Origin of the sequence: Cryobacterium sp. Hz9, from assembly GCF_004402825.1 — a bacterium.
Classification (GTDB): Bacteria; Actinomycetota; Actinomycetes; order Actinomycetales; family Microbacteriaceae; genus Cryobacterium; species Cryobacterium gelidum.
Genome location: NZ_SOFC01000022.1, coordinates 1 through 115,343, shown reverse-complemented (window position 1 = coordinate 115,343; position 115,343 = coordinate 1). Strand labels below are relative to the sequence as shown.

General features: G+C 64.2%; 102 protein-coding genes and 2 pseudogenes (1 of these 104 running past the window's edge). 42 read left to right on the top strand and 62 right to left on the bottom strand.

Going from position 1 to position 115,343, the window contains the following annotated elements:
- On the bottom strand, window positions 1–1,275 hold the 5' portion of the coding sequence (locus tag E3N85_RS11550; RefSeq protein WP_241978463.1) for a sugar transferase. The gene continues 192 nt to the left of window position 1, outside the view; the window shows 1,275 of its 1,467 coding nt (coding positions 1–1,275); it begins with the start codon at window positions 1,273–1,275; the stop codon falls past the left edge of the window.
- Between the two features lie 195 nt (window positions 1,276–1,470).
- Between E3N85_RS11550 and E3N85_RS11545 the strand changes: the two genes are divergently transcribed.
- The 3 genes from E3N85_RS11545 to E3N85_RS11540 all read left to right on the top strand — a co-directional run bounded on the left by E3N85_RS11545 (window position 1,471) and on the right by E3N85_RS11540 (window position 4,479).
- Entirely contained in the window at window positions 1,471–3,312 is a 1,842-nt protein-coding gene (locus E3N85_RS11545; protein ID WP_134463349.1) for a DUF4012 domain-containing protein, read from the top strand.
- A gap of 90 nt (window positions 3,313–3,402) precedes the next feature.
- Window positions 3,403–3,543 (top strand): hypothetical protein, encoded by a 141-nt coding sequence (locus E3N85_RS16360; protein WP_166783939.1) that lies wholly within the window; start codon window positions 3,403–3,405, stop codon window positions 3,541–3,543.
- Between the two features lie 591 nt (window positions 3,544–4,134).
- Entirely contained in the window at window positions 4,135–4,479 is a 345-nt protein-coding gene (locus E3N85_RS11540) for a DDE-type integrase/transposase/recombinase (protein WP_134463348.1), read from the top strand.
- 207 nt (window positions 4,480–4,686) lie between these two features.
- Here E3N85_RS11540 and E3N85_RS11535 read toward each other — a convergent pair whose 3' ends face one another.
- Both E3N85_RS11535 and E3N85_RS11530 read right to left on the bottom strand, forming a co-directional pair.
- Complete coding sequence (locus tag E3N85_RS11535) at window positions 4,687–5,184, bottom strand: VanZ family protein (RefSeq protein ID WP_134463346.1); 498 nt, start codon at window positions 5,182–5,184, stop codon at window positions 4,687–4,689.
- Window positions 5,185–5,250: 66 nt separating this feature from the next.
- Window positions 5,251–6,366: an NAD(P)-dependent oxidoreductase gene (locus E3N85_RS11530; RefSeq protein WP_134463344.1), complete on the bottom strand. Its 1,116-nt coding sequence runs from the start codon at window positions 6,364–6,366 to the stop codon at window positions 5,251–5,253.
- Between the two features lie 248 nt (window positions 6,367–6,614).
- On the opposite strand from E3N85_RS11530, the gene E3N85_RS11525 reads away from it, so the two are divergent.
- The 4 genes from E3N85_RS11525 to E3N85_RS11510 all read left to right on the top strand — a co-directional run bounded on the left by E3N85_RS11525 (window position 6,615) and on the right by E3N85_RS11510 (window position 11,156).
- A complete protein-coding gene (locus E3N85_RS11525) occupies window positions 6,615–7,616 on the top strand; it encodes a glycosyltransferase (RefSeq protein WP_134463342.1) in 1,002 nt (333 codons plus the stop codon).
- Between the two features lie 92 nt (window positions 7,617–7,708).
- Entirely contained in the window at window positions 7,709–8,389 is a 681-nt protein-coding gene (locus tag E3N85_RS11520; protein WP_134463340.1) for a hypothetical protein, read from the top strand.
- A 12-nt stretch (window positions 8,390–8,401) separates the two neighbouring features.
- Complete coding sequence (locus E3N85_RS11515; protein WP_134463338.1) at window positions 8,402–9,940, top strand: hypothetical protein; 1,539 nt, start codon at window positions 8,402–8,404, stop codon at window positions 9,938–9,940.
- Window positions 9,941–9,986: 46 nt separating this feature from the next.
- Window positions 9,987–11,156 carry a lipopolysaccharide biosynthesis protein gene (locus E3N85_RS11510; RefSeq protein WP_206751244.1) on the top strand — a complete coding sequence of 390 codons (1,170 nt, stop codon included), beginning with the start codon at window positions 9,987–9,989 and terminating at the stop codon, window positions 11,154–11,156.
- Here the strand turns inward: E3N85_RS11510 and E3N85_RS11505 are convergent.
- The 4 genes from E3N85_RS11505 to E3N85_RS11490 form a co-directional block, all read right to left on the bottom strand.
- Window positions 11,125–12,198, bottom strand: a complete 1,074-nt coding sequence (locus E3N85_RS11505) for a glycosyltransferase (RefSeq protein ID WP_134463334.1) — start codon at window positions 12,196–12,198, stop codon at window positions 11,125–11,127. The genes E3N85_RS11510 and E3N85_RS11505 overlap by 32 nt on opposite strands.
- Before the next feature lie 482 nt (window positions 12,199–12,680).
- A complete protein-coding gene (locus E3N85_RS11500) occupies window positions 12,681–13,391 on the bottom strand; it encodes an ATP-binding protein (RefSeq protein ID WP_241978461.1) in 711 nt (236 codons plus the stop codon).
- A 639-nt stretch (window positions 13,392–14,030) separates the two neighbouring features.
- Entirely contained in the window at window positions 14,031–15,203 is a 1,173-nt protein-coding gene (locus E3N85_RS11495; protein ID WP_166783937.1) for an acyltransferase, read from the bottom strand.
- Window positions 15,204–15,359: 156 nt separating this feature from the next.
- A complete protein-coding gene (locus E3N85_RS11490) occupies window positions 15,360–17,510 on the bottom strand; it encodes a cellulase family glycosylhydrolase (RefSeq protein WP_134463330.1) in 2,151 nt (716 codons plus the stop codon).
- Between the two features lie 747 nt (window positions 17,511–18,257).
- On the opposite strand from E3N85_RS11490, the gene E3N85_RS16995 reads away from it, so the two are divergent.
- Window positions 18,258–18,710, top strand: a complete 453-nt coding sequence (locus E3N85_RS16995; protein WP_134463328.1) for an OsmC family protein — start codon at window positions 18,258–18,260, stop codon at window positions 18,708–18,710.
- Here the strand turns inward: E3N85_RS16995 and E3N85_RS16850 are convergent.
- From E3N85_RS16850 to E3N85_RS11440, 9 genes and pseudogenes are all read right to left on the bottom strand, one after another.
- A pseudogene (locus E3N85_RS16850) lies at window positions 18,650–18,916 on the bottom strand (elongation factor Tu); the annotation flags it as partial. The gene E3N85_RS16995 and the pseudogene E3N85_RS16850 overlap by 61 nt on opposite strands.
- Before the next feature lie 193 nt (window positions 18,917–19,109).
- Complete coding sequence (locus E3N85_RS11475; protein WP_134463326.1) at window positions 19,110–19,565, bottom strand: hypothetical protein; 456 nt, start codon at window positions 19,563–19,565, stop codon at window positions 19,110–19,112.
- Window positions 19,566–19,721: 156 nt separating this feature from the next.
- The gene (gene tuf / locus E3N85_RS11470; protein ID WP_104127849.1) at window positions 19,722–20,915 is read right to left on the bottom strand and encodes an elongation factor Tu; all 1,194 of its coding nucleotides are present in this window, start codon (window positions 20,913–20,915) and stop codon (window positions 19,722–19,724) included.
- Window positions 20,916–21,049: 134 nt separating this feature from the next.
- A complete protein-coding gene (gene fusA, locus E3N85_RS11465; protein ID WP_134463324.1) occupies window positions 21,050–23,164 on the bottom strand; it encodes an elongation factor G in 2,115 nt (704 codons plus the stop codon).
- Between the two features lie 133 nt (window positions 23,165–23,297).
- Window positions 23,298–23,768 carry a 30S ribosomal protein S7 gene (rpsG, locus tag E3N85_RS11460; RefSeq protein ID WP_092107221.1) on the bottom strand — a complete coding sequence of 157 codons (471 nt, stop codon included), beginning with the start codon at window positions 23,766–23,768 and terminating at the stop codon, window positions 23,298–23,300.
- On the bottom strand, window positions 23,768–24,142 hold the full coding sequence (gene rpsL / locus E3N85_RS11455) for a 30S ribosomal protein S12 (protein WP_035834602.1): 375 nt from the start codon (window positions 24,140–24,142) through the stop codon (window positions 23,768–23,770). The genes rpsG and rpsL overlap by 1 nt, the downstream gene beginning before the upstream one ends.
- A gap of 355 nt (window positions 24,143–24,497) precedes the next feature.
- Complete coding sequence (locus tag E3N85_RS11450; protein WP_134463322.1) at window positions 24,498–25,202, bottom strand: spermidine/putrescine ABC transporter substrate-binding protein; 705 nt, start codon at window positions 25,200–25,202, stop codon at window positions 24,498–24,500.
- A 62-nt stretch (window positions 25,203–25,264) separates the two neighbouring features.
- Window positions 25,265–25,756 carry a DUF6121 family protein gene (locus E3N85_RS11445; protein ID WP_134463320.1) on the bottom strand — a complete coding sequence of 164 codons (492 nt, stop codon included), beginning with the start codon at window positions 25,754–25,756 and terminating at the stop codon, window positions 25,265–25,267.
- Between the two features lie 84 nt (window positions 25,757–25,840).
- Entirely contained in the window at window positions 25,841–26,923 is a 1,083-nt protein-coding gene (locus E3N85_RS11440) for a hypothetical protein (protein WP_134463318.1), read from the bottom strand.
- A gap of 325 nt (window positions 26,924–27,248) precedes the next feature.
- Here E3N85_RS11440 and E3N85_RS11435 point away from each other — a divergent pair, with 325 nt between their 5' ends.
- From E3N85_RS11435 to E3N85_RS11400, 8 genes are all read left to right on the top strand, one after another.
- Window positions 27,249–27,440 (top strand): Flp family type IVb pilin, encoded by a 192-nt coding sequence (locus E3N85_RS11435; RefSeq protein WP_241978460.1) that lies wholly within the window; start codon window positions 27,249–27,251, stop codon window positions 27,438–27,440.
- Between the two features lie 116 nt (window positions 27,441–27,556).
- The gene (locus tag E3N85_RS11430) at window positions 27,557–27,946 is read left to right on the top strand and encodes a TadE/TadG family type IV pilus assembly protein (protein ID WP_134463316.1); all 390 of its coding nucleotides are present in this window, start codon (window positions 27,557–27,559) and stop codon (window positions 27,944–27,946) included.
- Window positions 27,934–28,908, top strand: coding sequence for a Tad domain-containing protein (locus tag E3N85_RS11425; protein WP_166783936.1), 975 nt, complete (start codon window positions 27,934–27,936; stop codon window positions 28,906–28,908). The genes E3N85_RS11430 and E3N85_RS11425 overlap by 13 nt, the downstream gene beginning before the upstream one ends.
- Before the next feature lie 8 nt (window positions 28,909–28,916).
- Window positions 28,917–29,663 carry a Flp pilus assembly protein CpaB gene (cpaB, locus tag E3N85_RS11420; RefSeq protein WP_134463314.1) on the top strand — a complete coding sequence of 249 codons (747 nt, stop codon included), beginning with the start codon at window positions 28,917–28,919 and terminating at the stop codon, window positions 29,661–29,663.
- Window positions 29,660–30,973, top strand: a complete 1,314-nt coding sequence (locus tag E3N85_RS11415) for an AAA family ATPase (protein ID WP_134463312.1) — start codon at window positions 29,660–29,662, stop codon at window positions 30,971–30,973. The genes cpaB and E3N85_RS11415 overlap by 4 nt, the downstream gene beginning before the upstream one ends.
- Window positions 30,970–32,475 (top strand): CpaF family protein, encoded by a 1,506-nt coding sequence (locus E3N85_RS11410; RefSeq protein ID WP_134463310.1) that lies wholly within the window; start codon window positions 30,970–30,972, stop codon window positions 32,473–32,475. The genes E3N85_RS11415 and E3N85_RS11410 overlap by 4 nt, the downstream gene beginning before the upstream one ends.
- Window positions 32,472–33,428, top strand: coding sequence for a type II secretion system F family protein (locus E3N85_RS11405; protein ID WP_134463308.1), 957 nt, complete (start codon window positions 32,472–32,474; stop codon window positions 33,426–33,428). The genes E3N85_RS11410 and E3N85_RS11405 overlap by 4 nt, the downstream gene beginning before the upstream one ends.
- Window positions 33,429–33,437: 9 nt before the next feature.
- Window positions 33,438–34,298: a type II secretion system F family protein gene (locus E3N85_RS11400; protein ID WP_134463306.1), complete on the top strand. Its 861-nt coding sequence runs from the start codon at window positions 33,438–33,440 to the stop codon at window positions 34,296–34,298.
- Between the two features lie 52 nt (window positions 34,299–34,350).
- Here the strand turns inward: E3N85_RS11400 and pilO are convergent, their stop codons facing one another.
- The 23 genes and pseudogenes from pilO to rpoB form a co-directional block, all read right to left on the bottom strand.
- Window positions 34,351–35,043, bottom strand: coding sequence for a type 4a pilus biogenesis protein PilO (gene pilO, locus E3N85_RS11395; RefSeq protein WP_134463304.1), 693 nt, complete (start codon window positions 35,041–35,043; stop codon window positions 34,351–34,353).
- A 2-nt stretch (window positions 35,044–35,045) separates the two neighbouring features.
- Window positions 35,046–35,714 carry a hypothetical protein gene (locus tag E3N85_RS11390; RefSeq protein ID WP_134463302.1) on the bottom strand — a complete coding sequence of 223 codons (669 nt, stop codon included), beginning with the start codon at window positions 35,712–35,714 and terminating at the stop codon, window positions 35,046–35,048.
- Window positions 35,711–36,760 (bottom strand): type IV pilus assembly protein PilM, encoded by a 1,050-nt coding sequence (pilM, locus tag E3N85_RS11385; protein ID WP_134463300.1) that lies wholly within the window; start codon window positions 36,758–36,760, stop codon window positions 35,711–35,713. The genes E3N85_RS11390 and pilM overlap by 4 nt, the downstream gene beginning before the upstream one ends.
- A gap of 25 nt (window positions 36,761–36,785) precedes the next feature.
- A complete protein-coding gene (locus tag E3N85_RS11380; protein ID WP_241978459.1) occupies window positions 36,786–37,643 on the bottom strand; it encodes an A24 family peptidase in 858 nt (285 codons plus the stop codon).
- Between the two features lie 5 nt (window positions 37,644–37,648).
- On the bottom strand, window positions 37,649–39,073 hold the full coding sequence (locus E3N85_RS16845; RefSeq protein WP_241978458.1) for a hypothetical protein: 1,425 nt from the start codon (window positions 39,071–39,073) through the stop codon (window positions 37,649–37,651).
- Window positions 39,064–39,633, bottom strand: a complete 570-nt coding sequence (locus tag E3N85_RS11375; RefSeq protein ID WP_134463296.1) for a PilW family protein — start codon at window positions 39,631–39,633, stop codon at window positions 39,064–39,066. The genes E3N85_RS16845 and E3N85_RS11375 overlap by 10 nt, the downstream gene beginning before the upstream one ends.
- Before the next feature lies 1 nt (window position 39,634).
- Window positions 39,635–40,051 carry a type II secretion system protein gene (locus tag E3N85_RS11370; protein ID WP_134463294.1) on the bottom strand — a complete coding sequence of 139 codons (417 nt, stop codon included), beginning with the start codon at window positions 40,049–40,051 and terminating at the stop codon, window positions 39,635–39,637.
- 115 nt (window positions 40,052–40,166) lie between these two features.
- Complete coding sequence (locus E3N85_RS16570; RefSeq protein ID WP_198412103.1) at window positions 40,167–40,607, bottom strand: type IV pilin protein; 441 nt, start codon at window positions 40,605–40,607, stop codon at window positions 40,167–40,169.
- A 137-nt stretch (window positions 40,608–40,744) separates the two neighbouring features.
- Window positions 40,745–41,974: a type II secretion system F family protein gene (locus E3N85_RS11360; protein WP_134463292.1), complete on the bottom strand. Its 1,230-nt coding sequence runs from the start codon at window positions 41,972–41,974 to the stop codon at window positions 40,745–40,747.
- Window positions 41,971–43,308: a type IV pilus twitching motility protein PilT gene (locus tag E3N85_RS11355; RefSeq protein WP_304991153.1), complete on the bottom strand. Its 1,338-nt coding sequence runs from the start codon at window positions 43,306–43,308 to the stop codon at window positions 41,971–41,973. The genes E3N85_RS11360 and E3N85_RS11355 overlap by 4 nt, the downstream gene beginning before the upstream one ends.
- A 19-nt stretch (window positions 43,309–43,327) precedes the next feature.
- The gene (locus E3N85_RS11350) at window positions 43,328–44,995 is read right to left on the bottom strand and encodes a GspE/PulE family protein (protein ID WP_134463611.1); all 1,668 of its coding nucleotides are present in this window, start codon (window positions 44,993–44,995) and stop codon (window positions 43,328–43,330) included.
- 192 nt (window positions 44,996–45,187) lie between these two features.
- Window positions 45,188–45,895, bottom strand: coding sequence for a hypothetical protein (locus tag E3N85_RS16355; RefSeq protein WP_166783935.1), 708 nt, complete (start codon window positions 45,893–45,895; stop codon window positions 45,188–45,190).
- A complete protein-coding gene (locus E3N85_RS11340; protein ID WP_134463288.1) occupies window positions 45,882–46,748 on the bottom strand; it encodes a PP2C family serine/threonine-protein phosphatase in 867 nt (288 codons plus the stop codon). Before E3N85_RS11340 ends, E3N85_RS16355 begins: the two co-directional genes overlap by 14 nt.
- Window positions 46,749–46,751: 3 nt before the next feature.
- Window positions 46,752–47,972, bottom strand: coding sequence for a DUF5684 domain-containing protein (locus E3N85_RS11335; RefSeq protein ID WP_134463286.1), 1,221 nt, complete (start codon window positions 47,970–47,972; stop codon window positions 46,752–46,754).
- Window positions 47,973–50,603, bottom strand: a complete 2,631-nt coding sequence (locus E3N85_RS11330) for a transglutaminase-like domain-containing protein (RefSeq protein WP_134463284.1) — start codon at window positions 50,601–50,603, stop codon at window positions 47,973–47,975.
- Complete coding sequence (locus E3N85_RS11325) at window positions 50,600–52,006, bottom strand: DUF58 domain-containing protein (protein ID WP_134463282.1); 1,407 nt, start codon at window positions 52,004–52,006, stop codon at window positions 50,600–50,602. The genes E3N85_RS11330 and E3N85_RS11325 overlap by 4 nt, the downstream gene beginning before the upstream one ends.
- Window positions 52,003–52,968: a MoxR family ATPase gene (locus E3N85_RS11320; protein WP_134463280.1), complete on the bottom strand. Its 966-nt coding sequence runs from the start codon at window positions 52,966–52,968 to the stop codon at window positions 52,003–52,005. The genes E3N85_RS11325 and E3N85_RS11320 overlap by 4 nt, the downstream gene beginning before the upstream one ends.
- A 19-nt stretch (window positions 52,969–52,987) precedes the next feature.
- Window positions 52,988–59,071, bottom strand: coding sequence for an Ig-like domain-containing protein (locus E3N85_RS11315; protein WP_134463278.1), 6,084 nt, complete (start codon window positions 59,069–59,071; stop codon window positions 52,988–52,990).
- Window positions 59,071–60,213 carry a serine/threonine-protein kinase gene (locus E3N85_RS11310; protein ID WP_134463276.1) on the bottom strand — a complete coding sequence of 381 codons (1,143 nt, stop codon included), beginning with the start codon at window positions 60,211–60,213 and terminating at the stop codon, window positions 59,071–59,073. Before E3N85_RS11310 ends, E3N85_RS11315 begins: the two co-directional genes overlap by 1 nt.
- A 153-nt stretch (window positions 60,214–60,366) precedes the next feature.
- Window positions 60,367–60,663 (bottom strand): WXG100 family type VII secretion target, encoded by a 297-nt coding sequence (locus E3N85_RS11305; RefSeq protein ID WP_134463274.1) that lies wholly within the window; start codon window positions 60,661–60,663, stop codon window positions 60,367–60,369.
- Window positions 60,664–60,760: 97 nt separating this feature from the next.
- On the bottom strand, window positions 60,761–65,257 hold the full coding sequence (locus tag E3N85_RS11300) for an FtsK/SpoIIIE domain-containing protein (RefSeq protein WP_134463610.1): 4,497 nt from the start codon (window positions 65,255–65,257) through the stop codon (window positions 60,761–60,763).
- A gap of 170 nt (window positions 65,258–65,427) precedes the next feature.
- On the bottom strand, window positions 65,428–69,351 hold the full coding sequence (locus E3N85_RS11295) for a DNA-directed RNA polymerase subunit beta' (RefSeq protein ID WP_134463272.1): 3,924 nt from the start codon (window positions 69,349–69,351) through the stop codon (window positions 65,428–65,430).
- A gap of 42 nt (window positions 69,352–69,393) precedes the next feature.
- Window positions 69,394–72,895: pseudogene (rpoB, locus tag E3N85_RS11290) on the bottom strand (DNA-directed RNA polymerase subunit beta).
- Window positions 72,896–73,234: 339 nt separating this feature from the next.
- Here rpoB and E3N85_RS11285 point away from each other — a divergent pair.
- From E3N85_RS11285 to E3N85_RS11270, 4 genes are all read left to right on the top strand, one after another.
- Window positions 73,235–74,131: a spermidine synthase gene (locus E3N85_RS11285; RefSeq protein WP_134463270.1), complete on the top strand. Its 897-nt coding sequence runs from the start codon at window positions 73,235–73,237 to the stop codon at window positions 74,129–74,131.
- Window positions 74,132–74,239: 108 nt separating this feature from the next.
- Window positions 74,240–74,848, top strand: coding sequence for a hypothetical protein (locus tag E3N85_RS11280; RefSeq protein ID WP_241978457.1), 609 nt, complete (start codon window positions 74,240–74,242; stop codon window positions 74,846–74,848).
- A gap of 140 nt (window positions 74,849–74,988) precedes the next feature.
- On the top strand, window positions 74,989–76,116 hold the full coding sequence (locus tag E3N85_RS11275; RefSeq protein WP_134463268.1) for a sorbosone dehydrogenase family protein: 1,128 nt from the start codon (window positions 74,989–74,991) through the stop codon (window positions 76,114–76,116).
- A gap of 61 nt (window positions 76,117–76,177) precedes the next feature.
- Window positions 76,178–76,672, top strand: a complete 495-nt coding sequence (locus tag E3N85_RS11270) for a SprT-like domain-containing protein (protein ID WP_134463266.1) — start codon at window positions 76,178–76,180, stop codon at window positions 76,670–76,672.
- Between the two features lie 201 nt (window positions 76,673–76,873).
- Here the strand turns inward: E3N85_RS11270 and E3N85_RS11265 are convergent, their stop codons facing one another.
- Complete coding sequence (locus E3N85_RS11265) at window positions 76,874–78,139, bottom strand: hypothetical protein (protein ID WP_134463264.1); 1,266 nt, start codon at window positions 78,137–78,139, stop codon at window positions 76,874–76,876.
- A gap of 31 nt (window positions 78,140–78,170) precedes the next feature.
- Window positions 78,171–78,611 (bottom strand): EVE domain-containing protein, encoded by a 441-nt coding sequence (locus E3N85_RS11260; RefSeq protein ID WP_241978456.1) that lies wholly within the window; start codon window positions 78,609–78,611, stop codon window positions 78,171–78,173.
- Between the two features lie 43 nt (window positions 78,612–78,654).
- On the opposite strand from E3N85_RS11260, the gene E3N85_RS11255 reads away from it, so the two are divergent.
- The 5 genes from E3N85_RS11255 (at window position 78,655) to E3N85_RS11235 (ending at window position 83,495) form a co-directional block, all read left to right on the top strand.
- Complete coding sequence (locus E3N85_RS11255) at window positions 78,655–79,206, top strand: hypothetical protein (RefSeq protein ID WP_174722482.1); 552 nt, start codon at window positions 78,655–78,657, stop codon at window positions 79,204–79,206.
- A gap of 89 nt (window positions 79,207–79,295) precedes the next feature.
- Window positions 79,296–79,934, top strand: coding sequence for a DUF1684 domain-containing protein (locus tag E3N85_RS11250; protein WP_134463260.1), 639 nt, complete (start codon window positions 79,296–79,298; stop codon window positions 79,932–79,934).
- A 250-nt stretch (window positions 79,935–80,184) separates the two neighbouring features.
- Window positions 80,185–81,798, top strand: a complete 1,614-nt coding sequence (locus E3N85_RS11245; RefSeq protein WP_134463258.1) for a DEAD/DEAH box helicase — start codon at window positions 80,185–80,187, stop codon at window positions 81,796–81,798.
- A gap of 108 nt (window positions 81,799–81,906) precedes the next feature.
- Complete coding sequence (locus E3N85_RS11240) at window positions 81,907–82,398, top strand: GNAT family N-acetyltransferase (protein ID WP_134463256.1); 492 nt, start codon at window positions 81,907–81,909, stop codon at window positions 82,396–82,398.
- Window positions 82,399–82,502: 104 nt separating this feature from the next.
- A complete protein-coding gene (locus tag E3N85_RS11235) occupies window positions 82,503–83,495 on the top strand; it encodes a nucleoside hydrolase (protein ID WP_134463254.1) in 993 nt (330 codons plus the stop codon).
- 94 nt (window positions 83,496–83,589) lie between these two features.
- On the opposite strand, the gene E3N85_RS11230 is transcribed toward E3N85_RS11235, so the two are convergent.
- Entirely contained in the window at window positions 83,590–84,174 is a 585-nt protein-coding gene (locus tag E3N85_RS11230) for an NUDIX hydrolase family protein (protein WP_105035269.1), read from the bottom strand.
- 126 nt (window positions 84,175–84,300) lie between these two features.
- Here E3N85_RS11230 and E3N85_RS11225 point away from each other — a divergent pair, with 126 nt between their 5' ends.
- Entirely contained in the window at window positions 84,301–84,963 is a 663-nt protein-coding gene (locus tag E3N85_RS11225; protein WP_134463252.1) for an alpha/beta hydrolase, read from the top strand.
- Between the two features lie 51 nt (window positions 84,964–85,014).
- Here the strand turns inward: E3N85_RS11225 and E3N85_RS11220 are convergent, their stop codons facing one another.
- Entirely contained in the window at window positions 85,015–85,452 is a 438-nt protein-coding gene (locus E3N85_RS11220) for a DUF5997 family protein (RefSeq protein WP_134463250.1), read from the bottom strand.
- A 96-nt stretch (window positions 85,453–85,548) separates the two neighbouring features.
- Between E3N85_RS11220 and E3N85_RS11215 the strand changes: the two genes are divergently transcribed.
- Window positions 85,549–86,397 (top strand): LysR family substrate-binding domain-containing protein, encoded by an 849-nt coding sequence (locus E3N85_RS11215; RefSeq protein WP_198412102.1) that lies wholly within the window; start codon window positions 85,549–85,551, stop codon window positions 86,395–86,397.
- A 9-nt stretch (window positions 86,398–86,406) separates the two neighbouring features.
- On the opposite strand, the gene E3N85_RS11210 is transcribed toward E3N85_RS11215, so the two are convergent.
- The 3 genes from E3N85_RS11210 to E3N85_RS11200 form a co-directional block, all read right to left on the bottom strand.
- On the bottom strand, window positions 86,407–86,811 hold the full coding sequence (locus tag E3N85_RS11210; RefSeq protein ID WP_134463248.1) for a VOC family protein: 405 nt from the start codon (window positions 86,809–86,811) through the stop codon (window positions 86,407–86,409).
- A gap of 34 nt (window positions 86,812–86,845) precedes the next feature.
- Entirely contained in the window at window positions 86,846–87,673 is an 828-nt protein-coding gene (locus E3N85_RS11205; RefSeq protein ID WP_370289244.1) for an ABC transporter permease, read from the bottom strand.
- Window positions 87,674–87,756: 83 nt separating this feature from the next.
- A complete protein-coding gene (locus E3N85_RS11200; RefSeq protein WP_198412101.1) occupies window positions 87,757–88,824 on the bottom strand; it encodes an ATP-binding cassette domain-containing protein in 1,068 nt (355 codons plus the stop codon).
- 263 nt (window positions 88,825–89,087) lie between these two features.
- Between E3N85_RS11200 and E3N85_RS11195 the strand changes: the two genes are divergently transcribed.
- Entirely contained in the window at window positions 89,088–89,552 is a 465-nt protein-coding gene (locus E3N85_RS11195) for a hypothetical protein (protein ID WP_134463244.1), read from the top strand.
- 157 nt (window positions 89,553–89,709) lie between these two features.
- On the opposite strand, the gene E3N85_RS11190 is transcribed toward E3N85_RS11195, so the two are convergent.
- The 3 genes from E3N85_RS11190 to E3N85_RS11180 all read right to left on the bottom strand — a co-directional run bounded on the left by E3N85_RS11190 (window position 89,710) and on the right by E3N85_RS11180 (window position 93,116).
- On the bottom strand, window positions 89,710–90,996 hold the full coding sequence (locus tag E3N85_RS11190) for an ATP-binding protein (protein WP_134463242.1): 1,287 nt from the start codon (window positions 90,994–90,996) through the stop codon (window positions 89,710–89,712).
- Window positions 90,997–91,042: 46 nt separating this feature from the next.
- On the bottom strand, window positions 91,043–92,788 hold the full coding sequence (locus E3N85_RS11185) for an aldehyde dehydrogenase family protein (RefSeq protein ID WP_134463240.1): 1,746 nt from the start codon (window positions 92,786–92,788) through the stop codon (window positions 91,043–91,045).
- Between the two features lie 85 nt (window positions 92,789–92,873).
- Complete coding sequence (locus E3N85_RS11180; RefSeq protein WP_134463238.1) at window positions 92,874–93,116, bottom strand: hypothetical protein; 243 nt, start codon at window positions 93,114–93,116, stop codon at window positions 92,874–92,876.
- A gap of 58 nt (window positions 93,117–93,174) precedes the next feature.
- On the opposite strand from E3N85_RS11180, the gene E3N85_RS11175 reads away from it, so the two are divergent.
- Window positions 93,175–93,615 (top strand): MarR family winged helix-turn-helix transcriptional regulator, encoded by a 441-nt coding sequence (locus tag E3N85_RS11175; protein ID WP_134463236.1) that lies wholly within the window; start codon window positions 93,175–93,177, stop codon window positions 93,613–93,615.
- Window positions 93,616–93,665: 50 nt separating this feature from the next.
- On the opposite strand, the gene ald is transcribed toward E3N85_RS11175, so the two are convergent.
- Window positions 93,666–94,781, bottom strand: coding sequence for an alanine dehydrogenase (gene ald, locus E3N85_RS11170; RefSeq protein WP_134463234.1), 1,116 nt, complete (start codon window positions 94,779–94,781; stop codon window positions 93,666–93,668).
- 171 nt (window positions 94,782–94,952) lie between these two features.
- On the opposite strand from ald, the gene E3N85_RS11165 reads away from it, so the two are divergent.
- Window positions 94,953–95,414, top strand: coding sequence for an Lrp/AsnC family transcriptional regulator (locus E3N85_RS11165; RefSeq protein ID WP_338145370.1), 462 nt, complete (start codon window positions 94,953–94,955; stop codon window positions 95,412–95,414).
- 35 nt (window positions 95,415–95,449) lie between these two features.
- Here the strand turns inward: E3N85_RS11165 and E3N85_RS11160 are convergent, their stop codons facing one another.
- The 4 genes from E3N85_RS11160 to E3N85_RS11145 are packed head-to-tail and all read right to left on the bottom strand — an operon-like array spanning window position 95,450 to window position 97,635.
- Entirely contained in the window at window positions 95,450–96,040 is a 591-nt protein-coding gene (locus E3N85_RS11160; protein ID WP_134463230.1) for a hypothetical protein, read from the bottom strand.
- A gap of 40 nt (window positions 96,041–96,080) precedes the next feature.
- Window positions 96,081–96,410 carry a hypothetical protein gene (locus E3N85_RS11155; protein ID WP_134463228.1) on the bottom strand — a complete coding sequence of 110 codons (330 nt, stop codon included), beginning with the start codon at window positions 96,408–96,410 and terminating at the stop codon, window positions 96,081–96,083.
- Window positions 96,410–97,063: a hypothetical protein gene (locus tag E3N85_RS11150; RefSeq protein ID WP_241978455.1), complete on the bottom strand. Its 654-nt coding sequence runs from the start codon at window positions 97,061–97,063 to the stop codon at window positions 96,410–96,412. The genes E3N85_RS11155 and E3N85_RS11150 overlap by 1 nt, the downstream gene beginning before the upstream one ends.
- Entirely contained in the window at window positions 97,060–97,635 is a 576-nt protein-coding gene (locus tag E3N85_RS11145) for an RNA polymerase sigma factor (RefSeq protein ID WP_241978454.1), read from the bottom strand. Before E3N85_RS11145 ends, E3N85_RS11150 begins: the two co-directional genes overlap by 4 nt.
- Window positions 97,636–97,845: 210 nt before the next feature.
- On the opposite strand from E3N85_RS11145, the gene E3N85_RS11140 reads away from it, so the two are divergent.
- The 7 genes from E3N85_RS11140 (at window position 97,846) to E3N85_RS11110 (ending at window position 101,817) form a co-directional block, all read left to right on the top strand.
- A complete protein-coding gene (locus tag E3N85_RS11140; protein ID WP_241978485.1) occupies window positions 97,846–98,259 on the top strand; it encodes an Asp23/Gls24 family envelope stress response protein in 414 nt (137 codons plus the stop codon).
- Complete coding sequence (locus E3N85_RS11135; RefSeq protein WP_241978453.1) at window positions 98,256–98,450, top strand: DUF2273 domain-containing protein; 195 nt, start codon at window positions 98,256–98,258, stop codon at window positions 98,448–98,450. The genes E3N85_RS11140 and E3N85_RS11135 overlap by 4 nt, the downstream gene beginning before the upstream one ends.
- Window positions 98,447–98,899, top strand: coding sequence for a hypothetical protein (locus E3N85_RS11130; RefSeq protein WP_134463224.1), 453 nt, complete (start codon window positions 98,447–98,449; stop codon window positions 98,897–98,899). Before E3N85_RS11135 ends, E3N85_RS11130 begins: the two co-directional genes overlap by 4 nt.
- Window positions 98,896–99,492, top strand: coding sequence for a DUF6286 domain-containing protein (locus E3N85_RS11125; RefSeq protein WP_134463222.1), 597 nt, complete (start codon window positions 98,896–98,898; stop codon window positions 99,490–99,492). The genes E3N85_RS11130 and E3N85_RS11125 overlap by 4 nt, the downstream gene beginning before the upstream one ends.
- On the top strand, window positions 99,489–100,094 hold the full coding sequence (locus tag E3N85_RS11120; protein ID WP_134463220.1) for a hypothetical protein: 606 nt from the start codon (window positions 99,489–99,491) through the stop codon (window positions 100,092–100,094). Before E3N85_RS11125 ends, E3N85_RS11120 begins: the two co-directional genes overlap by 4 nt.
- 88 nt (window positions 100,095–100,182) lie before the next feature.
- On the top strand, window positions 100,183–100,356 hold the full coding sequence (locus E3N85_RS11115; protein ID WP_134463218.1) for a CsbD family protein: 174 nt from the start codon (window positions 100,183–100,185) through the stop codon (window positions 100,354–100,356).
- 393 nt (window positions 100,357–100,749) lie between these two features.
- On the top strand, window positions 100,750–101,817 hold the full coding sequence (locus E3N85_RS11110; protein WP_134463216.1) for a YihY/virulence factor BrkB family protein: 1,068 nt from the start codon (window positions 100,750–100,752) through the stop codon (window positions 101,815–101,817).
- 126 nt (window positions 101,818–101,943) lie between these two features.
- Here the strand turns inward: E3N85_RS11110 and E3N85_RS11105 are convergent, their stop codons facing one another.
- Genes E3N85_RS11105 through E3N85_RS11095 form a run of 3 tightly spaced genes read right to left on the bottom strand, consistent with a single transcriptional unit; the run spans window position 101,944 to window position 105,571 of the window.
- Window positions 101,944–102,462 carry a CarD family transcriptional regulator gene (locus E3N85_RS11105; protein WP_134463214.1) on the bottom strand — a complete coding sequence of 173 codons (519 nt, stop codon included), beginning with the start codon at window positions 102,460–102,462 and terminating at the stop codon, window positions 101,944–101,946.
- A 12-nt stretch (window positions 102,463–102,474) separates the two neighbouring features.
- Window positions 102,475–103,143, bottom strand: coding sequence for a TetR/AcrR family transcriptional regulator (locus tag E3N85_RS11100; protein ID WP_134463212.1), 669 nt, complete (start codon window positions 103,141–103,143; stop codon window positions 102,475–102,477).
- 4 nt (window positions 103,144–103,147) lie between these two features.
- On the bottom strand, window positions 103,148–105,571 hold the full coding sequence (locus E3N85_RS11095; RefSeq protein ID WP_134463210.1) for a trehalase-like domain-containing protein: 2,424 nt from the start codon (window positions 105,569–105,571) through the stop codon (window positions 103,148–103,150).
- A 288-nt stretch (window positions 105,572–105,859) separates the two neighbouring features.
- Here E3N85_RS11095 and E3N85_RS11090 point away from each other — a divergent pair, with 288 nt between their 5' ends.
- Complete coding sequence (locus E3N85_RS11090) at window positions 105,860–106,888, top strand: heparan-alpha-glucosaminide N-acetyltransferase domain-containing protein (protein WP_134463208.1); 1,029 nt, start codon at window positions 105,860–105,862, stop codon at window positions 106,886–106,888.
- Here the strand turns inward: E3N85_RS11090 and E3N85_RS11085 are convergent.
- Window positions 106,881–107,651, bottom strand: a complete 771-nt coding sequence (locus tag E3N85_RS11085; RefSeq protein WP_134463206.1) for a hypothetical protein — start codon at window positions 107,649–107,651, stop codon at window positions 106,881–106,883. The genes E3N85_RS11090 and E3N85_RS11085 overlap by 8 nt on opposite strands.
- 177 nt (window positions 107,652–107,828) lie before the next feature.
- On the opposite strand from E3N85_RS11085, the gene E3N85_RS11080 reads away from it, so the two are divergent.
- Together E3N85_RS11080 and E3N85_RS11075 are read left to right on the top strand one after the other, a co-directional pair.
- Entirely contained in the window at window positions 107,829–108,047 is a 219-nt protein-coding gene (locus E3N85_RS11080) for a hypothetical protein (protein ID WP_134463204.1), read from the top strand.
- Between the two features lie 58 nt (window positions 108,048–108,105).
- Window positions 108,106–108,846 (top strand): DUF429 domain-containing protein, encoded by a 741-nt coding sequence (locus E3N85_RS11075; protein WP_134463202.1) that lies wholly within the window; start codon window positions 108,106–108,108, stop codon window positions 108,844–108,846.
- A 37-nt stretch (window positions 108,847–108,883) separates the two neighbouring features.
- Here E3N85_RS11075 and E3N85_RS11070 read toward each other — a convergent pair whose 3' ends face one another.
- Window positions 108,884–109,543 carry a cob(I)yrinic acid a,c-diamide adenosyltransferase gene (locus tag E3N85_RS11070; protein ID WP_134463200.1) on the bottom strand — a complete coding sequence of 220 codons (660 nt, stop codon included), beginning with the start codon at window positions 109,541–109,543 and terminating at the stop codon, window positions 108,884–108,886.
- A 150-nt stretch (window positions 109,544–109,693) separates the two neighbouring features.
- On the opposite strand from E3N85_RS11070, the gene E3N85_RS11065 reads away from it, so the two are divergent.
- The gene (locus E3N85_RS11065) at window positions 109,694–111,376 is read left to right on the top strand and encodes a BCCT family transporter (protein ID WP_134463198.1); all 1,683 of its coding nucleotides are present in this window, start codon (window positions 109,694–109,696) and stop codon (window positions 111,374–111,376) included.
- 236 nt (window positions 111,377–111,612) lie between these two features.
- Window positions 111,613–111,729, top strand: a complete 117-nt coding sequence (locus E3N85_RS16840; protein WP_241978452.1) for a DUF1232 domain-containing protein — start codon at window positions 111,613–111,615, stop codon at window positions 111,727–111,729.
- Window positions 111,730–111,829: 100 nt separating this feature from the next.
- Here the strand turns inward: E3N85_RS16840 and E3N85_RS11055 are convergent, their stop codons facing one another.
- The 3 genes from E3N85_RS11055 to E3N85_RS11045 form a co-directional block, all read right to left on the bottom strand.
- Window positions 111,830–112,714, bottom strand: coding sequence for an SDR family oxidoreductase (locus E3N85_RS11055; RefSeq protein ID WP_134463194.1), 885 nt, complete (start codon window positions 112,712–112,714; stop codon window positions 111,830–111,832).
- Window positions 112,715–113,388: 674 nt separating this feature from the next.
- Window positions 113,389–114,012 carry a Pr6Pr family membrane protein gene (locus E3N85_RS11050; RefSeq protein WP_206751243.1) on the bottom strand — a complete coding sequence of 208 codons (624 nt, stop codon included), beginning with the start codon at window positions 114,010–114,012 and terminating at the stop codon, window positions 113,389–113,391.
- Window positions 114,013–114,248: 236 nt separating this feature from the next.
- Entirely contained in the window at window positions 114,249–115,208 is a 960-nt protein-coding gene (locus E3N85_RS11045) for an alpha/beta hydrolase (protein WP_134463192.1), read from the bottom strand.
- Between the last annotated feature and the right edge of the window lie 135 nt (window positions 115,209–115,343).

Here is a 115,343-nt window from a genome sequence, read left to right as displayed (position 1 = left end):
GTCGTCGTACAACGCCACCTCGGCGGCGCGCTGCGGGCGGGGCCCGACGAGGCTCATCTCGCCGCGAAGCACGTTGAACAACTGCGGAAGCTCGTCCAGCGAGAACTTACGAATGAACAGACCCACCGGCGTGATGCGGGGATCGTTCGTGACCTTGAACAAAGGCGTGTCAGACGTGCCCTGTGCATCGAGCAAACTCTCCAGCTGGTCGTCGGCGTCTTGCACCATCGACCGAAACTTCAACATGCCGAACACTTCGCCCGTTCGGCCGACCCGCACCTGGCGGTAGATGATGTCGCCCGGGCTTGATCGCTTCACCGCGATGGCGACGCCGATGAGCACCGGAGCGCTCAGCAGAATCAGCAAAGACGACGTGACAACGTCGAAGCTTCGCTTGGTCCAACGTCTGGCGCCTTCAAACGCCGGGTAGCTCACGTGAATAAGGGGCAATCCGGCGACTGGACGTGCGTGGATTCTCGGTCCGGCAATGTCGGTCAGTGCCGGTGCCACGATGAGTTCGATATCGTGCGCGTCAAGTTGCCAGCCAATTCGACGCATCACTGCCGGGTTGATCTTGTCGGCTCCAGTGAGAATCACGGTGTCAGCCTGCGCTTCGTCGACCGCCCGCAGCAAGTCGTCGTAGCCGCCGAGAATGGGAACACCATGGATGGGCCCATTGTGAACGGTCTCGAGCTGGGTGAGAGCACCAACAAGGAGCAGACCCGATCCAGGGGTGCGCATGATCGTCTGTGCGACGTGGGTGGACTTCTGACGCTCCCCCAACAGCAGCGCCCGCGACAGGTAGCCACCCGCGGCCTGGTTTTTGCGCAGCCACTGGCGCCAACTCCACCGAGAAAGAGCGAGCACCACCAGCCCGACCGGAAGCGCGGTCAGAAAGTATCCGCGAGCGACTTCGAGCTTGAACAGATAGGCGAAGATGGCGAACAATCCGAAAAGCAGAAAAGTCGCATCGGCGACTCTCTTATATTCCAGGGTGCCGCTGCCGATGACCTTATGATCTCGCGTTGCAAAAACGTCGAGTATCAGCATCCACGCGACAACGAGAACTACCGAAAGAGTGAAGTAGCTCGTGCGAAGGTCAAGCCCCCCCTCGGCAACCAGCTTGACCGGGGCGAAGCCGAACCACAGCAGCTGCGACCCGAACACTGCGCAGATCACGACGATAATATCCGTCGCGAAAAGTCGCATCGCAAAAGCGCGTTGCCACGACTTGCGTCTGGTTACGCCTACCGTGCGCCGATCGGTCACTGCCACGCGTTGTTCCCCCTGGAGTTTCAGCCCGTCGGCTCTGTAGAAATTCGAAGCCGAGCTTGATTACTTTATCTTTTCACATACAACGGGCAGGTTCGTGGTCGCCCCGCCCGTAAAGTGCCCCCCGTTCATGGGCCGTCGACGCCGCCTCGGTCGGCATCCGCCGACTTCACCGAAACGCTCGTCTAGTGTTGAGCTGTGATTTCCAGAGACTCCGGGCGCGCTTCTGCGCGCACTATGCGTGCCCACGCGCACCGACAGGCCAAGCGTTCAACGACAAAGCGTCGGGTGTGGATCGGAGCCGGAGTTGCCGTGGTTCTTATTTTGGGTGCCGGCACCTGGGTTGCAACGCGTGCGCTCGTGGTGAAAAACGAGCTCGAGAGCGCACAGGGTTTGGTCGGACAAATGCAGACTGAGGCTTCGGATTTCAATCTCGAGGCCCTGGCGAAGTCAAGCGATGAGTTGCTAGTGCACTCTGCCAGCGCCGTTACCCACGCTCAAGACCCCATTTGGCGAGCCGCCGAGGTCATCCCCTATCTTGGTGACAACCTTGCGGCAGTGCGAGTTGTTGCTGAGAGCATTGACGCCATCGCGCAAGATGTCGCTGCGCCCGCAGTGGATGTCGTGACAGGCTTCGATCTCGCTAAACGCGACCCAGAGACCGGGGGGTTTGACCTGAGCCCACTTACTAAAGCCGAGAAAGTCGTTGCTGCGGCCAAACCCATAATCACAACTTCCCGCGCGAAACTCGACGGAGTCAACCAAGCAAAGACATTCGGCCCAGTGACGGCAGCCGTAGTCCAGCTACAAGGCATGCTCTCCAAGGCGAGCGGTCCATTAGATTCCGCTGGTGAAGTACTGAAAGTTGCAAGTGCTGCACTCGGCAGGGACTCGCCACGCAATTACCTCCTCGCCTTTCAGAACAACGCTGAGAGCACTGCTCTGGGAGGAAGTGCTGCCTCTTACACCATGCTCTCGGTAGACAATGGTGCAGTTGCGATCGCGGCCCAGGCTGGCGGCAGTAACGACCTCCAGGACGGGGTTGCGGTTGACGTCACAGTTGATCAGAGCGCTCTCGACCTCTATAGCGACTTTCTTATCAGCTACCCGAACTCGTCCACAAGCCGCCCGGATTTTCCGACCGCAGCGCAGATCATGAGCGCCTTTTGGCTGCGAGACAAGGGCAAAGCCCCGGATGGGGTTATCTCCGTTGACCCCTTGGCACTGGCCGAAATCCTGAAAGCTACCGGACCAGTAACCCTTTCGTCGGGCGACGTCCTCACCAGCGACAATGCCGTCAGCCTGCTGGTCAACGAGATCTACTTTCGATATGGGGACTACGACCAGTACCCCATTGTCGACGCCTTCTTTCAAAATGCAGCCGCATCCATTCTGGCAAAGGTCACCGCTGGCGACTTTGACATCAAAGCCATGGTTAGCGCCATTACCGCCGGCGTAGATCAGGGCAGCATCCTGATGTGGAGCGCGGATGCCGACGAGCAGTCGCTTCTTGACGGTGCCCGAGTGCAGGGGGTGCTTCCTAAAACCAACGCCACCGAGACGGTAATTGGCACCTACTATCGCGACACGTCAGCATCGAAGATCGATTATTACCTTGAAACCTCAAATCGGACGACTACGGACGTCTGCACTTCCCCAGAGAACCCGACATTCACAACGTCGGTGACTCTGCACTCCAACCTCACCGTGGATCAGGCCAGGGCGCTGCCGGATTACATCAAGAGCCAACAATTCGGCTCCGACTTTTTTAGCACCCAAGTGTTCGTATACGGCCCCGTCGACGCCACTCTAAAGGAAGCCCGAGTCGACAGCGCTGGTGAAGCCACCGTCGTGAATGCGAGCGCGGTCGACCTAGGACGGCCGGTGGCGTCATTCACTGCTTACCTGGCACCCGGCGAAACAACCGTAGTCACCGCCACCTTCACAGGCGCCCCCGGAACCTACGGACCGGTTGAACTTCGGGGTACACCCATGATCAACGCAACGGCTCAAACACTCGAGCCGGCCGATTGCGGTTAGTCTCGATACGGGTCCTACCCTACGTGTCACGGTTGGGTAAGGCCAGTACCCTAGAGGGCGAGCATCAGCGCAGCGCGCGACGATAGTCATATGAGTAGTCCCGTTCCCCGAGCTGGTGGTCCGACCTCGAGAAGGTCGTTCACGCCAGCGCAGACGCTTGCCTACCTGGCCGCGTATGACTTGGCCATCAAGTACAACGAGGCCGGCGTATATCTGAGCACGCAGGGGTAGTGCTCCTCGCAGATCACGGAGGGACGAAAACTTCGTGACGCGGGTGTTCTCGCCAAAACGAAATCCGGCGAGAAGATCGGCCGACTAACGCCGGTGGCTGAAATCGCCCGGCTGCGCCGCCAGTTGAGTAGGACCGAGGCGCTTGGAGACGACGGGGTGCTGTTGGAGATCGTGTCAAAAATGCACGACCTACTCGAAAATCTTTTGAAGAGCTCGCGGGACGAAACACCGTGCGCGTTGCCGTAATGAGCGCCTACCGCGAACGGGCCGGCCAAGGGGTCTCGACTCGCGTCGCGGCCGCCTGGTCGGGGTCCCTCAGGCGACAGCCACCCGCAAACGCCGCGTTCCCATGCCTGGGCCGGGTCCGACTCCGGCGAACAAGATCTAAGACAGCGATCGCCGGCAGATTCTCAAGGTCGTCAATTCTACGTCGTTCGTGGACCTGCCGCCGATTTAGATCTACGCGCAGCTGCTCGACGTCGGGACGTACTCGTGCACTAATTTAACGATGTATGGGGTGTTGAACGAGAAGAAGTAGGTCAAGGATCGGCACCATCCGGCGCGCCACCCGGCGCGGGTGATCCGCCCAAATTGATCGCAGCGGAGCCGAGCCAGGTCTTCAGCTGGGACATCACAAAATTGACGGGTCCGGTCAAGGGCAAATGCTTCGATGCTTACGTGATGATCGATACTTACTCCCGTTACATCATCGGCGCGTATGTTCACGCGGAATCGCGCGAGTTGGCGGTGAAGATAATAAAGGAGATCTTCGGCATTCACGGCGTCACGCAGGTCTTTCACGCCGACCGCGGCACGCCCATGACGCCCAAGACCGTCGCGGGATTGTTGTCTGATCTGGAGATCACCAAATCAAACTCGCGGCCGCGGGTGCGCAGCAATAGTCCCCCACATCGAGGCGTGGTTCGAGACCCTTAAATTCGCGCCGACGTTCCCCCGAACGTTTTGGTTGCCTCGCCCATGCGAAGACTTTCATGGCCTCGTTTGACGCGGCTACAGCCACCGTTACTTCGGGATCGGACTCAACACGCCAGCCGACAAACGCATCGAACCTGAACGGCTTGAACTAGCCGCCTAAACTCCCACAGGCCCTACCACCCTGACAAATTCCGCCAGTGCGTCTGATTAGCACGAGTCGGGAATCCCGCGCTGGTAGAGCACTCGGGCGATGACTTTCTGATCGCGCTTTTCGACGATGGCCCGGAGAATAACGGCGATTAAAATACCGATGATTGCTCCAATCGAGTTGGACACGACGTCGATGACAGTGGCAAACCGGGCGGTCAGAACCAGTGACTGCGTCAATTCAATCGCGATCGACGCGGCCGGGCAGATGATCAGTGCCAACCACCAAATTCTCGCACTCAGCAGCAGGGCGACGAGGAAGCCGAGCGGGATGAACATAAATACATTCGCCGTGAACTCGAGTTTGTTATACCCGAACCACAAGGGCACCCCGTTCCGGTAGAGCACGGAGAATAGCTTGTCGATGGATGCTTCATAGCCCTGATCGAGAGGTGTCGGCCACAACGTAGCCAACAGCACAATCGTGGCGTAGCCCGCCAATGTCAGAACTCCCAGCCATTCGCGTGCTCTACTCTTGGGCGGTTCTCTGGAAATCACGAGCGTCCTCCTTCAACCGGTGCGATAGGGCCTCCCGTTCCCCGTTCACGATCTCACCATCGTCGTTTACTCCGACTGAACGAGTGCGTGCAGTGGGTCTCCGGAAACGCCCGCCCCCTGACGGGCCCACTCGAGCAGTCCAACAACGCCGTCTTGAAATGACACCTGGGGCTCATACCCAAGCAACGCCCGCGCGGGAGCAATATCGGCGAATGCGGCCCTGACGTCGCCAAGACGGAACCGCTCACTCGTCTCAGGTGCGGGACTTCCGGCTACCTCGGCCAGAATGGTGGCATATTCCAACAGGGTTCCCGCTGATCCCGACCCGATGTCGACCAGGCCAAATCCGTATTCTGCGGGGAGCGCGAGCGCGGCTGAAAGAGCACTTACGACATCGTCGACATGCACAAAGTCGCGAACGATATCGCCGCCTTCGTATACGTTGATCGGTTCGCCGGCCATCGCCTGGCGCGCAAAGTAGGTGAGAACACCCGTATAGCTGTTCTCGAGGGCCTGGCCGGCGCCATAAACGTTCTGCAGCCGCAGGATGCGCAGAGGCACGTTCATCGAAGTGCACCAGGAGGAAAGCAGGTGTTCCTGCGCCAGCTTGGTAGCCGCGTAAACGTTTGTCGGCCGTGGCTCGACGGATGCGGCGCTGTGGGCGACGGCTTGTCCCTCTTCCCCGTCGGGTCCGATGGGTTCCCATTTACCTTCTGCCAGCTGCTGCTCGCCGCGAGACGTCGCGTAATACAAATCCCCCTGCACCGTCTTCCACTGGCCCTCACCGTAAACAGCGCGCGACGATGCCAAGACGATGGCTTCTGGCCGGTGCCCGCTATGGGAAAGCGCATCGAGCATGCGCGCAGTTCCCGTGACATTGACCGAGGCGTGCCTGTGAGACTCGGTGAGGGACTGGCCTGTGCCGGTTTCGGCGGCCAAGTGCACGATGATGTTTGGCCTGTAATCGGCGATCGCCGAATTCCATGCGTCCGCTTCTGTTACGTCACCGAAACGCTGCTCGGCCTCGGCGGGGCTGTCTGTCGGCCACGCACCGTTCTTGTGTACCTGCGGGTGGAGGTTGTCGAGCAGGACGACCCTGTGGCCTCCCACGAGTCGCCTCGCGAGCCTTGTGCCGATGAATCCTGCCCCACCTGAGATCAATACTGTTTTAACGTGCGTCATTTGGTCGCCTTCTGCTGTTCATTGTGCTCGCCCACGAGCCGAAAACGCTTTGCATCCGAGCTCGTAGGAGGGGCCTCAATCGGTGTCGTCGCGACACGCACGCCCCCCATGTCTACTTGAGACACTATCGGCACGCCCAGTCGAGAGCGGAATCCGCCCGCTACGGTAGTTGTCGACCGGCTGTGCGCCGCCTCCTCCATCGGGGCATAACAGTATCAGCCGGGCGTTTCTGAAAGGAGCACTAGACAGTGCCAGATACCTCCACATTCACGCCTCGGGCGCTCTTCCTGTCGCCATCCTTCTTCGGCTATGAAAACGACATTGAAAAAGCACTCGTCAGCAACGGCTATACGGTTGATTTCTTTGACGAGCGTCCCACCAACTCGTCGGCAGCCAAAGCCCTCTTCAGAGTCGGAGGTAGAACAGCGCAAAAGTTGGTTCTGGCGTATTACAGACGCATATTGGCGGCCACGGCACCGCGTGCCTATGACCTAGTCCTGGTGATCAAGGGTGAGGTCGTGCCGCTCGCTTTCCTGCAGGAGCTGCGCCGAAGAAACCCTGATGCGCACTTTGTCTACTACTCCTTCGACGCCATCCCGGCGGGTTCCAACTGCACGGTGCTTTTCGATGAATTCGACGCTCTCTTCAGTTTTGACCCGGCCGACGTCGCCTCCGACCCGCGGCTCGTCTTGAAGCCGCTTTTCTATTCAACCCAGTTCGAATCACGTCCCAACCAAGAGCCGCGACCGTTGGATCTCACCTTCGTGGGCACAATGCACTCTGATCGTTACCGATTTGTCACCAGCCTCTTCAAAGCGTTCACGAACACGTACGGCTTTTTCTATGTCCCTGCGCGATGGTTCTTCTACTTCAACAAGTTCGTCAGTCGCAGCTTCGCGGGCGTCCCCGTGTCGACCGTGTCGTTCGACAAGTTGGACAAGTCCGCCGTCGCGGATGTTTTCCGAAATTCTCGGGCCGTCCTAGACCTGCAGCGAAGCGCTCAATCTGGCCTGACGATGCGTACCTTTGAAGTGCTGGCATCGGGCGCGATCCTCGTCACCGGCAATACGGCAATCCGGCAGGCCGAAATCTTCGATCCCCGGCGGATTGTCGTGGTTGATGACTACGACGCAGTTGATGCGAGCGCTCGCCTGCGCGAAATCCTCGATTCTATGCCCGAAGTTGTAGGGGCGCCTGTCGGTTTCGAGGAGCACGCGGTGGAAAACTGGGTGCGGGAATTCAGGAAATGACGCCCATCTGCCCCCGCGGAGCGGGCTGAACCGTCGTTTGCGGCCTGTACTAAGCTTTCACAAGTATTTGTATGCATTACGGAGGGGGCAGAATGAAACACTTATTATCGGCGGTGGTGGGGATCCTGCCGAGCAATCGTGGGAAGAACTTTTTACTCAACAGGCTTGGCCACAGGGTCTGCATGTCCGCGTCCATCGGCCCCATCCTGCTTTTGGGACGCACGACACTTATTGTCGGAGATGGTGCGCGCATCGGACCATTCAATGTCTTCCGACAGGTGACCCGGGTTGAGGTCGGCGAAAAAGCCGAAATCGGTCAATTGAATTGGATCTCCGCCGCTCCCTTCCTCGCTGAGGAATCGGTCTCGCTGATCTCCGGCCAATTCCTTCTGGGCGCGCACGCGTCGTTTACCAGCAGGCACTATGTCGATGCCTCGGGAGGCGTATCGATTGGTGAGTACGCGACCGTGGCTGGCGTGCGCTCCGTCTTCATGAGCCACGGGATCGACATCGAGGATAACGTCTTAGACACGTTCCCAATCCACGTGGGCAGGTACGCCATGGTGGGGGGTGGCTGCAACCTCGTGATGGGCTCCGCGGTTCCGGACTACTCAGTCGTCGCCATGGGATCCGTCGTGATAAAGGGACTTGAGCAGACGCACAGTCTGTACGCCGGAGCCCCGGCGCGATTCAAGAAGGCTATTCCCGAAGGGGCCTACATGAACCGCACGATCGGTGCCGTACCCGCCCGGCCGCGCGGTGCGATCCGATGAGGTGCATCGTCATTGCCGCGCGTCGCCTGCTTCATGTCTGAGGGTACTCGCACGTCACGGCAACGCGTGTTCCATAACGGATCAACGCTTGCCCAGCGTCTGCAATCGCCATGGCTGCGCCTCGCCGCGACGGTGCTCATCTGCCTTGTGCTCCTTGGCATTTTTTTTCTCGTCGAGCTGCTAGCAAATGGCGGAGCAGATGCCGACCTCCGACCGGCCCTCTTGTGCCTCAGCCTTCTGGGCATTTCTGCTGTGTCCTACGTCGCCTGGCCAAGCCGGTGGAATATCCTGGCCCACACCCAGTTGGCGTTCGGTATCGTCGCGTACATCATTCCGCTTCTACTCTTGGGCGGCGGTCGTTCTGTTCCCGAAGCGTCTTTGACCCTCTACACGTCCATCATGGTCGTTGGCTTTGGATTTTCCGTCTTAGGCACGATCATCGGGAGCCAAATCGCAGCGCACCCTAGGAACTCGCGAGTGATCACGGCAGTTTTGATCCCGTCCACTAGAGTCCGACATGATATCCCCCGCAGGGTTGTCTGGGTCGCCCTCGTATCAGTTATCGGCCTCCTGACTGCCTTCCTCGTCATGGGCTTCGTGCCCGCCTTGGCGGCGGACCCTTTCGCTGCCAAGTTCTTTCGCGGAGCCTATGCAGCCAGCTATGCTCCCGTCGCTCCGCTCTACCGAGGGACAACCTCTGCTCTGACTGTTCTTTTGCCGCTCCTGACCATGTACGCCATTTGGCGTCGTCGACCGCTGTGGATTGTGCTCTTTCTGACGGCAGTTGCGTTGCTTCTCCTCACTCTCCAGCGCGAGCCAGCCGTGAGCGGTATCCTACTTTTCATCGGCGTGTTGGTTGCCCTGCGTTCGCGTGGCATGCTGCTCTATTTTCTCGGAATCGTGGCCGTGTACTTTGCGGGTAGCGCTTCCTACTTCGTGTTCGCCGCCCTCGGCATCGCGAATTTCTCTGCTGGGGTAACGACAAACCCTGTTGGCCTACTTGAAAGCGTTGCTGCCGGCGCACCGGATGTAGCCGATCAATTCATATTCCTCGACTCGTGGCTAAGAAATCCGGTCTTCGCCCACGGCCTCACTTTCATGGGCGGACTCGTTCCCGGAAATTTCCAATGGAACCCATCCGTCTGGAGCCTCGCTGTAACCAACCCCGGCGCTGATGTCACCGCCATTAACTCCGGTGGATTCCGCCTACCTGGTCCACTCTGGGGATACGTCAACCTGGGCTGGGCCGGGGCAGCCGGAGTTGGCTTGCTGTTCGGCTTGATTACGGGTTACCTCGCTCGCACTGTGTCGGTATCGATCGCGCGGCAGACCGCACTTTTGGTAGGCGAGAACAAACACGGTCGCGAGAGCGCCGTCTTGACCTTTATTGTGTACGCGGCGTTGGTGGATTGCCTCACGCAGTTCTACGCGCTCAGCTACGTGACAGTCATCCAAACGGGGGTGATAGTTGCGATTGTCTACATTGGGCACAACCTGAGGCTGCAACTACGCCGACCTTTCCTGGCAAAGTCGAGCGTCCGCAATGCGTAAGCTTAAGCGCGCTCTCTTTCTTTTGCCGATGATCAGCACGGGGTTCGTGAGGCTGCTGCAACTCGCGATCCTGCTGATTCTGGCGAATGTAGCTGTAGGCGCCGACCGGAACCTCCTGGTTGCTGGGTTCGGGCTCCTGAGTTCATTCGCGATGATGACAGACTCCGGGGCCGGAAACTTTCTGCTGTCTACGCCGCTGGCCCAGATCAGCCGGACGATTTATCACAAGGCGGTGGCGTTCCACCTAGGTCTAGCGCTGCTGGGCTCGGTACTTGCGATCGCGTTCATCGCTATCCCTGCTGGTGGCGATATTCCCCCAGCTGTGCTCATCCTGTTGGTCGGCTTCGCCGTCACGCAAACCTTTGACAGCACCGGCCGCATCATTCGCGCGCCACTCATGGTCGCCAAGCGAGACGCCGTCTACGCCGCACCCGACGTGGTGCTGCTCGTACTGAAGCTTCCGATTCTCGCGATCGCGCTTCTGCAGTCCAATTTGACAGTCCTTCTTTTGCTTCCCATCCCTTCCTTGATAGTCGCAGTGGTAACTTTTATCTCGACCAACCGCAACTTGACTGCGCGGGGCGTGGACGAACACCGCACCTATCGTCGTATCTTGGAATTCGGTACGACGGGAGCCTTGAGCGCCTTCTACTCGCAGTCCCCGCTACTTATAGCCTCGATGCTGTTACCACTCAATCAACTGGCGACCATTACCATCGTCTACCGCATCATCCAAGCGCTTGACCTGGTTCCGGGAACGCTGTCGCTGCAACTTATCCCGCGGATTCGAGGGCGAGCGACGGGTCCGTGGGCTTATTGGACTGCATTCACCTTAGGTGGCTTAGTAATCGCCGTTATCGTCATCGCGGCGATGCCCATCATCGAAGCGCTCTTTATGCACGACTTCACCGACGTCTGGGTGTTCGTACTCGTTGCATTATCGTTTGCACCGAAGTCGGGGAATTATGCGCTCGTCGCATACCTCATGGGGAGCGGTCAGATCCGCACACGGCTTGCCCTGACGGGCGCGGCTGCCATCGTATCGCTCGGATTGTCCATCACATTCACCCTCCTTTCCGGAGCCTCCGGATTGGCAGCGGTAACCCTCACGGTCGAAGTTCTGTTCGCAATCGGTGGATACTTCGCTTTGCGCCGGATCGCGTCTCAGCCCTCGATGGCGAGTGTCACCGACTCCCAGAAAGAGAACGCACAGTAGCGCTCCTCAGCCCTCTTGCAGTGTCAGCCCAGGACTGCAGGCCGGTGACGTCGGCGCGCGCCACACGGCCGCTCAGGGCCTGAAGGATAGCTTCTGCCACGCTCTGCGCAGTCGGCTCTGCTTCGACAAGACCCTGGTCATGGATTTGAGCCAGGCCACTGTCACTGGTAACCACCGCTGGAATACCTAAGAAGTTCGCTTCGGCGATTGGCAGCCCGAACCCTTCATCACTAGAAGCCAGCACGACCACGCTGGAGCGTTGGATAAATTGCTCGTAGTCGGCTTGTTCCACAAAACCAGGGAAAAGACAGCCCTCGACTATACCCAGATGAATCGCTCGATCCCGCAGACTATCGCAGTAGTCCCCGATAGCGCCGAAAACGACGAGCTGGATGGAGTCACGGACCTCGTCCGGGAGCAGCGCGACAGCATCAAGTACAAGTTCGGGGCGTTTATTCGCGAAATGCCCGAACGTCGTAATGATTCGCCGCCCACCGACGTCACGGGGCGCGACCACATTCCAATACCGCACATAGTCCCGCCCGTTCTCGACCACGACGCCACGGGCGCCCGGAACGATCCCCTGAGTCTCCGTGTGCGTTTTCGCGGAGATACCGACGACGGCACCGGCGTGACGAACCGAGAGTTTCCATAGTTTTCGATATGCTAACTGCGCGCGGCCAAACTCGGAAGGATTCTTGACATGCCGCCAGTCGTGCACGACGCACACCCGACGTCGCTGAGCGACTAAGGGGGTGACGAGCGAACTCAGCGAGATCACTGCCTCGGACCGTGTCGCGTACATCATCAAAGCCGAACCGATAATCTGACCCAGCATGCGGGTGCCAACAAAGTCATTGGGCCAAACGATCACTCTTAGTCCCGGATGGTCGCCGAAGACGTCTTTTACCCATTTCCCACCCAGCAGAGTAATTCGGTCGCTGGGGTGCGACTCTTCCCATCCGCGGATCACCGCATCGACATATAGCCGCATTCCTCCCGATGAGGCCGGCGCTCCGAGTGCGTCAATGAGGATCTTCAATGGGATACTTTCTTTTTCCGTCCGCTGCTAACGACGTGCGGCGGACGGGGACGCATGAGCGATCCGAAATCCGTTGAAACACATCGGATGCACGTTGTGCGCACCGCAAGCGCGGGCACTTTGTCAACCCTATCGACGCAATACGGCCCGCCGTCACCGGGACCTTGCCGTGCGGAATGAGCGAGGCAGCAAAAGGCTAGGTTTTTACATATTTTTTTCCACACCATAGGGAGAGTCTGCGGGAATGCTTCCCCCATCACGCTGCGGGATTCTGGAGACCATCGGACTCGGAGCCCGGGACCGGCTACATGTGAAACGACGCGCCCTGGAAAACTGCGCTCGTTGGCCATGTGTCACACTTTGTGAGATCGTTTCGTGGCAGTGGCGAGTAGCGCTGGATGGTAACGCAAGGCCAGGCACGTGGTCGCGTAGTTCTGACGGGGCGGTAGCGACCCGGGCTCTGTGCCCGGGCACCTCCGGTGCTATTCCCAGTAGGGCTCGTGGGCGCGGGCTTTGCTGTCGCAGTGCCGGCGCATGTCGATCTGGCCGAGGTCGATGATGCGGGCGTTATTGGCGAGGCGTTTCAAGATCGAGTCTGCCGCGATCCCGTCGGGCAGCTCAGCATTCCAGTGCGCTGGCCCGGTCTGCGAGGCAATCATTGTGGGGAGCCGGTGTTTCCGGTTCGCGAGGATTGAGAACAGATCGCTGGCAGCGTCGCTTTCGATACCGACCGTGAGGAAATCGTCGATGATGAGCAGGTCGATGTTGGAGAGCTCCTTCAACAGTTTTTGGTGGGTAATGCCGTTGCCGCGGGCGATACCGAGCCGCCTTGCCAGGTCGTCCGTCCGAGAGTAAAGAACCGAGTGCTCACTGTGGCAGGCGGCGAGGGCCAGCGCGCAGGCGAGGTAGGTTGTCCTGCCTCCGGTGGGCGAAATGACGAGCAGGTTCGTCGCATCGGAGCGCCAGTCATGGGCGGCATAACGGCGCTTTCTCACCGGCGTGATGCCGCTTCCGTCGCGGTAGTCGACCTCGGCGACTTTAGCGCCCGGGATTGGGAAGGCGGCCTGGCTGCACCTTGCTGATGCGACGTGACTCTGCGTCGTCGACTGCGGTGAGGAACAGCTGCTCGGAGTGAGGGTGTCATTGGCTTTGTCCTGGATGAGTTCCTCCAGCCGGGCCGCGACTTGGGTCAAGCGCAAGACCGGAACTAGTCGTATTCGATGCTGGTGGTGAACATCGCTTTCCCTCCCCGTCACCTGCATAACAGAAAGCGACGCGGACATAAACGTCCGAGATAGTGTCGCGGAAAACGACAGTGGGGACGCGTTTGCGCGTCTAGGTCGCCAAGATCACCGGCCGGGTCTTCTAGACATCACTGTCGATGGCCGCCATCAGACGTTTCAGTGTCGAATAGGTCGGATGGGCGCTGAGGTTCACGAGGTCCTGGCAGTCCGCCTCTAATTGTTCCCGATTGTTGATGCCGAGCCCGTCCAGGATGTTCTAACAAGACAGGTAGCGCTGCGCCTCAATGACCTGGCTGTCAAGGATCTGCTCGATCGCCGTGATTGTTGCCGGCCCAACGCTGCGTGCCGGGTCGGTGAAGCACCGCCTGGACCACAGCCTGTCACGCGAAGCCGCGGTTGGCGATGAGTCTGTGCCGACGTCACCCCCCGCGGATCACCATGAGTAAGCGTAAGACGACGAATCTGATCAAGTAATCGTGTAGCGAGTCGAGGGTTATGGAGCAAGCACGGATTGGTTGTCGCTGTGCTCCGCGATGCAGTACCCCATTGGGAGCGACCGACGGCACGGTGGTGCCAAGCGCTTGATGGTTAGTGTGAAGTCGCACCGCCACCATACTTTGCGGTGAGCTTGGTGGTGCTGTCAGCAACCCAACTGCCGAATGTTCGAGCCAGACGGTGGCTCGGGTTCTCAACGAAGCGCCAGAACACATATGCCGTGCCGATCGAGGCGACCGACCCCAGAGCGGCCGCCAAAGGCCAGTTCGCCCCGCCTATAGCGAAACCAAAGGTCGCGAGAATTGGTTGGTGCACGAGATACAGGCTGAAAGAGATTTTACCCAACCACAGGGCTACCGAGTGAGATAGGCAACCGCGGGCGGGCCACACTACCGCAATCAACGCGACGAGAAGGGCAGCGCCAAAGATTGTTGCCACTCGAGCGGTTATGGCGATCGTCCCCGAAGGATCCACGTATGGGCGAATGACGGCGGTGGTGGCGAGGAGCGCGAGGGCCGCCGCAACGGAAAATACCACCAAAACGCTGGTCAGTCGCGGGCGCGCAATCTGACACGCTAAATAGGCGCTAGATATATTCCTAAGACGCAACGCGAGGATTACCCCGATGGCAAAGATTGGCAGAAAGACGAGAGATGACACCCCGAACTGGAGGCCAACTACGATTACCGACGCTATGAGCACAAGGCCGACCTGCCATCTGCTTCGAACCGCAATGCCTAGCCCCAAAATAACTGGCAGAAGGAGCGAGAAGAGCATCTCCCAGCGAATCGTCCAAGTCGGTCCGTTTACCGTCATGTCGCTGAAAACGAGGTCCATATTGAGCAGCAACTGACCCGGCAAAATGGAAAGCGCGTTATACGGCTCGGACAGCCAGCTGGACAGGGTCGGGTCCGGAGAGCGTGTCCACATGTAAGTGATTGCCGTGGCTAACAACACAGATGCAGCGACTGGCAGAAATAATCTCAGCGCGCGCGCTGAGAGGAATCTGAGCCAGTCGAAATTCCGTTGCCTCAACACGGGAAGGGTGAGCACAAGACCGCTCAATACAAAGAAGACGAATACCGCCTCGTCACCTGCAGTAAAGAGCCTCAACGGAGTCGCTACTGCCCACCAAAGCGGGGTAAAGGCACCCGGGGCGGGGCCCTTATCAATTGTGTACTGCGCTACGAACGGGCTGAGTTGAGAGAGGTGAAACCCGACCACCACGAGTGCAGCCACCCCGCGCAGCCCATCCAAAGAAGACAACCGACCATTGACTACTTGACCGTTCGCGCGTGAAGAACGCGGCTCGTCATTGGCGGAAGGAACGACGGGTCTGGTCATATTCGACGATAGCGTGTCGCGAAGCCCGAACTCTCAACTGAGCGCGGCTCCGGCGCACGGAGTGATCCGAGCGCGAGATCAGCGAGCCGCAATAGCATTTAGTTTACCTACAACATACACAGGCGACTCGGTCAACTCCAATGTCACGCTACCGGCCTTTGGGGCGAGAACACTTTCGACCCCCAACTGGTCAGTGACGGTGATGGATTCCTGCGCACTGATGGCGACCTGCTGGGCTGCGCCTTGTGCCCACATGACACGTGTGTCGGCAGCTGTGCCCGTGAACAAGTAGGAGTAGGCGGCTGCCGGTGTTGCGTCAATTGCCTCGAATGTGAGGCCATCGATCTGCCTGGCCATGACCGCCTGCGCGACCGCGGCTGGACGAGGCTCGTTCGCGTTAGGCAGGAATGTTGATGGTGCCTTGAAGAGCCCGAAATTTTGCTCAATGCTCACGGCGTCCAAGCTCAAGCTTGCAGCCTCAAACCAATAGACCCGGCTCACGCCATGTCCCAACGCGAGTGCCATTGTGCGCACTAAATAGTCGGCTTGCTGCTGCTCCGAAACCCAACCGTCTACGCCGGACCAGCCCATTTCAGTGAACCAAATCGGCTTGGACACACCACCGTTGGCGTCCTTGATCATCTGCACGAGGCGGTCCATGTCTGGGATTAAAATTTCGGGGGCCTCAGGTTGAACATACGGATGCGCGCTAACAACGTCTGTGTACTTCAGGCCGCCAATATCGAAGAACTCCTGGAGTGAGTCGAGCTTCATCCCCATACCAGCGTTGCCTGGCGCGGCTATTAACGCATCAGGGTTCGCCGCTTTAACTGCATCCGCAGTGACCGAGAGCATCTCCATATAGCACTCGGGCGTCTTGCCGCAGAGCCCGGAGTTGAAGATGTGGTCGTATTCGTTGTAGACCTCAAAGTCCCCGCCGACCTCTTTGTAGTGAGCCGCCACTGCCGCACTGAACTTCGCGTACGCGGTGAGTCCTTCGTCGGAATAAGGAGTCAAGCCGCCATCGTAGTTGGAGTTTCCATAGACAGGCACCATCAAGGGATTGATTCCGTTGGCCTCAAACCGCTGGATAGTGCTGTCGATAGGGTCCGTGTACTGGTAAATGCCTTGCTCTGCCTCGATAGCTGGCCAGGTCATCTCTACCCGTGCATTGCGGATGCCGGCGATCGCGAGCGTGTCAACCATGTTGTTGAGGCGTGGCTCACCGCCGAGGTAATGCAGGAACACAGCAAACGGCGACGTGGCGCTCGTCGCCTCGATAGGTGCAGCGTCTAATACCGCGAGTGCTGTCGACCTCTTCACTGTACGCTCACCCACGATCGCGCTCAGCGACACGGTATACATTCCTGTTGGGAGATCTCGGAGATCCACAATCGCCCGGGATGCCGAAAATTCGGCCATGCCATCGTCGACCATGGTCCCGGCAGTGTCGGTCACCGACCAGGTCATCCTGCCTGCCTCACTTCGGCGGGTCTCGACCTGAAGATTGGTATCGCCTTCCGTGAAGAGGAGCGTCGGATTGATTACGGTGAGGTCATAGGAGTTGGACTCAAAGCCACCGTTCATCAGTGGCATGGCTGCCCCATCTGGCCCCGTCACCTGCAAGGAATCGATGAGGGTGCCACCAGTTGGGCCTTCGGCGGAGATACGAAGGTTGACGTTCGGCGTGACGGCGGTGTAGTCGAACTCGACGAATGTCCAGTCATAGGTGCCAGCGGGGATTTCTTCTGGAACTCCACCGTATTCGCTCGGGCTGATCCTTATCGCGCCTTCAGCGGCATCGGTGCTCTTGACCCAAAACCCGATGGTGTAAGTAGAACCTACCGAGGCCCCAATGCCTTGCTGTATCCGTGCTACGTCCCCCGAACCAGATACAATTTCGCTCGTTATTGAGAGAGACGACGTTCCGTCATGCAGATCGTCGGAGCCAAGGAATCGTACGTGCTCCGAGGTGAGTTCCGCATTCCACCAATCGAAGGCATCCGATGTCGGCGTCGCGATCTCGAGCGCAGGTACGCTCACGCGCGTCGGTGCCGGCTTTGGCGTGGCCGGCGTCGACTGCACGGCATTGACGCCCCATTGTTGCACGACTAAAAGCGAGCAAAGCGTGGCGGTCAAGAGCAGTGCTACGCCACTAATCCACCAGGTGCGACGTTTCAGCGCGGGTATTTTCATGCGTCGGCGGCTGTTCGGCGAAAGGTTTTTCATTGACTGGTGCTCCCCGTCAGAGGTGTTGTGGCGGTGATACCCTGCTTTCAGGCACCAGCTGATCGCTCCCCCATGTTGAGCACCTGCGCTAATAGCCTAGGCCACGCTCATGATCGGGAAGTGCGGGCTGGCTTTGATTCGCGCCTGGCTTGGGCCGGCCGCTCACGCTGGCGGCAACAGACCACGCCGAGTACCGCACTAACGCTGATCATCCGATAGCGATCAGAAAGAGCTGGAACACGAACGCGCCGTCCTATGCGCGCGCCGAGGTCCGGTGACGGGAGCGCTCTAGACAGGGGTGTCGGACCTGAACAGTACCTTGAATGCTAGGCGTCGGGCCATCCCAATTCAGTGATTTCGTTCAGGAAGTTGACGATCGCTCGAGTGCAGCGGACCCGATCCGCTTTGGACAGACTCAGAACGGTCTTGCCGTTCGACCGTCGAGACACGGTGTTGACGTCACGCTGGGTGTGGCGGCACCGACCCAGCTGAGCCAAAGACGGCAGCATTGGATTCAAAGCAGCCACGTTCCCGCTGAATGTTCCAGCGCGGTCATCTGTCCAGTGATCGTTACCGGGACATAGATCAGTCATTTCAACTCAAGCAGAACCGCAGAGTATCACGGCTCCGTGACCCTGTCGCAGACCCTGACCCTGACCCTGGTGAACGCGTAGTCGGTGTCCCGGAAGGCGCTGTCTCCCGGTCGGCAGAGACGCGCCTTCGCGCAAACCCGAGCAGGATCGGGACATGACTGACTCAGGACTATTCCCCGGCGGTCGTGTGGGCCCCGGCAGCGTCTCGGTGTCCCACACCGGTGCGCGTTCTTTCGCCGGGCAGAACGAGCGCGGCGACACTGTGCGCATTGGCTCGGTCGAGGTGCCAGAGCATTTCACCCCCGGCGCGTTATTCAAACTGGCTCTTGCCGGCTGCGCGGGCATGAGCTCCGACCGGGTGATTGCACGCCGACTCGGGGAAAATTTCGCGGAGATGATCTGGGCTCACGACACGAGTGATGAGAAAGAAGATCGCTACTTCGCCGCCGACGAGGAGATAGTCCTCTACCTCGATGCCCTCAGCGTCGCCGAGCGCAACAAGCTGATGACGATCATTCGCAAGTCCATCGACAGCAGTTGCACCATTTCCCGCAGCGTGAGGGACAGCGTGGAGTTCACCCTGACCGTGGATGGCAGTGAGCGTTGAGGGTACAAAACAGTCAGGTCGGTGGTGTCGCCAGGCATTACCATCTCGGCACCCTCGGGCAGCGTAATGACGCCGGTGACGTGCGTGGTGCGGGAGTAGAACTGCGGGCGGTAGTTCGCGTAGAACGGGTTGTGACGGCCACCCCCGTTCTAGCTGAGGATGTGCGCCGTGCCCTCGAAGTCGGTGTGCGGCGTAACCGAACCCGAACTGAGCACGCGGGCACAAGTCGCGCACGTGGTAGCGACCTCCTCCTCACGCAGGGGGCAAGCTCGACGCCCGAGCCACGTACGACTGAGCGAACGATAATCAGGGGCAAAACGTATGCTCTGGACGCACCCGCGACCGACCTAACCGCATGCGACCACAGGATCGAATGCAGCTAGTCCCTAATCTTGCAGATCAACCCTGGGTGATGCCGGCGGCTACTCGGGGGCTCTGGTCGGGGCAGCTCTTGGCGGCAGATTCGGTCAGCACGCGGTGCGCCATCACCTGACGGGACTGGTCGGAGAGGCCCGTCGTTGGGTATTGCGTGAGCACGCGGTCCACGATTTGTGGAATGGACAGGGCGGAGTACTCCTGCAGGCTGGTGCACACCAGCACGCTGTACACACTCACGGTGCTGGCGACGATGTCATCCAGACTCTGCTGTTCTGACTTCTGCGTGGGTGTGGAGCTGGGCGTGGGCAGCGCTGTCGGCGCGGGAGTGGGAGTGAGAGTGGCCGTGACTCGGGCCACGGTGGCCGGCTCCGCGGGAGCGGGAGCGACCAGGCGCGGCACGATCACCACGGCGAGAATGCCCACAATAACAACGACCATCACCAACAAGATGCGCATTTCAAGCTTTGATAGCTGCATACGACGACACTAACCGAAACCTTCTCACCTTGTCTGCGGGTGTCGCGCCACGGCATCCGTTGGGCATGCGGCCGACAACCGGCAGGGTGTCGCGGGTACAAAAAAGGGGCCGAGCCCGAAGGCCCGACCCCTTTCAGAGATCGAAGTAGAAGAAGACTACTTGATGATCTTGGTCACCGTGCCGGCGCCGACGGTACGGCCACCTTCACGGATAGCGAAGCCGAGGCCCTCTTCCATGGCGATCGGCTGAATCAGCGCGACAGTCAGGTCGGTGGTGTCGCCAGGCATGACCATCTCGGTGCCCTCGGGCAGCGTGATGACGCCGGTGACGTCCGTGGTGCGGAAGTAGAACTGCGGGCGGTAGTTCGCGTAGAACGGGTTGTGACGGCCACCCTCGTTCTTGCTGAGGATGTACGCGGTGCCCTCGAAGTCGGTGTGCGGCGTAACCGAACCCGGCTTGACGACGACCTGGCCGCGCTCAACGTCTTCGCGCTTGGTGCCACGAAGAAGAAGTCCACAGTTCTCGCCGGCCCACGCCTCGTCGAGCTGCTTGTGGAACATCTCAATACCGGTAACCGTGGTCTTCTGCGTCGGGCGGATGCCGACGATCTCGATCTCGGAGTTGATCTTGAGGGTTCCACGCTCGGCGCGGCCCGTAACAACGGTGCCACGACCGGTGATCGTGAAGACGTCCTCGATGGGCATCAAGAACGGCTTGTCCTTGTCGCGGATCGGGTCGGGAATGAAGTCGTCAACGGCCTGCATGAGAGTCAGGATGTTGGCGGTCCACTTCTCGTCGCCCTCGAGCGCCTTGAGTGCGGACACCGGAACGACGGGGGCGTTGTCGCCATCGAAGCCCTGGCTGGAAAGTAGTTCACGAACTTCGAGCTCAACGAGCTCCATGATCTCTTCGTCGTCAACCATGTCGGCCTTGTTCAGCGCGACGAGCAGGGTCGGAACGCCGACCTGCTTGGCGAGAAGAACGTGCTCACGGGTCTGAGCCATCGGGCCGTCAGTAGCGGCAACCACGAGGATTGCGCCGTCCATCTGAGCAGCACCGGTGATCATGTTCTTGATGTAGTCAGCGTGGCCCGGAGCATCGACGTGCGCATAGTGACGCTTGTCGGTCTCGTACTCAACATGCGAAATGTTGATCGTGATGCCGCGCTGGCGTTCTTCCGGAGCCGAGTCAATCGACGCGAAGTCGCGCTGAACGTTGATCTTGGACGGGAACTTATCGGCAAGAACCTTGGAGATCGCTGCAGTCAGCGTGGTCTTTCCGTGGTCAACGTGACCGATCGTTCCGATGTTTACGTGCGGCTTTGTCCGCTCGAACTTGGCCTTGGCCACTGTGGGTCCTCCTCAGGACTCGCTTGCAAATGCACGGCCGCCGTTACGAGCGGCCGGTATGCGCTGGATGTGTCTATTTATGGTACTCGGGCCAGGTGGCCGAAGCGATTCGGCCCGAAGGCCAGAATAGAGGACTATTCGCCCTTGTTCTTGTTGATGATCTCGTCGGCAACTGCCTTCGGGACCTCCGCATAGCTCTCGAACGTCATCGAGTACACCGCACGGCCTGAGGTCTTCGACCGCAGGTCACCGATGTATCCGAACATCTCCGACAGTGGAACGTGGGCGCGAATTACCTTCACGCCCTGCGCATCCTCCATGGTCTGGATCTGCCCACGACGCGAGTTGAGGTCTCCGATTACGTCACCCATGTATTCCTCAGGGGTGCGAACTTCGACCGCCATCAGCGGCTCGAGCAGAACGGGGTTCGCCTTACGAACGGCTTCCTTGAAGCCCATCGAGCCGGCAATCTTGAAGGCCATCTCCGAGGAGTCAACGTCGTGCGCAGCACCGTCAAGCAGGCTGGCTCGAACGCCCACCATCGGGTAGCCGGCCAGGACGCCTACGCGCAGCGCATCCTGAATTCCAGCATCCACCGAGGGGATGTACTCACGCGGGATACGGCCACCGGTGACCTTGTTGAGGAACTCGTACGACTTCTCAGCAGTGATTTCCATCGGCTCGATCGCGATCTGAATCTTCGCGAACTGGCCGGATCCACCGGTCTGCTTCTTGTGCGTGTAGTCGTGACGCTCAACGGCCTTGCGGATCGTTTCGCGGTACGCCACCTGGGGCTTGCCGACGTTCGCCTCAACGTTGAATTCACGCTTCATGCGGTCGACAAGGATGTCCAGGTGAAGTTCACCCATTCCCTTGATTACCGTCTGGCCAGTTTCCTGGTTCTGCTCGGTACGGAAGGTGGGGTCTTCTTCGGCAAGCTTCTGAATGGCAAGGCCCAGCTTTTCCTGGTCCTGCTTGGTCTTGGGCTCGATAGCGACCTCGATAACCGGGTCAGGGAACGTCATGGACTCGAGTACGACCTGGGCGTTCGGGTCGCACAGGGTGTCGCCCGTGGTGGTGTCCTTGAGACCGATGACCGCGTAGATGTGACCGGCGGTGACGAAACCGACCGGGTTCTCCTTGTTGGCGTGCATCTGGAAGATCTTGCCGATGCGCTCCTTCTTGCCCTTGGTCGAGTTGATGACCTGGGCTCCAGAGTCGAGACGGCCCGAGTACACGCGCACATAGGTGAGGCGACCGAAGAACGGGTGCACCGCAACCTTGAATGCGAGAGCCGTGAACGGCTCCTCGGCGTCCGGGTGACGCATGATGACCTTCTCCTCATCGCGAACGTCGTGCGCCTCAATGGCGGCCACGTCGAGCGGGGTGGGGAGGTAGTCAACGACAGCATCGAGCATTGGCTGAACGCCGCGGTTCTTGAACGCAGAACCGCACAGAACCGGGTAGATCTCGCTGTTGATGGTGAGCTTGCGGATGGCGCCCTTGATCTCGGCAACCGTCAGCTCTTCGCCGGCGAAGTAACGCTCCATGAGGTCGTCGTCGGTTTCGGCGACGGTCTCGAGCAGGAGCTTGCGGTACTCGGCAGCCTTCTCTACGAGGTCGGCAGGGATCTCTTCGATGGCGTACTTCGAGCCCATCTCCACGTCACCCTTGGAGTCGCCACGCCAGGTCAGCGCACGCATCTGAACGAGGTCAACGACACCCTCGAAGTCAGATTCTGCACCGATCGGCAGCTGGATAACCAGCGGCTTTGCGCCGAGGCGCTTGATGATGGTGTCGACCGTGAAGTAGAAGTCGGCGCCGAGCTTGTCCATCTTGTTGACGAAGCAAATGCGGGGCACGTCGTATTTGTCGGCCTGACGCCACACGGTTTCGGACTGGGGCTCAACGCCCTCCTTGCCGTCGAACACGGCAACGGCACCGTCGAGAACGCGGAGCGAACGCTCCACCTCCACGGTGAAGTCCACGTGTCCGGGGGTGTCGATGATGTTGATCTGGTTGTTGTCCCAGAAACAGGTCGTCGCAGCGGAGGTGATCGTGATGCCACGTTCCTGCTCCTGCGCCATCCAGTCCATCGTCGAGGCGCCGTCGTGGGTCTCGCCGATCTTGTGGTTGACACCCGTGTAGAACAGGATGCGCTCAGTTGTGGTGGTCTTGCCAGCATCAATGTGAGCCATGATGCCGATGTTGCGGACCTTACTCAGGTCGGTGAGCACGTCAAGTGCCACGGGGGTCCTCCGGAAGGGTAGGGGTGGGAATGCGGAACAAGGCCGTGAGCATCCGCCTTTTCAGCGGGCAGGCGCATGCCGACGCAAGCCGGCACGCGCCTGAACCGATGATCAGGAATGCTCGATAGACGAACTACCAGCGGTAGTGAGCGAAGGCCTTGTTCGCTTCAGCCATCTTGTGAGTGTCTTCACGACGCTTGACAGCGGCGCCGAGGCCGTTGCTCGCGTCGAGGATCTCGTTGGTGAGGCGCTCGGTCATGGTCTTCTCGCGACGCGCCTTGGCGTAGCTGGTCAACCAGCGCAGGGCCAGGGTGTTGGCGCGGTGCGGCTTGACCTCAACCGGAACCTGGTACGTGGAACCACCGACGCGGCGCGAACGCACCTCGAGGGTCGGACGGACGTTGTCGAGTGCCTTCTTCAGCGTGACAACGGCATCCAGCTCGTTCTTGGCGGAGACACCGGCGAGGGCATCGTAAACGATGCGCTCGGCGAGGCCCTTTTTGCCATCGAGAAGGATCTTATTGACGAGCTGGCTGACGATGGGTGCACCGTAAACCGGGTCGGCAATGACAGGGCGCTTGGGAGCGGGTCCTTTACGAGGCATTACTTCTTCTCCATCTTTGCGCCGTAGCGGCTACGTGCCTGCTTGCGGTTCTTGACGGCCTGGGTGTCCAGCGCGCCGCGAATGATTTTGTAACGCACACCGGGGAGGTCCTTAACACGGCCTCCGCGCACGAGCACCATGGAGTGCTCCTGCAGGTTGTGGCCCTCGCCGGGAATGTAGGCGGTGACCTCGGTGCCGTTGGAGAGCTTGACGCGGGCGACCTTGCGCAGAGCCGAGTTCGGCTTCTTCGGGGTGGTCGTGTACACGCGGGTGCAAACGCCGCGCTGCTGCGGGTTGGACTTCAGGGCGGGAGCCTTGGTCTTGGTGACCTTGGGGCTACGGCCCTTTCTGACCAACTGCTGAATGGTGGGCACTAATTACTCCTTGTTATTGCTGCACGGTGACAGCTTTGTGATGGTTAGCATTCGACCTCGCGATCGAGTTCATCTGGACCCGCTTGAACCCACACGATTGCTCGCGCGTGTTTTGGTGGGTATGCCGTGGGGGTTAGCTCGAAGAGTCAACCCTGCATGTGTGGAATTTCGCCCTAACCTCGTGCTACCTCGATGCGAACATCGGGAGGGCATAATTCAGGCGCACGACAAAGCGCACACTGCGTAATTCTAGCCCGGTGGAGCATCTACGGTCAAATGGGTTGCGCCCCGCATGCTGCCGCTTCGTGCGTTGGGTTGTGCGTGCCTGGCCCGGGCAGCGGATGCGGCGGCTCGGCTAGGGATTACGCGGCCAGAGCGGGGAATCGAGGGTGCTTTCCAGGTCGGCGAGCAGGGCCTGCACCTGGGGCTCGACGAACTGGGCGATCGCAGCGAGGAGGCGGGGCCGCTGCTGGGTGAGCTCGGCGCAGACTCGACGGCCGACCTGGGTGGCAAACGTGTCGGCGAGGCGCAACTCGGCGCTGAGCGCCGCCTTCTCTTCCGGGGTGAGCGGGGGAAGGAGGGCGGACTGCTCGTCGTCGTCGTTGGCTTGTGTGGGCGTCGGCTGGGGGTCGGCGGGTTGGAGGTCGGCGGGCTGCTGGTCGGCGAGCTCGCTGAAGGTGAAGAGGTAGGGGGCATCCGCTGTCGGTTGCGGATCGAGGTCGAGTCCACGAAACTCCGGGTCGAGGCCCTCGGCGGGCCGGTAGGCCCGGGCAGATTCGCGGCGCTCGCTCAGGTTGAGTTCGTGCGCGAGCAACGGCAGGTTGAGCTCGGTGTATTCGTCGACCGACGCGTCGATCACAATCCTCATGCGCATCGACAGCGCGTGCTGCACGACGTGGGGCACGTCGACGGCGAGCCCGGCGGCAGCGACGATGGGCGAGCCGAAGCATTGCCGGCAGAGTCGGGACCGCCCGCGATGCGTCGCGGGGCGCCAGCGGGTGATCCAGCGCAGCCAGTTCTCCACCTCGTGGTCGACGCGCGTCTCGATGGACCTATCCATAGTGCATAAGGGTACTCGCCCGGCGTGCTTTCCGAGATGTCAAGAATGGCCCAAGCGCGCGGCTAGTTGTCGTCGTTTTTCTCCCAGGGCCACGCGGGGGCGCCGGAGCCCGCGGGTTTGGCCAGGAGCACGGCAAAGAACAGAAAGGCGATGAGCCAGCCACTGACCGCGATGGCGATTGCGAACGGGCTCGTCATTTCACCGCCGATGAAGACGACCGAGCGAAAGAGTTCGCCGGCGCCGAGGCTGTAGAGGACTCCCCCGGAGATGCAATAGCCGAGGTACGCGGCCACGCCGGCCATGAAAATCGGCAGCGGCGGTATGTGCGTCAGACGTTCGGGCGAGCGCAGAACCGCGCTGAGAACGACCCAGACCAGCGCGAGGGCCGCGATGGTGACCATGATGGGGCCGAGGAGGGCGCCGGCATCCGTTTGGTTGATGACGTCACGATTGAGCAGCAGACTGAGCACTCCGAACGCCGCCACGATGAAGGCCGCGTAGAGGGCGGCCGCGAAGGCCGCCATGGTGATCGCGTACTTTCGGTATTCCCGCATGGGACCAGCGTAGGCCCACCGGTGAAGCGAGCGAAGCCCCGGCTGCCGAAAGGGCAGCCGGGGCCGGAACGCGCGAATCGAACGCTAGGGTCGTGTTACCTGCGGGCCCTCGGCGAGCAGACGCTCGTATTCGGTGCGCGCCTCGAGGTTGCGGGCGGTGACGCGGCGTCCGCGGTGGGCGATCCAGGCTCCGGCCCAGATCGGTACCTCGCGGGCGATGAGGCCGGCGGCAATGGCGCCGGGGTTCAGCCACAGGGACTGCACGATGCGGCCCATTTCGGTGGGACTGAGGCCGTCGGCCCGGCCGTCGATCACGAGGCCGAGCAGCGCTCCGCCTATATAGGAGAAATACACCACGGCGCCGACGACGAATCCGAAGAGTACGTAGCCCCACCAGCCGCCCCGATTGATCAGGGCGATCAGGCCGCTGTAGGCGAGGAAGAAGAAGATGACGGGAATGTAGAACACCGGCAGCGAGGCGAAGGCGGTGAAGCCGGCCACGGTCATGGCGATGGTCGCGCTCGTCACACCGATGATGATGAACGCTGCGACGGCGTAGAGCACCGCGAAGACCACCGTGGCGAGCAGGGCGATCAGGATGCCGCCGCCCCGGTTGCCGCGGTCCTTGGGCTTGGTGGGCGCCTGCACGTAGATGGGCGATTGGGCCTGCGGCGTGTACGACGGCGCTGTGTTGACGGGAGCGTCATCGACGGGCGGCGCGGCAGCCGCGGTTGTTGTGGCGACGTACGCCACCGGCGCGATTAGAACTTCGTGATCAGGATCGACGGTGGAGCTGTTCGCCGGCACGGTTTCGGCGGGTGCAGAGGTGTGTGCGTAGTCGTCGGCGAGGCTCGGCGCGGAGGCGTCGGCATCGGCATCGGCATCGGTCGAAGACGTGAGAGGCAGGTGGCGGGCGGGAGCGGAGGCGGGCGTCTCGTCGCCGCGTTCGGCCGCGCTCAGGTTGGCATTGATGGCGTCGTAGTCGATGACGAGGGGTTCGTGCTCGGGCTCCGGCACGACAGTCTCGTTCGCGCCCGACTCCGGGGCGGCGTGGTCGGGGGCACCGGTCTGGTCGGTGGACGTGGGCTCTCGGCTGGTTGGATCGGGCGCTGCTGCAGAATCCGGCTCATGATTCTTCTTGCCGTCGGTTGGCGTGTTGTCGCTCATGCTGAACTCCTTGTGGCCTTCGCCGTGACTGACCTCCACTGTACCAATCGTGCGCTTGAATTCCGGGACACGTCGACACGCGGCGCATCTTTCGATCGAGTCGACAGCCGGCAGAGTCACCCGCGCGAGGCGCGAATGCGGGACCCTTTGAACGGATACTGCGCGATGAAATTCGCGCGCGAACTCACTAGGTCACCCCAAATATGGGCACGACGACCGCATGCTGTCCTCCCCCATATTGGGTAATGCATACGCCACCGGTGCCCCATATCTTTTCGTTCACCGAGCGACTACCTAGGTCAGCTCCACACAGAATGGAAAACCCGTGAAGTTCTATACCAAGATCCAGGCCCTCATCAACAGCATGCGCAGCGAGGAAGAAGGCGCCACCGCCGTGGAGTACGGCCTGATGGTCTCCCTGATTGCCGTCGCCATCATCGTCACCGTCACTCTGATCGGCACGAACCTCAACACCATGTTCGCCGGCGTCGCGGGCAGAATTCGCGTCGCTCCCTAAGTTCCCTCGCCATATTCGGCCGATGCTCGGTCACCCGCACGCTCGTGTAGTGGCGGCGGCTTCCCGTTCGAAGTCGCCGTCACACACAACTACCGCCCACCCGAAGGGGCACAGACATGCTTCATCAGCGCATCAAACCAGGCGAACGCGGCGCGGCAGCGGTGGAGTTCGCACTCATCCTCCCCGTGCTTCTCGTCCTGGTCATGGGTCTCATCGAGTTCAGCCTGCTCTTCAACAACCAAATCTCCCTGACCAACGCGGCCCGCGAGGGTGCCAGGTTCATGGCCATCAAAAACAATTCGGCGAACGCGAAGTCCGCCGTTATCGCGGCGGCACCGTCGGTCAACCCGCGGATCTCCGCCGGCGATATCAGCGTCAGCCCGTCGAACTGTACGTCCGGCTCGACCGTGACCGTGACCATCGTCTACAACGCACGGCTCCTCACCGGATTTTTTGGCACCGTCCTGCCACTGACCGGCAAAGGGGTGATGCTGTGCGGTGGTTAAATTCCCGACTCCGCTCGGAGCGCGGTGCGAGCGCCGTCTTCTTAGGCATCCTGCTGGTACCGCTTATCGGCTTCCTGGCCATTGCACTCGACGTCGGCGCCCTTTACGCCGAACGCGCCCAGCTGCAAAACGGGGCGGACGCCGCGGCCCTCGCGATCGCCCGGGACTGCGCTGACGGCGTCTGCAGTAACTCCTCAGGCTTGGCAGCCGGCTACACCAATGCGAATGCCAATGACGGCGCCGCCAACGTTCTCGCGCCGCACATCAACCTGATCGACCGAACCGTCACGGTGTCCGACTCGACCCGAACCGACACCGGGGCGAATGCCATCCGACATCCGTTCGCCTCGCTCATCGGCATAGACTCGACGACCGTGGGCGCCACCGCTACCGCAGAGTGGGGCCCACCCGGCGACGGCCCGGCAGTTTTACCACTCGCACTCTCGTACTGTGAGTTTCTACTGTTCGGCTCCCTCATCAACGAGGTCAAGATCACGATTCGTTACGATGAAAACCATCCGTGCAGGCGGGATGGCCATGACATCCCGGGCGGGTTCGGCTGGCTCGACCAGGTTCCCGGCCGGTGCGACGTACTGGTAGACCTCGACGCCGCCGAGGTGCCAAGCCGACCCGGTAACAGCCAGCCTGTTGACTGTGAGGAAACTCTGGCCAACCTCGAGGGTCGAACGATCCTCATTCCCATTTTCGATTCGTCCACCGGCACCGGCGCCAACGGGGTCTTCCACATTTACGCCTTCGCCTCCTTCAAGGTCACCGGCTGGAAATTCGGCGGCGGAAACCGCATGCCACTCGTGAACGTCGATAACTACCCGGGGTGTCTCTGCACTGGCGGCGACTATCGATTCATCCAGGGATACTTCCAAGACTGGGTGTCCGTGGACAGCGCCTTCGAACTCGGCGGACCCAACCTCAACGCCGACGCCGTCAGACTTATCAACTAGGAGAAGCCATGAAAACCCGACTCATTGGAGCAATCCTTGCGATCGTGCTTGCCGTCGTCGGCACCGTCGTGCTCACCGGATATGTGCAGGGCGCAGATGCCCGTGCCACCAACGGCGCCGAGATGGTATCCGTCTATGTCGTGACCGAAGAGATCCCCGCCGGTACCGCCGCGGAGAAGATTGGCGAGCTCATCGCCGAGAAGAAGATACCCGCGGTTGCCGCAGTGCCCGGTCGCGTAACTAAGCTGAGCGCCCTCACCGGCCGGGTGGCGGATACCACCCTCCAGCCCGGCGAGCAGCTCCTCACCTCACGCTGGGTGAACTCGGCCGAGCTCGCCGCCCGCGGCGACGTCAAAGTGCCTGATGGCATGCAGGCCGTGACCATCGCGCTTCCCGTCGAACACGTCGTCGGCGGCACCATCAAGGCGGGAGACACCGTCGGCGTCGTGATCACCGCGTCGATCAAGCCCGCTGGCGGCAGCGAGGAGCGGCCGGTGAGCAAGCAGGTCTTTCATAAGGTGCTCGTGACCGCTGTACAGGAAGGAACCATGACGTCGCCCGCGAAGGGTCAGGACGGAGCCGATGCGGCGTCCGAGCCGGTCAGCTCGGTCATGGTCACCCTCGCCCGCACCACACCAGACATCGAGAAACTCGTCTGGGGCCAGGAGTTCGGCTCCGTGTGGCTCACCCTGGAGACCGCGAAGGCCGAGGAGACCGGCTCACGCATCGTTGACGGCAACGCGGTGTTCGAATGAGTCGCTTACTACTCATCGGCAACAGCCATGGATTCGAGACCCGTCTCAACATTCTGCTCGGAGCCGCCCTCAGCCTGGTCAAGGGGCAGTTTCTGGCCTTCGGACCGTCGGCCGTGCTCGGCCGGCTGCACGCGGCAGACCGGCCGGACGTGGCTCTGCTCGGATCGGCTCTCTCTCTCGGGCAAACGAACGTACTCTCGACCGGGCTCGCCACCCTCTACCCCGGCGTGGGCATCGTGATCGTGCGCGGAAACCGGGCGGGAACCGACCAGTGGGTCTCCGATCTGACCATTCACACGTTCCTGAGCCCCCGCGACGAGCAGGCGGCCGCTCTCACACCCGCCGGTGCCCGGTACTCCTGCGGTAAAACCTGCAGCGTGCGAAATTCGCACCGGGCAGACGCGGAGAAAACACCGAGACTTGGGCCCGAGTTCGATCTTGCGCTCGAATCGGACTTCGTTCCGGCTTCAGCCAAGGAACCCGACGTCGCCAGGCTCATTCCGCCGGCCATCGAGACGGTCGCCGCGGCCGCCGGCATCCGGTGCCACGTCATCGCCGTCGTGTCGGCCAAGGGTGGCGTCGGCAAGACGACGGTCGCCACCAACCTCGCCGTGGGACTGGCCAAGCAGGCGCCAATGTCGGTGGTGCTCGTCGATGCCGACGTGCAGTTCGGCGACGTCGCCACTGCCCTATCTCTGTCGCCCGTGCATACCCTTCCTGACGCAGTCACGGAAGCAGCGCAACTCGACACGATGGTGCTCAAGACCTACCTCACGCCGCACGAGCGCGGCTTCTATACCGTGTGCGGTGCGGACACCCCGGTCGAAGGGGACCGGGTGACCGGCGAACAGCTCAGCCATCTGATCAAGCAACTCAGAGAAGTGTTCCGATTCGTCGTGATCGACACGGCGCCCGGGCTCGGCGACCACGCCCTGGCCGCGCTCGAGCTGGCTACCGACGCCGTGATCGTCTGCGATATGTCGGTACCGAGTGCGCGAGGACTGCGCAAGGAGCTGGCCGCGCTGGCGAGTATCGGCATACTGCCTTCCGCTCGCCACGTCGTGCTGAATCTGGGCGACCACACCAGTGGCATTTCCGTGCGCGATATTGAGGCGACGATCGGAGCGCCGGTAGATATAGCCATCCGGCGGTCCAAGTTGGTGGCATTGTCGACGAACCGCGGCGTGCCGATCCTGGCTGACGGTGCCAGAAACCCTGCATCAACCGCGCTCACCGCTCTGGTGCGCCGATTCGATCCATCGGCTTCGCTCAAACGCGGCCGCCTACACCGAAGGGTGATTCTGGCATGAAACTGACCGAACGAGTGGATGCGGCACGGGAAAAAGGCCCCCAGCATCGCTTTGACAAGCATGCCCCGGTTTTGGGCGCGGTGAAAATTAGCTATAGCGAGCCGGCCGCGGCCAAGACTGCTGTGATACCGCTGTCCATTTCAGCAGCGGATGTCCAGTCCCTCACAGTGCCGGCGCCATTACCGGTGCCGGTGGTCGCGCCTGCACCCCCGGTTGATCCCCTCGCCGAGATCAAGGAGCGAGCCGCCCAGGAGCTGTTCGAGCGCATCGGAACGCGCCTCAATGACCCCAGCCTGAGCGAAGAGCAGCTACATGCCTACGCAAGAGCCGAGCTGGGCAACATCGTTTCGGCCGAGCAGGTACCGCTCAGCTCCGACGAGCGCTCCCGCCTCATCGCCGAGATCGATGCCGACGTTCTCGGGTATGGTCCGCTCGACGTCTTGCTCGCTGATGAGGCCGTATCCGAGATCATGGTCAACGGCCATGAACAGATTTTCGTCGAAAGAAACGGGCGCCTCAGCCTCAGCCCCTCCCGCTTCACGAGCGAGGCCCAGCTGCGGCGAGTGATCGAGCGGATCGTCTCCAAGGTCGGTCGACGCATCGATGAGTCGTCGCCGCTGGTGGATGCGCGCCTCGCCGATGGCTCACGCGTCAACGCGATCATCCCGCCGCTAGCCGTCGACGGCTCATCGCTGACTATCCGCAAATTCTCCCGTGAACCGCTTACGGTCACAGACTTGATCGAATTCGGCACGTTGAGCGCGGACATGGCGGAGTTACTCGATGCCTGCGTAAAAGCGAAGCTCAACATCATCGTCTCCGGGGGAACCGGAACCGGCAAGACGACCCTGCTCAACGTGCTGTCCGGCTACATTCCGCCCGACGAGCGCATCATCACGATCGAAGACGCCGTGGAGCTGCAGCTTCAACAGGAACACGTCATCCGTCTCGAATCACGCCCCGCGAACATCGAGGGCAAAGGTGAAATCACCATCCGCGATCTGGTGCGCAACTCCCTGCGCATGCGCCCGGATCGGATCGTGATCGGTGAGTGCCGCGGCGGCGAAAGCCTCGACATGCTGCAGGCCATGAACACCGGCCACGACGGTTCCATTTCGACCGTGCACGCCAACTCGCCGCGCGACGCGATCGCGAGGCTGGAGACCCTGGTGCTCATGGCCGGGATGGACCTGCCGCTGCGCGCCATTCGGGAGCAGATCGCCTCAGCGATCGATGTGATCGTGCAGATCAGTCGACTCAAGGACGGCACCCGCTGCGTTACCCATGTCACCGAGGTGCAGGGCATGGAGGGCGAGATCGTCACTCTGCAAGACGCCTTCGTCTTCGACCACGGCGTTGGCACCGACGCTGACGGACATTTGCTCGGCCGCGCGGTCGCCACCGGGGTGCGACCACGGTTTGCCGACAAGTTCCGCGATCTGGGTATTGAGCTCTCGCCGGGTATATTCCAGGCTGAACTGACGACACGAGCACAGCGATGAGCGAGATCATTCTCTACTCCGGGATCGGGGCCGGTTTAGTCGCCCTGCTGGTTCTCGTGTTCGTGGTAATCGCGCCGCCGGCCCCCCGCGTGTCGTTGGAACGCCGTCGCGCCCCCGGCGTGATCGAGACGTCCACCCTGACCAAGATGACCGACCGCACGGTCGAAGCGATCGATGGCGCGCTCCGCCGGGGCGGCCGGGCGCCGTTCAGCGCGGCGGAACTGGAGCAGGCGGGCATCCGGATGCAGCCCTCGGGATTCGTGCTCATGGTCATCTCTGCCGCCATGGTTCTGTCACTGTTCGGACTCATTCTCGGCACCGGCTCACCCTGGGCCGTGCCACTCATGGTCACGTTCGCCGCGCTCGCCCCGATCGGTGCCAAGGTACTGATCAACCTGCGCGCCGGGCGCAGGCGAGCCAAATTCGCCGAACAGCTCGACGAATCGCTCACCCTTCTCGCCGGTTCGCTTCGCGCTGGCCACAGCCTGCTCCGTGCCGTCGACGCTGCCTCGCACGATACGGAGTCACCGACGGCCGATGAGCTCGCCCGGGTCGTGAACGAAACCCGGATCGGGCGCGATCTGGGCGACGCACTCGACAACACCGCGATGCGGATGCGCAGCGACGATTTTCAATGGGTCGCCCAGGCGATCGCAATCAACCGTGAAGTCGGAGGCAACCTGTCCCAGGTGCTCGACCAGGTGAGCCACACCATCCGTGAACGCAACGAAATTCGGCGGCAGGTGAAAGCGTTGGCCGCGGAGGGCAAGATGAGTGCCTGGGTGCTGATCTTGCTGCCCATCGGCGTCTTCACCTTTCTGTTGTTGACCCAGCCGAGCTATTTCGGCGGCTTCTTCAGCAGCATCTGGGGAATCGCCGCCCTTGTCGTCGCCGCCATCCTGCTCGGGATCGGCTCGCTGTGGATGATGGTCGTCGTCAAAGTGAAGTTCTAGGAGAATCCCATGCCCCCACTCATAACCATCCTCGCCGCCCTCGCCGTTGCCGGCGGGCTCGGAGCTCTCGTCGGCATCCTGGTCGGCGGTCGCAGGCCGCGCGAGGTGACCGCAGGCACCGGCGCACCCTCGGGTTCGGTCTTCACTGGCGGTTCGTTCATCACGGGCGTGCGCGACGCCGCCCCCAAGGGTTATCTCGGCATGCTCGATCATCGACTCGCACTCGCCGGGCGGCCACCAGCGTGGACCATCGACAAGATCCTCATTGCGAAGCTGATCCTGGCCGCGTGCGGTGCGCTCCTCGCGGTGTTGTGGATCAGCGGCGACCCGGGCCTGCTGCGCTTCGGGCTCGGCGGTGCTCTCACGGTGCTGTGCTTCTTCGTGCCCGACCTGCTCATTCAAAGTCGGGGTCAAGAGCGGCAGGAGAAGATTCAGCTCGCCCTCGCCGACACCCTCGACCAGATGACGATTGCTGTGGAGGCGGGCCTCGGCTTCGAGGCGGCCATGGTCAAGGCCGCGACGAACGGCAAGGGGCCGCTCGCGGAGGAATTCGTTCGCACCCTGCAGGACATGAGCATTGGCCGCGCACGCAAGGACGCCTACCAATCACTGAGCGCGCGCACCTCGTCACCGGACCTGCGCCGGTTCACGCGCTCCGTCATCCAGGCCGATACCTATGGCATCGCGATCGCCGACGTGCTCCGGGTGCAAGCGGCGGAAATGCGACTGCGCCGTCGCCAGCGGGCCGAGGAGAAGGCGATGAAGATCCCAGTCAAGGTGCTGTTCCCGCTTATCTTCTGCATCCTGCCGGTGTTGTTCATCGTGCTGCTCACACCCGCCGTGCTCAGTATGGTCAAAGCCTTCTCGTAGGCGCCCGGCTCGACCTGCTTACCGTTCGAATTGACGCGCCACCCGTCTGGGGCTACGCGGCGCCGTTCAGAAGCACGTAGATCAGAGCGGTGATGGTGCCGGTGACCATGCCGGGCGCGTCCGCAGTGGCTGTGGTACCGAACGCACTGACCGTCACGAGCCGCTCGCCCTGCTGCAGACCACTAATGAAGTCGAGCACGTTCTGGTAGCCGCCCTCGACCGAGAGGGAGATGGGAATGGCGATGAGGTTGTCGGCGGGAGTCACAACCGGGGCGACCGGTACGGCAGCGTCGGCAGTGGCAGTGGCACCAGCGGCGGCACCAGCGGCAGGCACAGCCGCGGCGGCAGCACCCTCGGCAGGCGGCGCAGCTTCTGGCGCAGCTGTCGTCGCCAGCGCTGCTGCGTAGGACTGTGCGTCGCTGACCGTGATCGTCGTGAGCTTCACAGTGTTCTGGAGGGCAATCGAGTCGAGCTGGCCCACGAATTGGGGAATGTTCGCGCCCTGCGGAACGGACTCCCGAAGGTCGGCCAGGTCAACCTGGAGACCATCGATGCTTTCGAATTGTTGCTTGAGCGTGGCGAGCTGGAGCTCGTAGCTGGTGTTCTGCGCCTCCACGGCTACCCGCTCGGCCGCGGCATCACGCGATTCGCCGAGCTTCGGAGAGATACCGAGCGACCACCCCATGAGGGCGACAACGGACATCAGCAGCACGGCGCCGAGAACCCATAATCTATTCACGTTCACGACTATTTTCCTTCCGCGGCGACGGCGAAGCGGTTTGAACGCGCGCCTTCGTCGATGTGCACGGTGAGAGTCACCAGGTATGCCCCGGTCTCGTTCTGGGTTATCGAACCGGGCGTGCTGTCCGCGTAGCCGGGCAGTGTCTTGATCGCGTTCAGCCACTCGGGCACCGTGGGCAGGCTCGGGCTGGTCAGACCGATCACCAGGGTCGCGATTCGCGCCTCTTGCAGGGGCGCCTCGGGCTGACCGTACGCCACGAGCGGCGATTCCGAGTCGACCGCGAGCGAATCGATGGTCACGTCCGCTGGGATGACTGCGCGAACGCCCGCGAAGTAGCCTTGCCAGTCCACCTCGGTCGACGCACCGATCTGTCGAGCAGCGCCGACCGCATCCACTTCATCTTGCACCGTGCGAACCTCGACGAACTTTGTCTGTTCCAGAAGAAGTTCGGCCGTTCGCGCCTGGGTCACGGCAAGTTGTTCTCGGCTCACGCTGGCCTGCCAGCTGGCCGCGGCCACGCCGGCCCCGACCACTATGACCACGGCAACGACGGATGCACCCAGGATCTTGCGCAGAGTCTTGGCCTTCTGCCGGGCCTTGACGACCGGCGGCAGGAGGTCGACTCGCGGTTCCCCGCCGATGACCAGGTCATCGACGCCGCTGTGCCGGCTCATGCCTTGCTTCCCAGGGCCAGGCCCAGTGCAACGAGATAGGTGCCCATGGTGCTCTTGAGGGCACTCGCGTCGACTCCCCGGCCGAGGGAGAGGGTTCCCACTGGATCCGGGACGAAGACCGGAATCCGTGTCATCTCGCCAAGCGCTTCGCCAAAGCCGTGCAATTGTGCGCCACCGCCGGTGAGTACGATGCGCGTGACGCTCACCTGGTTGCGCGTATTGATGAAGTAGTTGACGGTGTTTCGCAGGCTATTGAGCAGCTCAACGGTGACCTCGTGGATGATGATCGCCGCCGCCGGATTCTCGGACACGATCCCCGTGGCGGCAAGGCCCAGCGATCGCTTCAGCGCCTCTGCCTGGGCCAGGTCGACGACGAGCCGGTCAGCGAGCGCCTGGGTGAGGTCGCCGCCGCCGGTCGGAATGAAACGCACGAACTGCGGCACGCCGGCAACGCTGATAACCACACTGGTAGTGCCCGCGCCGACGTCAATCAGCACCACGGCACCATCCGTTTTTTCTCCGCGATGGGTGACACGACTGAGAGCGAACGGAATGAGGTCGACGTCAATGGGGGTCAGCCCCGCCAATTCCACGGCCTGAACGTTACCGAGCACCGCTTCTTTGACAGCGGCAATCAGGAGACCGTTGACCTGTGGCCCGGTGTCACCCGCGCTCTCAGAGAGCGGGTAGAAGTCGAGGAGCGCGTCGGCAACCGGAAGGGGAAGCAGGTCTTGCACCTGATACGGCAATGCTTCACGGATGAGTTTCATCGAGGTCTTGGGAACGGTCAGCTCACGGGCGAGCACACGGTGGTTGCCCATGCCGAGTACCACCCGCTTGCTCTTAAACCCGCCGGCAGACCACAGCTGTTTGAGAGCGGCCGCGACGGTATTGGGTTCAAGCACCTCGCCGCGATTCACCGCACCCACCGGCAGTTCTACCTGGTGATAGCGCACGATCGTGGGTTTGTCCTGGCGCGAGTTGTTCACCTCGACCGCGCGCACGGAACCCTTGCCGATATCGATCCCGACGACACTTGCAGTCATTGCGTTTTCCTTACTGATGTTGCCGTCATGTCAGACCGTACAGCGCGAGATAGCCCGCGGCAATCTGCTCGCCGCCAAAGATTCCGAGCCAGGCCCCCGCAAGCATCCATGGGCCGAATGGGATGCTGCTCTTGCGGTTTGCTCGCCGCGTGATGACCAGTACCAGACTAAACACTCCACCGAGCAGGAACGCGGAGAACGCGCCGACGACCAACGGCCCCCAGCCCAGAAAGCCCAGGAAGAGACCGAGCACTCCGGCCAGCTTTACATCGCCAAGCCCCATTCCGCCGGGGTACAGGAGCGCCAGAGTTAGATAGAGGGCGAACAGGGCGGCGCCGCCGATCGCCGCGGAGACCAACCGGCCGGGCTCGCCGAGGAGCAGCGCGGCCGTCACCAACAGAGCCGCGCTGACCGGGTAGGCCGGCACGACGATCTTGTTGGGCAGCGTATACGTGTCGAGGTCGATCATGGCCAGCGCAACGCTCACCGCGGCCAGATAGAGGAACGCCACGAGGGTGACGGCAAGCCCGATGGTCTCGCCGGTCGAACCAGTCGAGACCACGCCCAACATGCCGGTCGAGCCCGGTGCGCTGCTGGTGACGACCCACCAGGCGACAGCCGCAAAGAACACCGCCGTTCCGAGCTCCACGAGCGGATACCGAACCGAGATTTGCGCCCCGCAGTCGCGGCATTTGGCGCGCAAAACCAGCCAGGAGATTACCGGCACGTTGTCCCACGGCCGGATGCGTGCGCCGCAACTGGCGCACGCGCTCGGCGGCGACACAATGGATCGCCTGGCCGGCACCCGGTAGATCAACACGTTCAGGAACGAGCCGATCAGGAGGCCGAGACCTCCGGTGAGGAGAGCGAGAATACCGACCAACGTGGCTACCGGTCCCTCATGGTGACGACCGAGCCGGGTTCCGACTTTGTGACGACGGGTGTCGTCGTTCCGGTAGTGAGATCGGCGCCCGCGACTCCGATCGGCGTGAAGGTGAACTTTGGGTTGTTCTGCACGCTGCTGTAACCGCCCGCATAAATCTGGCCGTGCCATTCGAAGCCGTTCCTGCCGTCGAAGGCGCAGGGCGTGTAGAGCAACGCATCAACGGGGTCCGCGATCGTGAATCCGTTGTTGACGGTGAAGTTGCCCTGCGCCAGCAGGCTGGGGGCGGCCTGACAGCTCGGTATCCCGTCGGCGATGAGATCGGGAGTGATAAACCAGAGCCTGCGGGCCGCCGTCGATGAAGATGTGAACTTCAAGGAGTTGAGAGCACCGAAATTGAATTGCTGGGCGTAGATGACGACATCGCTGGTCAGACTCACCGTGGTGTTGTTGGTCGAGGTCGGCCCAGCGGCACAGCCCAGCATGTTGAGAACGAGGGGCTTGCCGGGAAGCGTGCCGCCCAAGCTGCCTGAATTGAGCTGGCAATCGGCCACGGTAAGGCTGGTTTTCACCTGATACGGTGCCCCCACAGAATCCAGCCAGTCTGTCGCGGTGTAGCCGAGGTCGACCCACCCGGGCATCGTGGGCATAGCACCACCCTGAGTGTAGGTGCCGGCAACCCGGGCCTTCGTTGGCGGATTTGGTGTGACACTGGCGGCGGCCAGATCGCCGCTGATCGACCCTGAACCTAGGTCGGCCGCGCCCGACACCCAAGCGCTGCCGTTAACACTGCATGTTCCGTTCATCGTGAAGTTGCCGTCGACGACGATGCTGCCGTTGATCACGGTGTTGTTCTTGTCGCAGACGATGTTGCCATTCTTGGTCAGCAGGCCGGCGCCGGCGGCCTCTGTCAGGTCCAGACTGGAGTTGGCCTCGATGGTGGCGCCTTTGTAAAGATACATTGCGATGCCGCTCGGTGAGACGCCCGGCGAGAGGTACTTGAAGACGGCCTCGACGACGCTCGTGTCGCCTGCGGAGACTCCCGCCACGCCCTTAGCCTGCGCGGTACCGGTCGAGACGATGCGCACCTGTTTCGCGGTGACGAGTGGACACCCCGCCGTCCAGCCTGCTCCCGTGTCGTATTCAATGGTGGCGCTGTAGACCGGCACGGACGCCGAGACGTACTTGCCGGGGGTGGGCTGCATCGCGCAGTTGCCAGGAAGGTACATTCCCGCCCGGGCGGCGGCGACGCCGGCATCGGCGGCCGACTGCGACTGAACGCCGGCCCGACTCGAAGAGCTGAATCCGAACGCGCCAACTACAGAAGAGACAATGAGTGATCCAACCACAAGCCCAACCGCCATGAGACCGATGACGGCCGCCAAGGCAGCTCCCTGTTCGCCGCCACGGCCGAGGCTTCTTAGAAACATGTCAAGCTCCCTGATGCTCCGGCGCGGCTGAGCGCCGTGCTCTTGATGAGGACCGATGGACGGCCTGTCGTGGTGCCCTTGAACGCCACGTTCAACAGCGCCCCGGTCGCGCTGAAGACGCTCGTGCCGCTCGCCGGGGTGATGCCATCATCGAGGAGCGTCCAGTTGACTAGTTCGCCCGCCGTCGGAGCGACGATTGCCGCGGACGACCGCGTGAAACGAAGGCTGCCCGTTCCAGATGCCGAGTAGTACCAGGCTGCGCACGCCCAGGTGAGTGTGGTCCCGCGCTCCGCGACACGCGCGACCAGCAGTTGGTCGGTGCCGCTGGGGCTGGTGAGCCGGAAGTCAGAGGAGTTGCGAACGCCGGCCGTAATGGAGTCTGCGACGAGCTGCCCCTCGGTGGCGTCGCTCGTCACGGTGCGTACGGAGTTCGAGGTTATTTGCACGCTGTTCATGATGCCGCCGACGGCCGTCACGACGAGCACGATCAGGACGCAGTAGACGAGAAGTTCGATCAGGGTGAAGCCGGCCTCCGAGCTGTCTGTGGGACGCTTCTTCATTTCACCTCACGGCCACGAACACGAGAGTTTTAGCCGTGGAGAGCACGGCACCAGTGTCGTTTCGGGTCACCGTGACGGTCACCGGAACGGTTGTGGGATAGCCGATAAGGGGGCAGACGCCAACCGTGCGCGCGACGGTGAGCGAGATCCCTCTGGTGTCAGGGACAGTGCTGGTCGCGGCGAGTATGGCCGTGCAGGTCGTCTGGGCCCTAGCTGCCTCGATGCTCTGTTGTACGAGCTGGGTGGCGGTAACGAGAGTGGCGTTGGCCGCGGACTGCTTGAGGCCCTGCGCGAGCACTGGCAAGAAGACCATCGCGAGCAGAGCGAGAAGGAACATGGAGATGACTATCTCGATCAGGCCGAAGCCGCGCGCGCCCAGATTAGAGTCAACAGCCTGCGAGGCCTGAGTTGTCATCACGGTCGGGTCCGGTCTGCCAGGTGGTGCCGAGGAGAGATTCTAGGGAGCGACCGAACAAGGACCGCGATACTCGCGGACACCCCGTTCGGTCACTCACAGGGCTAGCGACGAATCGTTAGCACGAGCCTTTGATGACCCCGCCGCTTTCAGTTACCTTGAATGCCGTGGCTCCGGAGCTTTTGCTTACTCCGTCGATGCAGAAGGCGCTGCCCGACGCAGCAGGCAGAGGCGCCTTGAAGGCGATGCTCAACGTGTTGTCACTTCTCTTGAAGCCGTACTTTTCCAAGCCAGTGCCCGCTAAGTTGTCGAAGGTCGGTGCGACCGTCGCGCCGTCCGTGAAATAGGAGACAACGGCGATCTTCGCGGTCGCCAGATCGGACTTGACGCCGGCGTCCTTGGCCGATTCCTGCTGGCCGAGGAAGATCGGAACAGCAATCGCGGCGAGGATTCCGATGATGATGACGACGACGAGGAGCTCGATCAGGGTGAAGCCCTTTTCCTTCTCGCCGAGTTCTGAACGCTTGCGGGCTAGCGCAGCCGTGATGGAGCTGGTCATGTGAAGTCCTCTTCGCTGTGTGGTGGCCGATAAAGGGCTCCTTATCAGCCCCACGATGAGCATATGGTGACCCATAGTGCTTTAAGCCACTATTCCTAGAAATTTGTTGCAGCGCCATACCCCCACTTTTGGGGAGACTACTTGATGTACTCGAAAATGCTGAACATCGGCATGTACAGGGCCACGATCATGCCCCCGACAATGACACCGATGAAAGCGATCATGAGCGGCTCGATCAGCGCGGTGAGCTGCTCGGCCGTGGCCTGCACCTCCTGATCGTAGAAGTCCGCAATCTTACCAAGCATCTGTTGCAGGGCACCGGAATCTTCACCGACCGCGATCATCTGCGTCACCATTGCCGGAAAGACCGGTTCGAGGCTGAGCGGCCCGGCGATCGACTTGCCCTGGCGCACCGACTCCTGCACCTTGCGCAGCGCCGACTCCACCACCCAGTTGCCCGAAGTCTCCCCCACGATCGTGAGCGACTGCAAAATGGGCACACCCGCGCCGATCATGGTGGAGAAGTTGCGGCTGAAGCGCGCGATGGCCAGCTTGGTCAAAAGTGGGCCGAACACGGGGAGCTTGAGCTTGAGCGGGTCGACGACTTTGCGCACTCGCTCGGTGTTTTTGTTCTTACGCCACCAGACAGTGAAGGCGATTCCACCGACGATGAGCACCGGCAGCAGCCAGACCATGGCCTTCGACAGCACTACCAGCACTTGGGTGGGCAGCGGCAGCTCGCCGCCGAAACCGGCGAACATCTTCTCGAACACCGGCACGATGAAGGTGAGCATGCCGATCACGGCCACCACGGCCATGATCAGCACGATGGTGGGGTAGGCCATGGCCGACTTGATGGTGTCGCGCAGCTTTCCCTCTGCTTCGAAGTTGCCGGCCACCGAGTTGAGCGAGCTCTCCAGAAATCCGCCGGTCTCGCCGGCCCTGACCAGGTTGATCATGATCGGCGGAAAGACGATGGAATGCTTCTCCAGCGCCTCCGACAGCGAAATTCCGGTCTCCACATCGTTGCGGATCGACGTGAGAATCTTCGCCAGGTCTTTGTTCTCGGTCTGCGCGGCGAGAATGTTCAGGGTGCGCAGCAACGACAAGCCGGCCGAGGTCATCGTCGCCATCTGCCGACTCATAATTGCGAGGTCCTTGAGTCCGATGCCCTTACTCAGGCCGGGGATCTTGATCTCCATGCTCAGTCCGGTGCCCACCGCCACCTCGGTCACCGAGATCGGCGACAGCCCCATGGTGCGCACGCGCGTCGTCGCCACGCTCTCCGACGGGGCGTCTACTCGCCCCTTCACAACTTTGCCGGCGGCGTTGCGTCCTTTATAAGCGTAGGCCAGGCTGATCGTCATCGAGTGTCCCGCGGCGAGAAGGAGTCACCGAAGTCGATGCCGCCGGTGAGCATCGGATTAGCCGCAGGGTCGGAGACATCAACCCGGCGAATGAGCTGCGCAAGCCCCTCGAGATCCTGCGCCTTCTCTTCCGCCGACTGCCGGGTGATTAGACCGTCATTCACGAGCTCGGCTAGGTGCTGGTCCAGGGTCTGCATCCCGAGCGCACGACCGGCCTGCATGGACGACGCGACCTGATACGTCTTACCTTCGCGAATCAGGTTCGAGACGGCCGAGGTCGTCACCAGAATCTCGGTGGCCACGACCCGGCCACCACCCACCTTCCTGACCAGGGCCTGGCAGACGACGCCCCGCAGGGTTGCGGCCAGCTGGGTGCGCACCTGACCCTGCTGGTGCGGCGGGTAGACATCGATAATGCGGTCGATCGTCTGAGCCGCCGACTGCGTGTGCAGGGTCGCGAACACGAGGTGGCCGGTCTCGGCCGCGGTCAGCGCCACCGAGATCGTCTCCAGGTCGCGCAACTCACCGATCAGGATGACGTCGGGGTCTTGACGCAGAACGTGCTTGAGTGCGGATGCGAAACTGTGCGTATCGTGCCCCACCTCACGCTGGTTGACGATCGACTTCTGATGCTGGTGCAAAAACTCGATCGGGTCTTCCACCGTGACGATGTGCTCCGCGCGTGTGCGATTGACCACGTCGATGAGGGCGGCCAGGGTCGTCGACTTGCCCGATCCGGTTGGTCCGGTCACCAGCACGAGGCCGCGCGACAGTTTCGCGAACTGGGACACCGACTCGGGAACCCCCAGTTCCTTTAATTGCTTGATCCCGCGCGGGATCAGTCGGAAAGCTGCGCCGATGGAATTGCGCTGATGGTAGTAGTTCACCCGAAAACGCGCGCCACCCGCCGTGTAGGCGAAATCCAGCTCGAGTTCTTCCTCGAACTGTGCGCGCTGCTTCGGCGAGAGGATGCTGTAGAGCGCCGAGGTGACCTTGTCACCCATCCAGCGGGTGGAGCCCTCGATGGGTCGAAGGCTCCCATCGACCCGGATGCTCGGGGGCGCGCCGACCGTAATGTGCAGGTCGGAGGCGTTGAGGTCGAGAACCCCGGACAGCGCGTTCAGCAGGTCCAGGTCGGAGACCTCGTCACCGCCGGATCGTCGATGTTCCCGGCGACCGCCAGCGCCGTTGGCCGGAGCCGGGTGAGCTTCCGCCTGCGCCACGAGGTCTGGCGCTTCATTGCCACCATGGTGCCGATCGTCCTCCGCCGGGTTCCACCCCACCTCAGAATCCCCCGCGGGCGAAATCGGAATGTCATAAATTGGCTGGCTCACGCAAAACTCCCCTTGTGCACTATGCGACAACTCGCAAAATTTCCTCGATCGAGGTCAAACCCATCTGAACCTTCGTCCAGCCGTCCTCGCGCAGGGTGATCATTCCCTGCTCGCGCGCCGTGCGGCCGATTTCAGAACTGGAGGCGCGGGCGACAGCCATCCGCTCGATTTCTTCGGTGACCGTCATCACCTCGTGCACCGCGATGCGGCCGCGGTAACCGGTCTTGGAACAGTGCGCACAGCCTACCGGCAGAAAAGTCTGCGGCAGCGGCTGCCCAGGGTCGAACGCGAAGCGCAGCCGGGCGAGCTGTTCGGAGTCGTGTTCGGCCGGTGCCTTGCAGCGGTCGCAGAGGCGGCGGGCCAGACGTTGGGCAACAACACAGTCCAGCGCCGACCCGACCAGAAACGGCTCGATGTCCATCTCCGTCAGTCGGGTGATCGCGCTCGGCGCGTCGTTGGTGTGCAGGGTCGAGAGCACGAGGTGACCGGTGAGCGAGGCCTCGATGGCGATCTGCGCGGTCTCGTGGTCGCGGATTTCACCCAGCAGAACGACATCCGGGTCACTGCGCAGGATGGAACGCAGGGCGCTCGCGAAGGTGAGCCCCGCCTTCGGATTCACCTGCACCTGGTTGATGCCGGCCATGCGGTACTCGACCGGATCTTCGACCGTGATCACGTTGATTTCGGGGCGGGCGACCGCGCCGAGGGTGGTGTACAGGGTGGTCGACTTGCCCGAACCGGTTGGACCGGTGATCAGGATCATTCCGTAGGGCTTGGAATAGGAGGTCTGGTAGGCCTCGAAGTTGTGCTCGAGCAGTGCCAGTGCGCGCACGTCCAGGGTCGTGTTCGAGTTGTCGAGAATACGCATGACGACTTTTTCGCCCCACACGGTGGGCAGGGTTGCTACGCGCAGGTCGATCTGGCGGCCCGCGTGACGCACGGTCATGCGGCCGTCCTGCGGTTTGCGCCGCTCGGCGATGTCGATGTCGCTCATGATCTTGAGCCGGGAGATCACGCCGTTCTGAATATTCTTGGGTGCGGTCTGCATCTCGTGCAGCACACCGTCGATGCGGTAGCGCACCCGCAGGCTGTGTTCGCCGGGTTCGATGTGAATGTCGGAAGCCAGGTCCTGAATGGCCTGACTCACGAGCAGGTTCACGAATCGCACGATCGGGGCCGAATCATCGGTTGACTCGGGGCCGCCCATGGTGACGGCCTCGGGCGCGTTCTCTTCCTCGAGGGTGGTCGTGAGGTTGCTGAGCTCGTCATCGGCGCGGTGATGGCGGGTGATCGCCGCGAGCAGGTCCCCGCGTTCGGCGACGACCGGGGCCACGCGCATGCGTGCCGCTTCACTCACGTCATCGAGGGCAAAGACGTTGCCGGGGTCGACCATCGCCAGCACGAGGCGGCCGTCTTCGATGGCGATCGGCAGGATTTCGTGTCGGCGGCAGACTGCGGCGGTCACCTTGGAAATGGCCAGCCGGTCGACAGGATAGTCGATGAGTTCTACGAAGGGCAGCCCCGCTTGCTCGGCCCGGGCCCTGGCGAATTGCAGCTCGGTGATCACGGCACTGTCTACGAGAGCGCGCACGGCCTTCTCATCGGCGGGGTCACCGACCGCGAGTGAGTCGAGATGCTCGATCGGGAGCAGGCCGTGCAAAATAAGAATCTCGGTCAGGCTTGGCACAACCATCCCCCGGTTCAATCTGCTGCGGAAACCTGCCAGGGCACGCGCGGCTTCACCGCTGTACCTGTGAGCACTGGGGGCTTATCGATAGACCTTTAGGCTACCTCACCGAGCCAGCCCGCACCCCCTTCACACGACCCCTTTCGGGGGTGTTATGCGCACCGTGAAAGTTATTACGCGGTGGGTCTGGCATCACCAGGTCATGAGGGCGAACGCCGTGAAGGCTGCCGCCCCGAACAACACCAGGAGGGTGCTCGTGACGATCGCGGTCAGGGTGAGACGTCGGCGGCGCAGAGATTGGGCCAGGGTGCGCTGCCGGATGACGGCGGCCGCCGCGGCGAGCGCGATGCGAGCCGGATCGGGCCTGTTGGCTGATGCTGATGCCGATGCCGATGCCGATGCCGATGCCGATGCCGATGCCGATGCTGATGCTTCGACGATGACCGGGGTCGGCCGCGCGGCGTAGCGCACACTCGACCCGCTCCGCACCTGTGGCGGCTCGTAGCGGCGTTGCAGTGCGTCGACGACGGGAGCGGGTGCGGCTGACGCCGCCCTCCGACCGCTGAGGAGCGTGTCGTTGCTCGTGCTGTCCCGGGAGGAACGCACTGTGGAGTCGTCGGTTGGATCTGCGTCGTCGTTGGGAGCTTCTGGTACCCCACCTGGGCCGCTCGCCGCGGGCTTTCTTTCCACGACGCGGGTGTGTTCGTCGGTGGCGCGCTGCACGATTCGCGTCTGGTCGTCGTCGGGTTCAGCGGGTTGGTTGGACTCGCTACTCGGCGCCGGCGCCGCGGCGCCGTGGCGCGGCCCACTCTGGCGAACGATTCGGGTTGCCTCGTCGAGGTCGTCGGCCGTCTCGGGTGCTGGCACCGAGACCGGGCGCCGCGGGTCACCGAGCGGCATGGCGGGCCACGCGTTGCACCGGCCGGGTATCGTCGGTGCGGGTGTCTCCGATATGCGCATGATCGTCGCCATCGATCGGGACACCGTGCCACGAGCTGACCCCGCCAGCGATGACATCGATGACGATCACCGACACGTTGTCTCGCCCGCCGTGTTCGAGCGCTCCGGCGAGCAGCATGTCAGCCGTCTGCTGAACGGTGCCGCCGAGGGTCAGTTTGGCCTTGATGCTCTCGTCGGAGAGTTCGCCGCTGAGTCCGTCGGAGCACACCAGCAGGCGTTCGCCCGTCACGACCGGGCGCAGCCAGTAGTCCGGGCTGCTGCTGTCGGCGCCCATAGCGCGGGTGATCACGTTCTTGCGCGCGAAGGTGGCGACATCCGCTTTGAGCAGGGACCCGGCGTCGATGAGTTCCTGGGCGAGGGAATGATCGACCGTGAGCTGCTGCAAGTTTCCGCCATGCAAACGGTAGACCCGCGAGTCGCCCACGTTTACGATGAGCCAGTGCGGGGCATCCTCGTGGTCGATGAGCACGAGACCGGTCAGCGTGCTGCCGGCGCCGCGCCCGGTCGAATCCGACACGACGCGCACCGCGCGGTGGGCGCGCTCCACCGCAACCACCACGTCGCCAGCCAGAACGCCGGTGCCGGCGACGCAGGTCTGAAATTCGGCGATCACGGCGGCGCTGGCGCGGTGGCCGGCTTCGAGCCCGCCCATTCCGTCGGCGACGAGGAACACCGGAGACGCCGCGAGCAGGGAGTCTTCGTTCTCGTTCCGCTTGCGGCCGACGTCGGTGCGCGAGCCGTACCGCAGCGACACTTCAGCACTGGTTACTCGCTGGTCGACAAGGTGGGTCATGGCTCAGGCCTCCAGGTAGATGCGCGCCGCGAGTTCCCCGAGCAGAAACCGGTCGGTCAGGGGCGCGGTCGCACCCGCATCGAGCTCGTTCTCGATGCCGCCGCCGTCGATGAGCACGATGCCGTTGGTCGAGTGCAGGTCGTGAATTTCCCAGGCTCCCTCGACGAAGTCGAGGCGGGCGTGGGTCTTCGAGACTGTCCTTCCGGGGTCGTGCAGCAGTACTAACTGCGCGTCGGCGTGTGCGCCGTCACGCACGGGGTTGCGCCCGAGGAACACGACCGGTTTGGTGAGCGAGACCTTCAGGCCGTGTTCGGTTTCGAGGGTCCACGGCTTCATGCGACGCACCACGATCATGGTCTGGTCGAGGTCATCGTCGTCGGCTTCGGCGCCCGAGTCGAGGGCGACGGAAGGGGCGGGTGCGGCCTCATTGATGGATGCTGCGGCGTGCGCCGGAAAAGACGGAGCGGTGGCGCCTACGGCAGCGGTAGTTGTCGCGGGCGGTGCCGCGACCGCGGAGGTATCCGTTGCCGCGGGCGGTGCGGACGACTCGGAGACGGCTGGCGGAACAGGCCGGGCACTGACATAGAACGGCGGCGGCCCGGTGGGCAGACCGCGCACGGCCGGCGGTGCGGGAGAAGCAGGAGGTGCCAAAGGTGCGGTCTCCAGCACCGCGGGGGGCCGGGCCGGGGGCAGGGGCGGCTCGGCCAGCGGCGGCGCGGCAAGCGGAGGCACTGCCAGCGGTGGCGGCGTCGGCGTCATGACGCTCTGGCCCGCCGGCGCGGATGCCGCCAACATCATTGACAGCGGCGTCACCGGGACAAACGGAACGTAACCGGTCGCGGCGGTCGCGGGCATCCAGCCGGTGTCGACGGACCGGCCGAACCCGAGCACGCCGGCCCAGAGGGGAAAGGACACCAGGCAGAGCAGGGTGAATCCGCCACCGTGGCCCAGCCGTCGATTGACGTTGTTGACCGCCATGATGAAGACGACGAGGGCCACCAGATTTGCGGCCGGTATGAACAGGCCAAGCACCCACAGGGCCGAATACCGACCGAGCTCGAACAGGGTGATGCTGTTGACGATCGGAATCCAGCCCTTCCAGGCCTGTTCCCCGAGTTTCACAAAGACCTTGCCGAGGGCGATCGACGAGACGACGTATGCGCCGACACTGAGCAGCAGGACCACCATGATGATCGCGATCATCGCTCCAGATGATTCATCCATTTATGATTCGCGGCCGCTGGTGGGCGACCGCTCCCCCATTCTGTTCGTGTCGCGCCGGTTCAGGCGCTCGGTGGTGACGTCGCGTCGAGATGCGCTGGGTCGAAAAGTGTAGAGTCGGCGGGCATCCGCTAGCCGAGAAAAGGAGCGCAGCGAGATGGCCGCGCGCAGCCGTTGGCGCCGGGTTCCGCTCGCCGCGAGGCCAGCGCGTTCGGCCGTGACGAGGGCCCAGAAGGCATCGCTCTCGGCGGCACGCGGCGGGGTCGCCCCAAAGACGGCCCGGTCGGCCAGGGTCGCCAGGTGCGCGCCACCGACCGATTCGTAGTGCGCGGCGATCTCGACCCGGGTCATGCTGCCCTGGTCGGCGAGGCCGCGGTCGACGGCGGCGTCGATGTATTCGTCCCAGCCGCCGGCGAACCGGGCCGAGACGGTGGCAGCCCGGGCCCGGTCACGGCGACGCTTGAGTTTGGCACCGAGAATGACCAGGAACGGGGTGCTGATTGCGAGCAGCGTGGCCAGGCCGATGCCGGCAATCTTGAGGACCGCGAACAGCCAGGCCAGGTCGGGGCCGGCGACCGGGTCCTGTTCCTGCTGGTCTTCGCCGCTGGTCGGATCAGCTTCGGGGGCACGCTGCTCGGTGGCGCCCTCCGCGATGACCTCGGTGTTGAATTGCGGGTCGCGGGTCGCGTCGTCCATGGGCGACAGTGGGTTCTGAAACTGCGGGGTCACGTCTACCGTGGCCCAGTTGCCGTCGGCGCTGGCCACTTCCACCCAGGCGGCGAGGTTCTGCCCCGAGCAGACGCCCTGCGGGCAGGCGCCGGGGGCGCCCGAAACTGCAGCGCCCGCCGCATCGAGGGTGAAGCCCACCACCACCCGGGATTCAAACCCGAGGTGGCGAGCGAGCAGGGCGGTGGCGACGGCGAATTGTTCGTCGTCGCCGATGGCGGCCACGAGCTGGGAATTCTCGGTGGCGGTCGTGCTGTTCTGCTTCTCGAGCAGCGCGGTGAACAGTGCGTCGATGCGGGCGACCGAGTGTCCAGACCGGCTGGGCGAGAACTGGTAGTCGCCCAGGTCGGCGGTCCAGGAGTCCACGGCCGGCACGGTCAGGGCGTGACTGAGGTAGCCGCGCTCGCGCAGGCGGGTGACGAGTTCGGCCAGTCCGGCGCCATCGCGCGTAACGGCCTGGGCGTCGACCCAGTCACTCAGGCTCTGCGGAATGAGCGTCTCGTCGATGGCGTCACCGGCCGGGCGGGTGAAGCCGGCCAGGGCCGTCGCATCCGCTGGCTGCTGCGAGATGATCGTATAGCGGTCACCGCGATCGAGGGCGTTGAGTTGAATTGCGGATGCCGTACCCGCGTTGTAGAAGAATCCGTCGCTCAGGTCACCGGCCCGGTCACCGGCAAAGCGGATGCTGGCCAGCTCGCCGGCCCCCGGCATCCAGACGCCGGTGTACCCGGCAATGTCGAACCCGGTGGACACGCTGTTCGGTGTCACTCCGCGCGCGTGGGGTACCCGGGCGAAGGCGGTGGCCTGGTCTCGTTCGCCCGCGGCGGGGTTCATAACCCGAAAGACCTCGCCGTCGTAGTAGCTGAGCACGGCCAGGCGCACACGCGACCCCGTGCCGTTCTCGACAGCCTCGCCGGTCACCGTGAACAGTTCCTCGTCGTACTGTTCGGCGCTGAAGTAGCCCCGGTACTGGCTGAGCGGGCTGACGTACTCGCGCAGTTCGACGGCCGGATCGATGCTGCTGCGCAGCACCTCACGGGCCGGCGTCGCGGCAGCCATCGAGAGCCCGCCGAGCGTGACGCCGACGGCGAGCACGAGAACGCCCCCGGCGAGGGCGACCCGGCGCAGGCGACCGCCGAGACCGCCGGGCGTGCGCCGCACCCCGCTCGTGCGGGCGGCGAGGTCGAGCGCCTCGCTGCGGGCCAGGTGGGTGCGCCAGGCGAGAAAGCCGAAGGCGAGCAGCAGGGCGGCAAGGCCGATCAGGCTTTCGCGCGGTGCCGGCACGCTGACACCGAACACGGTCAGCGGAATGCTCACGGCACTCGAACCGAAGAGCAGCCCGAACAGTTGCACCGCAAAGATCAGGGGAACGGCGAGGGCGAAGAGTCGGCCGCCGCGCCAGACCAGCGACAGGGCGAGCGTGCTGCCGCCGAGAAACAGCAGAAAGGGCGGCACGAGCAGGGTCTGGTAGGAGCCGACCGGCAGCTGGATGGTGACGAGTTCTTTCCAGCTGAACACCGTGGCCGTCACCAGATCGAGCAGACCGCCGAGAGCGTTCGGCACGCTCGTCGATCCGCTGAACAGCGCGGCAGGCACCGCGAGCGGAACTCCCAGCAGCAGGTACGCGCCGAGCACGCTCAGCAGCACGGTGAACCAGGACCAGCCGCGGCGGGCACCGAGCCAGGCCAGCACCAGACCAGCCGCAATCGCGCCGGCCGCCATGATCAGGTAGCTGGAGTCCTGGTAGATCGGCCAGGCCGCGCAGACGGCGACGAGCATCATCGCCACGAGGAATAGGGCGTTGATCACGCGGGCACGGCGGCCGCCGCCGGGTGCCCGGCGCGCACGAACCGTCTGCACGACGCCGGTTACGGGTCGGCCAGCGACGGGCGTTCCGAAGGCGCTCATGCGGCTCTGCGGCTGAGCAGGGAACGAAAGTCGTCGAGCACGCCGATGGTCAGCACGCTCGTGCCGGCCAGGTCGCGAAAGCTCGGCTGCTCGTTGGGGTTGCACAGCACGGCGACGACCTGCACGTTGCCGGCGAATTTCAGGGTGAGCGCCTGCAGGCGCCGGGCGGTCATCGTGGAGCCGCACACCACGAACGCGATGGAAATATCGGGCACCACTTGCGATGCGAGCTCGCAGACGTCTTCGACGTTCATGGCGTGCGGGCTCACCGCGATCGCGGTGAGGTCGTCGAGCAGGGTACGCGTCGACACGACACTCAGGCTGCGCACCGAACGGATGCTGCGGCGCACGATGCCGGGGATCTCGGCGCTTGCTACGACGGCCAGGTCTCGACCGTCCCGAATAGCACGCACACCGAGCGAGCCGGTCGCGCTGACCGCCATTTCGAACTCGTCCTCCGAAGCATATTCCGCGGCGTTCAGGCTCAGCACGATGGCCAGGCGCGAGCGCCGGCTTTCTTCGAACTGCCGCACCATGAGCTGGCCGGTCTTCGCGGTGGACTTCCAGTGGATGTGGCGCTGCCCGTCGCCGGGCGCGTACTCGCGAATGGCGTGAAAGGAGATGTCGGAGTCGACGATGTCGCTCGTCGGGTTGCCCTCGAGGTCGCGCACGAAACCGGCGCTCGTACTCGGAATCGACACGGTCACCGGGTGCACGAACAGGCGGTTGACGTCGGCCCAGGGCCGTGAGCGGCCGAGCACACCGAGCGGGTCGCTGCGCACGGTCGTGACCGGGCCGACATCGATGACGCCGCGGCGGTAGGCGGGCACGCGCACCCGCTCCTCGTGCACCTGGCCGGAGCGCAATAGCGGCACGTAGACATCCGCCAGACCCTTGCCGATGGGAACGTCGACGCGACCCGGCAGCTCGAGGCGCTTGGACACGTTGGTGACGGTGAGGGTGCCGAGCACCTCTGCACCGGCAACGACCCGGTCGGCCGGCAGCACGAAGTCCACGCGGTAGGCGCGGCCCCCGGCCAAAAACGGCAGGGAGAGCAGAATGAGGGCGACCGCCACACACCCGGTCACGATCAGCTCGGTCCAGCCGAAGACGAGGCCGAGCGGCAACAAGACGATCGCGGCCGCGACCACCACCCAGCCGGCCGGAGTGACCGTTTCGCCGATCCATTCGACGGATGCCCGCACACCGTTTCGCACAGCGCGCGCGACCTTCATCCAGAGCACCACCGCGCCCACCAGGGTCGACGTCGTCGATTTGCTCGTGCGCCCCGAGTAGTTGGTGTGCGTCGCGGAGTACCGGGTGTGCGTGGCAGACCTGGTCTGGGTGTCGCGGCGCGCCGGCCTCGATGTGGGCGACTGGCGCGATTCGGTGTGAAAGCTCACGCCAGGTCGCTCCGACTGGGCGGGACGACGTCGAGCAGAATCTGACCGATGACGGCGCTCGCGGTGACACCGTCGAACTCGGCTTCGGGGTCGAGCACCATCCGGTGCGCCAGCACCCGATCGGCGAGGGCCTTCACGTCGTCGGGAGTGACGAAGGCGCGGCCGTGCGCGACGGCCCAGGTCTTGGCGGCCTTGGTGAGGGCGCGCGCGCCACGCACGCTGACCCCCATGCGCACCTGGCGGGCCAGACGGGTGGCCTCCACCAGGCGGCCGATGTAGTCGTAGACGAGCGGATTCACGAACACACCGCGGGCGATGTCGCTCATGCTCACGAGCGCCTGCGGAGTGATGACGGGGGCGAGTTCGTGGCGCACGTCGGCGGTGCCCTCGAGGATGCGAATGGTCGCGGCGAGGTCGGGGTAGCCGAGCGAGGCCTTCATCATGAACCGGTCGAGCTGGGCCTCGGGCAGCCGGTAGGTACCGGCCTGCTCGATCGGGTTCTGGGTGGCGATGACGAGAAATGGCACCCCGGTGGAACGGGTGACGCCGTCGATGGTGACGTTGCCCTCTTCCATCGCTTCGAGCAGCGCCGACTGGGTTTTGGGGCTGGCCCGGTTGATCTCGTCGGCGAGCACGACGTTGGCGAAGATCGGTCCGCTGTGAAACTCGAACTCGCCGGTCTTCTGGTCGTAGACGGTGATGCCGGTCACGTCGCCGGGCAGCAGGTCGGGGGTGAACTGGATGCGGGTCGAGACGCCCTGCACGGTCTGCGACATGGCGCGGGCGAGCGAGGTCTTGCCGGTGCCCGGGTAGTCCTCGAGCAGCAGATGGCCTTCGCTGACCATTGCGGTGAAGGCGAGTTCGATCACGTGGCGCTTGCCGAGAACGACCTGCTCCACGTTGTCGACCATCATCGTGAAGGTCGCGGCGAACCAGTCTGACTGCTCCGGGGTGATTGTCATGTGTGTAGCTCTTTCATTGTCACGGAGACGGTGTCGAAGACGGCGATGGAGACGCTGTTGAAGACGGTGTAGAAGACGGAGATGGAGACGCTGTCGGAGACGGCTTCGGAGACGGTTTCGGCAGGTTGGACGTGCAGTCGACGGGGGTCGGTGTGGTCGTGCCGGCTACCTCGTTTAGGCCGGAGGTTTCGGGCGCCTGCCAGGTGATGGTCCAGGCCACGTCTTTGACCTGCGTGGCCCCGGCGGGAGCCACCGCGCCCGGGTACTCGTTCCAGCGCGGCCCATTTTCATCCGGCACGTTGTAGAAGGCGGAGGTGACCCGGGCCCTGGCCAGTCCGGCGGAGGTCGCGTCCACGGCGACTCCGAGGGTGCCGCCGGCGACGCATCCGTTGTTATTCAGGCTCGGCACCGCGTACTCCACCTGCCAGGCGCGGTTGGGGTCGGCTGCCGTGACCGTCGACCACGCGCTGCACAGGGTTGAATCGGCGCTCAGGCAGTACCGCACGCGGATGCCAGGGTCGGCGCCGAAAACGGTCGAGCCGGTGGTCTCGTCGAAGCGCTCGAAGTCGGTCTGGAAGCCGCTCGGCACCGGCGACGTCGACGTAGGCGCCTCGATCAGGTAGTGGCCATTGACCGGCGGCGCCACCAGGTAGGTGTACTCGCCGTCGCCCGGGGCTGCCGGCGCCTGCCACGTCGTGATCGATCCGGCGGTGGCCGTCGTGACGCCGTAGCCGTTGGAATAGCAGAGCGTCACGAAGTATTTCTTATGCTGGGTGAGGTTGCCGATTGTGGGGTCGTCCGAGGTGGCCGCTCCAGCCGAGGTGAAGCCGGCCGGAGTGAGTCTGCAGACTGCGCCCTCGGTGAGCGAGGCGACGTACAGCACGTCTGCTGGCAGTGCGCTGGAATTCGCGTCAAACCGGGCGTCTCGCACGGTGATCGACCGGTTTTGCGAGCTCAGCGAACCGGCACTGGTAATCGCGGGCGATCCGGCAACGCGCACGGCCTGAGACGTCGTCTCCTCGGTCGGGCCGCTGCCAGCGGGCTGGTCGTCCCGGCTGAGGGGGGTCACGACCACGGTCTGGTTGCCGACACCGAGCGCGAGGGTGAGTTCGGTCGTTCCGGTACCGGGCGTCAGTACGCGTTGTTCCCTGCCGTTGACGCTGTAGCGGTTGGTTGATGGGTCGTTGTTCTCGATCGTCACGGAGACGGCACCGGTCGACGCGCTCGTGATGCCCTGCTGGAAGACCGGCTCGGCCGTGAGCTGGCCCATGCCGGGCGTGTCATACGACCAGGCCGTCACGCTGACGGCGCTGCGCGATTCACCGACGGCGTTCACGGCTTTCGCTTCGTAGCGGTCTTTCTGGCCATTCGCGGTCGTTCGGATCACGCCGCAGTCTCCCGACGTGTCGCAGCGGCCGACCGACGCACCGTTGCGGTACAGGTTGAAGCCGGCCAGGGCCGGGTAGGCGGCGTTGGCAGCGCCAGGACTGACCGAGAGGGTGATTGCTCGGTCGTCGTAGGCGATCTGCGCCACCGCGTTCGGCGCCTTCGGGTAGCCCCGCAGGTCAACCGTCACCGACCCGTCGCGGCTTCCGGCGCTGAGCTTGCCCTGGGCGTCGCGCACCACAAAGCTCGCCTCGCAGACCCCTCCGGCGGTGTCACCCGACCAGGTGGCCCGCACGTTTCGCGAATTCTCGACCGCGAACGACACGCCGACGCAGGTACTGGGAGCACTGACGGCGACCAGCACGAGCGGGGTGCCACGGTAGAGGTTGACCTCGCCGGCCGTACCGACGACCGCGATCGAGCAGCTCGATCCCGACGATTGGGTGCAGGTCGTAGCCACGGTGCCGCCCTTGGGCAGTTCGCTCGGCGCCGGCCCCACCGTGAGCGAGAGTACCGCCGGAGACGCCGCACGATGGCTCGACAGGCTCACCGTGACGGCAGCCTCACGCCCGGTCACGGCGTTGTCGGCGACACCGATCGTGAGAATCGCGCCGTCCTGCGTCACGCTGAACTGGTCGGTGGAATAGTCGATGGCAAAGGTCAAAGTCGGCACGGCGCCCTTGCCCTGCCACTCGACCATGTGGCTGAGGTCGTAGCGCAGGGCGTCGGCCCCTGGGCTCTCGGTCAGCGCCGCCGGGCGCAGCTCTGGTTGCGGGTCGAGCGGCTCGACCACGATCAAAATGACCAGCTGAGTGAAGTCCTCCTGCCCGTCGATGCGCACCGGCACCGTACAGGAGTCGGTCCACGGCGCATCGGACCCGGCCGCATAGGTGACCGTCGTGTCGGAGTTGTATGTGCAGGTCGCGTTGCCGCGCTCCCCCGACGAGCGGATGCCCGTGCGCTGCAGTTCCAGCGTCGTTCCGGCCGGGATCGACACGAGGCTTTTCATGTCGAACGTGACGGAGGCGTCTTCCCGCACGTTCTGCGGGGCGCTGCCCTTTTTGAGCGAGAGGATGATCACATCCTTCGCCGGAATGCGCAGGAACCCGTAGGTGGTCACCTCGACACCCTGAAAATTCAGCCCGGTCAGGGCGAACGGGGCGAGCACTCCCTCGTCGGGAACCCTGCCGCTGATCTTCCAGCCCGATACTTCGAGGCCGGGGTGGCGGCCCCACAAGCTCAGGGTGAGGCCGGAGACGTCACCGGAGTTCCAGGACACCTTGTCGGTGACCACGTCGACGCCAGCGGGGAACATGTCGCGTTCGCCCGAGGCCAGCGTCGTGTCGAGCACGACCGGATAGTCGGGAACCCACGAGCGCACCACCTTGACCACGATGAGGCCCTGCCCGACGTCGTCGTTGGCGTTGGTCACCGAGTAGACGAAGGTGAGCAAGCCCGGCTCCGTCCCGGCCGTGAACACCACACGCTCGTCGGTGACGGAGTCGATGCGTTGCGCCAGCGCGTCGAACTCGACGGTACCGGCCGCCGCGTCGGGGGTGACCGTGCTCAGGGTCAGGCTGCCGCCGCCCGGCTCGATGTCGTTGGCTGCGGGAAAGACGACGACCTGGTTGCTGGCTCCGACCTGCACCTCGACGTAGTCGCTGAAGGTGATCGGGCTCGGATTGGAGCGCTGGTCGAGCACTCCGATGCGCACGAGGGCGAGGGCGGTGGCGCCGACGCTGTCGCGCACCCGGTACTGGAATTCGATGGCGCCGTGATAGTCGAGCGGGCTCGAATATACGATGGCGTCGCCGGTGGCATTGATCGACGCCGTGCCGCGGGCCGGCTGGGTGAGCACCCCATCGAGCACGACGGTATCGCCGTCGGGGTCGACGCCGAAGCTGTCGAAGGGAATCTCGGTCGACTCCCCCGACAGCACCCGACCGAAGAGGGTGTGCGGCTGCGGCGCCGTGTTGTCGCCGTCGGCGAGCACCTCGACCGAGACCACGGCCGAGTCGATGAGTTCCGGCGCTCCCGCGGTGTAGACACTGTAGGCGAGTTCGTAGCTGCCCGGTTCGTCGGGGGCGAGGTAACGCAGTTCGGCGCCGGCCGCGAAGGCAAGGCCGCGCTCACTGCGATTCTGCACCGATTCGGCGTTGAGTATCACGATGTTGCCGTCTGGCGCCACATCGTTGGTCAGCACCGGAATGTCGACCTGGGCGCCCACGCGCACCGACACGCGGTCGTTCATGGCGATCGGAGCCTGCGGAACGGACGGCCCCAGCAGGTACACGGTGGCCTCGCCGCGCACGGTGTACAGCGGGTTTTCGGTGCCGTCCGACACGGTGTACCGCACGGTGCCGAGCTTACCGGGCCGTTCATCGGCGGTGGAGCCGCGCACGCGCAGAATGTTCTGCCCGACCACGTCGACGCTGAGCGAGGCGCCGAGAACGGTCTCGGGGATGGCTTCACCGAGCAGCAGCACCCGGCCGGCCGGGTTGGAGACGGCGGTGAAGACGTCAACACTGGTGTCGGCCTTTGGACGCACGAAAACCGTCACCGGAGAGGTGGTCAGCGCCTGCGCATCCGCGCTCAGCACCGAAATGCGCACGAGCGACACGACCTCGCTCACATCGTCGGCGATCGTGACGCTGACCGTGTAGTTGCCGACAACGGTCGAGGCAAAGTCGAAGGCGGTGCCGTTCGCGGAAATGCCCACGGTGGATCCGTCGGCGCTCGTCGGGATCGTGGCCGACGTGATGCGATACAAGCCGGCGGCGCCGGAAACATACTCGGCCGGGTTCACCGTGAGGCGCTCGTTCACCGAGGCGAGCAGCGCAAATGGTGTGGCCGTGAGCCGTGGGGTCGGTGTGACCGCAATCGTGAGCATCTTGTCGGCCCCGGCGCCGTGAATGTCAAAGACGCGCACCAGAATCGTGGTCGACTGCACGGCCTGCTCGGCCTGTTGGAAGTGCTGGTACACGAGCACGCCAGCCGGCGTCACGCTGACCGAACCGGTATCGGTGGTATTCCGAGCGGATGCGACGAAGATCGGATCGCCGTCGGGATCGACCCAGCCCGGCAGCACCGGAACGGTCACGGTTCCGCCCGGTCGCACCTCGGGGCTCGGCCAGTCTTGCAGGCAGCCGTCGGTGCCGCACCAGACCGGCGCAGAATTCACGTCGTCGCCGTGCACGGTGAGCGTGACCGTGGTCGACGCAGAATCGAGGCCGCCGGTGCGCGAACCGTCGGTAATGGCGTAGTTGAAGGTTGCCGAGCCGCGAGCACCGGGGGCGACCTGCACGGCGAGCGCCTGGTTCTGATCGGTGACGGTGACCGTGCCGAATGCGGGGTCGAGGCCGGTGACCGAGGCGGGTACGACGCTGAGCACGTCGTCGTTGGCGTCGTGGTCGTTGAGCAGGACCGGCAGCGGCACAAGCTGGTCGAGGCGCACGCCGAAGGCATCCGGCACGGCGATCGGAGCCTTGGGTTCGGCGGGCGAGGCGGCTTCTTCGACGTCATCCTGGCGCTGTGGTTCCGAGTCTTCGGCCAGGGTCCAGTCCTGGGAACCGGCGACGAGCGCGCCGTCGGGAACGGTCCACACCCATCCGCTCCGGGTGTCGTTGAGAATCATGAGCGATTCGTTGGCGCGAAACGCGGGGGTGGCGTCGCCGTTCGGTGTGACCGCCCCGTAGCTGAGCATCGATTCGCCGGCGCTCTCGCTGAACAGGGTGCCGCCGGTGCCGGTGGCGGGCAGCCAGGCCGCGTAGCGTTCTCCACGAAAGGGCGTCGGAGCGGCGGGGGCGCCGAGCACCGTTTCAAAGTCGCCGACCAGTTCGGTGCGGGCACCGTCGGCGAGCGCGAAGGAGACCAGGCCGGTCTGGTCGGCGATGAGCACGTCGGTGGCGGTCGCGCTCGGGCGTTGCAGCACGGCCAGTTCACTCAGGTTTGTCGGAGCCGGTGCGTTTTGGCCGGCCAGCCACAGTGCGTCGCCGGCCGCGCCGAGCAGCGCCCAGGTGTCGCCGACGACGCTCAGCTGACTTCCGGGTTCGGCCGGACCGTCGATGACGGCGTCACGTCGCAGAATCTTGTCGCCGGCGATATCGAAGCTCAGCACGCTCTCGGCCTCGCTCGAGTAGCTGTAGAGCACGCCGTCCGGGGTGATCGCGATCGCGTCGGACCGATAGGCGTGCGGGGTGTCGCCCTTGACTACCGCGTCGTCGGGGTTCACCGGGCGGGGCGCCTCGGTCGCGCCCACCGCACCGGCGAAGACCGTTCCCGCGCTCGTGAGGTAGCCGACCCACGAGCTCGACGACACGATGGTTCGGGTGCCGGCCGGCGTGCTGTCGTAGTCGGCCGCGTTGTCACCGAGGTCGATCGGCGCGGCGAGGCTCACGTCTACGACCTTTTCGTTGTTCTGCGCGTAGAGCAGCACGGTGGAGTCGGTCTGCACCAGTTCGCTCGGTGCCGGCACGGACTTCACGGTGTCGAGTTCGCCCAGGTCGGTGTTGATGCGGGCGTACCGGTTGCCGTCGCCGCTCTGCAAGGCCCAGATCGAACTCGCGTTGACCGGCGTCTGTTTCACGTCGAAACCATCGACGACGATGGCCACGGTGGCCAGCAGCGCGCCGATCGCGGCCACCGCGGCGATGCGAATAACGCCGAGGCGCGCTTTCGACAGCTTGGGGAGGAGGCGACGAGCCCGTTTGCGGGCCATCAGATCAGCCCGGCTATCAGCAGCGCGCCCACCGTGGCGCCGCCGCCGACGACGACTGCCCCGGCCAGGAGCAGAGTCAGCACGAGCGGGGAGAACTGCCTACGCCCGGCGTCGCCCCCGTCGGGCAGGGTGCCTTCGCGGGTATGCGAGGCGGGGCGGCGAATGCTGCGCTGCAGGCCCGGGCGCAGCGTGGGAATGCTGACATCGGAGATGACGGTGCCGCGGGACTCGAGGTTGTCAAAGTCGATGGGGGAACCAGCAGATGCCCAGGCTTCGTCCGCCACCTCGAGCGCGGTGAGGGGTAGTCCGAGGTCTCGCTCCACGCGCTGCAGGTCGTAGGCGCATTCGAGCAGGCTCACCTGGCGGGCGGCCGGGTCGCGGCTCATCATGCGGGCGAGGGCGCTCTCCAGGGAGGCGGGAACATCCGCTCGCCCGATGCTGGTGTATTTGGCCCGGCCGATGCGCTGCTGCAGCGCGCGCGATCCGTTCGAGCCTGCTGGCAACTCAAACGGGGCGCGGTCGGCCAACAGCGAGTACAGGGTGGCACCGAACGACCAGACCTCGGTCGCGATCGTGCCGGTGGTGCGTTCGTCGACGACCTCGGGGGCGCTCCACGGCAGCGACATGGCGAACAGTTCGCCCCGGGCGTCACCGGCGAGCGACGCTGCGATGCCGAAGTCGCCCAGTACCGGGCCGCCGAAGGTGGTGGTCAGAATGTTCGACGGCTTGATGTCGCGGTGCAGCACCTGCGAGCGGTGGGCTGTCTCGAGGGCGCCGGCAATTCGCACGGCAATATTGAGCACTGTTGCCACGGGCAGCGGTTCCGCACGCCCGCGAAACGAGTAGGAGCCGGGACAGTATTCCATCACGAGGCACGGGCGACCATCGGCCGAGATGCTCGCGTCGTACACGGTGAGGATCGACGGATGCGAGCTGAGTCGCGCCATGACGTCTGCTTCGGCGTTGAACGAGCGCAGCACGTTGTCGTCGACGATGTCCTGCAGCAGGACCTTGACGGCCACGGAACGCCGGGGCATGTTCTGTTCGAACAGAAAAACGTCGGCGAACCCGCCGGTGCCGAGGGGGCGTACGTAGGTGTAGCCCGACAATACGGGCGGAGCAGAAGGGAGTCGCCTGCCCATTGCTCCCCCCGACCTGCATTGGTTCTGTAGTGCGCCTGTGTTTTCACTCGCAAAGACGCGGCTGATCTAGGGTTCAAGCTTAACAATGGCGCCCGACCGCGTCACCCACGCGGGGAAATGGGGTACCCCCACAATGGGGGTGTCGGCGGAGGCCTAGCCGCGGATTGCGTTGCCAAGCTCGGTGTCGGTGTTGCCGAGGGCGTCGGCAGCGGCGGTAAGGAACTGGCTCATGCCGTCGATGCCGTTCACCGCGAGGGTCGTGCCCTGCGTGAAAGCGTCATAGGACGTCTGGAAGGCACCCGAAGCGGAATCGGTCACGAAGCCGGAACCGACCAGGTTGTTCACGAGCGTCTGCAGGTCGGTGAGCTTGGTGATCAGCTCTTCTTTGCCGGAGCTCAGGCGACCGGCGGCATCCGTCATATCGGAATAGGTCACGTTGAGATTGGCCATGGTGTCCCCCAAATGCATGAGCCCGAGCGGGCCGCGTGTCGTCCCAATCTAGTGCCAATACCCCAATGGGATGAATGGGGGTTCAACTCTCGGTTAATCACACCTGTTCGACGAGCGGAAGCTGTACCCGGACCACCTTGCCGCCAGCCACCATCATGCCGCGACCGGGTGGAAACTCGGCGCGGTTCAAGCGCGGCAGCGGAGTCTTCAGCAGAATGTCGCCCTCGATGGTGTCGGGCTGCAACAGCAGGCCGCGCCTGGTGTTCTTCATCTCGGCAAACAACGGCCAGGACGAGTTCCACGATGCCGTCTCACCGTCGGCGACCAGAAAGTGATCGCTGCGCTTGACCTGTTTGATGAGCTCGACGAGCACAGCATCGGCCGGGGTCTGCAGAAAGTCCGCGAGGTTTTCGATGACAATCGCGATGCGGGGGGTGGCCGGGTCGGCGCTCACCACCTGCGTCAGCTCCTTGGCCAGGTCGACGGCTTCGGCGATGGTCGTCGCGGCAGCCACCCAGCCGTGCAGCCCGGCCAAACCAGACCGCGCATTGCCGATGTAGTACCGCGCGACCAGGGGGTCGAACCGCACGAGGGCATGCATAAGCGCGCGTAGTGCGGTGCTGCGCCCACTGGCCGGCGGGCCAGACAGCAGCAACGTGCCGCGCGGCTCGAAACCGACCGGGGTGAGAGTTTCATCGCTCAGGCCCAGCGCCGGGCGGTTCGTGACCCGGTCGGGCAGCTCACTCGCCGAATACTGCCGGGACAGGCTGCCGATGGGCACGGCGGCCTGCATGTTCTGCGCCTGCAACTCTTCGGCCAGCACGCGCACTGCTGCCGCCTGCTCTGCGGCCACCGCGGAGCCGCCCCAGACCGCGATCTGGGTTTCCAGGCCGTCGAAAATTGCGCGGCCGGGCGCTGATTTCGCGTTCAGGATGTCTCCGGCCACGTCGAGCAGGTTGTAACCGGTATCGTCGGCCAGGCGCAGCACCACGCGCCGCTGCACGCTGGAGCGCACCGAACTCGGTACCGAGCCGGAACGGTCAGCGGTGAACGCCACGTGGATTCCGAGCTGACGGCCATCCGCGAGGATACTGCGGAACACGTCGTACCAGTTCGACCGGCCGCTCGCGACCTCCCACTCTTCGCGGAACGTCGCAAACCCGTCGATGAGCAGCAGGATGCGCGGCTCGTTCGGGCGGTTCGCCAGGGCGCGGTATTCGGCGATGGTCGACGCGGTGGCCTCGGCGAACCGGTTACCGCGGGACTCGAGCTCGGCCCGCAGCAGGCGGAACAGCCGAATAATGCGCTCGGTGTCATCGCCGCCGATGATGCTGCCCACGTGCGGCAGCGGTTCCAACATGCGCAGGCTGCCCGCGGCGAAGTCGAGCCCGTAGACCGCCACGGGCCCACCGTCGCTCGTACTGCCGGCGGCGATCGCGAGGGTGCGCAGCGCGACGCTCTTGCCGGATCCACCGGTGCCGTAGATGCCGATGTGCCCGTCGACGTCGGGCAGAAAGCACACCGGGCGCTGCTGCTGTTCGGTCGGTGCGTCGGCCAGGCCGAGCGCGAGCGCTGCATCCGTTCGCTGCAGGATGCTCCCCAGGTCGCAGAGCAACGGCAGTTCGTCGAGCCAGGGCCGCCGCGGCGCCGGGATCTGCGCCGAACCGGCGGCACCGACCAGGGCGGCGACGAGCTTCTGCTGGTCGGTCGGGCCGAGCTCTCGCTCCTGACCGGCGAGCGGGTTGCTCGGCGGTTCCCACGCGGTCTCGCCGCCGAAGCGCAACTCGGCGATGCCGATTTCGGCCCTCTCGGGTTCGCGGGAGGTCCAACCGCCGGCGTAGCCGGATTGGAACTGCTGCAGCCGCCCCGGTCCGGTCTTGGCGATGGCACGGCCGGGCAGGCCCGGGTCGAAGTGGGCGGCATCCTTGACCCCGACGACGTCGTTGCTGTCGGATTCGTCGGCCATGCGCAACGCGACGCGCAGGTTGGTGTTGGCCCGCAGGTTGTCTTTGATGACGCCGGCGGGGCGCTGGGTGGCCATGATCAAGTGGATGCCGAGCGAACGGCCGCGCTGGGCGATGTCAACGACGCCGTCGACGAACTCGGGTACCTCGCTCACGAGGGCCGCGAACTCATCGATGACGAGCACGAGGGCTGGCGGGCTGTCCGGATCGCCGCGCTTCTCGAGCTCGATGAGGTCTTTGGCCTTCTTGGAGTTGAGCAGGTGCTCCCGGTAGCGCAGTTCGGCGCGCAGGCTGGTCAGTGCTCGACGCACCAGGTGCGGGCTCAGGTCGGTGACCAGGCCAACGCAGTGCGGCAGCGACACGCAGTCCGCAAAGGCCGAGCCGCCCTTGTAGTCGACGAAGAGAAAGGAGACCCGGTCTGGACTGTATTCGGCGGCCATGCCGAGCACCCAGGCTTGCAGGAATTCGCTCTTGCCGGCGCCGGTGGTGCCGCCGACCAGCGCATGCGGGCCCTGGGTGCGCAGGTCGAGGTGCATGGACTGCACGCCGATGGAACCGACAATGGCCCGCAGGGTTCCGGCACGTTTGGAGCGCGGCACCGCGCCGGGGGTGCGATCGTGCATGGACGCGTTCTGCCGCCACCGGTCGATCACGGCGTCGTGCGCCGCAATCAGGTCGTGGCCGAGCAGCGTGACCATCGATACGGAGCGGGGCAGGTCGCTCGAATCGGCGATGAGTGCACCGGCGTCGATGACCGGAGCGAGGCGGCGTGCGAAGTGCAAGGCGGTGGCTGCGTCGACCGACTCGACCACGACATCCGCTATCGTCTCACCGAGCCGCACGAACGAGACCGTACCGAGCCCGGTGCTCTCGTCGATTTCGATGGCGGTGCGGCACACGGCGGGGAGCGCCGCCACGGTGCGAGCGATCCAGACCGGATACACGCCGGCGTCGGCGCCGTTCTCGGCGAGCTGCACGAGTCGCGATCGGTCAACGGCCACATCGTCGGAGATGACCACGATGATGGCTGGAATCGGCGATTTGGTGCCATCGCCGGTGCTGTTCGACCCCACTTCTTCGCCGCGCTCGAGGGCTGCGCGCTCCTGGTCCATGGCGCCGCGCCGCGCCGATCTCTTCGATTGCTGCCGCTGCGTGATGACCTCTTCCAGGGCGGCGAGAACGGATGCGGCACTCGACGCACTGTCGGCCAGGTGGCCGCCGGCGAGCGGACTCTGCGGCGAGGAAGTGTGCGGCAGCCATTTCAGCCACTCGAGCTCGCTCGACCAGTGCGGCGTCACGAGCGAGGCGACGGCCAGTTCGGCGGGCGAGTGCAGGGCGGTGAGCTGAACAAGCAGCGAATTCACGGTGCCGGCGCACGCGACGGCGGTGCCGGCCACACCGACGGCACCGGCATCGAACAGATTGTCGATGAGCGGAACCTGATCAACCGTAGCGTGCTCGGTGATGACGGTATCGAGACGCTCCTGAAATTCGGGCAGCAGTTCACCGCGCAGGGAGGCGTCGATCGTGTTGCGCGAGCGCATCGTGCCGAGACCGAGCCGCACATTGAGAAAGGACCAGTGCTCCGGCCGGCGGGTCCACATGAGCGGGCCGCGCTGCAGCGACTGGCTGAGCGCATCGCGGGTCGAGGGCGACTCTCCGAGCCGCGCCTGCTGTTCCCGGCTGCGTTCGGTGACCAGTTGCGCGCTGAGCGCAGCCAGACGCACGTCGAACCGGGCGATCGATCGCTTCAGCAGGCGCTTGTCCTTAGAGCGGTTCATGAAGAAGTTACCGATGAGCATCATCGGGCTCATCAGCACGAACAACAACGCCGCCGGGCGATCAAAAATGAGCCACATGCTCACTCCGAGCAACACCGGTGCCACCATGGCCAGCCAGGGGAACGGCTGGTCGTCTTTCTCGGTTGGCACCTCGGGCGCCGCAAACTCCTGGCCGGCGTAACGTCCTTCCACCCGCGGTGACCGGTTGAAGTACACCGGACCGTCGCGCTGTTGGTCGCCGATCGCGGCCACGGTCTGCACGACCGTGATGCGCAGCTGGCTGTCGCCGATCTGCACCGTCTCACTCTGCTCGATGTGCAACCGGGTGACCAGTCCGCCGTCGATGACGACACCGTTGGCCGATCCGAGGTCCACCAGGTCGATGCCCGCGGCGACTTCGAGACGTACATGGCGTTTCGACACCAGCTTGTCACTGAGCACCACGTCACACTCGGCGTCGCGCCCGATGATGGTCGTTCCGCGGCTGAGGGCAATCTGCGCTCCGGCGTCCGGACCGGTCAGCACGTGGATCACGGCCAGGGTCGCGGCGGCACCGTGCTCGTGGGAGAGAAAAAACGTGCCGGAGTCCGCCAGGGCAACGCTCGCGCCAGAGCCGACCCAGTCCTCGCCGATCAGGGCGTCCGGCGGCAGGAGCAACCAGTCGGTGCCTCCGGGAGCGACCGTGCGCAGGGTGAGCGGCCGGTCGGCGGCGCCGGGCGCGAGCGCCGACCGCGGATCGACCCGGGCGATCGTACCGGCGACATCGGAAATGCTGGCCGCGGCATCCGCTGTGACGACGATGTCGTCGTTCTGCCCATTGGACCGGGCCAACGTGACTTTCAACCGCACGTGCTCGCCCCCCAGGAACAAGTTCGGGCGCATCGGCGACAAACTCGTCCCTCGAGCGTACCCCGCGAGGCGGCGCGGGCGCTTCCACGGCACCCACCACCCTTTCCGGGTGTCTTAACGACGGATGGCCCCTGCCGAAGCAGGGGCCATCCGTGTAGAGCTGCCGGGTACTAGTTGTACGTGCCCGGTGTCAGGTCATCCGACGAGAAGCTGTCGAAGTCGACGAAGCTGAGGTCACCCTCGGCGAACGTCGCATCTTCGGTGAAGATGCGGTTCGGGTAACGCTCAGCCTTGGCTTCTTCCGTTGCCTCGACGGAGACGTCGCGGTAGCGGGGAAGGCCGGTGCCGGCGGGGATCAACTTACCAATGATGACGTTCTCCTTGAGGCCCATCAGCGGGTCGCTCTTACCTTCCATGGCCGCCTGGGTCAGAACCCGGGTGGTCTCCTGGAAGGAAGCGGCCGACAGCCAGGACTCGGTCGCAAGGGAAGCCTTGGTGATACCCATGACCTCCTGGCGAGCGGATGCCGTCTTCTTGCCCTCGGTGAGCGCGGTGCGGTTGAGGTCGTTGTACTTCAACCGGTCAACCAGCTCGCCCGGAAGCAGTCCGGTGTCGCCGTGTTCGACGACGGTCACCTTGCGAAGCATCTGGCGAACGATGACCTCGATGTGCTTGTCGTGAATCGGTACACCCTGCGAACGGTAGACCTCCTGCACACCGGAGACGAGGTGCTTCTGCACCGCGCGAACACCCTTGACGCGAAGAACTTCCTTCGGGTCGACGGCGCCGATGATGATCTGCTGCCCCAGCTCAACGTGCTGGCCGTCCTCGACGAGGAGGGTTGAACGCTTGAGCACCGGGTAGGCGATTGCTTCGTCGCCACTGTCGGGGGTCAGGATGACCTTGCGGCCCTTGTCTGAATCCTCGATCGTGATGCGTCCGGCGGAGTCGACGATGGGAGACGCACCCTTGGGGGTACGCGCCTCGAACAACTCCTGAACACGCGGCAGACCCTGGGTGATGTCGTCAGCGGATGCCGACCCACCCGTGTGGAAGGTACGCATGGTCAGCTGGGTGCCGGGCTCACCGATGGACTGTGCGGCGATGATACCGACGGCCTCACCGATGTCGACGAGCTGGCCCGTGGCGAGCGACCGGCCGTAGCAGACCGCACAGACACCGACGGCCGACTCACAGGTGAGTACCGAGCGCACCTTGATGGTTTCGACACCACCGGCGATGAGCTTGGCGATGAGCACGTCTCCGACGTCGTCTCCGGCGTCGGCGATGACCTCGCCGGCAGCGTTGACCGCGGCTGCGGCCAGGCTGCGAGCGTAGACCGCGTTCTCGACGTTGAAGTCGACCAGGAGGCCGCCGTCCTCGTCACGCAGGAGCGCACCGGTTGTGGCATCGGTTCCGGCGATGGGCAGTTCGAGACCCTTCCGCGTTCCGCAGTCGTCTTCGCGGATGATGACATCCTGCGAGACGTCCACGAGACGACGGGTGAGGTATCCCGAGTCAGCGGTACGCAGAGCCGTGTCGGCCAGTCCCTTACGAGCACCGTGAGTAGCAATGAAGTACTCGGCGACGGACAGGCCTTCGCGGTAGCTCGAGATGATCGGGCGAGGGATGATCTCACCCTTCGGGTTGTTCACGAGGCCTCGCATGCCGGCGATGTTTCGCACCTGCAGCCAGTTACCACGCGCACCGGAGGTCACCATGCGGTTGATGGTGTTGTCGGCCGGGAAGTTCGCCTGCATCGCTGCGGCGACGTCTTCCGTGGCACGAGTCCAGATCTGGATCAGCTCCTGGCGACGCTCGAGGTCGGTCGTGAGACCCTTCTCGAACTGCGCCTGGACCTTGGCAGCCTGCTTCTCGTAGCCGGCGACGATCTCCTTCTTGTTCGGAGGCGTCAGGATGTCGCTGAGCGCAACGGTCACGCCGGAACGGGTTGCCCAGTAGAAACCGGCATCCTTGATCCGGTCGAGGGTTGCAGCGACCTCCACCTTGACGTACCGCTCCGCGAGGTCGTTGACAATGGTCGACATGGTGACCTTGTTGGCGACGTCTTCGAAGTACGGGTAGTCAGCCGGAAGCGCCTCGTTGAAGATGGCGCGACCGAGGCTCGTGGTGACGAGAACGGTTCCGACGGCCTGGCCGTCGACCAGTTCGACGCCCTCGGGCTGGGTGCCCTCGGTGAAGAACTTGTCGGTCAAACGGATGCGCACCTTGGCGTTCAGGTCCAGGGTCTTCTGGTCGAACGCGAGGATGGCCTCGGACACGCTGGAGAATGCGCGGCCTTCTCCGACCACACCTTCCTTCAATGTGGTCAGGTGGTGCAGACCGATGATCATGTCCTGGGTGGGCAGGGTCACCGGGCGGCCGTCAGACGGCTTGAGGATGTTGTTCGAGGCGAGCATCAGGATGCGTGCCTCGGCCTGGGCCTCAACCGAGAGCGGAAGGTGCACAGCCATCTGGTCACCGTCGAAGTCGGCGTTGAACGCCGCGCAGACGAGCGGGTGCAGCTGGATTGCCTTGCCCTCGACGAGCTGAGGCTCGAAGGCCTGGATCCCGAGGCGGTGCAGGGTGGGCGCACGGTTGAGCATGACGGGGCGCTCGCGGATGATCTCCTCGAGCACGTCCCAGACCTGCGGACGTGAACGCTCGACCATGCGCTTGGCGGCCTTGATGTTCTGAGCGTGGCTCAGGTCGATCAGGCGCTTGATCACGAACGGCTTGAACAGCTCCAGCGCCATCTGCTTGGGCAGACCACACTGGTGCAGCTTGAGCTGCGGGCCGACCACGATGACCGAACGGCCCGAGTAGTCCACGCGCTTGCCGAGCAGGTTCTGACGGAAACGACCCTGCTTTCCCTTGAGCATGTCGCTCAGGGACTTGAGGGCACGGTTACCGGTGCCGGTGACCGGGCGACCGCGACGACCGTTGTCGAACAGTGCGTCGACGGCTTCCTGCAGCATCCGCTTCTCGTTGTTCACGATGATCTCGGGAGCACCGAGGTCGAGCAGACGACGCAGGCGGTTGTTGCGGTTGATCACACGACGGTAGAGGTCGTTGAGGTCGCTCGTGGCGAACCGGCCACCGTCGAGCTGCACCATCGGGCGCAGTTCGGGCGGGAGCACGGGAACGACGTCGAGCACCATTCCGGCCGGCGAGTTGCCGGTCATGATGAACGCGTTGACCACGCGCAGACGCTTGATGGCGCGGATCTTCTTCTGACCCTTGCCCTCGGCGATCTGCAGGTGCAGGTTTTCGCTCTCGGTGACCAGGTCGAAGGCCTCGAGGCGCTTCTTGATGGCTTCGGCGCCCATGTAGGCCTCGAAGTACATTCCGAAGCGGTCCTGGAGCTCGTGGAAGACGGAGTCTTCCGGCTTCAGGTCGCCGACCTTGAGGGTGCGGAAGTCTTCCCACACGCGCTCGAGGTGCGCGATCTGCTCGTCCAGGGACTTGCGAACCTGGCCCATTTCCTTTTCGGCGGCGTCTTTCGTGCGCTTCTTCTGGTCGCTCTTGGCGCCTTCGGCCTCCAGTGCTGCGAGGTCGGTTTCGAGGCGCTGCAGGCGATCGGCGATGCGCGAGTCGCGGCTGGACTCGATGGTCTTGAGTTCGAGGCGCAGCTCGTTCTCGAGGCCGGGCATGTCCTGGTGGCGACCGTCTTCGTCAACCGTGATGACCATGTATGCGGCGAAGTAGATGACCTTTTCGAGGTCCTTCGGAGCCATGTCCAGCAGGTAACCGAGACGCGAGGGCACACCCTTGAAGTACCAGATGTGCGTGACCGGGGCAGCGAGTTCGATGTGGCCCATGCGCTCACGGCGCACCGACGACTTCGTGACCTCTACACCGCAACGCTCGCAGACGATTCCTTTGAAGCGAACGCGCTTGTACTTGCCGCACGAGCACTCCCAGTCCCGCGAGGGACCGAAGATCTGCTCGCCGAACAGGCCGTCTTTTTCCGGCTTGAGCGTGCGGTAGTTGATGGTTTCGGGCTTCTTGACCTCACCGTGCGACCAACGACGGATGTCGTCAGCGGTAGCCAGGCCAATACGAAGCTCGTCAAATGTTGTTACGTCGAGCAATTTCTCTCCTTGGAAAGTTTTCGAAGTTTCTTTGGTCCAGGCTTAGATGTCGTCAATGGACGACGACTCAAACCGGGTGGAAATGTTGATGCCGAGCTCTTCCGCAGCGCGGAACACCTCGTCATCCGTGTCGCGCAGGCTGACTGCGGTGCCATCGGCCGAGAGCACCTCGACGTTCAAGCACAGCGACTGCATTTCCTTGATCAGAACCTTGAAGCTCTCGGGAATGCCGGGTTCCTGGATGTTCTCACCCTTGACGATGGCTTCATACACCTTGACGCGGCCGAGGATATCGTCAGATTTGATGGTCAGGAGTTCCTGCAGGGCGTAAGCGGCTCCGTATGCTTCGAGCGCCCACACCTCCATCTCACCGAAGCGCTGTCCACCGAACTGCGCCTTACCACCCAGCGGCTGCTGCGTGATCATGGAGTACGGGCCGGTCGAACGAGCGTGGATCTTGTCGTCGACGAGGTGGTGGAGCTTCAGGATGTACATGTATCCAACGGACACCGGCATCGGGAACGGCTCGCCGGAGCGGCCGTCGAAGAGCTGGGTCTTTCCGGTGGAACCGATGAGGCGTTCGCCGTCGCGGGTCAGGGTCGTGGAGTCCAGGAGACCCTCGATCTCGATCTCGAGCGCACCGTCGAATACCGGGGTGGCGACCTTCGTGCCGGGGGCGGCACTGAAGGCGTGCTCCGGAAGACGAGCAGCCCATTTCGGCTTGCCCTCGACGTTCCAGCCCTGCTTCGCAATCCAGCCGAGGTGTGTTTCCAGCACCTGGCCGAAGTTCATGCGACCGGGGATACCGAGCGGGTTGAGGATGATGTCGACCGGGGTTCCGTCGGCGAGGAACGGCATGTCCTCGATCGGCAGAATACGGGAGATGACACCCTTGTTGCCGTGACGGCCGGCGAGCTTGTCGCCCTCGGTGATCTTGCGCTTCTGGGCGATGAACACGACCACGCGCTGGTTGACGCCCGAGCCGAGCTCGTCGTCGCCGTCCTGCGAGTCGAACACCTTGACACCGATGATGGTGCCGCGCTCACCGTGGGGAACCTTGAGCGAGGTGTCGCGAACTTCGCGGCTCTTCTCGTTGAAGATGGCGCGCAGCAGGCGCTCCTCGGCGGAGAGCTCGGTCTCGCCCTTGGGCGTGACCTTGCCGACGAGGATGTCACCGGGGCGAACCTCGGCTCCGATGCGAATGATGCCACGCTCGTCGAGGTCGGCGAGGAAGTCCGGAGACACGTTGGGAAGGTCGCGAGTGATCTCTTCCTTACCCAGTTTGGTGTCGCGGGCATCCACTTCGTACTCTTCGATGTGAATCGAGGAGAGGGTGTCGTCCTTGACCAGGTTCTGGCTCAGGATGATCGCGTCCTCGAAGTTGTAGCCTTCCCACGGCATGAATGCCACGAGCAGGTTCTTTCCGAGGGCGAGCTCGCCCTGGTCGGTGGCGGGCCCGTCGGCGATAACCTCGCCGGCTTCGATGCGCTCACCGGCGTTGACGATCACGCGGTGGTTGAAGCTCGTGCCCTGGTTGGAGCGCGAGAACTTGCGCAGGTAGTAGTCCTGCGTGCCGCCCTCATCGAGCTGGATGGTGACGACGTCCGCCGACACCTCGGAGACCACACCGGGCTTCGACGCGGTGAGCACGTCACCGGCGTCGATGGCCGTGTAGACCTCCATGCCGGTTCCGACGAGCGGGCTGTCGCTCAGAAGCAGCGGCACCGCCTGACGCTGCATGTTGGCACCCATGAGCGCGCGGTTTGCATCGTCGTGCTCGAGGAATGGGATGAGGCTAGTCGCGACCGAGACCATCTGGCGCGGCGAGACATCCATGTAGCCGATGTCTTCAGCGGGAACGAGGTCGACCTCGCCACCCTTCTTACGAGCCAGAACGCGGGCCTCGGCGAAGTGCGAGTCCTTGGTGAGCGGCGCGTTGGCCTGGGCGACGATGAAGTCGTCCTCTTCACTCGCAGTGAGGTAGTCGATCGTCTCGGTGACCTTGTTGCCCTGCACGCGACGGTACGGCGTCTCGATGAAACCGAACGCATTGATCTGCGCGAACGAGGCGAGCGAACCGATCAGGCCGATGTTCGGGCCTTCCGGGGTCTCGATGGGGCACATGCGGCCGTAGTGCGAGGGGTGAACGTCTCGCACCTCGACGCCGGCGCGGTCACGGGACAGACCACCCGGGCCCAGCGCGGACAGGCGACGCTTGTGCGTCAATCCGGCGAGCGGGTTGTTCTGGTCCATGAACTGCGAGAGCTGCGACGTACCGAAGAATTCCTTGATCGCCGCCACGACGGGGCGCACGTTGATCAGGGTCTGCGGGGTGATCGCTTCGATGTCCTGCGTGGTCATGCGCTCGCGAACGACGCGCTCCATGCGGGACAGGCCGGTACGAACCTGGTTCTGGATGAGCTCGCCAACGGCACGGATACGACGGTTACCGAAGTGGTCGATNGTCGTCGATGTCGTCGATGTCGATGTTGATGTCGGTCATCTTGCCGTCGCGCAGACCCTTGAGGGTGGTCTGGTTGTCGTGCAGGGCGACGAGGTACTTGATGGTGGCCAGGATGTCCTGGAGCGTCAGTACGGAGTCACTCAGCGGCGCTTCGAGGCCGAGCTTGCGGTTGATCTTGTAACGACCAACCTTGGCCAGGTCGTAGCGCTTGGAGTTGAAGAAGAAGTTGTCGAGGAGCGCACGTGCGGCCTCGGCGGCAACCTGCTCGCCGGGACGAAGCTTGCGGTAGATGTCCTTGAGGGCTTCTTCCTTGGTAAGGATGTTGTCCTTCTCGAGGGTGAGCTCGATGGACGCGTAGCCCTTGAACTCTTCGAGGATCTGCTCGCTGGTGAGGCCGAGGGCCTTCAGGAACACGGTCACGGACTGCTTGCGCTTGCGGTCGATGCGCACGCCAACCTGGTCGCGCTTGTCGATCTCGAATTCAAGCCAGGCACCACGGCTCGGAATGACGCGGGCGGAGTAGATGTCCTTGTCAGACGTCTTCTCCTGCTCGCGGTTGAAGTACACACCCGGGGAGCGCACCAGCTGCGACACGACGACACGCTCGGTGCCGTTGATCACGAAGGTGCCCTTGGGCGTCATCAATGGGAAGTCACCCATGAACACGGTCTGAGTCTTGATCTCACCGGTGAGGTGGTTCATGAACTCAGCGTTCACATAGAGGGGTGCGGAGTAGGTCTTACCCTTTTCCTTGCACTCGTCGATGGTGTACTTCTCCGGCTCGAGCTCCGGGTTGGTGAACGACAGCTGCATCGTTTCGCCGAGGTCTTCGATCGGAGAGATCTCCTCGAAGATCTCATCGAGCCCGGTGCGATTCGGCATGTCCTGGCGTCCGGCTTTCTGGGCCTCGGCGACGCGAGCCTTCCAGATGTCGTTGCCGACGAGCCAGTCGAAGCTCTCGGTCTGCAAAGCAAGCAGATCCGGAACGTTCAAGTGGTCGCTGATCTTCGCGAACGACAGACGCTCAGCTGAGCGGCCGTTCTTGGGTGAATTGGTGGTTGCGTTGCGCGCAGCAGCCAAGGAAATAACCTCCGTGGACCCCGTCAGGTCTAGTTACTGTTATTGGTGATGACTCCGCAGACCCTAGGAAAGAATCTCGTAGGAAATGTGCCTCAAGGTGGCTTGAACACGCAAAGCCGACCGCAATATGAAGGCAAGGTTTGTCTGGGAGCGCAAAGATCAAGTGTATGCCCCCGATCGCGACGTGTCCACCATTTTCTTGCCAATTTGCAAATTCTCAGGTATAACCCACCCACCCGCGTTCGCTTCCAGCCAACACACGCGCTTCACGTGCCCGATCATCGCCCGCAAACGGGCACTTTTTGCGCTCTCGCGAAGCGGATGGCGCAGACTGGGGAGATGAGTACAGGGCGCAGCGCGAAGAGTGACGTGGCAGACAACGCGGGGCATCCGTCGGTCGTCTTGAAGTTGAGTGGACACACTGCGGTGATCGAACCCGACCGATTCACCCCGGGCAGCTTTCAACTCGTGGTCGACGGCACTCCGCAATCACACGTGAACATTGACCACCCCGGTGAGTTGTTCTTCGAGTACATCCAACGGATCGGTCATGTGATCGACCTGCTCGGGGAGCCGCACGAGCCGATCACCGCAGTGCACCTCGGAGCCGGCGCGCTCACGCTGCCCCGCTACGTCGAGGCGACCAGACCGGGATCCCGCCAGCAGGTCGTGGAGATCGAGAGCGACCTGATCGATCTCGTGCGCGCCGCGCTGCCCTGGGACAAACGCGCCCAGCTGCGCGTGCGCCACGGCGATGCCCGCGAGGTGCTCGGCAAGCTGCCCGCCGGGCTGCACGGCGCCGTCGACCTCGTCGTGGTCGACATCTTCTCGGGGGCGCGCACCCCCAAGCACGTGACGAGCCGTGAGTTCTTCGCGCTCGCCGCTCCGCTCTTGTCGCCGCGCGGCGTACTCGCGGTCAACGTTGCGGATGGCCCCGGCCTCGCCTTCGCGCGCGGCCAGGCCGCCACGCTCTCGGCGGTATTCGCGCACGTGATCGGATTTGCCGAGACACAGGTGCTCAAGGGCCGCCGCTTCGGCAACATCGTCTTCATCGCCGCGCACACCCCGATCGACCTCAACTGGATTCCGCGGCTGCTCGCCAACGGCCCGCACCCGGCGAAGGTGATCGAGGGCACCGAACTCAAGCAGTTCATGGCCGGTTCACTCGTGGCAACCGACGAAACCTCCACGCAGTCGCCGCTGCCCGGCCGCACCGTCTTTCAAATCGGTCACTAGCGGTCTGCGCTGCCAGGTCTAAAGATGCGAGCCGGGTGCGGGACAGTACCGGCGTTGCGCCTGGCCCGCCGGGTTTCCTCACCTCGCCACGGGAGCAGCTGCGGCCGGATGTCTACCGGCGGCGGTACTCTGAGGGGACCCGTCTACCCCCTGCGGCCGCGTCCGCCCTCGTCATTACAGGAACACACCCTGAGTTTCATCATCGGTTACGACCCCATCACCCTGCGCGAAAAAGTCGACCTTCTGGCCGCTGGCGCACGGCTCACCGAACTCGGCAACCTGCGCAGCCTGGCCGCACTCAATGAGAAGGTCGCTTTGCTGCGCCTGGTCGGTCGGCTCGATGAAGCCTGGGAGATCGCGAACGAGGCCCTGCGCCAGTCGCGCTTCACCGGCAACCGAGAGCAGGCGGTGGCCAGTCGCATCCGTCGGGCGCAGGTTCTGCAGTTTCAGGGCAAGCTCGAAGAGGCAGCGAGTGAGCTGACCCACTGCATTCTCGATTCCGAGGTGCACGAGTGGACCCGCCTCGCCGCTTACGCCCGTCAGCACCGCGGCAAGGTGTACTTCGACCAGGGCAACCTCGACGGCGCGCTCGCGGACTTCACCGCGGCGGTGTTTCTGCGCGAGAAAGACGGTGCCGACGCCGACGAACTCGACAGCTCGCTGCTCGCCGTGGCGGTCGTGGAGTCGCACATCGCGGCCCGCAGCTCTCAGGTCTGATTCCCATCGGTGCTGTCGGCTCGGTGCTGGCCGTCGGGCACGTTCTACGGCATGCTGTGTTCACCACGAAGGCGAGGTAAACGGTGATCCATCGGACGCAGGGGCTTCACCGCGCGGTTGTCACTGCGTCAGCCGCCCTGATGATTCTCGCTCTGGCCGCCTGCAGTGCCGAGGCGCCGCGCGCCGCACCGGGCACCTCGACACCGGCCACATCGACGCCGGCCCAATCGGCACCGACCGAACCTGGCACCGGTGAAGGCCCGCTTGCGCCGGTGCGTCCGCTCGGCCAACCGGTCGTGATCGCTTCGGGGCTGGCGGCGCCATGGTCGATTCTGCGGCTGCCCGACGGCGCCACATTGATCAGCGAACGCGACACGACCCGGGTGCGCGAGTTGCTGCCCGACGGCAGCTTGCGGGAGGCCGGCACGGTGTCGGCGGCCGAGCCCAACGGTGAGGGTGGGCTGCTCGGCCTGGCTTTTCTGGCAGATACCGCGGCCCCCGGCGGCGCGGGCTGGGTCTACGCCTACTTCTCCACCGCGACCGACAACCGCATTGAGCGGATGCCGCTAGCCGGCTCCCCCGGCAGCCACGGCCTCGGGGCGCCCGACCCGGTTCTGGATTCGATCCCACGAGCCGGCAATCACAACGGCGGTCGCATCGCCTTCGGTCCGGATGGCCTGTTGTACGCCACGGCCGGGGACGCCGGAAACGCCGCCAACGCCCAGAACCTCGACGTTCTCGGCGGCAAGATTTTGCGGATGACGCCCACCGGCCAGGTACCAGCTGACAACCCGTTCGGCACGCTGGTCTACTCGTTCGGGCATCGCAACCCGCAGGGGATGGCCTGGGATTCGCGCGGCCAGCTCTGGGCGAGCGAGTTCGGCCAGAACACCTGGGATGAGCTGAACCGCATCGTGCCCGGCGGCAATTATGGCTGGCCGCTGGTTGAGGGCCAGGCCGGGGACTCCGCGTATATCGACCCGGAACGGCAGTGGTCGACCGATGAAGCCAGCCCGAGCGGCATCGCCATCGTGAATGACACCATTTTCATGGCGAGCCTGCGCGGGCAACGATTGTGGAGCATTCCGATCACGAGCGACTCCTCCACTGCAACCCCCGCGGAGTGGTTTGTGCACGGGTTCGGTCGGTTGCGCGACGTGGTGTCGGGTCCTGCTGGCACACTGTGGTTTGTGAGCAACAATACGGATGGCCGCGGGTCCCCGGAGGCCGGCGACGACCGGCTCTTCCAGGTTGCGGTGACACCCTGATGATCCAGGCGTCCGATCTCGCCCAGACGCACGTTTGCGGCTCGGGAAGGTTCTTGCCCTGATGGCCGATCTTGCCCGGGTGCGCCGATGGGCTGATGCGCTCATCGTTCTGCACCTCGACCCCAGCTGGACCTTCGGCTTCGACAACGCCAAGAAGCGGGCCGGTCTCTGTAATTTCAGCAAGAAACACATCACCGTGTCGCGCTACCTCGCCTCGCGGTACGCCGACGACGAGGTGCACCAGATTCTGCTGCACGAGCTCGCACACGCACTGGTCGGCCCCCGGGCCGGGCACGGCCCGCGCTGGAAGAAAATGGCGAACGACCTCGGCTACGACGGCAAGCGCACCCACGACGGCGAGATCGCCAACGAGCTTGCGCCCTGGGTGGGCACCTGCCCCGCCGGACACACGCACTTTCGGTATCGGCAACCCACCCGGCCCTTGGCCTGCGGTCTCTGTGCCCGCCGATTCGACCATGCGCACGCTATCACCTGGCTGCGGCGCGAGATTACGACGGCGATCCGGCGCCGAGCCGCGGCATCCACGGGCCTGTAGCAGCGCAGTGGAGGTGGTCAGTGCCGGACAGTGCAGCCGGTGCGTGCCGGACAATGCGGCCGGTCCGTGCCGGACGGTGCGTGCCGGACAATGCGGCCGGTCAGTGCGGCCGGTCAGTGCGGCCGGTCAGTGCGGCCGGTCCGTGCGGCCGGTCCGTGCGGCCGGTCCGTGCGGCCGGTCCGTGCGGGACAGTGCAGCCGGTCAGTGCGTGTCGTAGCGGGCGAGGGCGTCGGCATCCGTGGCGTGTGTCATGGCGCGGCGGGCGGTGTCGAGGGCGGTCACCGGGTCGCTCTCCGCCACGGCGAGCGCCAGCTGCCGTTCTGCCTCGGCCAGCCGGGTGCGGGCAGGGGCCTGCACCCGCGCGCGATGCGCGGCCACAAAATCGCGAGTGAGCGTGATCTGGCTGCGGGCGGTGAGCAGCGCCCCGGCCAGGGCGGTGCGCGCATTGTCCAGCCGCAGCTGCCGGTTGCGTGCCTCAGAGCGGATGCTGTCCAGCCCGTTCATGGCCGCCTCGAGCAGAACGAGATCCGCGGCGGGGTCGCTCAGCCGCCCGGGCCCCTGGAGCGACGTCTGCACCGACGCCGCTTCGCTGATGACCTGGTTGAGGTTGGCGCTCGTATCGGATTCTTCGTGACCATCGCGCAGGGCGCGAGCCTCGGCGAGTTCCGACCCGGCGGCAACCAGTGCCTGTTGCAGGTTGGCGAAGCCGCGATGCAACTCATCTTCGCCGGTTTCGATCGCATCGAGCAGTTGCGCCGCCTGAAACAGTGAGTGCTCGGCGGCCTGTAGCTGCTCACCGACCGGTTCAGCGGATGCCGCCGCCAGGTGTTCGGCTGCCGAATCGGCACTTACCCGAGCTGCTTCGAGCGCCGTGCGGGCGCGGCCCACGTTGCCGCTGATCGGCGCGAGCGCCGACGCGGAATAGCTCTGGCCCAGTCGGGTGAGGGTACTCGCGCCGCCCGCGACCCGGTCAGAGACCCGCTCGAGTCGCCGGCGCAGCTCGTCGAGCTGCTGGGGCGCATTGCGCTCGACGCCGCGTTTGACCGTGAAGTCGCGGGCCTGGTTGCTCAGCCGGCCGGTCGCGTCATCGGCGAACTGAACGATCTGCAGGTTCCAGCGGGTGCGCTCGGCGGCGCTGTCCGGCACGGCATCGTCGAGCTTCTGCTGCAGCGCGAAAGCGTCGCTCAGCTGGCGCCGCGAGGTCGCGAGGGCCGTTGCGAACTCCCGCGTCGCGGATTCGCCGAACTGTGCGATCGCGAAATCGAGCTCGTCGATGGCGTCCTGCACCAGATCGTCGGCACGCACCAGGCTGATATTCGCGCTGCGGTCCAGCTCGGCGGCCGCGGCGCTCACCTGCCCGAGCCGAGCCCGCGTGCGCCGCCGCGACGCGCCCACCAGCGCCCAGACTCCGGCCAGAACGAGGCCGATAACGATGACCGAGGGTACCCACCAGAGATCGCCATTCATATCGAGGAGTCTAATGAGGGATGCTGGGTCACTACCGATCGTCAGCGGAGGGCCGCCGCATCTGCTGCCGGATCATCTCAAAGTCGTGCCGCGAGATCTCGAGCACGCCGCGCCGCAGCTGAAATCCCCAGTCGGGGTTGCCGCGGGTCAGCTGCAGCACCGACAACAGCGGGCGGATGCTCGTCGGCCAGGCATCCAGGTCGTAGTCGGCCCGGCGTCGCCAGGGGCGAAACTCGTTGCCGGGGTCACCCACCCGGTAGGCGCAGGCATCCGCGATGCGGCCGATCGCGGTGAACTCCCTGAGCGGATCGCCCTCGATGGCTGTCTTGGGCGAGTAGTAGACGATGCCGTCGGCTTCACCCATCTGCGCGATCACGTCGCCGGCGCCGCGGTTGGCGCGGGCAATCCCCAGATCGACACCGCGCAGTACATGCTCGCGGTGTACAACGCCGAGCCAGAACCGAATTGCCACATGACAGTTGTACTGCATGCCACGCTCAGACCAAACTGGTCAGATGCGCGTACTGCTGAAAGAAATCCTGGACTGCACACCCGATGCTGCCTGGCATGCCATTCACAGCCCGGCCGTGTTTCGCGAGGTGAGTTCGCCGTTCATGGCGGTGGAATCGCTCGAGGCCGGCGGGTTTCCCACCCGTTGGGAGCCCGGCGAACACCCCGCTGTGTTCACGGCGCTGGGCCTGGTGCCGATGGGAACCCAGATCATTCGGCTCGCCAACGTGACGAACCGGCCCGACGGGGTGCGCATCCTGCGCGACACCGGGCGTGGCGTGTCCGGCGCACTGTCCGCGGTCACACTCTGGGACCACCGCATGGCGATCGCGCCAGACCCGGCTGGCACCGGCAAAACGCTCTACCGCGACCAGCTTATTTTTCGCGGCCGACCGGCCACGCTCGCGCTCTGGCCCTCGTTCTGGGCATTCTGGCAGTGGCGGATGCTGCGGCTCAAGCGCCTCGCCCCCACCTGGCAGCACGACGTCGGCGTCGACGACCCGACCTTTGTGCCGCTGTCTCAGCGTGTGGCACCCGCCGAAACCGACGGCGACTAGCGATTCTCCGGTGCCGGCCGAACAGCCCTCCGGCCCCTGCCACACCTCGATCCGGTGCGCACCGCGCCCGGCGACGGTAGCGTAGCCCCATGAGTTCTTCCCTCGGAGCCTTACAGATCGCCGACTGGCGCCGTCACGTGACCGGACTGTACGCGGGGGTGCGCCAGTTGAGCGCGAGCAGCCCGAAAAGCGGGCACGAGCTGTGGCGTTCCGGGCGGGATGAACTGTTCGCGGGGCATCCGGCGTCACCGTTGTTGCCCGATGACCGTTCGGCCTTCACCAAGCTTCCGATCGCCGCCTACGATCCGGACTGGCGCTTCGAGGCTCAGGTGCACCGGGCCGAGCAGCCCCATCGCATGGTCGTGGAGACCGGTACCGATGGCACCGTACCGTTCGATCTGGTCGGGACCGTGCGACTGCCCTACCTGGGTTCGCTCGATGTGTGGCGACTCGCAAGCTACGGCGGCGGATTGTTTCTTCCGCTGAAAGATGCCCTGGCCGGCAAGAACGATGGAACATACGGCGGTGGACGATACCTGCTCGACACCATCAAGGGCGCCGACCTCGGCCCGGGCATGGGCGACGACAGCCTCATTCTCGACTTCAACTTCGCCTACAATCCCTCCTGCGCCTACGACCCGATGTGGGCGTGCCCCCTGCCGCAGAGCGGCAACATGATCGACGTCGAGGTGCCTGTCGGTGAGCTGTACCACGGCGATCACTCCTAGGCTCTGCAGCCGATTTGACAGCATCCGCTAGAGTAGGAGTACTTGCGAGTGCGTAGTTGCGCTTGCTGCGTCGTAGAACGCCCTCTTTTATCGAGGCCGCCCATCGGGTCGTCTTGATTTTGCGAATGAACATTCTTACGGCGAACGGATGTGCCCTTCGGCACCTTCGCCATGTGAATCCTCCTGGTTCGATTGCCGCTCGACGGTACACCGAACGGGCGAGGAGACTGATGCCCCGAAAGGCACCACTTTGTCTACAACCTTCAGCGCGCTCGGCGTGCCAGCTCCCCTGGTCAAGGTTCTCTCTTCCCAGGGAATCGACACCGCCTTCCCGATCCAGGTCGACACCCTTCCCGACACCCTGAACGGCCGCGACGTACTCGGCCGCGGCAAGACCGGCTCCGGCAAGACCCTGGCCTTCTCCATTCCGATGGTGTCCCGCCTCGGCGGCAACCTCGCCGGCGGCAAGCGCCGCCCGGGTCGCCCGCTCGGTCTGATCCTCGCGCCGACCCGCGAGCTCGCCACGCAGATCACCAATGCCATCACCCCGCTCGCCGAGGCCTACGGCCTCAACACCACCACCATCTTCGGCGGTGTCTCCCAGGGCCGCCAGGTCGCCGCGCTCAAGGCCGGCGTCGACATCGTCGTGGCCTGCCCCGGCCGGCTCGAAGACCTCATGAAGCAGGGCTTTGTGAACCTCGACACCATTGAGATCACCGTGCTCGACGAGGCCGACCACATGGCCGACCTGGGCTTCCTGCCCGTCGTCACCCGCATTCTCGACAAGACGCCCGGCACCGGCCAGCGCATGCTGTTCTCCGCCACGCTCGACAACGGCGTTGACAAGATCGTCAAGCGTTTTCTGCACGACCCGGTGATGCACTCGGTCGATGAGGCGACCAGCCACGTCTCGGCCATGACCCACCACGTGTTCGAGGTCGCCGGCGTCGACGCCAAGAAGGAACTCGTGCAGAAGCTGGCGAGCGGTTCCGGCCGTCGTATCCTCTTCATGCGCACCAAGCACCAGGCCAAGAAGCTCGCCAAGAGCCTCACCGACGCGGGCATTCCCTCCGTCGACCTGCACGGAAACCTCTCGCAGGTGGCCCGAGACCGCAACCTCGCCGCGTTCAGCGCCGGCACGGTCAAGGTTCTCGTCGCAACGGATGTCGCCGCTCGCGGCGTGCACGTCGACGACATCGAACTCGTCATCCACGTTGACCCGCCGGCCGAGCACAAGGCATACCTGCACCGTTCGGGCCGTACTGCCCGTGCCGGCAGCGCCGGTGACGTCGTCACCGTCGTGCTGCCCGAGCAGAAGCGCGACACCGACGCCCTGCTGCGCAAGGCCGCCATCAAGGTGACCCCGCAGCGCGTGGATGCGTCCTCCCCCGCCGTCGACGCCCTCGTCGGCGACGTCGCCGCCTACGTCAAGCCGCTCCCCCGCGTCGAGGCACCGCAGCAGCAGCAGCGCCAGTCGCAGGGCGGTCGGTCTCAGGGCGGTCGTTCGCAGGGTGGACGTGCCCAGGGTGGCCGCTCGCAGGGCGCCGACAGCGGTCGCGATGGTGATTCGAACCGTGGCGGCCGTGATGCCGGTGCCGGCCGCTCCGGCGGAAGCCGCGGCGGTGCCCGCACCGAGCGTAATGACGGCGGCCGTGGCGTGAGCCGCGACGCGGCTTCGGCCGGTGGCGCGCGTCGCGAGCGCACCGGCCGTCCGGCTGGTGCGTCCTCCAGCGCACCCCGCTCGGGTTCGGCTGCTGGCCGTTCCGGTGGAGCCCGCGTCGGCAGCCTGCAGGTCGGCGGACTCGTTCGCGGACCGAGCTCGGGTGGAGCCGGACGCTCCGCTCCGCGCCGGTCGCAGGGCTAGCCAGCCCGCAGCATCCGCTTGAAAAACGGGCCGGTCTCTTTGCGAGGCCGGCCCGTTTTTTGTCTGCACGCGTCAGGCGACACCCGCAAAAACGGTTAGTGTCGAATTATGAACACCATAGTTGTCGTTCGACCGGTCAGCGAAGCGGATGCCGAAAGCCTGGGCCGCGTACATGCCGCCTGCTGGCATGAAACCTATGATCATCTGCTCAGCCAGGCAGCACTGTCGCAGCTGCGCCCCCAGCGCCTCGCAGCCCTCTGGCGCCGCTTTACGAGCCAAGGCGGGGAGTACCGCCAGAACGTTGTGCTCGTCGATGGCGAGATCGTGGGCTTCGCCGGCAGCGGTCCGACGCGCGACGCCGACCAGCCCACTCCGCACGAGCTGTTCTTCCTGTACCTGCTCGAGGCGAACCACGGCTTAGGCGTTGGCCAGCAGCTGTTCGATTCCGTGGTCGACCCCGGTGCCTCGTCGTTGTGGGTCGCCGCCGACAACCCCCGGGCGCACGCCTTCTATGCCCGCAACGGCTACTTCGCGGACGGCCTCGAGCGCAACGAAGGGGTGCTCGGCGAGACGCTGCACGAGGTGCGCCTGGTTCGATAGGTCGAGCCTGCTCACACGTGCACATTCTGCCGTCCGACGCTGGTTTGTGGTCGTAGCCGTCCCGGCCGGGTTTTGAAGCGGACCCGACGCAATAGGGTGAGCGGATGACTAATTCCACGGCCCCCGAGGCGATCCCCGTCATCCTCGACGTCGACACCGGCGTCGACGACGCCCTTGCCATTCTGTTCGCGCTCGCGCACCCCGGCATCAACGTGCTCGGCATCAGCTGTGTGGCCGGGAACGCTTCGCTCGAGCGTGTCGTCGAGAATACCCTGCGTATTCTCGACGTCGCAGCTGCTCCGACCATCCCCGTCGCTGCCGGAGCCCGACGTCCGCTGCTGGAACCGGCCAGGTCAGCCGCGCACGTGCACGGCGAAAGCGGCCTCGGCACGCTGCAGCTTGCGCCGAGTGACCGACAGGCGGAGTCGATCAGTTCGATCGAACTCATGCGCCGGCTCATTCAGGCCAGCCCGCACCCGGTCACCCTGGTCGCTCTCGCCCCGCAGACCAACCTGGCGCTGCTGCTGCGCCAGTACCCCGACGTCGTCGACAACATCGAACGCATCGTCTTCATGGGCGGATCCACCACGGTCGGCAACGCCACCGCCGTCGCCGAGTTCAACGTCTGGCATGACCCGGAGGCTGCGGCGATCGTGCTCGACTCCGGCGTGCCCACGTTCATGTACGGGCTCGACGTGTTCAACCAGGTCTCCGTACCCGAGCCCGTTGCCGCCGCACTCCTGCACAGCGATTCCCACCTGGCAGAGGTCGTCGGTCGGCTCCTGACCAATCGCATCGCGCTCGGGTCTGGCCGCAACTCCGACTACACCGGACTGATCGGCGATGCCGGCGCCCTGTGCGCCCTGGTCGACCCGGATGGCCTGCAGACCGCGATGTTGCCGCTACGCGTCCAGCTCTCCGGCTACGGCCGGGGACAGACGCTGGTCGACAAACGCACTCATCCGGGCGAGGACATCGTGCACGGCCTGGCCGGCGATTGGGAAGCCGCAGAGGTCGCGCTCGACGTCGATGTCGACCGCTACGTGCGCCTGTTCCTCGATACGCTCGGCCTCGGTTCAGCGCTCCCGCCCCGGTAGGCCACCGCACGTCACGGCACTCGTTCGAGAAGCGGGCACTCGTCCAAAGGAGTGCCCGCTTCTTCATCGAGTGCCGCCACGCCGCGCTGCCAGCTCAGTACAGCTGACCCACGGAGGCGAGGGCTGCGCGCAGCAGGGTGCCGCGGCCACCTTCCATCTCGGCCGATACGCCCGGCGAGGCGGCCTCGGCCGGGGTCATCCAGGTGATCTCGAGGGCGTCCTGGCGGGGGTCGCAGGTGCCGCTGACGGGAACGACGTAGGCGAGCGAGACCGCGTGCTGGCGGTCATCCGTGTAGGCGGTGATTCCCGGCATGGGAAAGTATTCGGCGACCGTGAACGGCACGGGGCTGGCCGGCAGTTGCGGAAAAGCCATCGGTCCGAGGTCTTTTTCCAGGTGGCGGAACAGTGCGTCGCGCAGGGTTTCGCCGTAGAGCACGCGTCCGGAGACCAGGGTTCGGGTCATCTCGCCGGTGGGGCGGGCGCGCAGCAGCACGCCGACCTCGACGACCTGGCCGAGACCGTCGACCCGCACGGGGACGGCCTCGATATAGAGAATGGGCAGCCGGCGGCGAATCTCAGCGAGTTCGACGTCTTTCAGCCAGCCCGGATTCGTATTCGGGGCTCCCTCAGGAGGCTTCGGCGTCCAGTCCGGATCGGGGTCAGGGGTTCGCACGCTCATAGTGCCATTCTGTCCTACGCCGGCCCCGCTCGCGCACGCGCGCCGCTGCCCGGTGCGAGAAGCGCGCCAAGCAATGAAAGTATGGGGTGCGCGGCGCCCTCGCGTCGCGTGTACCTGGGAGGACCCATGACCACCAGCACCCCCATCGACACTGCCGCCGTACTCTGGTCGGCGAGCGGCGCCGACCAGACCGATCGGCCGCTGCTGATCATCATGCACGGCTATGGTTCGCACGAGGGCGACCTGTTCTCACTCGCCGCACACTTGCCGCTCGAACCGGTGATCGCCGCCCTGCGCGCGCCACTGCCGGTCGGCGACGGATGGGCCTGGTTTCCGATCCGTGACCCGGGCAATCCCGACACCGCGTCGGTGGACGCGGCCGTCGCTGCCGTGCTGTCCTGGCTGGACGCCCTGCCGCACCAGCCCCGGGAGGTCGGCCTGCTCGGCTTCTCGCAGGGCGGAGCCATGGCACTCCAACTGCTGCGCGCCGCGCCCGACCGCTTCAACTTCGCGGTGAACCTCTCCGGCTTCGTCGCGAGCGGGCAGCAGAGCGGCGACACTCTGCTCGCCGAGCATCCGCTGCCCGTGTTCTGGGGCCGCGGGACCGCCGACGGTGTCATTCCGGTCAGTGCGATCGAACGCACCCAGTCGTGGCTGCCCGGCCACAGCACCCTGACCGAGCGCATCTACGAGGGGCTTCCCCACTCGATCTCGCAGGTCGAACTGGGCGACGTGGTCAACTTTCTGCGCACGCAGTACGTGGCCGCCGCGGCCGAACCGACCGTCTGAACGCGCTGAGGCAAGCGGATGGGTCGCCGGGTACCTCGCGACGTGCAGCGGCTAGCGGTCGCGCTTGGCCTGCTCCTGGGCGGCCTGGCGTTCGACGTGCGCCTTCTTGGCCGCACGGTGGGCGTCGCGGTCTTTGACCGCGATCTGGTCGGCGCGTACGCCGGCCTGAGTGGAGCGCTCGAGCACGAGCCACGCTGGCGGCTGCTGCAGCAGGGCGGCGATTTCAGCGGTGGTGAGCGGGTCGGTGACCTCACTGCGGGCCAGGCCAGAAATCGAGACGCCGAGTTTGGCGGCGACGACCTGGCGCGGGTGCGGCCCGTTGGCGCGCAGCAGGGTCAGCCACTCCGGCGGGTTGGCCATGAACTCGGCGAGCTCGGTGCGGCTGACAAATTCGGTCTGGAACTCGGCCGGTGCCGCGTCGAGCAGAATCCCGAGTTTCTGGGCCGCCGTGGCGGGCTTCATGGTCTGGGGCTTCTTCTCGGAACTCATTGTTCAAGCGTATAGCCTGAGAGGACCCTCCCAAGGGCAAATCGCACGCTGTTGTTGAATGCGTGCACCACCCGCAACTACCGAGAAAGGATGCCGGTGAGCTTTTCCATCGCATTCGTCGCCGGTGTGACCCCCACCAAGTGGACTCGCATCTGGGGCGACCGCCGCCCCGACGTTCCCCTCACCGTGTTTCGCACCGAGACCGCAGAGCAGATTGCGGTGCTGCACGATGGTCGCGCCGAGCTCAGCCTCGTGCGTCTCCCGATCGATGACACCAATCTGAGCGTCATCAACCTGTACAGGGAGATTCCGGTCGTGGTCGCGTCGAAAGATCACCCGATCGAGCAGGCGGAGACCGTGCTGCTGGCCGACCTGGCTGGCGAGCACCTGTTGCAGAACCCCGACGACGTGCCCGAGTGGCGCGACCTCGCCGACGAGGTGCGTGACGGCACCCGCTGGCCCCTGCCGCCGATGCGTGACCTCGACGAGGCCATGGAGCAGGTCGCCGCCGGCGTAGGCATCATCATTGTGCCGCACTCGATCGCCCGGCTGTATGGCCGCAAAGACGTCGTGTCCCGCCCCGTGACGGATGTCGCCGACACTCAGATCGCCCTGGCCTGGCTCACCCGCGAGACCACCGACGACATCAAAGAATTCATCGGCATCGTGCGCGGACGCTCCAAGGCGAGCTCTCGCACCGATACCGGCAAGGCGGCCGACGGCGCGACATCCGCTGAGGTCGAGGAAGCGCCCGCGCGCAGCGACGGCCGCCCGCCGAAACCGCCACGCAAGCCCAGGAAGACCGACAAGGCGAAGGCCGCGGCCAAGGCCATCCGGGTGGCTGCGGCCAAGGCCAAGCCCGCCGTGCGCAAGAAAACCGAGAGCTCCCCCGGCCGCACGCGTCCGACCAAGAACCCGAACAAGGGCAAGAGCCGCGGCCGCTAGGCGTTGCCCCTACGGGTTCTTCAGAACCGCCAGAATGTTGCCCGACGGGTCGGTGAACCAGGCGATGTCTGGCCCCTGCCCACCGCCGGCGGCGATTCCCTTGTCGTTCTGCTCGAAACCGTCGTAGCGCAGAAAGTCCACACCGCGTTCGGTGAGTTCGTCGACCGTCGCGTCGAGGTCGGTCACCACAAAATTGATCATCGTATAGGTGGCCGGCACGAAGTCGGGCTTCGGGTAGACGATGACGGCTGCTCCGCCGGGCAAGGCAATGCGCAACATGCCCATCTCCTCCACCGTCACTTCAAGTCCGAGGGTCTCGGCGTAGAACGTGCGGGCGGCGTCGAGGTTTGAAACCGCAAAACCACTGAAGCCGCCGATGATGCCGACACCGTGTTCGGCCTGGTGCTGGGTCATGAGAGTGGCTCCTTTGTCGGTGATGCGGGGCCGGTCAGCGGGAGCTGATCGACGCGAACTTGCGAATGCACAACGGCACGAACACGAGCAGCATCACGGCGATGCCGATCAGCACGGTCAGAATCGGGTTCTGCATGGTCCAGATATCGGGCACCGGAGCGGTGCCGAGATTGCCGAAAAGCTGGCGAACGGCCTGCACGAGCGAAGACACCGGGTTCCACTCGGCGAAGATGCGCAGCGCGGTCGGCAGGGTTTCGCTCGGCACGAAGGCGTTCGAGACGAAGGTCAGCGGAAAGAGAATCAAGAACGACGCATTGTTGATGACCTCCGGGCTCTTCACGCTCATGCCGAGCAACGCCATCACCCAGCTGAATGCATAGCCGAACAGCAGGAGCAGGCCGACTCCGGCCAGGAATTCGACCGGCGAGGTGGTGACCCGCCAGCCGACCGCGAGGCCGGTCGCCATCATGATGACCATGGAGATGGAATTCAGCACGAGGTCGCCATTCGTTCGACCGATCAGTACAGCGGATGCGTTCATCGGCAGGCTTCGAAACCGGTCGATGATGCCCTCCTTCAGGTCGAGCGCCATGGCGGCGCCCGAGAATGTCGCCCCGAACACGACGGTCTGAGCGAAGATGCCGGCCATGAGGAACTGGGTGTAGTCGCTGCCCGCAACCGCAATGGCGCCGCCGTAGACCTGGCTGAACAACAGCACGAACATGATCGGCTGGATCACGGCGAACACGAGCATGTCGGGCGAACGCTTGATCTTGATCAGGTTGCGTTTGGTGACGGTCCAGCCATCGGAATACCACAGCGACAACGGGTTCCAGGTGGGCAACGGGGGCAATGTCGCCACTCGAGATTCTCCCGCCGCGAGACTTTCCTCGTGGCCCCGCCCTGGCGTGGTGGGCTCGGCCGAAACGGTGGCGTGTCGTGGGTTCATTTTACTTTCTCCAGATCTGCCGTGTCGGTAGTCGCAGCGAGCGTCTGGTCGCGCTTGGCCTGCGCTCGCTTCGAGAGCTTGCGTCCGCTGGAAGCGGGGTCGTCGTCAGTGACGGTGAGATCGGCTTTATGGCCGGTGAGGTTGAGGAACACGTCGTCGAGGGTCGGGCGGCGCATGCCAGCATCGTGCAGGTTGATCTGTGCGCCGCGCAGGTCGGCGAGCATGTTCTGCAGCGCGTTCGGACCGTCGGTGACGGCAACTTCCACTCCACGGCCGTCGGTGGAGACCGAAGGGTCCCCCGTTCCGTACCGGGCGAGAATCTCGCTGGCAGCCGCGCCGTCGGCGGCATCGACGAGCGCCACGACCACGCGGTGTCCGCCGATCTGCGCCTTGAGCTGATCGGAGGTGCCCTCGGCGATAACACGGCCGTCGTCGATGACGACGATGTCGTCGGCGAGCTGGTCGGCCTCCTCGAGGTATTGCGTGGTCAGCAGTACGGTCGTGCCGTCGGCGACGAGACGCTTGATCACGTCCCACAGGGCGATGCGGCTGCGCGGGTCGAGTCCGGTGGTCGGCTCGTCGAGAAAGAGCACTTTGGGGTTGATGACGAGGGCACCGGCGAGGTCGATGCGCCGCCGCATACCTCCGGAAAAGCCCTTCACCGGCCGGTTGCCGGCGGCGGTGAGCTCGAACAGGTCAATGAGTTCCTGCGCCCGTTTGCGGGCTGCCGCTCCGCCGAGGTGATACAGGCGCCCGACCATCTCCAGGTTCTCGAAGCCGGTGAGGTTCTCGTCGACGGCGGCGTACTGGCCAGACACCCCGATGATGCGGCGCACCGATTTGGGGTGGCGTACGACGTCGATTCCGTCGATGACGGCAGTGCCGGCATCCGGTCGAATCAGTGTCGTGAGCATCTTCACGACGGTGGTCTTTCCCGCGCCGTTGGGGCCGAGAAGGGCTTTGACCGTGCCGCGTGGAACCTGCAGGTCGAGCCCGGCGAGCGCGTGCACCGGCCCGCTTTTGGACTGGTAGGTCTTGGTCAGGCCCTGGGCCTCAATGATCACGGGGGTGTCCTTGCGGTATCGGTGTAGCAAGAAGGTTCGCTGCAATGCTAGTAACGCCCCCCAGCTTCGACAACCGCGGATTGTGTGATTCAACCCGGGTCGGCACGCTGGGTTTCGGCGAAACGCAAGCTCTCGAAGACGCTGAGTCCTCGTCTCTGCCTGACAGGGAACACGGAGAATGCTATGGAATCCCGATGATTCGGCCAAGGAGGGTCGACGCATGTCATGGTGAACGCGGGGAAAGACCCAATCGAGAGGTAATAATGTCCACAACCACCACGCGATCGTCGGCCGAAGGCGCGCAGTCCACGCAAGTGCCCGCGGACACCGCGAGCACGAGGGTGATCGACCAGCATCTGCTGGCTCGCCGCATTACGGTCGCGCTCTCGCTCGCCGTCGTTGCTTCAATTCACATCCTCGATCTACCCGGCAAGTTCGCCGAAACTCCCTACCTGGCGATCGCTTACATCGGGCTGATCATCGCCTCCGCTGTCACGATCGAGCGAGTACTCGTTGTCGGTACGCGACTCGACTTTCTGGCCGCTGCAGCGCTGTCGGCCTTAGTCATAGTCGGGTTCATCATCAATCGCACCGTCGGCATGCCGATGGCCACCGGCGACATCGGAAACTGGCTTGAACCGCTCGGCCTTCTCTCAGTCGTCGTCGAGGGTTTTGTCATCTGGCAGGCGCTCGTCGCCGTCGCACTCCACCGCCGTTCTGGGCGCTGACTCCCGAGTCGGTTCAGCGCCGTGACAAGCGGATACCGTCGGCCGGTATCCGAGTCCGATCCCGGCATGCCGGGGATGCTGGGTGAGCCGGGTCGGCCCGGGTCTGCCGGGTCTGCCGGGTCCCAGGGCGCCCAATTGTGCCGGCGACAACCTATTCCTAGAGCCGGGCGAGACGCTCGATGTCTTCAAGGAACTCGGCCGCGACCTCTTCGGACACGGTTCGGCGCGTTTCGGAAATCGCGACGGCGTAGTCCTCGGTGCTGGGACCGTTGATGATCGGCCCGTCGGCGGATTTGTAGAGTGCCTTCTCGAGTGCATGCTGGGAGGCGCGATGGGCGGCGTACTCAACGTCGGCGGGAGAGAACCCGTCGCTCTTGTCGACCAGAACGGCGAGGTCGACCTCGCCCGATACGGCCGCCGGAATGTAGCGTTCCCAGATGGCATGGCGAGCGGCGACATCCGGCAGCCCGATCGGTACGACGTAGTCGAAGCGGCCGTGACGCAGAAAAGCTGAGTCGAGCGCGCGAATGAAGTTGGTCGCACATACCAACAGACGCCCGGGCTGCTCCCGAAAAGCCGGGATGATCTTGAGCAGTTCGTTGGTCACACCCTGCATGGCCGACGGCGGTTCGCCCTGCCGCTGGGCAGCGATCTCCTCGACCTCGTCGATGAACACGACCGCGTGTTCGAGCTCAGATATCTTGAGAAAAGTTTCCCGCAACGCGCCGGCGAGGCCCTGCGGGTCGGCCGCGAGGCGTGACGGAAAGACCTCGATGAAGGACCATTCCAGTCGGGAAGCGATCGCCTTGGCGAAGGTGGTCTTTCCGGTGCCGGGAGGGCCAAACAAAACAACGGCCTTCGGCGGCGAGACGCCATACTGCTCGGCGAGTTCCGGTTTGGCCAGGGGCATGACAAGCCTGCGCTCGAGCAGTTCCTTCTCGCGCGCCATGCCGCCGACCTTCTGCCACAGGTCGCGCGGCAGCACCCGCCCGCCGAGTTCGCCGAGCAGCTTGAGCTCTTCCCGCTGCACGGGAATGTGCCGCTCGAAGTAGCGCAGGTTCTTCTTCACCTCGAAACCGCGATTGATGAATGCATCGACCTTGGTTTCGGATTCGGGCATGAGCGCCGACAGCTTGGTCATGCCATGCGGGGCCATCCGGGCCTCGAGTGCGGCGAGCAATGCCGTTCCGATGCCCTGGCTCTGCCAGTGTTCGGCGGTGGCGAGAAAAACGATCCAGCCCTGCGCGTGAGCGGCCCGGCCGACGGCGGCGCCGACGACCTCGTCGCCGTGCACCGCAACGACGGCGTGATCTTTCTGGCAGGAGGCGAGCACCTCGGAGAGGCCGTAGACCGGCTCGGTGTCCGAGGCCTTGATCTCTTCCCACAGACGCAAAATGCCGTCCAAATCGTCGGAGTGAAAGTCGCGCAGTCGCCAGCCGGTCATCGTGATCCTCGCATCAGTGGGTGTGCTGCCAATCTATTGCACCCGATCAGGCGCGAAAGGCCGCAGCGAGGATGCGCGGGAGTTTGCGTGCGGAGGGGCGGGCGGCGAATTCGGTCAGCAGGCGGGCGGTCAGCGCACCGCTTCGGGCCGAAACAAACCACGGCGGCTTCGGAAGCAGCGCCCACTCACCGTGGGCGATTGAGCGTGGAAACGGCCGGAATGGGCCACGCACCACCGTGCGCTCGACGTCGTCAAGGAGCAGCGCGTTGTGCACCACCCCGATGCCGCTCTGCACGTTGTCCCTGGTGTGTCCGGGGAACGCGCCCCACGGCGCGGCCGCCGACAGAAAGCCAACACCGGTCCAGGCGTTGATCGCGATGGTTCCATAGCGCAGGCGTGCCATAGCCTGCTCAAACCCCGGACCGAGCCGCCGGATGCTGCTGGGCAGCCCGAGAATGTTCGCGCCGAGAGTGCCGAGAAAATCACGATTGACGGTCTCCACTGCGGCATCAAGGTAGGCCTGGCCGCTGCCTTGCAATTCCACGACTCCGAGCACGGGTGCGAAGTATTCCGTTGTGAGAATATTATCGGTCGACGGGGATGCTGCCGGCGTGGCGGAGTCCGCCACGGCCACGAGCAGTCGCCCGCCGGGAAGCAACCGCGCAGCCGGATACGCGGTGCGGGCCGCGCGCATCCGCCCGTCACTGCCGGGATACCAGGCCGTTCGAGTCGGCGCGGCAGCGAGGGCCACCGCGACCGCTTCGAGAAACGCCGCCTTCTGCGGCCACGTTGCGCTCAGCACGAGTACCTGGCCGGCGATGCAGTTATAGCCGCCGTTGTGCAGCCGCATGGTGGCCACATGCTCAGCCTGGTATCGCAGGTCTCTGGCGCTCCACCGCCCGGGCAGCACAATGATCGGTGAGACTCCGCCGAGCTCGCTGCTGATCGGTTTGGTGAAGCGGGGGGCATCCGTTCTGGAGCCGCCGAACACGATGGCATCGTGGGTGGCCGCACTGCCGGTGATGTGCACATGGCTGATGCCGGGGTGGTGGGCGAGATAGCCGCCCACGTCGGCCCCGCCGGTGACGATGCGCAGCAGGCCCGCTTCGATCAGCGGAGCGAACGCCGCCCGATAGACCGGCAACAGGCCGTCGAAGGTGGGATTGAGCTTGAGAATCGAGACCCGATTGTGCGCCACGAGCTCGTAGAGCAGGTCGAGGGGCGCGATCGATGAAATGTTCCCTGCGCCGAGCACGAGGCCGACCCCGCCGTTTGTTGTCGGAGTGAGCTGGCCCAAACCGGCCCGGTCCCGCGCCTGCGCCGCCGTGACGCCCGGCCGCAGCCAGGCCTCGGCCCGAAACCCGTGCAGCAGCAGCCCGTCATACCGGTTGAGCGGAAGCACGGCCACCGTGACGCGACCGTCCGGCGCCCGCCCGAACCGCCGGCTAGCCAGCGGGCTGTGCCCCCCGTCGAGCGCCCGCAGGGTGCGCCGGAGGGCGGTCAACGAGGTGAGGACGCCGTACGGCCCGGTCAGCCATTCCTCGCCGATCAGCGGAGACGACTTGTGTAGCCCCTTGGCGCGGGACGCCGCGGTCACCCAGCGCTTGGCTTCGGCCGCGACGCAAGCTCCGGTGCGAGCCAGCAGATCGGCGCGCGCCGCGAGGGTGGTCGAGGCCCACCGCTCGCTCCCCTCGCCCAGCTCGGCGATCGCGAGGTCAAGCTGCGTGCCGTTCAGCTCTGCGCCGTTCGGCTCCGTGCGGTTCGGTTCCGTGCCGCTCAGCTCTGCGGACATCTATCTCCCTTGATTGCCGACCAGCCTAGTGCGCCACCAGCACAGGCAACCGGGCCATGTCAGTGGGCCCGAGAGCGGCTGCGGGCTAGGGTGCCACGACCGGGCAGTGCAGCCGGGTGCGTTCGCCGGTGCGGTCTATTTCGTGCTGGTCCATTGGCTGGGCGCAGACCGGGCAGCCGCGAACGGGCGCGGGTGCGGCTGGCAGCAGATCCGACCCACTCAGACCGACCGGCGGCGGTCCCAGAATGGGAAACAGTCGAGCGTTGAGCCGGGCCGTCCATCCGTTGGGTCCCGTGCTTCGGGAACCGGAATCCTTGCCGTGTGTCATAACTGTTAGTGTACTAATGAAGCGCACAGAGAACAACCGCCCGGAACGGAACACCCCCATGACATCGTCAAGGCTCGAGAATCCCCTCGCTCTCGACAACCAGGTCTGCTTCGCGCTCGCGATTGCCTCGCGCAATGTCATCGCCCTGTATCGGCCCATTCTCGAGCCGCTCGGGCTCACTCACCCGCAGTACCTGGTCATGCTCGCCCTCTGGGACGAGAGTCCGCGCACGCTCAAGGGCCTCGGCCTGACCCTCTGCCTCGACCCGGCAACCCTCTCCCCGCTGCTCAAGCGGCTGGAAACGGCCGGCTACGTGCGCCGTCAGCGCCGCCTGGCCGACGAACGCACGCTCGACATCACCCTGACCGAGAGTGGTGCGGCCCTGCGCGCGGTGGCCGAAACCATTCCGCCGCGGATCGTCGAAGCCCTCAGTTTGCCTCTGGACCACCTGGTCACCCTGCGTGACGCGCTGCACCGGGTCATCAACGCTACGACCTGACGTGCGCGAGCCGGTATCCGCTGAATGGATGCCGGCGCACGCGACCCGCGTCAGGCGATCGCGTCGGCGACCGTCAGCAACTCGGCGTGGAACGCCGACGCGACGTGCGCGTTGGTGATGCGCCCGTTGTGGGTATTGAGGCCCTGGGCAAGGGCGGCGTCTTCGGCGATAGCCTTCTTCCACCCCTTCTGGGCCAGCGCGATGACGTAGGGCAGTGTGGCGTTGGTTAGTGCCCGGGTCGATGTGGCCGGCACGGCGCCGGGCATGTTGGCGACGCAGTAGTAGACGCTGTCGTGCACGGCGAACGTGGGGTTGTCGTGCGTCGTGGCGCGCGAGCCCTCGAAGCAGCCGCCCTGGTCGATGGCGATGTCCACGAGCACAGAGCCCGGCTTCATCGATGCCACCATGGCGTCCGTGACGAGCTTGGGAGCCTGCGCGCCCGGAATCAGCACCGAGCCGATCACGAGGTCGGCCTCCCGCACCTGCTCAGCGATCTCGTACTGCGTCGACGCGCGCGTCTGGATCTCGCCGCTGAAGCGGGCCTCGAGCTGGCGCAGGCGGGCGAGCGACAGGTCGATGATGGTCACGTCCGCGCCCATGCCGAGCGCGTTGGCCGCGGCATGTTCGCCGGCCACTCCGCCGCCGATGACGACGACCTTGGCCTTCGGGGTTCCGGGAACGCCTCCGAGCAGAATGCCGCTGCCGCCGTTGGCGCTCAGCAGGTGGTACGCGCCGACCTGCACCGAGAGGCGGCCGGCAACTTCGCTCATCGGCGACAGGAGCGGCAGACTGCGGTCAGCCAGTTGCACGGTCTCGTAAGCGATCGCGGTCGTGCCCGACGCGATCAGCGCGTCGGTGCACTCAGCGGATGCCGCGAGGTGCAAGTAGGTGAACAGCACCTGGCCCTGACGCATCAGCGGGTATTCGCTGGCGATGGGCTCCTTGACTTTCAGGAGCAGTTCAGCCGCGGCCCAGACTTCGGCTGCGGTGTCGACGATGGTTGCCCCAGCAAGGCGGAAAGCATCATCGGTGATGCTCGAGCCGAGTCCGGCGCCCTGTTCGATGATGACCCCGTGACCGCGGCGAGTGAGTTCGTTGACGCCGGCCGGGGTGATCGCGACGCGGTTCTCGTTGTTCTTGATCTCTGTGGGAATGCCGACCAACATGATGTCTCCGTCTCGGTTGCTACTGCCGAACCGGTCGGCATTGACAGGACTAAGACTGCTATTGATTCGTTGCTGCTTGGTAAAATCCGTAGGATCTGCCAGACTTTAGGAATATTCCACGAAATATGCGGTCAATTGGGCTGTGCGATGGTAGAAACGAAGAGGATTCGGGTGAGTGAAACCCTCGACGAGGTCGACCGCATTCTGGTCGCGGGCTTGCAAGCGGATTCCCGCACCACCAACAGCCGGCTGGCCAACGCCGCGGGCATCGCCGAGTCCACCTGCGTTTCCCGGGTGCGGTCGCTGATCAGCCGCGGAATCGTCACCGGCTTCACCGCCATGGTCGATCCGAAGTCGATTGGGCTCGGCCTGCAAGCGCTGATCAGCGTGAACATTCGGGCCGGCGCCCGCACGCACATCCCGGCATTTCGCGATTCGATCCGGGTCATGCCGCGTGTCGTTCAGGTGTTCTTTCTCGGCGGCTCCGAAGATTTCATTATTCACCTGTCCGCCCGCGACACCGACGACGTGCGCGACTTCGTGCTCGAAAACCTCTCGGCCAATCCGGCTGTCGCGTCAACCCGCACCAGCATGGTGTTCGAGCACTTCTACAACGGCGTGGCTCCCGAATAGTTTGCGGCCCTGCTCCGGTCGAATCTAGCGGGGCGTCATGCCGACTGCTCGCGCCAGTAGCCGGCTTTGCCGAGCAGCTGAACCTCGCGATTTGCTCCCTCCGGTACCGATACCTCGGGCGGAAACACGCCGAAACCCCGCCACAGTTCGATGTCGGGCGCGATCTGCTCCCAGAGGTTTTCCACGAGCTCATCGGGCAGTGAGTAGTCGAGACCGATGTGCCTGGCAATGCTCCAGGCCTGGAACGCGCGGTACAGGGCAGTGTGCTGCAGCGCTTCGGCGAGGGGATAGTCGCCGTAGCTGAGGTGCACAACCTTGTCTGGATCGAGATCAGCCATGACCACCATCGTCGTCGCCTCGTTGATGCGGTTGTAGTTGCCGATCGGATCGTCACCGAGCAGCTCGCCTTGATAGGTGTCACCGACCTCTTCGATGGTGCGTCCCGCCAACACTGCGGGCAGCCAGGCTTCGTCCTCGGCGTGCGAGGCGAGGATGTCCCGCAGCGTCGGGTTCTCTGTGCGTGACCACGCGGCCGGTGCCGGCAGGTCAAGCTGCGCGGGAGTGATCCGATCGATAACGGATCGCAACGCGGCATCCGCTTGCAGGAACATGTCTCTCTGCTTCATTTGGGGCAAGTTAGCACGGGTACCCCTGATCGGCTAGCCGTCAACCGATGCGGGCCACAATCACGGCGATCTGGGCGATGGGCGAGTTTCCACTCTGCCGCAGCTGCGCGTCAATGGCGTCGTGTACTCGCCGGCAGACGTCACCGGACGACTCGGCCGCTCCGATGCCGATCTTGGCCGTGACTCGCAGACCGTCGGCACGTTGCTCAGTGGCGACCATCGACGCAGCCAGCGGGCGATGGGCCATCTCTCGGGCGGCTGTTAAGAGGGCATTCTCTACGATCGACCCCGCGGGATACAGCGCATCAACGCCCTGCACTCCACGCACGAGCTCATCGAGTTGCTCGGTAGCGGGTGTGAGTACCGTCATCACTCCTCCTTCGGTGCAGCAGCCGCGTCAGGCTCGACGTACAGGTCGCGTACCGTGATATCAATGGCCGCGACGACGAGTTCCGTGTACTGCTGCAGCGCCGCGAACATTAATTGGCGCAGGCGGTCCGCCATCATCGGAATATTCTCTCCCTGAAATATCGTGACGTCCACTTGAACGGTGACTGGCATACCCGGTACTTCAACGTCGCCTACCAAAACGCACCGCCCCACGATGATGTTCGCCATGCGATCGCCGGTTTCCCGCAGAATGCCGCGCACGGCCCCCTCGGTCACGACGAGGCGCGCCGTCGGCGACGGGTGGGCCAACGGAATTTCCCGACCTCGATGCGCCTCCCGGCTGATGTTGTCGAGGATGGATGACACCCAGCTGTCGTCGCGAGCGGATTCCCGACTCAAGTCGCTGTCGAGCAGGTTCAGCTGCACTCGGCGAAGGCGTTCGAGGCTGCGGAGCGCGATCTCACATTCCGGCGAATCATCGATACTCGGATCCGCCGGAGTGCGCCCGCGATCGAGATAGTCGCTGAGCTCTTCGATCGTGTGGCCGTGCAATCCGGCTTGCTCACGATCCGTGTCGTTCAGGTCGAAGGCGACGAACTGCTCGCCTGTGGGTGGGTGTTCTGAGCGTGTCATCGCCATTCCTCCATCTCTCGAAGCAGGGTTTTCCGGGCACGGGCTAGCAGACCACGCACGGTCGACAGGGGCAGGTCCACTTCCGCTGCAATGTCACCGTAGCTGTACTCGGCGAGTTCCCGCAGCGTCCAGCACCGACGTTGGTCCTCCGGCAGGGCGGCCAACACCCGGGAAAGTGCTTCGGTCTGCGACTCAACCTCGGCGAGCACGTGCGGGGCGTGGCTCTCCGGTGCCGGGGCATCCATGTCATCGATATTGATGTGCGGGCGCCGAGCGCGCAGCCTATCGATGCTTTTGCGACTGACGATGCGCATGAGCCAACTCTTGACGGCGCTGCCGTCCTCGAGAGTGCGCAGCTGCTGCCAGGCCGTGATGAACGATTCCTGCACAACGTCGTCGGTCTCGTCATTTGAGCCGAGAACCCGGGTCGCGTAGACGCGCATCAGCGCTCCATACCGCCGAACCAGTACCTCAAAGGCACGTAGGTCACCGTCCGCGGCCCGATCGGCGAGCGTCTGGTCGGAGGCCATATCGAGGGGAGACGTTATCTGCTCACGCGCTGTGGTGGGCATTGTCATCTCCCTGCCTGGATCGTTGGCAAATTTTTCTCATCTTCGTGTGACGAATATGCCACAGCTTTCGTCCTACAGGTAACAATCCGATCCGGCCCTGCCAGTTGGGCCAGACACGAAGGAGCTATTCGCATGGAACTCATCAACAACAACGGCACCGACTCCGCAAGCATGACCCCGCGTAGCAGCACCCCTAAAGGCCCCGCCGGCATGACTCGGGCCGAAGCCTCTCTGAACGGCACAGGCAAAACCGTCATCAACGACGGCGTCGTGGCGAAGGTCGCCGGGCTTGCCGCCCGCGACGTGGCCGGCGTGCACGCACTCGGTGGCGGAGCAGCGCGTGCCCTCGGCGCGATTCGCGACGCGATGAAGAACACCGATGTGAGCCAGGGCGTCTCCGTCGAAGTCGGCGAGACCCAGGTTGCCGTGGATGTGACCATCGTTGCCGACTACCCGGTGCAGCTGCAGCAGGTAGCCAATGACATTCGCACAAACGTCATTCGCGCCATCGAAGACCTCGTCGGGCTCGAGGTCACCGAAGTGAACGTGACGATCCTCGACATTCACCTGCCGAGCGATGACGACGCAGATCCTGCTGAGCCGACCAAAGCCGCACTGCGGTGACCACAGCAACCCGTACCGGCATGTTGGTCGGCGCCATCCTCGCGCTGACCTGGGTGATTCTGGGCTTCTGGGCATTTCTGTTCGTGGGCGTGGCCATGCTGGTCGGCGCCCTCGTAGGCCGCGTGGTTGACGGCCGTCTCGACCTGAGCTCAGTGATCGGTGCTTTCCAGGGAAAGCGTTCGTCGTCATGAGCGTGCCGACCGACTCGACCGGTTGGTTTCTCGCTGCAGATGCACACGGTGGTACGGACCAGGACGCACGCGAGCCGGTCGCCCCGGCAGTCGCGCCGCGCGCATCCCGCGGTCGCACGCGCATTGCCCCGCGGGCGCTGCGCCAGATCGTGTCGAGGGTCACGGCGGAGTCGCTCGGAGTGAACCCCAACCAGGTCGGCGTGGATCTCGGAGACGATCATGGCATGCTCGCCCTCACGATTAGCGCCCCGATCCGCGTCGTCGCGTTGTCGCGCGTCACCCGTGAACCGGCGGTCATTGCGCGCACCGGCGGAACCATACTGGCTCGCTCGGCCACATCGCAGACCGAGATACGTCGCCGCGTCGGCGAGCTGACCGGTGCCGATATCGGCCGGGTCACGGTACACCTGACCGGCGTGGACGTCGTCCCGGAACGGCGGGTGCGATGACCACGTCGTCTACAGGGTCACTTACGGCGACCTATGGGCGCATCCGCCGCCGCGAGCTGCACTCATCGCGGTCCGCGGCGGCAATCACGGTGGCCGCCGTGGTCATCCTGCTGTGCGTCTGGCTGGCTGCCGAGATTGTGTTGCGCTTGATCGACCAACCAGCCCTACTCGCGACTCCGGTCGATCTCGCCGACGGTGCCGCATCCGCTTCGACTGCACCCGCCCCGCTGCTCGCCGGTATTGCCACCGCCGGCGCTCTGGTCGGCCTCGTGCTGCTGGCCGTCGCGATCGCGCCGGGGCGCCGGGCGCGCCATTTGATCGACTCGGAGCGCACAGTGACCGTTGTCGATGACGAGGTGATCGCATCCACTCTCGCGGGCCGCGCCGCCCGCGTCGGCCGTATCGACCCGGACAGCACCCGGGTCAGCATCTCGCGCCGCCTCGCCACGGTGCACCTGGTTCCGCCGTCGGGGCAGCCGGTGAATCGCGACACGGTACTGAGCGCCGTGCGCGACCAGCTCGACGGATTGCATCTGCGACCGGCGTTGCAGCCCCGTGTCGTCGTGGCCCTCAGCGGAAAGGTCGGGGCGTGAATAACACCAACCGTGCGCTCAACCGCAGCGTCCTTGTCGTGATCGGCCTGCTGCTCCTTGCTGCGGCTGCCCTGCTCGCTTTGCTCGCCACGCAGACCACGACGCGGCAAGCCTGGACCTCGGCCGCCGACACGGCCCGCACGACAGTGTCGGGCTGGTTCCAAGCCACGCCACTCAACGGAACACAGCACAGCTGGATCTGGATCATCGCCCTGGCCCTGCTGGTGGCGGTTGTCGGATTGCTGCTCGGTTTCATTTTGCGGCAGGGCGGCGGTCATTCCGGAAGGTTGATCAGTGAGCAGCGCGAAGACTCGGGCAGCACCGAGGTCGATTCGGCGGTCGCCGAGCAGGCACTGCAGCAGGCGCTCGGCGAGCACCCGGAGTTTCTGTCAACCCACGTCTCGACCTACCGCGTCGCGCGCGCGGCCGTGCTCAAGGTCTCGGTGACCTGTCGTCGCGGAACTTCCCCCTCCGATGTCGTAGGCATCGTCGAGGAGGCCCTGGGCGCCCTCGACGAACTCCTCGGCTTGCGCATCCCTGCCTTGCTGCAGATCAGCGGAGGCTTTCGGGTGCGCACCAGTCGCACTTCGCGCATCCGTTAGCCGGCACCGGATGCCCCTTCTACCCACCCCGGTTCGGCGCACCCGCGCCGAACCGTCCCCGAAAACAACACACGAAAGAGAGCACACGATGAGCGCTTCCGACAAGATGAAGAACGCCGCGCAGGACCTCAAGGGCAAGGCCACCGAGGCTGTCGGCAAGGCCACCAACGACGACTCCAAAGTTGCCGAGGGTCGCGCCGACCAGACCGCGGCGAGCGTGAAGAAGGTTGGCGAAGACGTCAAGGACGTCTTCAAAAAATAACCACAGGGGGGTGTGCGGTCAGCCCTTCGGCCCGCCGCACACCCTCCTGCTTCGCCCGCACGTGACCATTCCGGTCAGTTATCACGCCCACGAAGCAGGCTAAAGATTCGCTCGGTGCTGCTCGGATTCAGCTCACCGAGCAGTCGGGAGAACGACAGGCGCGTGTTGCCGACGGTCTTCGCTCTACCAGCGAGGAGCCGACGCGGATGACAACCGATACCCTCGGCGAGCTGCTGCACCAGACCGCCCACACGGCGAAGGGCAGCCCGCTCAAGAGGTTGTCGCCGCGGTGAAAGACCGTACGGCAGTGTGTGTCGAGACGCAGTAGATTCTCAACGCTGGCATCCCCACGATACGAACCCGGAGCCATTCCACTCGAGCAGGAGACCTCGCATGGTTGATAAAGGCCAGAGCCAGGATCGCGCCGACGCCCCCGCGCCGGACGACGACCGTAAGCCTGCTGGGCCGACCGAGGTCACCAAAACCTCCTGGAAATATGTGGCAAAGCGTACCCTCGGTGAATTCGGCAGCGATCAGTGCACCGATATCGCGGCCTCGCTCACGTACTATGCCGTGTTGTCGCTGTTTCCGGCGCTCATCGCCCTGGTCTCGCTGCTGGGGGTGTTCGGGCAGGGGCGGCAGTCCGCCGACACGCTCCTGACCATCCTTGCGTCGGTTGCGCCGGCGAGTGCCCTCGACGTCATTCGCGCACCGATCGAGCAGTTCAGCACATCGCCGTCGGCGGGGTTCGCTCTCGTGGCGGGTATCGCGGTGGCCGTGTGGTCGGCATCCGGTTACGTCGGCGCGTTCAGCCGGGCCATGAACCGCATCTACGAGATCGATGAGGGCCGTTCGTTTTTGAAACTCAAGCCGACACAGCTGCTCGTGACCGTCATCGGCATTGCGCTGATTCTGGTGGTCGTGCTGATTCTGGCCATTTCAGGCCCCATAACAGATGCCGTCGGCGCTGCCCTCGGCCTCGGCCAGACCGTGCAGCTAATCTGGTCCATTGCCAAGTGGCCGCTGCTCGCGGCCGTTGTCGTGCTACTGATCGCGGTGCTGTACTACTTCACACCGAATGTGCGACAGCCGAAGTTTCGCTGGATGAGCCTTGGCGCGCTGGTCGCCCTGGTGGCCATTGTCATGGCCTCCCTGGGATTCGGGTTTTATGTCACGACGTTTTCGAACTACGCCAAAACCTATGGATCCCTGGCCGGCATCGTCATCTTCCTACTCTGGCTCTGGCTGACCAACCTCGCCCTGCTGTTAGGGGCTGAATTCGATGCCGAGCTCGAACGCGGACGGCAGTTGCAGGCGGGTATCGCGGCCGAGCAGAATATTCAGCTGCCACCGCGCGGCACCAAGAAGAGCCAGAAAGCCGCACTGAAGGAGATGCAGACCGTCGCCGACGGTCGCCGGATGCGCAAGGCCAACGCCGGACCGCCATCCGCACGCCCCTGACGCGCGTCTGCCCCGCTCGCATCGATGCGGCAGCGTCGTTGTGCATCACGATCACGCGTCGCATGAGCGCGCACACACACGCGCACCCTCGTTCGCGTGGCGAACGAGGGTGCCGGAGCGGTCAGACTAGACGGTGACTTCGACCGGCTCGTCACTGACGACGTAGTTCTGAATTTCGATCAACAGCAGGTCGCCGGCTTCCTGGTCGGTCAGGCCCTGGGCCAGAGCGAGTTCGGAGACGAGGATCTGACGCGCCTTTTCGAGCATCCGCTTTTCGCCGGCGGAGACGCCCTTGTCCTGGTCGCGGCGCCACAGGTCGCGCACGACTTCGCTGACCCGGTAGACGCTGCCGCTGGCCATTTTCTCCTGGTTGGCCTTGTAACGACGCGACCAGTTACCCGGCTCCTCGGTGAAGGCGTTCTGCAGAATTTCGTAGACGGCGCTGACGCCCGCGGCGTCGATGACGTCGCGCACGCCAACCAGCTCCACGTTGTCGACCGGCAGCTGAATGGTCAGCGCACTCGTGTGCACGTTGAGGGTCATGAACTGCTTCTCGACGCCCTTGATGGTGCGCGTCGCGAGGGCTGTGATGGTAACCGCGCCGTGGTGCGGGTAGACCAGAGTTTCGCCGATTTCAATCTTCATAAGCATGCGCCTTCAGTGTTGTGTGGGTGATGCAACGCGTTGGGGCGTTGCGCTTGCGGTTTGAGAGTCGAGCAGCCAGCCGGGCAGCAAGGCCACCAGCTGGTCGACGAGTTCATCGTCGGACACGTCGAGGTGACCGCGCATCCAGGCGCCGATCAAGGTGAGCGCGCCGCCGGCGACGTAGGTCGTGACGAGTTCGGCGTTCACCGCGTCGTCGAAGACGAGGACCGACTCGAGCATGCGGGTGGCGTAGGCCTTGATGATCTGATCATGTGCGCTGCGGGTCAGTGGCAGCTCGAGCACGCTCGCGTACAGGGGGAAATTCTCGACCATGTGTGCGACGAGGCGGCCATACCCGAAACGGGCGGCACTCTCGCCCGCTCGAACGGGGCGCAGATCCAGACCGGCCGAGCCGATGTCGGCGAACTGCGCCTGCAACAGCTCAGCGGCGAGAACGTCGAGGCTCGCGAAATGCGCATAGAAGGAGCTGCGGCTGATGCCGGCCAGGCGCACGATCTCGGCGACCGAAACGGATGCCGCTGGCTGGGCAATCAGTGTTCGGATCGCCGTGATGATCAGCCCTCGGGTTCGTTCGGCACGAGGATCGGGCGTGAGCTTCGACCCGGGAACCACATCGACTTGCCCCTCGGCCACGGGGCCGGGGGCAGTCAACGAAGTCATTTACCTATAGTAGCACTTTTCGGACAAGTGTCCGAGACTGTTGCCCGTCCTCACGGCTGACACTCGGAAAACTACCGCTGCCATACTCGTCGAGCAGCTGCGCGCACCGGATGAAACCGAGGTGCGAATAGGCCTGCGGGTGGTTGCCGAGGTGGGTTTCGGTGGCCGGGTCGAATTCCTCGGACAGCAATCCGGTCGGACCGACCAGGGAGATGAGCTGATTGAACAGTGCCTCAGCCTCGTCGATACGGCCGGTGAGCACATAGGCCTCGATCAGCCAGGTCGTGCAAATGTGAAAGCCGCCCTCGAGGCCGGGCAGACCGTCGTCGTAGCGGTAACGGAACACCGTCGGGCCCACGCGCAGTTCGCGCTCCACCGCGCTCACGGTCAGCTGGAAGCGCTCGTCGGTCACGTCGAGCAGGCCAGACAGCCCGATGTGCAGCACGGCGGCGTCGAGGTCGGGGCTGTCGTAGGCCACGGTGTACGACTGGGCTTCCTCACTCCAGCCTTCGCGCAATACCTCGTCGCGAATGCTGGCGGCGAGTTCGACCCAGCCCGCTCCCACGTCGCGTCCGTGCCGAACGGCGGTGCGAATGGCCCGGTCGACGGTCACCCAGCACATCGTCTTCGTATAGGTATGGTGCCGCGGCGAGCGCCGGGCCTCCCAGATGCCGTGGTCGGGTTCGTGCCAGCGACTCGTTACGGCGTCGACCATCTCGATCAGCAGGTGCCACTGAAAGTCCGAGAGCGTTCCCTGTCGGGCACTCAACGTGTCGATGAGTTCGGCGACCGGCCCGAACACGTCGATCTGCACCTGGTTGTCGGCGGCGTTCCCGATGCGCACCGGTCGCGAGCCAGCATAGCCGGGCAGCGACTCGAGGCTTGCTTCGGTAGACAGCGACGATCCGGTGACCGAATAGAGCGGATGCAGCCACTGCGCGCCGGGACTGTCATCCACGACCCCGGCCAGCCAGCGCAGAAACGACTCGGCCTCGGCGGTCGAGCCGAGGTCGACGAGCGCCTTGACGGTCATCGAGCCGTCACGCAACCAGCAGTAGCGGTAGTCCCAGTTGCGGGTGCCGCCGATTCCCTCGGGCAGCGATGTCGTGGAGGCCGCGAGTACCGCTCCGGTCGGTTCGTAGCAGAGGGCGCGCAGTACGAGGGCTGACCGGCCGACCAGCGACGGCTTCACGCTCGGCAACGACAGTGTGTTCACCCAGGAACGGGAGTCGTTCATGACCGCACCGCGTCTGGCGGCCTCACCGGCGGCATCCGGCATGTATGCCTCGGTGTCGCCGCAACGCAGGTTGAGCATGATCGCGCCCTGCGAGAGGTCGACGACGGCGGTGGCCGTTTCGTTGCGGCCGTCGCTGGTGACGGTGAACTCGACGCCGGCCGCCGAGAGCACGATCGGGTCGGAGGTGCCGGTGATGGTCACCACACCGTCGGCCGCGTGCATGTTGAAATAGGCGACGGCGTAGTCGGGCCGCGGCGCGAACACGATGCGGGCGAGCCCGGTGCCGGTGAGCTTGCGTACGAGGTTGGTGATGCCGAGCGGCGACGGCTCGATGTAGTCGGTGACGGTAACATCGGCCCAGCGGGTTTCGACGATCATGGTGTTGTCGACGTAGCGCTGGCCGAGCACGCGGCTCTTTTTGACCGGCTCGATCGAGAAGTGTCCGGCCTCTTCGCTGCCCAGAATACTCGCGAACAACGAGCCGGAGTCGGGCAACGGATGTGTCATCCAGCAGATGCGCGCTTCCGGCGTCACAAGGGCGGTCGAGGTGCCGTCACCGAGCATGGAGTGGCGTTCAATGGCCACGACGTTCTCGCCGAACAGCCAGTCCTTGCGCAGTTCGAACAGCAGGGCGAGCATCTGGGCGAGCATTTCCGGTCCGCTGATGCGGTGCGCTGCGACGGACTCACCCGCGCCGATGCGAATGCCGAGGTCGGGTCCGTGCAGGGTGTTCATGGCCATTTCGTCGCTCTCGGCGTCGCCGGCAAAAAAGGCGGCGCTCACTCCGAGACGGGTACGCAGGCGCTCGAGGGCCACGCCGGAATGCTGGGTCTCATCGGCGGGCTCGTGCGCGTCGAAGAATTCCGAGTCGAACTCGCCGCCGTTCGACCCGACGAGGTGCACCTCGCGCGGCAGCCGGGAATCCGCGGCGAGGTCGCGCAGGGGGCGGCCCGACAAAACGGCGGTGTGCGTGTTGGGCAGGGCCGCGAGGGCCCGCAGGGCGATCGCTGATTCCTTCAGCAACACCGATGGCACGTCGGAGGCAACGTGATGCGACAGGGTGCCGCCGTAGTTGCAGGCCACCAGCAAGGACGGCGTGCGAGCGAGCTGTTGCAGGTCTTGCAATATCTCGCTTGACAGCCCGGTCAACGTGCGTGGAAGATTCTTCGAAAGATTGAATTGTTGGAGCATTATTTCCTTGCAGGTGGGCGTCGACCGTCGAACCAGTTGCTAGACAAAGCCGACGTTACCATTTGCCGCCAGCCGTCTGGTACTGGCGGGCTGTTGTCAGACTGGCAGCGGCCCGCGGCCTACTAACCGGACGCCACGATCACACTTTTCGGTGGGTTGAATGGCCCGGCACAGGTTCGATCGTGCGCCCAGCGAGCGAGTGTGCGCTGACGCTCGAGGCCGCCGGCGCGCTGCGGGAAAGCCCGAACCGCCCGCGTGATTGGCCGAGAGAAGCCGTAGCCTGTTCTCATGCAGATCAGGTCCGACACGAGAAACCGGATCGTCGCCATCGACGTCGCCCGGGGTCTCGCGATCATCGGCATGTTCGTGGCCCATGCCATCCCGCGCGAAAGCGGCGCCGAACTGCTCGTCGACGGGCGATCATCCATCCTGTTCGCGACCCTGGCCGGGGTGTCGCTTGGAATCATGACCGGGTCGGCGCATCCGCTCGCGCGCGGCCAGCGTTCCGATCGGGTCGTCGGCATTCTGGTGCGCGCGCTGTTCCTCTTTTTGCTCGGGGTCGTGCTCGCGATCCTGCACAGCGGCGTTGCCGTCATCCTCCACTTCTACGCGCTGATGTTCCTACTGCTGATTCCGTTGCTTTTTCTGCGCCGGTGGCTGCTCGGGCTGATCGGCATCGCATTCCTGATTGGAGCGCCCGTGCTGGGCGCCGCCCAGGGTGACGTGGATGCCGATGCGCCGCCGGTCGCCTATTTCATCGATTATTTCTTTCTCAATGGCACCTACCCGGTGCTGATCTGGATGCCGTTTCTCCTGGCCGGCCTCATCATCGCGCGCTCAGATCTGCGCCGACCGAAAACCCAGGTTGCCCTCGTCGGTGTGGGCGGGTCGGCGGCGTTTGCCGGCTACGGTGCAGCCGTCGTGTTCCCCGGGGTCATCGTCGAGGCCCACTCCGGATCGATCGCTGAAGTGATCGGCTCGGGGGGCCTCGCCATCGCCCTGATCGGCGGGTTGCTCTGGCTCACGTCCGTCGAGCGTCGCTTCCCCGGTCGCGCGCTGCGCGGCATCCTCTGGCCGGTTGGTGCGACCGGATCGATGGCGCTGACCGTCTACACGCTGCAAATTCTGGCCCTGGCCATCGTCGTCGCGGGCGGCCGGGAGATTGACTATCCCGGCTGGCCGCTGCTGCTCTGGATGCTGCTGCTCACCTTCATCGTGGCCGGCCTCTGGCGGTTTTTCGTGGGCAAGGGGCCCCTCGAACGCCTGCTCGCCGCGCTCACCCGTACGCCGCTGCCCGGTCAGAGCAGATTCAGCTGATGCCCCCCATGCGTTCGAGCGCCGCGCGCATGATCTGTGCTTCGGGCGTCGGGGCTACGTGGTGGTTCGTGTAGATTCCGACCAGCCACTGCAGCACCTCGTCTTCGCTCATGGCCACGGCGTTCCAGTCCACCCCTGGCTCCGCCGCGGTGCGCGGCTCGCCCGTTTCCGGGTCGAGCCAGGCACGGGCGATCGGCAGGTCGGGATCATCGTTGTTCAGGTTCCAGAGCAGGGCGATCGGGTGGTTGTCGCCGTCGACGTGCTCGTGGTCAACGCGCCCGGAGCCGAGCCAGGGCAGCGTCAACAGCTCACCGATGATACCGACCTCGATCAGTTCGAGCTGGGTCGGTTCGGTCTCAGGCACGTACAGGGTGAACCCCTGCTCGAACCACTCGGCAGCCTCGAGAATCGAGTCGAGCAGTTCATCCAGACCGTCAATCTGCTGCACCAAGATGAGCGCCCATTCGAGCAGAACTTCGGTTTGATCGGCCGGCCACGGGCTCTCGAACGCGTCGGCCGTGCCGTGGTAGTGAAAGCTGGGGCCGGCTTCGTCGAGCAACACGTGCAGCTGTCCGCTCTCGTAGTCGATCGACAGGTTGAGCGCCCCACCCTCGTCGTCGCGGTCGGCGAACAGGTCGGGGTGCGCCAGCTCGGGCGGCAGTGTGATGTCCGCGGCGAGCCGGGAGCCCAGATCGAGAACGACGCGAAACTGGATGGTCGGCAGGCGCAGGGTTTCATCCTGCTCGAAGTGCTGGTCTGACATGGTTCGAGTTTATCGATCACACACCGGTGCCACGGCCGCTCGGCGCGGAGGCATCCGTGCACTCTGAGCTCGCTCGTCGGGCTGTCGCTGCGGCCCACGCAACAGGCACAGTCGACCCCGTAAACGGATGCCGGCCGCCCGTCGCGCAGCACCGGCCAGCGTGCCAGACTGCGCCGTATGGATATTGAGCTGTGGTGGCCCAGATTGACGCCGTCGACACGGGAATGGCTGATGCAGAACAACGGCGACACCGTGCCACCGGAGGTTGTCGAAGAAATCACGCGGGCCGGCGGTGAGGTTGCCACCGATAGCGACAGCGAGCAATCCGGCGTCTACCTGTCCGACGACGACGTCGACTGGATCGAAACAGTCGCCAACGAAGAAGAGCCGACCTAGTTGTCGTGCCACTCAGGGCATCCCCGCCAGGGTCCTCGCCCCGCCGTAAACTGAGCGCATGCGCACTGCCGGAGTGGATCTCGCCGCCGAGCCCAAAGGCACCGCACTCGCCGTCATCGACTGGGCCGACAGCCGAGCATCACTGTGTGAGCTACAACTCGGCGTCGCCGACGACGTCATCGCCCGCACAGCGGGCACTGTGGAGAAACTCGGCATCGACTGTGCGTTCGGCTGGCCGGACGAGTTCGTGCATTTTGTGGTCGCGCACTCCAGCGATGATCAGAGCCAGCCCGGAGTCGACGGCGGAATGGACTGGCGCCGCACTCTTGCGTACCGCGAGACCGATCGTCAAGTACGAAGAAGAACCGGGCGATGGCCGCTCAGCGTGTCCACCGACCGGCTCGGACTCACTGCCATGCGGTGCGCCGGGCTGCTGGGCAGAATCTCCGAGACCGGCATCATCGTCGACAGGTCGGGTTCTGGCATCGTCGCAGAGATCTACCCGGGAGCATCGCTACGCCTGTGGGGCTTCTCGACGACGGGGTACCGAACGGAGCCCACCGTGCGGGAGCAGCTCCTCCAACGCATTCAGGCGGCCGCGCGATGGCTCGATCTCGGCCCGTTCGCCCCACAGATGATCACCTCAGCGGATGCCTTCGACGCCGTGATCGCCGCACTGGCCGCGCGCAGCGCGGCACTGGGACTCTACGAGCCGCCGGAGCCATCCGAGCTTGAACGGGCCCGCCGAGAGGGCTGGATATTGCTCCCCTCCGGCTCCCTGGCCGATCTTCCCCGGTAGTCGACCGAGCGCTTCGGGGCCGAGGCCTGCAGCGGGGTCAGCCGTCACCATCAACGTCCGGGGTCGCTGCCCGGGCGTCCACGCCGTTCTCTTTCTGCGCCATCGCCCGCGCCGAGGCCTCTGGCACCCACCGCACGTCGCCGTGCTCGACATTGGCTCCACGCGCCAGCACGAAAAGGAGAGCTGACAGTCGATTCAGGTAACGCGCAGCCAACGGATTCACCGCCGTCGGGTGCGCCTCGACGGCGGCCCAGACGGCGCGTTCGGCCCGGCGCACGACGGCTCGCGCATGATAGAGCAGCGCTGCGGCGACCGTACCGCCGGGAAGCACGAGGCCACTGAGATCGGCGGCTTCCTGCGCAAAGTGATCGACGGCACGCTCGAGTCGGGTCAGGTGCGATTCGCGGATGCGCGCGGTCGCGGGCTCGGGGGCATCGAGGGGAACTGACAGGTCGGCGATCAGGTCGAACATGTCGTTCTGCACGCTGGCGAGGGTGGACGTCACTCCGATTGGCAGGCCACCTACCGCCATGGCGACGCTCACTGCAGCGTTGGCCTCATCGCACTCTGCATAGGCGGCGACGCGCACGTCGGTCTTGGCTACGTCGCCGTGACGGCCGAAGGTAGTGCGGCCAGAATCGCCCTGGCCGGTGTACCAGGGCGGTTCCGCCGATACAAAGTCATCGAGGTCAGACATAGCAGCAACTATAGTAATCGGCGCGGCATCCGCGTAGCGTTTGATGATGCCGTGGGCAGGTTCTTCGCGCTTCGGCGCTTTTCTGGTACCGGCAGCCTTCGACTAGAGGAAGTGCGCAGTCGGCGAGTATTTCGATCAGCGAGGAGCGACATGTCCGGGCGTTCATCCAGCGACGACTTCGAATCCACTATCGGTGATGCGGTGAATGAACCGCGCCATACGGGATGGGCCACGGTCGACAAAACGGTCTTCACCGTTTCCGCCGGCATTGTCGTGGTGATCTGCCTGCTCGGAGTGCTGTTCACCAAGACCGTGGGCGACGCCGCAGCATCCGCTCTGGGCTGGGTCACATCCAACGTGGGCTGGCTATTCATTCTCGGGGCCACGGGCTTCGTCATCTTCGCATTGGTGCTGGCGTTCGGGAAGTACGGCAGCATCCCGCTCTCCCGCGAGGGGCAAGGCACCGAGTTCTCGACGCTCTCCTGGGTGTCGATGATGTTCAGCGCCGGTATGGGGATTGGACTGATGTTTTTCGGCGTCTATGAGCCGGTCACCCACCTGGCTTCGCCGCCGCCGTTTGTCGAGGCCGCGCCGAACAGTCCCGATGCCGCCAATGCGGCCATGGCGTACACCTTCTTCCACTGGGGCCTTCATCCGTGGGCGATCTACTCGGTGGTCGGCCTGGCTCTGGCCTACTCGACCTACCGGATGGGCCGCGGCAATTTGATGAGTGCCCCCTTCCAGGCTATTTTCGGCAAGGAGCGGATCGAGGGAAAGGGCTGGGGCAAGCCGATCGACATTCTGGCGATCATCTGCACCCAATTCGGGTCTGCGACATCGCTGGGGCTCGGCGCGCTGCAGATCGCGGCCGGGGTGTCACTCCTCAGCACGGGGACGTTCAACGAAAACCCAGGGACCGCCCTGCCGATCATCATCATCTGCGTATTGACCGTGGGGGTTGTGTTCTCTGCTGCGAGCGGGATTGCACGAGGCATCAAATGGCTGAGCAATACGAACATGGTGTTGTCGGCGGTTCTCTTGGTGTTCGTTTTTGTGGTTGGCCCGACGGTGTTCATCCTGAACCTCATACCGTCATCGGTCGGGGCCTATCTGGCCAATCTCGTTCCGATGAGTTTCCACTCGGCGGTGTTCGGCGGTGGCGACTGGCTGGCGAGCTGGACGATCTTCTACTGGGCGTGGTGGATCTCCTGGACTCCCTTCGTCGGCACGTTCATCGCCCGGATCTCCCGCGGCCGCACCATTCGCGAGTTCGTTCTTGGTGTGCTGCTGGTGCCCACCGCGGTCAGTATCCTCTGGTTCGTCGTCTTCGGCGGGGCTGGGCTGAATCTGCAGCTGAATGGTGTCGACATCGCCGGAACCGGCAGTGAGGCGGCAGGGTTCTTCGCAGCGTTGCAGCAGTATCCGTTTTTCATCGGCTCAGCTTTGGTGGTGATGGTGCTGACGGCAGTGTTCTTCGTCAGCGGGGCGGATGCCGGTGCTCTCGTGCTCGGGACGCTCTCGAGCCGCGGACGCAAAGAGCCGTGGAAGCCCCTGGTGATTCTCTGGGCCGTCCTGACCGGTGCCGTTGCCGCTGTACTGCTGTTCGTGGGCGGGCTGGGCGCATTGCAGACCTTCACGATCTTGGCGGCCAGCCCGTTCGTTCTGATAATCATCGGCTTGTGCGTATCGCTCTATATCGACCTGCGCCGCGACCCCTTGCGCCAGCGCACCCTCGGACCCGTCCGCACCTCCTCGGAGGTGCTGGGTAGTGTCCCCTTCACGAATTCGCCCACGGAGGGCCCCGGCGGCGGGCTGCAAGCGGACGACACGTAGGCGATTAGCGGCAAGAGAGGATCGCAATCCGCATCCGGTGCTGTCGCCGAGTTTTTCCGTATCCACTCCTCGGCGGGTTGCCGGTGCTCGTCGGCCCACGTTCTGCTGCTCTGGCTCGAACAACGCCGGCATCCTAACTTCGCTTCGTTTCGTGACCTCCTGCGCCTCGGGCCCGATGTCGTGCGCTTGCTGAAACGCCTCGCTTTCGATCGAACCGTATCGATTGGTGTGCGAATTTGGCTGGCCGTTCTCTTGCCTTTCTGCTGTCACCGATTGACCTGATTCCGGATTTCATCCCCGTACTCGACTACGCCGACGACGCTGACTCCGCCATCGTGGTCGGGATCGCCTGAAGCTTCGCGACTCGTCGCGCAGGCCGTGAGGCAGTCCATCGACACCGGCCGGGAAGCCCCCTCCGGCCACCGCCGAGGGATGCCGCAGGGAACCGGAACGTCATCTGGTTGTGCTGGATCGTGTCCACGCGCTCTTCTCCCGCTCTGCGAATCGAGCAAAAGTCGTCGCGGGCGCGCCGGTGAGACGACGGATGCTGCGGTTGGGGAACGCAGACACATTCATCCGTACAACCCGGTAGATCATTTTCTGCACCGCGATGAAATCGGCTGAGGCGCCCTGTTCGGTGAGTCTTCTCACGTACTCAACGGCGTTGGGCGCGACGTAGCGCACCGGGTATCCCAGTGTCGTGGTCAGCTGGCGGGCAACCTCGTAGTAGTCGAGGGATTGTTCGCCGGACAGGGTGTATGCCTTGTGGAGATGGCCCGCCTGTGTGAGGACGCTGGCAGTGACACGGCCAAGGTCATCGGTATCGACAAAGGCCGTGTGAGCGCGCCCGGCGGGAACGAAAATTTCTCCGCGATCACGAATATCGTCGCGATAGGTCGTGGAGAGGTTTTGCATGAAAAAGTTAGGTCGAAGAAACGTGAACGGTGCAGAACGCGCTTTGAGGTACTGCTCGACCGCGTGATGCGGGGTCGCGGTATTGAATTGCACCCCTTGCAAGGAGAGGAAGACGATGTGGCGGACACCGGCATCCAGCGCCGTGTCGATGAGGGGAAACATATACCGCTGAACATCTGCCAGGGCCGGGGGACGAAGCAGAAAGAGCCGATCGATCCCGGCGAACGCTGCCAGCCAGCCTGATGGCGATTCGAAGTTAAAAGCCCGACGCTCGGTGCCGATGACGACGTTCTGAGTGGATTCATCGCGCGCAGCCGAGACCACCGATTGCCCCAGGTCGAACAGATGCTGGGCCACGGCGCGGCCGACGTTTCCCGTTGCTCCGGTCACTAGAACGGAGCCCGACGACATGGTGTTCGTCACTGTATTTCCTCACTCGTGCGGATAAGGGAAACAATTCGATCGAGTTCGACGAGCTTCACTTTACCGCTTGGGCAAAAACCCCCCTAAGTCTCAGCTCATCATTGGAAAGTAGGGGTTTTTCGTGGCGGTACCGGTGGGATTTGAAACCTGAAGCGCCCCTAATGAGAACGCGGAACAAGCCTCAGATCCCCATGATTACGCGGTTTTACAATCTTTTGGCCATGTTAGAAAACGGAGCAATCTCCTTCAAAAGTTGCCAAAATGTCACCACGCCCGCAGGTTACCCCAGGGGGTCTGTCAGAGGCGTCGCGGATGCCCATACATCGTGAGATGCGTGGCGTACATTGCATCGGAGAAACCATCGAGAGGGGTGTCGGCTCGATATCGACTCGCGGCGGTCTGGCGTCACCGCGATGGCGTCGGATCTCCTCCGAGGATGGTCAACACCCGGCACAGCTCCGTTCTCCGGCGCACCATGTCCAGAACGCGAGCTCGAATAGTGCAGTTCTATGACCTCCTGGGCAACAGTGCGCAAGCCGCTTTGGACGTGGTCTTCTAGTGGCGCCACTAATACAAGCGTGCTCTGGTTTCGTCCACGCCAATGGCAGGCGCCCGTGGCGGCAGTGCGACGCTGAACATCGGCCGCGGGAGCTATATCTGGGCTATCTGGGCTGTCATCTTTGAATGATGGGATGCAGCCCAAGTTCCGAGAGACGGGTTTCGGGCCCCTCCCCCGGTGTTAGATTGCGCACGAGGTGCACTCGACTGATAGCCCAAATAATCGAGGCGAAAACGACAGTTGCGATAGCAATGGCCAGAGCGTAGAGCCCGACGACGCCGTAGCCCTGTGCCGGATCCAGGAATGGGTAGGGTACCCATCCGTCCGTTGCCCCGCGAATGGTGACGACGATGATCCACACGATTGGGTAGACAAGCGCGACCCATATTTTGTTGAGCGGCAGGGCACTGCGGTCGCTGAAGATCACCCAGTCGAGCGCGGCATAGAGGGGCAGGATTATGTGCAACACGGAGTTAGCCCACGCGAGGGACACGCCACCTTCAAGTCCCGCCAACAGCACGTTGTACACGACGCCGGTGATGACTATGTAGGTTGTGGCACAACCTCGCGCCAACATCAACGACCGGGACTGGGGTCGTCCGGAGAGGGACACGACCGCGGCGACCAGCAGCACAACGACCAGAATAATGTTGCTTTGCATGGTGAAAAATCCGAAGAAGTTGAACGGGTTGATCGTCGCCCGCGTGGCCGTGTCGAAAAATGTAGACAGAATCGCCACCGTGCCCAGTGTCGCGACAGATAGTCGGACTGCAGCTACAAAATATTTCACGGTCCGCCTTAGATTAGTGGTGCCAGTATCGGGTAATTCATGACCCGCACAAATCTTAGGGGTCCAACCTTTTTTATGTGGAAGATTCCCACGCCATGGAATCTGACACCCCCGATGCCGAGAAACCGGCCGGCGTTTGCTCCTGCCCACTCGCTGCCGCCGCCATGCACGGCGGGCGAGATCGATTAGCCGCCGAGCCCGTTCACAAAGGCGACGCTCCCGGCTGCAATCTCCGCGCGAGCCTGATCGTGACTAATGGTGGGTTCGCCGTCTCCATCCTGGTGGCCGTAGTCCCCGAAGAACGCGTGTACCCCGCCCTTCACCACGAGGTAGCGGGCAGCGGCCGGCAGTGTCGGCTTCGCTGCAGCAATCTTGGCGGGGGTGGACAAGCCATCGTTTGACCCCGAGATTGACAGTACTGCGACGTTCACCTGAGCTATGTTCGTCGCCGGGTACGAGGCGAAGAAGAGCAGCCCGACGACCGGATCGCGAGCGGCCCCAGCAAAAGTTTCAGCGTCTGTCGCCGCCACAAGTCCGCCGAGGGAGTGACCTCCGACAACCCAGCGAGTGACCGGATGATGCGCGGCCCGGGCCATCGCAAACGTTCCGGTAGACAGAAAAGCGATTCCGAGGGGTTGCTTGGCAATAACCACCAGGTGCCCCGACTCGACCAGTGGTCGAAGAATCGCGGAATAAGCCCGAGCGTCGACTTGAGCGCCGGGCTGAAAGAACACTCCAACGGGGCTCTCGACGCCCGTTGGCGTCATCACGATTTCGGTGGCGTCCTCCATCACCGTGACTGTGCGGTCGGACTTCATGGCAGCCAATGCTGGAGCTTCGGCCGACTGGGGCACCAGCCAGGCAACGGCCGCGATCACCAGAGAACTCAGTGCAATCAGCACCGCCTGAACCACTCTGCGCCCACGACGGACGGGTGTACGCGGTGCGGGTACGGACCACGACCTCACGGCGACAATCACACTGACGACGAGAGTCACCGCGAGTAGCACGATGTACGCCGGATGCCCGTGAATCAGCATCGGTCCGGTTGCGAAAGCGGAGCCGGCGGTGACGATCACTCCGAAAATCGCCACAATGCGCTTGACCCACAGGTACCCAAGGTCAAGCTTCGTGATCTGCATCATAGGCAGATAATACCGACGATCAGGACGGCAGCCAGAGCGGTGTCAGCGACGGTTAGAAATTGAGCCAGAATCGACGGTAAAAACTGAGCCACCCGAGCACGATTGATGGGTGATTACGGTGGAAGAGTGGGCTTT

Coding starts and splice junctions, on each gene's coding strand:
- E3N85_RS16360 (WP_166783939.1), top strand. CDS start 3,403: ATGAGTAGTCCCGTTCCCCGAGCTGGTGGTCCGACCTCGAGAAGGTCG.
- E3N85_RS11530 (WP_134463344.1), bottom strand. CDS start 6,366: ATGACGCACGTTAAAACAGTATTGATCTCAGGTGGGGCAGGATTCATC.
- E3N85_RS11520 (WP_134463340.1), top strand. CDS start 7,709: ATGAAACACTTATTATCGGCGGTGGTGGGGATCCTGCCGAGCAATCGT.
- E3N85_RS11490 (WP_134463330.1), bottom strand. CDS start 17,510: ATGAAAAACCTTTCGCCGAACAGCCGCCGACGCATGAAAATACCCGCG.
- E3N85_RS16995 (WP_134463328.1), top strand. CDS start 18,258: ATGACTGACTCAGGACTATTCCCCGGCGGTCGTGTGGGCCCCGGCAGC.
- E3N85_RS11475 (WP_134463326.1), bottom strand. CDS start 19,565: ATGCAGCTATCAAAGCTTGAAATGCGCATCTTGTTGGTGATGGTCGTT.
- rpsG (WP_092107221.1), bottom strand. CDS start 23,768: ATGCCTCGTAAAGGACCCGCTCCCAAGCGCCCTGTCATTGCCGACCCG.
- E3N85_RS11450 (WP_134463322.1), bottom strand. CDS start 25,202: ATGGATAGGTCCATCGAGACGCGCGTCGACCACGAGGTGGAGAACTGG.
- E3N85_RS11445 (WP_134463320.1), bottom strand. CDS start 25,756: ATGCGGGAATACCGAAAGTACGCGATCACCATGGCGGCCTTCGCGGCC.
- E3N85_RS11440 (WP_134463318.1), bottom strand. CDS start 26,923: ATGAGCGACAACACGCCAACCGACGGCAAGAAGAATCATGAGCCGGAT.
- E3N85_RS11430 (WP_134463316.1), top strand. CDS start 27,557: ATGCTTCATCAGCGCATCAAACCAGGCGAACGCGGCGCGGCAGCGGTG.
- cpaB (WP_134463314.1), top strand. CDS start 28,917: ATGAAAACCCGACTCATTGGAGCAATCCTTGCGATCGTGCTTGCCGTC.
- E3N85_RS11415 (WP_134463312.1), top strand. CDS start 29,660: ATGAGTCGCTTACTACTCATCGGCAACAGCCATGGATTCGAGACCCGT.
- E3N85_RS11410 (WP_134463310.1), top strand. CDS start 30,970: ATGAAACTGACCGAACGAGTGGATGCGGCACGGGAAAAAGGCCCCCAG.
- E3N85_RS11405 (WP_134463308.1), top strand. CDS start 32,472: ATGAGCGAGATCATTCTCTACTCCGGGATCGGGGCCGGTTTAGTCGCC.
- E3N85_RS11400 (WP_134463306.1), top strand. CDS start 33,438: ATGCCCCCACTCATAACCATCCTCGCCGCCCTCGCCGTTGCCGGCGGG.
- E3N85_RS11390 (WP_134463302.1), bottom strand. CDS start 35,714: ATGAGCCGGCACAGCGGCGTCGATGACCTGGTCATCGGCGGGGAACCG.
- pilM (WP_134463300.1), bottom strand. CDS start 36,760: ATGACTGCAAGTGTCGTCGGGATCGATATCGGCAAGGGTTCCGTGCGC.
- E3N85_RS16845 (WP_241978458.1), bottom strand. CDS start 39,073: ATGTTTCTAAGAAGCCTCGGCCGTGGCGGCGAACAGGGAGCTGCCTTG.
- E3N85_RS11375 (WP_134463296.1), bottom strand. CDS start 39,633: ATGAAGAAGCGTCCCACAGACAGCTCGGAGGCCGGCTTCACCCTGATC.
- E3N85_RS16570 (WP_198412103.1), bottom strand. CDS start 40,607: ATGACCAGCTCCATCACGGCTGCGCTAGCCCGCAAGCGTTCAGAACTC.
- E3N85_RS11360 (WP_134463292.1), bottom strand. CDS start 41,974: ATGACGATCAGCCTGGCCTACGCTTATAAAGGACGCAACGCCGCCGGC.
- E3N85_RS16355 (WP_166783935.1), bottom strand. CDS start 45,895: ATGCCGCTCGGTGACCCGCGGCGCCCGGTCTCGGTGCCAGCACCCGAG.
- E3N85_RS11340 (WP_134463288.1), bottom strand. CDS start 46,748: ATGACCCACCTTGTCGACCAGCGAGTAACCAGTGCTGAAGTGTCGCTG.
- E3N85_RS11335 (WP_134463286.1), bottom strand. CDS start 47,972: ATGGATGAATCATCTGGAGCGATGATCGCGATCATCATGGTGGTCCTG.
- E3N85_RS11330 (WP_134463284.1), bottom strand. CDS start 50,603: ATGAGCGCCTTCGGAACGCCCGTCGCTGGCCGACCCGTAACCGGCGTC.
- E3N85_RS11320 (WP_134463280.1), bottom strand. CDS start 52,968: ATGACAATCACCCCGGAGCAGTCAGACTGGTTCGCCGCGACCTTCACG.
- E3N85_RS11315 (WP_134463278.1), bottom strand. CDS start 59,071: ATGGCCCGCAAACGGGCTCGTCGCCTCCTCCCCAAGCTGTCGAAAGCG.
- E3N85_RS11310 (WP_134463276.1), bottom strand. CDS start 60,213: ATGGGCAGGCGACTCCCTTCTGCTCCGCCCGTATTGTCGGGCTACACC.
- E3N85_RS11305 (WP_134463274.1), bottom strand. CDS start 60,663: ATGGCCAATCTCAACGTGACCTATTCCGATATGACGGATGCCGCCGGT.
- E3N85_RS11285 (WP_134463270.1), top strand. CDS start 73,235: ATGAGTACAGGGCGCAGCGCGAAGAGTGACGTGGCAGACAACGCGGGG.
- E3N85_RS11280 (WP_241978457.1), top strand. CDS start 74,240: ATGTCTACCGGCGGCGGTACTCTGAGGGGACCCGTCTACCCCCTGCGG.
- E3N85_RS11275 (WP_134463268.1), top strand. CDS start 74,989: ATGATTCTCGCTCTGGCCGCCTGCAGTGCCGAGGCGCCGCGCGCCGCA.
- E3N85_RS11270 (WP_134463266.1), top strand. CDS start 76,178: ATGGCCGATCTTGCCCGGGTGCGCCGATGGGCTGATGCGCTCATCGTT.
- E3N85_RS11265 (WP_134463264.1), bottom strand. CDS start 78,139: ATGAATGGCGATCTCTGGTGGGTACCCTCGGTCATCGTTATCGGCCTC.
- E3N85_RS11255 (WP_174722482.1), top strand. CDS start 78,655: ATGCGCGTACTGCTGAAAGAAATCCTGGACTGCACACCCGATGCTGCC.
- E3N85_RS11250 (WP_134463260.1), top strand. CDS start 79,296: ATGAGTTCTTCCCTCGGAGCCTTACAGATCGCCGACTGGCGCCGTCAC.
- E3N85_RS11240 (WP_134463256.1), top strand. CDS start 81,907: ATGAACACCATAGTTGTCGTTCGACCGGTCAGCGAAGCGGATGCCGAA.
- E3N85_RS11235 (WP_134463254.1), top strand. CDS start 82,503: ATGACTAATTCCACGGCCCCCGAGGCGATCCCCGTCATCCTCGACGTC.
- E3N85_RS11230 (WP_105035269.1), bottom strand. CDS start 84,174: ATGAGCGTGCGAACCCCTGACCCCGATCCGGACTGGACGCCGAAGCCT.
- E3N85_RS11225 (WP_134463252.1), top strand. CDS start 84,301: ATGACCACCAGCACCCCCATCGACACTGCCGCCGTACTCTGGTCGGCG.
- E3N85_RS11220 (WP_134463250.1), bottom strand. CDS start 85,452: ATGAGTTCCGAGAAGAAGCCCCAGACCATGAAGCCCGCCACGGCGGCC.
- E3N85_RS11210 (WP_134463248.1), bottom strand. CDS start 86,811: ATGACCCAGCACCAGGCCGAACACGGTGTCGGCATCATCGGCGGCTTC.
- E3N85_RS11195 (WP_134463244.1), top strand. CDS start 89,088: ATGTCCACAACCACCACGCGATCGTCGGCCGAAGGCGCGCAGTCCACG.
- E3N85_RS11190 (WP_134463242.1), bottom strand. CDS start 90,996: ATGACCGGCTGGCGACTGCGCGACTTTCACTCCGACGATTTGGACGGC.
- E3N85_RS11185 (WP_134463240.1), bottom strand. CDS start 92,788: ATGTCCGCAGAGCTGAGCGGCACGGAACCGAACCGCACGGAGCCGAAC.
- E3N85_RS11180 (WP_134463238.1), bottom strand. CDS start 93,116: ATGACACACGGCAAGGATTCCGGTTCCCGAAGCACGGGACCCAACGGA.
- E3N85_RS11175 (WP_134463236.1), top strand. CDS start 93,175: ATGACATCGTCAAGGCTCGAGAATCCCCTCGCTCTCGACAACCAGGTC.
- ald (WP_134463234.1), bottom strand. CDS start 94,781: ATGTTGGTCGGCATTCCCACAGAGATCAAGAACAACGAGAACCGCGTC.
- E3N85_RS11160 (WP_134463230.1), bottom strand. CDS start 96,040: ATGAAGCAGAGAGACATGTTCCTGCAAGCGGATGCCGCGTTGCGATCC.
- E3N85_RS11155 (WP_134463228.1), bottom strand. CDS start 96,410: ATGACGGTACTCACACCCGCTACCGAGCAACTCGATGAGCTCGTGCGT.
- E3N85_RS11150 (WP_241978455.1), bottom strand. CDS start 97,063: ATGACACGCTCAGAACACCCACCCACAGGCGAGCAGTTCGTCGCCTTC.
- E3N85_RS11145 (WP_241978454.1), bottom strand. CDS start 97,635: ATGCCCACCACAGCGCGTGAGCAGATAACGTCTCCCCTCGATATGGCC.
- E3N85_RS11140 (WP_241978485.1), top strand. CDS start 97,846: ATGACTCGGGCCGAAGCCTCTCTGAACGGCACAGGCAAAACCGTCATC.
- E3N85_RS11130 (WP_134463224.1), top strand. CDS start 98,447: ATGAGCGTGCCGACCGACTCGACCGGTTGGTTTCTCGCTGCAGATGCA.
- E3N85_RS11125 (WP_134463222.1), top strand. CDS start 98,896: ATGACCACGTCGTCTACAGGGTCACTTACGGCGACCTATGGGCGCATC.
- E3N85_RS11115 (WP_134463218.1), top strand. CDS start 100,183: ATGAGCGCTTCCGACAAGATGAAGAACGCCGCGCAGGACCTCAAGGGC.
- E3N85_RS11110 (WP_134463216.1), top strand. CDS start 100,750: ATGGTTGATAAAGGCCAGAGCCAGGATCGCGCCGACGCCCCCGCGCCG.
- E3N85_RS11105 (WP_134463214.1), bottom strand. CDS start 102,462: ATGAAGATTGAAATCGGCGAAACTCTGGTCTACCCGCACCACGGCGCG.
- E3N85_RS11100 (WP_134463212.1), bottom strand. CDS start 103,143: ATGACTTCGTTGACTGCCCCCGGCCCCGTGGCCGAGGGGCAAGTCGAT.
- E3N85_RS11095 (WP_134463210.1), bottom strand. CDS start 105,571: ATGCTCCAACAATTCAATCTTTCGAAGAATCTTCCACGCACGTTGACC.
- E3N85_RS11090 (WP_134463208.1), top strand. CDS start 105,860: ATGCAGATCAGGTCCGACACGAGAAACCGGATCGTCGCCATCGACGTC.
- E3N85_RS11085 (WP_134463206.1), bottom strand. CDS start 107,651: ATGTCAGACCAGCACTTCGAGCAGGATGAAACCCTGCGCCTGCCGACC.
- E3N85_RS11080 (WP_134463204.1), top strand. CDS start 107,829: ATGGATATTGAGCTGTGGTGGCCCAGATTGACGCCGTCGACACGGGAA.
- E3N85_RS11075 (WP_134463202.1), top strand. CDS start 108,106: ATGCGCACTGCCGGAGTGGATCTCGCCGCCGAGCCCAAAGGCACCGCA.
- E3N85_RS11070 (WP_134463200.1), bottom strand. CDS start 109,543: ATGTCTGACCTCGATGACTTTGTATCGGCGGAACCGCCCTGGTACACC.
- E3N85_RS11065 (WP_134463198.1), top strand. CDS start 109,694: ATGTCCGGGCGTTCATCCAGCGACGACTTCGAATCCACTATCGGTGAT.
- E3N85_RS11045 (WP_134463192.1), bottom strand. CDS start 115,208: ATGATGCAGATCACGAAGCTTGACCTTGGGTACCTGTGGGTCAAGCGC.